The organism is Halorubrum sp. B52 (assembly GCF_059752555.1).
This window is the reverse complement of sequence record NZ_MWTG01000009.1, coordinates 166,840-276,392: the sequence shown is the minus strand read 5'-3', so window position 1 is coordinate 276,392 and position 109,553 is coordinate 166,840. Positions and strand designations below refer to the sequence as shown.

General features: G+C 69.8%; 112 protein-coding genes, 1 tRNA gene and 2 pseudogenes (2 of these 115 only partly in view). 63 read left to right on the top strand and 52 right to left on the bottom strand.

Features of this window, described 5'->3' with window-relative positions; all coding sequences use genetic code 11:
* Together B4V04_RS09980 and B4V04_RS09975 are read right to left on the bottom strand one after the other, a co-directional pair.
* Nucleotides 1-1,368, bottom strand: partial view of a heavy metal translocating P-type ATPase gene (locus tag B4V04_RS09980; protein WP_498231271.1) — the 5' portion only. It extends 1,089 nt beyond the left edge of the window; 1,368 of the gene's 2,457 nt are visible here — the first part of the coding sequence; it begins with the start codon at nt 1,366-1,368; its stop codon lies off the left edge, out of view.
* 32 nt (nt 1,369-1,400) lie between these two features.
* A complete protein-coding gene (locus B4V04_RS09975; protein ID WP_094525798.1) occupies nt 1,401-1,607 on the bottom strand; it encodes a DUF8131 family protein in 207 nt (68 codons plus the stop codon).
* Between the two features lie 97 nt (nt 1,608-1,704).
* Here B4V04_RS09975 and B4V04_RS09970 point away from each other — a divergent pair, with 97 nt between their 5' ends.
* From B4V04_RS09970 to B4V04_RS09940, 7 genes are all read left to right on the top strand, one after another.
* Nucleotides 1,705-1,878 carry a hypothetical protein gene (locus B4V04_RS09970; protein ID WP_498167020.1) on the top strand — a complete coding sequence of 58 codons (174 nt, stop codon included), beginning with the start codon at nt 1,705-1,707 and terminating at the stop codon, nt 1,876-1,878.
* 6 nt (nt 1,879-1,884) lie between these two features.
* Complete coding sequence (locus B4V04_RS09965; RefSeq protein ID WP_144798100.1) at nt 1,885-2,400, top strand: cytochrome c oxidase subunit II; 516 nt, start codon at nt 1,885-1,887, stop codon at nt 2,398-2,400.
* On the top strand, nt 2,397-4,190 hold the full coding sequence (locus B4V04_RS09960) for a b(o/a)3-type cytochrome-c oxidase subunit 1 (protein ID WP_498231269.1): 1,794 nt from the start codon (nt 2,397-2,399) through the stop codon (nt 4,188-4,190). Before B4V04_RS09965 ends, B4V04_RS09960 begins: the two co-directional genes overlap by 4 nt.
* Nucleotides 4,187-4,402 (top strand): CbaC protein, encoded by a 216-nt coding sequence (locus B4V04_RS09955; RefSeq protein WP_498231267.1) that lies wholly within the window; start codon nt 4,187-4,189, stop codon nt 4,400-4,402. The genes B4V04_RS09960 and B4V04_RS09955 overlap by 4 nt, the downstream gene beginning before the upstream one ends.
* Before the next feature lie 81 nt (nt 4,403-4,483).
* Nucleotides 4,484-4,729 (top strand): DUF7542 family protein, encoded by a 246-nt coding sequence (locus tag B4V04_RS09950; RefSeq protein WP_144798103.1) that lies wholly within the window; start codon nt 4,484-4,486, stop codon nt 4,727-4,729.
* 78 nt (nt 4,730-4,807) lie between these two features.
* Nucleotides 4,808-5,806 carry a Gfo/Idh/MocA family protein gene (locus tag B4V04_RS09945; RefSeq protein WP_498231264.1) on the top strand — a complete coding sequence of 333 codons (999 nt, stop codon included), beginning with the start codon at nt 4,808-4,810 and terminating at the stop codon, nt 5,804-5,806.
* Nucleotides 5,807-5,892: 86 nt separating this feature from the next.
* Complete coding sequence (locus B4V04_RS09940; RefSeq protein ID WP_498231262.1) at nt 5,893-6,261, top strand: thioredoxin family protein; 369 nt, start codon at nt 5,893-5,895, stop codon at nt 6,259-6,261.
* A 110-nt stretch (nt 6,262-6,371) separates the two neighbouring features.
* On the opposite strand, the gene B4V04_RS09935 is transcribed toward B4V04_RS09940, so the two are convergent.
* From B4V04_RS09935 to B4V04_RS09895, 9 genes are all read right to left on the bottom strand, one after another.
* A complete protein-coding gene (locus B4V04_RS09935) occupies nt 6,372-6,638 on the bottom strand; it encodes an elongation factor 1-beta (protein WP_092565372.1) in 267 nt (88 codons plus the stop codon).
* Between the two features lies 1 nt (nt 6,639).
* A complete protein-coding gene (locus tag B4V04_RS09930; RefSeq protein WP_092565370.1) occupies nt 6,640-6,819 on the bottom strand; it encodes an HVO_2753 family zinc finger protein in 180 nt (59 codons plus the stop codon).
* A gap of 134 nt (nt 6,820-6,953) precedes the next feature.
* Complete coding sequence (locus tag B4V04_RS09925) at nt 6,954-8,189, bottom strand: tripartite tricarboxylate transporter permease (protein ID WP_498231261.1); 1,236 nt, start codon at nt 8,187-8,189, stop codon at nt 6,954-6,956.
* A 105-nt stretch (nt 8,190-8,294) separates the two neighbouring features.
* Entirely contained in the window at nt 8,295-8,489 is a 195-nt protein-coding gene (locus B4V04_RS09920) for a 30S ribosomal protein S17e (RefSeq protein ID WP_008007028.1), read from the bottom strand.
* 94 nt (nt 8,490-8,583) lie between these two features.
* Complete coding sequence (locus B4V04_RS09915) at nt 8,584-9,276, bottom strand: DUF447 domain-containing protein (protein ID WP_498231260.1); 693 nt, start codon at nt 9,274-9,276, stop codon at nt 8,584-8,586.
* A complete protein-coding gene (locus B4V04_RS09910; protein ID WP_498231258.1) occupies nt 9,273-10,244 on the bottom strand; it encodes a triphosphoribosyl-dephospho-CoA synthase in 972 nt (323 codons plus the stop codon). Before B4V04_RS09910 ends, B4V04_RS09915 begins: the two co-directional genes overlap by 4 nt.
* Complete coding sequence (locus tag B4V04_RS09905) at nt 10,241-11,059, bottom strand: beta/alpha barrel domain-containing protein (protein WP_498231256.1); 819 nt, start codon at nt 11,057-11,059, stop codon at nt 10,241-10,243. Before B4V04_RS09905 ends, B4V04_RS09910 begins: the two co-directional genes overlap by 4 nt.
* Nucleotides 11,056-12,087 (bottom strand): 2-phospho-L-lactate transferase, encoded by a 1,032-nt coding sequence (cofD, locus tag B4V04_RS09900; protein WP_498231255.1) that lies wholly within the window; start codon nt 12,085-12,087, stop codon nt 11,056-11,058. The genes B4V04_RS09905 and cofD overlap by 4 nt, the downstream gene beginning before the upstream one ends.
* Nucleotides 12,088-12,669: 582 nt before the next feature.
* A complete protein-coding gene (locus B4V04_RS09895; RefSeq protein ID WP_498232453.1) occupies nt 12,670-13,587 on the bottom strand; it encodes an isoaspartyl peptidase/L-asparaginase in 918 nt (305 codons plus the stop codon).
* Nucleotides 13,588-13,737: 150 nt separating this feature from the next.
* Here B4V04_RS09895 and B4V04_RS09890 point away from each other — a divergent pair, with 150 nt between their 5' ends.
* From B4V04_RS09890 to B4V04_RS09870, 5 genes are all read left to right on the top strand, one after another.
* Entirely contained in the window at nt 13,738-15,318 is a 1,581-nt protein-coding gene (locus tag B4V04_RS09890) for an HTTM domain-containing protein (RefSeq protein WP_498231253.1), read from the top strand.
* Nucleotides 15,319-15,372: 54 nt separating this feature from the next.
* The gene (locus B4V04_RS09885; protein WP_498232452.1) at nt 15,373-16,380 is read left to right on the top strand and encodes a glycosyltransferase family 2 protein; all 1,008 of its coding nucleotides are present in this window, start codon (nt 15,373-15,375) and stop codon (nt 16,378-16,380) included.
* Nucleotides 16,381-16,466: 86 nt separating this feature from the next.
* On the top strand, nt 16,467-17,729 hold the full coding sequence (icd, locus tag B4V04_RS09880) for an isocitrate dehydrogenase (NADP(+)) (protein ID WP_498231251.1): 1,263 nt from the start codon (nt 16,467-16,469) through the stop codon (nt 17,727-17,729).
* 220 nt (nt 17,730-17,949) lie between these two features.
* A complete protein-coding gene (locus tag B4V04_RS09875) occupies nt 17,950-18,339 on the top strand; it encodes a cupin domain-containing protein (protein WP_498231249.1) in 390 nt (129 codons plus the stop codon).
* A 42-nt stretch (nt 18,340-18,381) separates the two neighbouring features.
* Nucleotides 18,382-19,152, top strand: coding sequence for an SDR family NAD(P)-dependent oxidoreductase (locus B4V04_RS09870; RefSeq protein ID WP_498231247.1), 771 nt, complete (start codon nt 18,382-18,384; stop codon nt 19,150-19,152).
* A gap of 71 nt (nt 19,153-19,223) precedes the next feature.
* Here B4V04_RS09870 and B4V04_RS09865 read toward each other — a convergent pair whose 3' ends face one another.
* The 3 genes and pseudogenes from B4V04_RS09865 to B4V04_RS09855 form a co-directional block, all read right to left on the bottom strand.
* The gene (locus tag B4V04_RS09865) at nt 19,224-20,021 is read right to left on the bottom strand and encodes an SDR family oxidoreductase (protein ID WP_498231245.1); all 798 of its coding nucleotides are present in this window, start codon (nt 20,019-20,021) and stop codon (nt 19,224-19,226) included.
* 135 nt (nt 20,022-20,156) lie between these two features.
* The gene (locus B4V04_RS09860) at nt 20,157-20,651 is read right to left on the bottom strand and encodes a redoxin domain-containing protein (RefSeq protein ID WP_498232451.1); all 495 of its coding nucleotides are present in this window, start codon (nt 20,649-20,651) and stop codon (nt 20,157-20,159) included.
* Between the two features lie 302 nt (nt 20,652-20,953).
* Nucleotides 20,954-21,590: pseudogene (locus tag B4V04_RS09855) on the bottom strand (IS6 family transposase).
* 250 nt (nt 21,591-21,840) lie between these two features.
* Here B4V04_RS09855 and B4V04_RS09850 point away from each other — a divergent pair.
* The 3 genes from B4V04_RS09850 to B4V04_RS09840 all read left to right on the top strand — a co-directional run bounded on the left by B4V04_RS09850 (nt 21,841) and on the right by B4V04_RS09840 (nt 23,805).
* Nucleotides 21,841-22,065 (top strand): hypothetical protein, encoded by a 225-nt coding sequence (locus B4V04_RS09850; RefSeq protein WP_498231244.1) that lies wholly within the window; start codon nt 21,841-21,843, stop codon nt 22,063-22,065.
* Between the two features lie 240 nt (nt 22,066-22,305).
* The gene (locus B4V04_RS09845) at nt 22,306-22,989 is read left to right on the top strand and encodes a haloacid dehalogenase type II (protein WP_498231242.1); all 684 of its coding nucleotides are present in this window, start codon (nt 22,306-22,308) and stop codon (nt 22,987-22,989) included.
* Between the two features lie 6 nt (nt 22,990-22,995).
* Nucleotides 22,996-23,805, top strand: coding sequence for an SDR family NAD(P)-dependent oxidoreductase (locus B4V04_RS09840; RefSeq protein ID WP_498231240.1), 810 nt, complete (start codon nt 22,996-22,998; stop codon nt 23,803-23,805).
* Between the two features lie 64 nt (nt 23,806-23,869).
* Here the strand turns inward: B4V04_RS09840 and B4V04_RS09835 are convergent, their stop codons facing one another.
* Nucleotides 23,870-24,952, bottom strand: coding sequence for a CNNM domain-containing protein (locus B4V04_RS09835; protein ID WP_498231238.1), 1,083 nt, complete (start codon nt 24,950-24,952; stop codon nt 23,870-23,872).
* A gap of 233 nt (nt 24,953-25,185) precedes the next feature.
* A tRNA-Val gene (locus B4V04_RS09830) sits at nt 25,186-25,259 on the bottom strand.
* 61 nt (nt 25,260-25,320) lie between these two features.
* Between B4V04_RS09830 and B4V04_RS09825 the strand changes: the two genes are divergently transcribed.
* From B4V04_RS09825 to B4V04_RS09815, 3 genes are all read left to right on the top strand, one after another.
* Nucleotides 25,321-25,800 carry a DUF192 domain-containing protein gene (locus tag B4V04_RS09825; RefSeq protein WP_498231236.1) on the top strand — a complete coding sequence of 160 codons (480 nt, stop codon included), beginning with the start codon at nt 25,321-25,323 and terminating at the stop codon, nt 25,798-25,800.
* Nucleotides 25,801-25,870: 70 nt separating this feature from the next.
* Nucleotides 25,871-26,281 (top strand): SHOCT domain-containing protein, encoded by a 411-nt coding sequence (locus tag B4V04_RS09820; RefSeq protein ID WP_498231235.1) that lies wholly within the window; start codon nt 25,871-25,873, stop codon nt 26,279-26,281.
* Between the two features lie 64 nt (nt 26,282-26,345).
* Complete coding sequence (locus B4V04_RS09815) at nt 26,346-27,026, top strand: hypothetical protein (RefSeq protein ID WP_498231234.1); 681 nt, start codon at nt 26,346-26,348, stop codon at nt 27,024-27,026.
* A gap of 53 nt (nt 27,027-27,079) precedes the next feature.
* Here the strand turns inward: B4V04_RS09815 and B4V04_RS09810 are convergent, their stop codons facing one another.
* The 4 genes from B4V04_RS09810 to B4V04_RS09795 all read right to left on the bottom strand — a co-directional run bounded on the left by B4V04_RS09810 (nt 27,080) and on the right by B4V04_RS09795 (nt 31,471).
* Nucleotides 27,080-28,225 (bottom strand): ABC transporter ATP-binding protein, encoded by a 1,146-nt coding sequence (locus B4V04_RS09810; protein WP_498231232.1) that lies wholly within the window; start codon nt 28,223-28,225, stop codon nt 27,080-27,082.
* A 96-nt stretch (nt 28,226-28,321) separates the two neighbouring features.
* Entirely contained in the window at nt 28,322-29,263 is a 942-nt protein-coding gene (locus tag B4V04_RS09805) for a carbohydrate ABC transporter permease (protein WP_498231230.1), read from the bottom strand.
* The gene (locus B4V04_RS09800; RefSeq protein WP_498231228.1) at nt 29,260-30,303 is read right to left on the bottom strand and encodes a carbohydrate ABC transporter permease; all 1,044 of its coding nucleotides are present in this window, start codon (nt 30,301-30,303) and stop codon (nt 29,260-29,262) included. The genes B4V04_RS09805 and B4V04_RS09800 overlap by 4 nt, the downstream gene beginning before the upstream one ends.
* A gap of 10 nt (nt 30,304-30,313) precedes the next feature.
* A complete protein-coding gene (locus B4V04_RS09795; RefSeq protein ID WP_498232450.1) occupies nt 30,314-31,471 on the bottom strand; it encodes an ABC transporter substrate-binding protein in 1,158 nt (385 codons plus the stop codon).
* 505 nt (nt 31,472-31,976) lie between these two features.
* Between B4V04_RS09795 and B4V04_RS09790 the strand changes: the two genes are divergently transcribed.
* Both B4V04_RS09790 and B4V04_RS09785 read left to right on the top strand, forming a co-directional pair.
* On the top strand, nt 31,977-33,026 hold the full coding sequence (locus B4V04_RS09790) for an AAA family ATPase (protein ID WP_498231226.1): 1,050 nt from the start codon (nt 31,977-31,979) through the stop codon (nt 33,024-33,026).
* A 2-nt stretch (nt 33,027-33,028) separates the two neighbouring features.
* Complete coding sequence (locus B4V04_RS09785) at nt 33,029-33,661, top strand: protein sorting system archaetidylserine decarboxylase (RefSeq protein ID WP_498231224.1); 633 nt, start codon at nt 33,029-33,031, stop codon at nt 33,659-33,661.
* A 46-nt stretch (nt 33,662-33,707) separates the two neighbouring features.
* Here B4V04_RS09785 and B4V04_RS09780 read toward each other — a convergent pair whose 3' ends face one another.
* Nucleotides 33,708-34,457: a pirin family protein gene (locus B4V04_RS09780; RefSeq protein ID WP_498231222.1), complete on the bottom strand. Its 750-nt coding sequence runs from the start codon at nt 34,455-34,457 to the stop codon at nt 33,708-33,710.
* Nucleotides 34,458-34,659: 202 nt separating this feature from the next.
* Between B4V04_RS09780 and sod the strand changes: the two genes are divergently transcribed.
* On the top strand, nt 34,660-35,259 hold the full coding sequence (sod, locus tag B4V04_RS09775; RefSeq protein ID WP_498231220.1) for a superoxide dismutase [Mn]: 600 nt from the start codon (nt 34,660-34,662) through the stop codon (nt 35,257-35,259).
* A gap of 99 nt (nt 35,260-35,358) precedes the next feature.
* On the opposite strand, the gene B4V04_RS09770 is transcribed toward sod, so the two are convergent.
* Nucleotides 35,359-36,336 (bottom strand): winged helix-turn-helix domain-containing protein, encoded by a 978-nt coding sequence (locus B4V04_RS09770; RefSeq protein WP_498231218.1) that lies wholly within the window; start codon nt 36,334-36,336, stop codon nt 35,359-35,361.
* A gap of 112 nt (nt 36,337-36,448) precedes the next feature.
* Between B4V04_RS09770 and B4V04_RS09765 the strand changes: the two genes are divergently transcribed.
* Genes B4V04_RS09765 through B4V04_RS09755 form a run of 3 tightly spaced genes read left to right on the top strand, consistent with a single transcriptional unit; the run spans nt 36,449 to nt 38,981 of the window.
* Complete coding sequence (locus B4V04_RS09765) at nt 36,449-37,126, top strand: HVO_2922 family protein (RefSeq protein WP_498231217.1); 678 nt, start codon at nt 36,449-36,451, stop codon at nt 37,124-37,126.
* Between the two features lie 7 nt (nt 37,127-37,133).
* Nucleotides 37,134-37,685: a DUF5518 domain-containing protein gene (locus B4V04_RS09760; protein ID WP_498231215.1), complete on the top strand. Its 552-nt coding sequence runs from the start codon at nt 37,134-37,136 to the stop codon at nt 37,683-37,685.
* A 54-nt stretch (nt 37,686-37,739) separates the two neighbouring features.
* Entirely contained in the window at nt 37,740-38,981 is a 1,242-nt protein-coding gene (locus B4V04_RS09755) for a DNA primase (protein WP_498231213.1), read from the top strand.
* Nucleotides 38,982-38,994: 13 nt separating this feature from the next.
* Here the strand turns inward: B4V04_RS09755 and B4V04_RS09750 are convergent, their stop codons facing one another.
* Nucleotides 38,995-39,210: a DUF7472 family protein gene (locus B4V04_RS09750; protein ID WP_498231212.1), complete on the bottom strand. Its 216-nt coding sequence runs from the start codon at nt 39,208-39,210 to the stop codon at nt 38,995-38,997.
* Between the two features lie 196 nt (nt 39,211-39,406).
* On the opposite strand from B4V04_RS09750, the gene B4V04_RS09745 reads away from it, so the two are divergent.
* The gene (locus B4V04_RS09745) at nt 39,407-40,114 is read left to right on the top strand and encodes an SWIM zinc finger family protein (RefSeq protein ID WP_498231210.1); all 708 of its coding nucleotides are present in this window, start codon (nt 39,407-39,409) and stop codon (nt 40,112-40,114) included.
* A gap of 55 nt (nt 40,115-40,169) precedes the next feature.
* Here the strand turns inward: B4V04_RS09745 and B4V04_RS09740 are convergent, their stop codons facing one another.
* The 4 genes from B4V04_RS09740 to B4V04_RS09725 all read right to left on the bottom strand — a co-directional run bounded on the left by B4V04_RS09740 (nt 40,170) and on the right by B4V04_RS09725 (nt 42,520).
* Nucleotides 40,170-40,361 carry a hypothetical protein gene (locus tag B4V04_RS09740; protein WP_498231208.1) on the bottom strand — a complete coding sequence of 64 codons (192 nt, stop codon included), beginning with the start codon at nt 40,359-40,361 and terminating at the stop codon, nt 40,170-40,172.
* Between the two features lie 123 nt (nt 40,362-40,484).
* Complete coding sequence (gene rpl12p / locus B4V04_RS09735; RefSeq protein WP_498231206.1) at nt 40,485-40,826, bottom strand: 50S ribosomal protein P1; 342 nt, start codon at nt 40,824-40,826, stop codon at nt 40,485-40,487.
* An 18-nt stretch (nt 40,827-40,844) separates the two neighbouring features.
* A complete protein-coding gene (locus tag B4V04_RS09730) occupies nt 40,845-41,885 on the bottom strand; it encodes a 50S ribosomal protein L10 (protein WP_498231204.1) in 1,041 nt (346 codons plus the stop codon).
* Nucleotides 41,882-42,520 (bottom strand): 50S ribosomal protein L1, encoded by a 639-nt coding sequence (locus B4V04_RS09725; protein ID WP_498231202.1) that lies wholly within the window; start codon nt 42,518-42,520, stop codon nt 41,882-41,884. Before B4V04_RS09725 ends, B4V04_RS09730 begins: the two co-directional genes overlap by 4 nt.
* Nucleotides 42,521-42,820: 300 nt before the next feature.
* On the opposite strand from B4V04_RS09725, the gene B4V04_RS09720 reads away from it, so the two are divergent.
* Complete coding sequence (locus tag B4V04_RS09720; protein ID WP_498231200.1) at nt 42,821-44,365, top strand: acyl-CoA carboxylase subunit beta; 1,545 nt, start codon at nt 42,821-42,823, stop codon at nt 44,363-44,365.
* A complete protein-coding gene (locus B4V04_RS09715) occupies nt 44,365-44,700 on the top strand; it encodes a DUF8022 family protein (protein WP_498231198.1) in 336 nt (111 codons plus the stop codon). Before B4V04_RS09720 ends, B4V04_RS09715 begins: the two co-directional genes overlap by 1 nt.
* 174 nt (nt 44,701-44,874) lie before the next feature.
* On the opposite strand, the gene B4V04_RS09710 is transcribed toward B4V04_RS09715, so the two are convergent.
* Complete coding sequence (locus B4V04_RS09710) at nt 44,875-45,093, bottom strand: DUF7987 family protein (protein ID WP_498231196.1); 219 nt, start codon at nt 45,091-45,093, stop codon at nt 44,875-44,877.
* Between the two features lie 141 nt (nt 45,094-45,234).
* On the opposite strand from B4V04_RS09710, the gene B4V04_RS09705 reads away from it, so the two are divergent.
* The gene (locus tag B4V04_RS09705; protein ID WP_498231195.1) at nt 45,235-47,106 is read left to right on the top strand and encodes an acetyl-CoA carboxylase biotin carboxylase subunit; all 1,872 of its coding nucleotides are present in this window, start codon (nt 45,235-45,237) and stop codon (nt 47,104-47,106) included.
* 45 nt (nt 47,107-47,151) lie between these two features.
* Here B4V04_RS09705 and B4V04_RS09700 read toward each other — a convergent pair whose 3' ends face one another.
* Both B4V04_RS09700 and B4V04_RS09695 read right to left on the bottom strand, forming a co-directional pair.
* Nucleotides 47,152-47,994 (bottom strand): beta-keto acid cleavage family enzyme, encoded by an 843-nt coding sequence (locus B4V04_RS09700; RefSeq protein WP_498231193.1) that lies wholly within the window; start codon nt 47,992-47,994, stop codon nt 47,152-47,154.
* Nucleotides 47,991-48,212 carry a hypothetical protein gene (locus B4V04_RS09695; RefSeq protein ID WP_498231191.1) on the bottom strand — a complete coding sequence of 74 codons (222 nt, stop codon included), beginning with the start codon at nt 48,210-48,212 and terminating at the stop codon, nt 47,991-47,993. The genes B4V04_RS09700 and B4V04_RS09695 overlap by 4 nt, the downstream gene beginning before the upstream one ends.
* 131 nt (nt 48,213-48,343) lie before the next feature.
* On the opposite strand from B4V04_RS09695, the gene B4V04_RS09690 reads away from it, so the two are divergent.
* From B4V04_RS09690 to B4V04_RS09680, 3 genes are all read left to right on the top strand, one after another.
* Complete coding sequence (locus B4V04_RS09690) at nt 48,344-48,691, top strand: hypothetical protein (RefSeq protein ID WP_498231189.1); 348 nt, start codon at nt 48,344-48,346, stop codon at nt 48,689-48,691.
* Nucleotides 48,692-48,823: 132 nt separating this feature from the next.
* On the top strand, nt 48,824-49,303 hold the full coding sequence (locus B4V04_RS09685; RefSeq protein WP_498231187.1) for a TRAM domain-containing protein: 480 nt from the start codon (nt 48,824-48,826) through the stop codon (nt 49,301-49,303).
* A 127-nt stretch (nt 49,304-49,430) separates the two neighbouring features.
* A complete protein-coding gene (locus tag B4V04_RS09680) occupies nt 49,431-49,928 on the top strand; it encodes a Tfx family DNA-binding protein (RefSeq protein ID WP_498231185.1) in 498 nt (165 codons plus the stop codon).
* Between the two features lie 73 nt (nt 49,929-50,001).
* On the opposite strand, the gene B4V04_RS09675 is transcribed toward B4V04_RS09680, so the two are convergent.
* Complete coding sequence (locus tag B4V04_RS09675; protein ID WP_498231184.1) at nt 50,002-51,030, bottom strand: succinylglutamate desuccinylase/aspartoacylase family protein; 1,029 nt, start codon at nt 51,028-51,030, stop codon at nt 50,002-50,004.
* Nucleotides 51,031-51,150: 120 nt separating this feature from the next.
* On the opposite strand from B4V04_RS09675, the gene B4V04_RS09670 reads away from it, so the two are divergent.
* Nucleotides 51,151-51,978: an MBL fold metallo-hydrolase gene (locus B4V04_RS09670; RefSeq protein WP_498231182.1), complete on the top strand. Its 828-nt coding sequence runs from the start codon at nt 51,151-51,153 to the stop codon at nt 51,976-51,978.
* On the opposite strand, the gene B4V04_RS09665 is transcribed toward B4V04_RS09670, so the two are convergent.
* Nucleotides 51,973-53,169: an MFS transporter gene (locus B4V04_RS09665; RefSeq protein WP_498231180.1), complete on the bottom strand. Its 1,197-nt coding sequence runs from the start codon at nt 53,167-53,169 to the stop codon at nt 51,973-51,975. The two genes, B4V04_RS09670 and B4V04_RS09665, sit on opposite strands and share 6 nt — an antisense overlap.
* Nucleotides 53,170-53,302: 133 nt before the next feature.
* Here B4V04_RS09665 and B4V04_RS09660 point away from each other — a divergent pair, with 133 nt between their 5' ends.
* Nucleotides 53,303-54,439 carry a molybdopterin-dependent oxidoreductase gene (locus tag B4V04_RS09660; RefSeq protein WP_498231178.1) on the top strand — a complete coding sequence of 379 codons (1,137 nt, stop codon included), beginning with the start codon at nt 53,303-53,305 and terminating at the stop codon, nt 54,437-54,439.
* Nucleotides 54,440-54,465: 26 nt separating this feature from the next.
* Here the strand turns inward: B4V04_RS09660 and B4V04_RS09655 are convergent, their stop codons facing one another.
* Entirely contained in the window at nt 54,466-56,925 is a 2,460-nt protein-coding gene (locus tag B4V04_RS09655) for a DEAD/DEAH box helicase (RefSeq protein ID WP_498231176.1), read from the bottom strand.
* Between the two features lie 314 nt (nt 56,926-57,239).
* Between B4V04_RS09655 and B4V04_RS09650 the strand changes: the two genes are divergently transcribed.
* Complete coding sequence (locus tag B4V04_RS09650) at nt 57,240-57,689, top strand: DUF5807 family protein (RefSeq protein ID WP_498231174.1); 450 nt, start codon at nt 57,240-57,242, stop codon at nt 57,687-57,689.
* Between the two features lie 27 nt (nt 57,690-57,716).
* On the opposite strand, the gene B4V04_RS09645 is transcribed toward B4V04_RS09650, so the two are convergent.
* The 3 genes from B4V04_RS09645 to B4V04_RS09635 all read right to left on the bottom strand — a co-directional run bounded on the left by B4V04_RS09645 (nt 57,717) and on the right by B4V04_RS09635 (nt 62,453).
* Nucleotides 57,717-59,369 carry a long-chain fatty acid--CoA ligase gene (locus B4V04_RS09645; RefSeq protein ID WP_498231172.1) on the bottom strand — a complete coding sequence of 551 codons (1,653 nt, stop codon included), beginning with the start codon at nt 59,367-59,369 and terminating at the stop codon, nt 57,717-57,719.
* Between the two features lie 506 nt (nt 59,370-59,875).
* The gene (gene metX, locus B4V04_RS09640; RefSeq protein ID WP_498231171.1) at nt 59,876-61,159 is read right to left on the bottom strand and encodes a homoserine O-acetyltransferase MetX; all 1,284 of its coding nucleotides are present in this window, start codon (nt 61,157-61,159) and stop codon (nt 59,876-59,878) included.
* Nucleotide 61,160: 1 nt separating this feature from the next.
* The gene (locus B4V04_RS09635; protein ID WP_498231169.1) at nt 61,161-62,453 is read right to left on the bottom strand and encodes an O-acetylhomoserine aminocarboxypropyltransferase/cysteine synthase family protein; all 1,293 of its coding nucleotides are present in this window, start codon (nt 62,451-62,453) and stop codon (nt 61,161-61,163) included.
* Between the two features lie 176 nt (nt 62,454-62,629).
* Between B4V04_RS09635 and recJ the strand changes: the two genes are divergently transcribed.
* Nucleotides 62,630-64,051 carry a RecJ family nuclease gene (gene recJ, locus B4V04_RS09630; protein WP_498231168.1) on the top strand — a complete coding sequence of 474 codons (1,422 nt, stop codon included), beginning with the start codon at nt 62,630-62,632 and terminating at the stop codon, nt 64,049-64,051.
* Between the two features lie 24 nt (nt 64,052-64,075).
* Here recJ and B4V04_RS09625 read toward each other — a convergent pair whose 3' ends face one another.
* Nucleotides 64,076-65,623: a molybdopterin-dependent oxidoreductase gene (locus tag B4V04_RS09625; RefSeq protein WP_498231166.1), complete on the bottom strand. Its 1,548-nt coding sequence runs from the start codon at nt 65,621-65,623 to the stop codon at nt 64,076-64,078.
* Between the two features lie 75 nt (nt 65,624-65,698).
* Nucleotides 65,699-66,262 carry a HalX domain-containing protein gene (locus tag B4V04_RS09620; protein ID WP_498231164.1) on the bottom strand — a complete coding sequence of 188 codons (564 nt, stop codon included), beginning with the start codon at nt 66,260-66,262 and terminating at the stop codon, nt 65,699-65,701.
* A gap of 149 nt (nt 66,263-66,411) precedes the next feature.
* On the opposite strand from B4V04_RS09620, the gene B4V04_RS09615 reads away from it, so the two are divergent.
* Nucleotides 66,412-67,140 (top strand): RAD55 family ATPase, encoded by a 729-nt coding sequence (locus tag B4V04_RS09615; RefSeq protein WP_498231162.1) that lies wholly within the window; start codon nt 66,412-66,414, stop codon nt 67,138-67,140.
* Between the two features lie 66 nt (nt 67,141-67,206).
* On the opposite strand, the gene B4V04_RS09610 is transcribed toward B4V04_RS09615, so the two are convergent.
* The gene (locus tag B4V04_RS09610; RefSeq protein WP_498231161.1) at nt 67,207-67,545 is read right to left on the bottom strand and encodes a helix-turn-helix domain-containing protein; all 339 of its coding nucleotides are present in this window, start codon (nt 67,543-67,545) and stop codon (nt 67,207-67,209) included.
* Nucleotides 67,546-67,731: 186 nt separating this feature from the next.
* Here B4V04_RS09610 and B4V04_RS09605 point away from each other — a divergent pair, with 186 nt between their 5' ends.
* The 4 genes from B4V04_RS09605 to B4V04_RS09590 all read left to right on the top strand — a co-directional run bounded on the left by B4V04_RS09605 (nt 67,732) and on the right by B4V04_RS09590 (nt 70,480).
* Nucleotides 67,732-68,070, top strand: a complete 339-nt coding sequence (locus B4V04_RS09605; RefSeq protein ID WP_144798306.1) for a hypothetical protein — start codon at nt 67,732-67,734, stop codon at nt 68,068-68,070.
* A gap of 343 nt (nt 68,071-68,413) precedes the next feature.
* A complete protein-coding gene (locus B4V04_RS09600; protein WP_144798307.1) occupies nt 68,414-69,004 on the top strand; it encodes a flagellin in 591 nt (196 codons plus the stop codon).
* Between the two features lie 2 nt (nt 69,005-69,006).
* Nucleotides 69,007-69,696, top strand: a complete 690-nt coding sequence (locus B4V04_RS09595; RefSeq protein WP_144798308.1) for a flagellin — start codon at nt 69,007-69,009, stop codon at nt 69,694-69,696.
* Nucleotides 69,697-69,781: 85 nt separating this feature from the next.
* Complete coding sequence (locus tag B4V04_RS09590) at nt 69,782-70,480, top strand: DUF7500 family protein (RefSeq protein ID WP_498231158.1); 699 nt, start codon at nt 69,782-69,784, stop codon at nt 70,478-70,480.
* A gap of 15 nt (nt 70,481-70,495) precedes the next feature.
* Here B4V04_RS09590 and B4V04_RS09585 read toward each other — a convergent pair whose 3' ends face one another.
* Entirely contained in the window at nt 70,496-70,969 is a 474-nt protein-coding gene (locus B4V04_RS09585) for a zinc ribbon domain-containing protein (RefSeq protein WP_498231157.1), read from the bottom strand.
* Between the two features lie 250 nt (nt 70,970-71,219).
* Between B4V04_RS09585 and B4V04_RS09580 the strand changes: the two genes are divergently transcribed.
* The 10 genes from B4V04_RS09580 (at nt 71,220) to arlJ (ending at nt 83,073) form a co-directional block, all read left to right on the top strand.
* A complete protein-coding gene (locus tag B4V04_RS09580; protein WP_498231155.1) occupies nt 71,220-73,607 on the top strand; it encodes a BGTF surface domain-containing protein in 2,388 nt (795 codons plus the stop codon).
* Between the two features lie 118 nt (nt 73,608-73,725).
* On the top strand, nt 73,726-74,082 hold the full coding sequence (cheY, locus tag B4V04_RS09575; protein ID WP_144798311.1) for a chemotaxis protein CheY: 357 nt from the start codon (nt 73,726-73,728) through the stop codon (nt 74,080-74,082).
* Nucleotides 74,082-75,290 carry a chemotaxis protein CheC gene (locus B4V04_RS09570; protein WP_498231152.1) on the top strand — a complete coding sequence of 403 codons (1,209 nt, stop codon included), beginning with the start codon at nt 74,082-74,084 and terminating at the stop codon, nt 75,288-75,290. Before cheY ends, B4V04_RS09570 begins: the two co-directional genes overlap by 1 nt.
* The gene (locus B4V04_RS09565; protein WP_498231151.1) at nt 75,287-75,838 is read left to right on the top strand and encodes a chemotaxis protein CheD; all 552 of its coding nucleotides are present in this window, start codon (nt 75,287-75,289) and stop codon (nt 75,836-75,838) included. Before B4V04_RS09570 ends, B4V04_RS09565 begins: the two co-directional genes overlap by 4 nt.
* A 146-nt stretch (nt 75,839-75,984) precedes the next feature.
* Nucleotides 75,985-77,829 (top strand): FlaD/FlaE family flagellar protein, encoded by a 1,845-nt coding sequence (locus B4V04_RS09560; protein ID WP_498231149.1) that lies wholly within the window; start codon nt 75,985-75,987, stop codon nt 77,827-77,829.
* Nucleotides 77,819-78,280, top strand: coding sequence for an archaellum stator protein ArlF (gene arlF, locus B4V04_RS09555; RefSeq protein ID WP_498231147.1), 462 nt, complete (start codon nt 77,819-77,821; stop codon nt 78,278-78,280). Before B4V04_RS09560 ends, arlF begins: the two co-directional genes overlap by 11 nt.
* Nucleotides 78,281-78,778 carry an archaellum stator protein ArlG gene (gene arlG / locus B4V04_RS09550; RefSeq protein WP_498231145.1) on the top strand — a complete coding sequence of 166 codons (498 nt, stop codon included), beginning with the start codon at nt 78,281-78,283 and terminating at the stop codon, nt 78,776-78,778.
* 1 nt (nt 78,779) lies between these two features.
* Nucleotides 78,780-79,532, top strand: coding sequence for an archaellum protein ArlH (gene arlH / locus B4V04_RS09545; RefSeq protein ID WP_144798317.1), 753 nt, complete (start codon nt 78,780-78,782; stop codon nt 79,530-79,532).
* A 73-nt stretch (nt 79,533-79,605) separates the two neighbouring features.
* Nucleotides 79,606-81,279, top strand: a complete 1,674-nt coding sequence (gene flaI, locus B4V04_RS09540; RefSeq protein WP_144798318.1) for an archaellum flagellar ATPase motor FlaI — start codon at nt 79,606-79,608, stop codon at nt 81,277-81,279.
* 57 nt (nt 81,280-81,336) lie between these two features.
* Nucleotides 81,337-83,073, top strand: coding sequence for an archaellar assembly protein ArlJ/FlaJ (gene arlJ, locus B4V04_RS09535; RefSeq protein WP_498231142.1), 1,737 nt, complete (start codon nt 81,337-81,339; stop codon nt 83,071-83,073).
* A 13-nt stretch (nt 83,074-83,086) separates the two neighbouring features.
* Here arlJ and B4V04_RS09530 read toward each other — a convergent pair whose 3' ends face one another.
* Both B4V04_RS09530 and B4V04_RS09525 read right to left on the bottom strand, forming a co-directional pair.
* Nucleotides 83,087-83,512 (bottom strand): hypothetical protein, encoded by a 426-nt coding sequence (locus B4V04_RS09530; RefSeq protein ID WP_498231141.1) that lies wholly within the window; start codon nt 83,510-83,512, stop codon nt 83,087-83,089.
* Nucleotides 83,513-83,554: 42 nt separating this feature from the next.
* Nucleotides 83,555-84,493, bottom strand: a complete 939-nt coding sequence (locus B4V04_RS09525) for an NAD-dependent epimerase/dehydratase family protein (RefSeq protein WP_498231140.1) — start codon at nt 84,491-84,493, stop codon at nt 83,555-83,557.
* 113 nt (nt 84,494-84,606) lie between these two features.
* Between B4V04_RS09525 and htpX the strand changes: the two genes are divergently transcribed.
* Entirely contained in the window at nt 84,607-85,479 is an 873-nt protein-coding gene (gene htpX, locus B4V04_RS09520) for a zinc metalloprotease HtpX (RefSeq protein WP_498231139.1), read from the top strand.
* 112 nt (nt 85,480-85,591) lie between these two features.
* The gene (locus B4V04_RS09515; protein WP_498231137.1) at nt 85,592-86,887 is read left to right on the top strand and encodes an MFS transporter; all 1,296 of its coding nucleotides are present in this window, start codon (nt 85,592-85,594) and stop codon (nt 86,885-86,887) included.
* Between the two features lie 635 nt (nt 86,888-87,522).
* Here B4V04_RS09515 and B4V04_RS09510 read toward each other — a convergent pair.
* On the bottom strand, nt 87,523-88,308 hold the full coding sequence (locus B4V04_RS09510) for an IclR family transcriptional regulator (RefSeq protein WP_144798324.1): 786 nt from the start codon (nt 88,306-88,308) through the stop codon (nt 87,523-87,525).
* Between the two features lie 147 nt (nt 88,309-88,455).
* Between B4V04_RS09510 and B4V04_RS09505 the strand changes: the two genes are divergently transcribed.
* The gene (locus B4V04_RS09505) at nt 88,456-89,706 is read left to right on the top strand and encodes an MFS transporter (protein ID WP_498231135.1); all 1,251 of its coding nucleotides are present in this window, start codon (nt 88,456-88,458) and stop codon (nt 89,704-89,706) included.
* Between the two features lie 88 nt (nt 89,707-89,794).
* Complete coding sequence (locus B4V04_RS09500; RefSeq protein WP_498231133.1) at nt 89,795-90,754, top strand: D-2-hydroxyacid dehydrogenase; 960 nt, start codon at nt 89,795-89,797, stop codon at nt 90,752-90,754.
* Nucleotides 90,755-90,794: 40 nt separating this feature from the next.
* Here B4V04_RS09500 and B4V04_RS09495 read toward each other — a convergent pair whose 3' ends face one another.
* The 3 genes from B4V04_RS09495 to B4V04_RS09485 all read right to left on the bottom strand — a co-directional run bounded on the left by B4V04_RS09495 (nt 90,795) and on the right by B4V04_RS09485 (nt 94,469).
* Nucleotides 90,795-91,955 (bottom strand): acyl-CoA dehydrogenase family protein, encoded by a 1,161-nt coding sequence (locus B4V04_RS09495; RefSeq protein WP_144798327.1) that lies wholly within the window; start codon nt 91,953-91,955, stop codon nt 90,795-90,797.
* Nucleotides 91,956-92,078: 123 nt separating this feature from the next.
* On the bottom strand, nt 92,079-93,296 hold the full coding sequence (locus B4V04_RS09490) for a mandelate racemase/muconate lactonizing enzyme family protein (RefSeq protein ID WP_498231131.1): 1,218 nt from the start codon (nt 93,294-93,296) through the stop codon (nt 92,079-92,081).
* Between the two features lie 63 nt (nt 93,297-93,359).
* Nucleotides 93,360-94,469, bottom strand: coding sequence for a mandelate racemase/muconate lactonizing enzyme family protein (locus tag B4V04_RS09485; protein WP_498231129.1), 1,110 nt, complete (start codon nt 94,467-94,469; stop codon nt 93,360-93,362).
* Between the two features lie 114 nt (nt 94,470-94,583).
* Between B4V04_RS09485 and B4V04_RS09480 the strand changes: the two are divergent.
* The 8 genes and pseudogenes from B4V04_RS09480 to B4V04_RS09445 form a co-directional block, all read left to right on the top strand.
* Nucleotides 94,584-95,882 (top strand): annotated as a pseudogene (locus tag B4V04_RS09480) (nickel pincer cofactor-dependent isomerase, group 22); the annotation flags it as partial.
* A gap of 146 nt (nt 95,883-96,028) precedes the next feature.
* Nucleotides 96,029-96,817 (top strand): SDR family oxidoreductase, encoded by a 789-nt coding sequence (locus B4V04_RS09475; RefSeq protein ID WP_144798331.1) that lies wholly within the window; start codon nt 96,029-96,031, stop codon nt 96,815-96,817.
* Nucleotides 96,814-97,161: a cupin domain-containing protein gene (locus B4V04_RS09470; RefSeq protein WP_144798332.1), complete on the top strand. Its 348-nt coding sequence runs from the start codon at nt 96,814-96,816 to the stop codon at nt 97,159-97,161. The genes B4V04_RS09475 and B4V04_RS09470 overlap by 4 nt, the downstream gene beginning before the upstream one ends.
* A 39-nt stretch (nt 97,162-97,200) precedes the next feature.
* Nucleotides 97,201-98,022, top strand: coding sequence for a fumarylacetoacetate hydrolase family protein (locus tag B4V04_RS09465; RefSeq protein WP_498231126.1), 822 nt, complete (start codon nt 97,201-97,203; stop codon nt 98,020-98,022).
* Nucleotides 98,023-98,128: 106 nt separating this feature from the next.
* The gene (locus tag B4V04_RS09460; RefSeq protein WP_144798334.1) at nt 98,129-98,557 is read left to right on the top strand and encodes a universal stress protein; all 429 of its coding nucleotides are present in this window, start codon (nt 98,129-98,131) and stop codon (nt 98,555-98,557) included.
* 111 nt (nt 98,558-98,668) lie between these two features.
* Nucleotides 98,669-99,802, top strand: coding sequence for a TAXI family TRAP transporter solute-binding subunit (locus tag B4V04_RS09455; RefSeq protein ID WP_498231124.1), 1,134 nt, complete (start codon nt 98,669-98,671; stop codon nt 99,800-99,802).
* Nucleotides 99,803-99,957: 155 nt separating this feature from the next.
* Nucleotides 99,958-101,949, top strand: coding sequence for a TRAP transporter permease (locus tag B4V04_RS09450; RefSeq protein ID WP_498231123.1), 1,992 nt, complete (start codon nt 99,958-99,960; stop codon nt 101,947-101,949).
* Complete coding sequence (locus B4V04_RS09445; protein WP_498231121.1) at nt 101,946-102,179, top strand: hypothetical protein; 234 nt, start codon at nt 101,946-101,948, stop codon at nt 102,177-102,179. Before B4V04_RS09450 ends, B4V04_RS09445 begins: the two co-directional genes overlap by 4 nt.
* A 38-nt stretch (nt 102,180-102,217) precedes the next feature.
* On the opposite strand, the gene B4V04_RS09440 is transcribed toward B4V04_RS09445, so the two are convergent.
* The gene (locus tag B4V04_RS09440) at nt 102,218-103,690 is read right to left on the bottom strand and encodes an acetyl-CoA hydrolase/transferase C-terminal domain-containing protein (RefSeq protein WP_498231120.1); all 1,473 of its coding nucleotides are present in this window, start codon (nt 103,688-103,690) and stop codon (nt 102,218-102,220) included.
* A gap of 208 nt (nt 103,691-103,898) precedes the next feature.
* Nucleotides 103,899-105,107 (bottom strand): L-2-hydroxyglutarate dehydrogenase, encoded by a 1,209-nt coding sequence (gene lhgD, locus B4V04_RS09435; protein WP_498231118.1) that lies wholly within the window; start codon nt 105,105-105,107, stop codon nt 103,899-103,901.
* Nucleotides 105,108-105,258: 151 nt separating this feature from the next.
* On the opposite strand from lhgD, the gene rdfA reads away from it, so the two are divergent.
* Nucleotides 105,259-105,882 (top strand): rod-determining factor RdfA, encoded by a 624-nt coding sequence (gene rdfA / locus B4V04_RS09430; protein WP_498231116.1) that lies wholly within the window; start codon nt 105,259-105,261, stop codon nt 105,880-105,882.
* Nucleotides 105,883-105,895: 13 nt separating this feature from the next.
* On the opposite strand, the gene B4V04_RS09425 is transcribed toward rdfA, so the two are convergent.
* The 4 genes from B4V04_RS09425 to pyrG all read right to left on the bottom strand — a co-directional run.
* Entirely contained in the window at nt 105,896-107,203 is a 1,308-nt protein-coding gene (locus B4V04_RS09425) for an acetamidase/formamidase family protein (RefSeq protein ID WP_498231115.1), read from the bottom strand.
* A 395-nt stretch (nt 107,204-107,598) separates the two neighbouring features.
* Nucleotides 107,599-107,985: a DUF7126 family protein gene (locus B4V04_RS09420; RefSeq protein ID WP_498231113.1), complete on the bottom strand. Its 387-nt coding sequence runs from the start codon at nt 107,983-107,985 to the stop codon at nt 107,599-107,601.
* Complete coding sequence (gene guaA, locus B4V04_RS09415; protein ID WP_498231112.1) at nt 107,985-108,902, bottom strand: glutamine-hydrolyzing GMP synthase; 918 nt, start codon at nt 108,900-108,902, stop codon at nt 107,985-107,987. Before guaA ends, B4V04_RS09420 begins: the two co-directional genes overlap by 1 nt.
* Nucleotides 108,903-109,553 carry the 3' end of a CTP synthase gene (gene pyrG, locus B4V04_RS09410; protein WP_498231111.1) on the bottom strand. The gene runs 1,005 nt beyond the window's last position, so the window shows 651 of its 1,656 coding nt (coding positions 1,006-1,656); its start codon lies beyond the right edge, outside the window; it ends in the stop codon at nt 108,903-108,905.

Sequence of the window (109,553 nt, the reverse complement as noted above, 5' to 3'; positions counted from 1 at the left end):
GCCGCGGCGGGCCGCGTCGCGGATCCCGGCGGCGATCGCGAGCGGTGTCGCGAGCCCGAGCGCGCAGGGACACGAGACGATAAGCACCGTGAGCCCGACGAGCGCGGCGTCCACGGGCGCCGATCCGAGCGCGAAGGTCGCCGCCGCGCCGAGGACGGCGACGGCGAGGACGAGCGGGACGAACACGGTCGCGAGCTTGTCGACCAGCCGCTGGATACCCGACCGCGAGCTCTGGAGCTCCCACAGCAGCCGGACGAGGGTGTCGAGCGTGCTCGTCGCGTCCTCGCCGACCGCGACGACGACCGGCGCGTCGGTGACGACCGTCCCGCCGCGGACCTCGTCGCCCTCCCGCTTCGTCGCCGGGAGCGACTCGCCCGTGACGAGCGCCTCGTCGACGGCGGCGGTCCCCTCGGCCACGGTCCCGTCGAAGGGGACCCGCTCGCCGGGGCGCACGAGGAGCCGATCGCCGGGGTCGACCGCCTCCGCCGCGACGGTCTCGCCGGACTCGGTGCGGACCGTCCGGTCGCCGGCCGTCGTGAGGTCGGAGAGCATGCCGGTCGCGCGCCGTTTGATGAGCGACTCGTAGTGGTTGCCGGCGGTGACGACGAGGATCACGGCGATCGTCACGTCGAAGTAGAGGTCGGTGCGGCCGAGGAGCATCGCGAGCGTGCTGTACGCGTACGAGCTGGCCGCCGCGAGCGACACCAACAGATCCATGTTCGGCCGGCGCGCCCGGAGGCTCACGTACGCGCCCCGCAGGATCGGGTAGCCGGTGTAAAAGAGGACGATCGAGGCGAACACCCACACCTGCGCGAACAGGTAGGTGCCCGAGACGCCGCCGAGGTCGAGGATCGGCTCGTACCCGAAGTAGGTCGGGTAGAGGAAGAGGACGTACCACAGCATCGCCATCATCCCGAAGAGGCCGCCGCCGATCAGGAAGCGGACGACGTCGTCGTCGCGGTCCGGCTCCGGGTCCGCTCGGTCGCTCGCGGTGTACCCCGCGACGGAGAGCCGCTCGGGGAGCTCGTCGGCGCTCACCGCGTCGGGGTCGTAGTCGACGCGGATCGTGTCGGTGGCGTAGCTCGCCTCGGCGGCGGCGACGCCGTCCTGCTCGCCGGCCGTCAGCTCCAGGAAGGACTCGCAGGTCGCGCAGTGCATCCCGTCGACGCGGAGGAACGTCGTCTCGCCGTCGAACGCCTCGTCGGCCTGCGCCTCGGAGCGACGTTCGTCGAGGTCGTCGACGTCGTCGACGTCGTCCAGAGAGCGGGCGACCGCGAGGCAGCCGCGACAGCAGAACTCGCCGTCGACGTCGGGGGCGGTGTGGGGGTCGTCTCCCGTCGGAAGGTCACAGAGGGTACAGTTCGACATGGGGGTTCGGGTCCGGCGGTCGACCGACGGCGCTACGCCTCGTCGGGATCCGCCGCGTCGGACGAGGCCGACCCGGGGCGGAGGCTCCCGCCGGTCGCGACGTGGAGGCTCCCCCAGATGATCAACACGTTCACGAGCGTCACGGCGACGAAGATCTCCGCCCGGTCGGCGATGAACACCGCTGCCGGGACGAGGCCGCCCAACACGAGGAGCACGGCCCGCTGGAGCGAGAATTCCATATCGAAACGTACGGGCCAGCCAACATATATAACGTCCGTGTTTTCAGCCCCCGAGAACGGGTCGATATTATATGTCTTCCAATCTATAAGCCGACCTATGGGGCAAAACCAAGCCGCACACGCATCGAGTGACGATGTGAGCGGTGAAGAGGAGTTCGACCCGATCGGAACCCTCACGCTCATCGGAATCTACTTCGTCATCCTGTTGCTCGCGTGGGTGTACATCTACTACATCGAGTTCCTCGGCCGCGACCTGGTCGTCGTGGGGTGATCACGCATGCACATTCACGCCTACGAGAAGCTGTGGCTCGCCGCGTCGATACTCCTGATACTGCTGCTCATCGGCTCGGTCACCTACGGCGCCGTCGGACCCGGCGTCGCCATGGTGTCCGACAGCGAGCCGCCGATCGACGCGCAGGCGCTCGACGAGGACGACCGCTTCTCCGAACCCCGCGTCGAGCAGGTCGGCGAGAACGAGTACGCGGCGTACGTCGTCGCCTACCAGTTCGGCTTCGAACCCAGTCCGATCGTCGTCCCCGAGAACAGTACGGTGACGTTCTACGTCACCTCTCGGGACGTGATCCACGGGTTCGAGGTCGTGGGCACGAACGCGAACACGATGGTCGTCCCCGGCGAGGTGTCGGAGCTCACCGTCGAGGTCGAGGGGCCACAGGAGTACGGCCTCCTCTGTAACGAGTACTGCGGCGCGGGCCATCACGTGATGGAGGGGAAGGTCAACGTCGTCAGTCAAGCGGAGTTCGACGAGCGGAACGAGGGGGGTGACGACGCGTGAGCGAGGCCATCGAGGCCGAGCGCTCCTTCGTCGACGAGTTCCCCCAAGAGGCGCGGGTCGTCCGCGCCGCGCTGCTCAGCTCCTTCCTCGCGCTGGCGCTCGGGGCGATCTTCGGGATCATTCAGACGCTCCATCGGACCGGGGTCTTCCGGGGACTCATCTCCTCGACCGACTACTACACGTCGCTCACCGCACACGGCGTGTTCCTGGCGATCAGCTTCACCACGTTCTTCCTCGTTGGACTCTTCACGTGGGCGGTGACTCGAAGCCTCGACCGGCCGCTGATCGACATCAGGATCACGTGGACGTGGTACGCGATCATGGCGGTCGGCATGACCATGACCGGCGTCTCCATCCTCGCCGGCTTCGTCCCCGCGCTCGACATGAGCGCGGACGTCCTGTTCACCTTCTACGCGCCGCTGCAGGCGCATCCCATGTTCTACGCGGGGCTCGCCGTCTTCATCGTCGGCTCCTGGATCGCCGGCGCCGACTGGTTCCGGACGTTCCTCGCGTGGAAGCGCGAGCACCCCGACGAGCGGATCCCGCTGCAGACGTTCATGGTGCTGACGACGATGGCCATGTGGTACATCGCCTCCTCCGCCGTGGCCGCGTCCGTGCTCATCTTCCTGCTCCCGTGGTCGCTCGGCTTCATCGACTCGGTGAACCCCACGCTGACCCGGACGCTGTTCTGGTTCTTCGGGCACCCGGTCGTGTACTTCTGGCTGATGCCCGCGTACCTGCTGTGGTACACCGTCCTCCCGAAGATCGCCGGGGGACGGCTGTTCAGCGACCCGCTCGCGCGCGTCGTGTTCGTGCTGTTCCTCCTCCTCTCCACCCCGGTCGGGATCCACCACCAGTACCTGGACCCCGGGATCGCCGAAGGGTTCAAATTCATCTCGATGACGAACACGATGTTCCTGCTGCTGCCGAGCCTGCTCACCGCGTTCACGGTCGTCGCGAGCGTCGAGTACGGCGCCCGCCAGCGCGGCGGGACCGGGCTCCTCGGCTGGCTCACCGACCTCCCGTGGCGCGACCCCGCGTTCACCGGGATGATGCTCGCGGGGCTGATGTTCGCCGCCGGCGGCTTCTCCGGCATGGTGAACGCCGGGATGAACATCAACTACATGATCCACAACACCATCTGGGTGCCGGGTCACTTCCACCTCACCGTCGGCACCGCCGTCGCGCTCACGTTCATGGCCGCGACGTACTGGATCTGGCCGCAGATCTCCAACAAGCCGGTGTACAGCCGGTCGATCGGGCTGTTCCAGGTGGTCGTCTGGTTCATCGGGATGGCGCTGATGTCCAACGCGATGCACGCGCAGGGGATCATGGGCGTGCCGCGCCGGACCGCGGAGCCCGAGTACAGCGGCTTCGACTACCCGACGATGTTCGGCGGGTTCGAGGAGCTCAACGTCCAGATCGCCATCGGCGGGACGCTGCTGTTCGTCTCGACGGTGCTGTTCATCGGGAACCTCGTGCTCACGATGGGGAACCCGAAGGTGTCCGGACTCGCCGAGTCGCTGCCGCCGGCGCTGTCCGGACCGGACGACGCCCCGCGGGTGCTCGATAACCTCCGGCTCTGGGTGGGGATCGCGTTGACGCTCGTCGTCCTCGCGTACGCGCTCCCGCTGGCGGCGATCGTCAGTCGCGGCGGACTGCTCGGCCCGGGCGTGGGCACGTATCCGGCGCTGGTCGCTCCGATGCTCGACGCACTCGCGGGAGCGGTGACGCCGATACTCGGTGCCGTCGGCGGCGCCGCGGGCTCGCTCGTCGAGGTGGTCGGATGAGCGTCGACGTGACCCGCGGCGGGCTCCTCGTGGCGTTCGCGGTGTTCGGCGTGATCGTCTACGAGTTCCGAACGGTGCTCGACTTCGTCGGGATCGAACTGCCGCTCCTCCCGTACATGGCGGCCGTCTTCGTGCTCGCCGGCGTGCTCCTGTGGGCCGTCACGCTGACGGGCGGGTGGCGGACCGAACCCGAGGAAGACGGACCGGCGTAGCGGCGCGGAGCACTCCGGTCGGACCGCCTTCGTACGACCCTCACACCGCGGGGGTTTTGTATCGCCTGAACAATACCAACCATGGAACGGACGCGCGTGGCGGTCCGATGTGTCGACTGCTCGTTCGAGACGGAGTACGACGGGCTCCCGGCGGCGCGGACCGCGCTCGACGACCACGAGTCGGCGACCGGCCACGAGGTGACGTGGGAGATCGAGTCGCTCGCCGAGGGAGTCTCTCGCGCGGGCGACGACGCCGGCGTCTGCGGCCGCCCCGAGTGCGCCAACGAGGACTCGCCGCTCGTGAATCCCGAGCCGGCTGATCGATAGCGCGACGCGGACGAACGTCGGGCGAGACGGGACGGAGTCACCGACCCTTTTTGTAATTCGCGCCGTCGGTGGTCGCGTATGTCACCACGAAACGGTCCGCTCACCTTCGGCGTGCTCGGGACGGCGGGGATCGCACGGAAAGCGGTGATCCCGGCGATCGCGGCGAGCGACCACGCGGTCGGCGCGGTCGCCTCGCGCGACGGCGACCGGGCGGCGGCGTTCGCCGAGACGCAGTCGATCCCGCGGAGCTACGGCTCCTACGAGGCGCTTCTGACCGACGACGGGATCGACGCCGTCTACGTCCCGCTCCCGAACGGCCTCCACGCCGAGTGGACGACGCGCGCGGCCGACGCCGGGCTCCACGTGCTCTGCGAGAAGCCGCTCGCGGTCGACGCGGCGGAGGCGCGCGAAGCGGTCGAGCACTGCGAGGACCGCGGCGTCACGCTGATGGAGGGGTTCATGTACCGCTACCACCCCCGCACCGAGCGGGTCCTCGAACTGGTCGACCGGGAGCTCGACGACGTGCGCACGGTGAGCTCGACGTTCCGGTTCCCGCTGTACGACCGACCGGGCGACGTGCGCCTCGACCCGGCGCTCGCCGGCGGGTCGCTGATGGACGTCGGCTGTTACCCCGTGTCGCTCGCAAGGACGGTCCTCGGCGAGCCCGACCGGGCGTACGCGCACGCGAACGACACCCGAGACGCCGGCGTCGACACGGAGCTCGCGGGCGTGTTGGAGTACGCGGACGGTCGGTCGGCACAGGTCGCCTCCGGCTTCGACACCCGGCTCGTCCAGCGGTACCGGATCGACGCGACGAACGGCTGGATCGAGGTCGAGCGAGCGTTCGACGCGCCCGACGACGAGCCGGTGGAGCTGACCTACGAGGTCGACGGCCGGCGCGGCGTCGAGACGTTCGACCCGGTGGACCAGTACCGGCTGCAGGTGGAGCACTTCGCCGACCGCGTCGCCGACGGCGCGAACCCGCTGACCGACGGCGCGGAGGCGGTCGCGAACATGCGAGTCATCGACGCGCTCGCCGAGAGCGCCGCCGAGGGCGGCGCGGTCGACGTCTCCTGAACTGAGCTGGCGCGCGCCGACCCGTCTGACGGGCCGCGTCGCTCCGGGCGAGGGTTTATACTCGCCCGGCACCAATAATGTGTATAATGACCAATACCGCTGCCGATACCGAGCCGGACGCCGACGAGGGCGCCCGCCGCCCGACGTCGCTCGACGACGCGGACGCGCTCGACGCCTTCGTCGACGACGCGGACGCCGCGCTGGTCGAGTTCTACACGGACGGGTGCGGCATCTGTGCGAGCATGGAGCCCGTCCTCGGGAACGTCGCCCGCGCGCTCGACGTCGACGTCGCCCTGATAAATCCCCGCGACGATCCCCCGCTCGTCGAGCGGTTCGACGTGCGGAGCGTCCCGCTGTTCGTGCTGTTCGTCGACGGCGAGCCCGTCGCCCGCCGCGCGGAGGGATTCATTCCCGGCGAGGAGCTCGCCGCCTGGGTCCGCGAACGCGTCGAGTGATCGGACGCGGCCCGAGAGGGGCTCGTCGCTAGCGAAGCGTGAGGAACGGAGCGGAACGAAAAATACGTCCGGGTCCCGCGAGTTCCGGGTCGAACCCCGGTGGGTCGGCTCTACAGCCGGCCGACGTTTTCGACGGCGACGGACTCGACGCCGTCAACGTCCGCGAACGCCTCCTCGACCGCCTCGGTGCCGCCCGCGCCGTCGGGGACGATGACGGTCGGTAGGAGGGCGACGAGGCCGAACGCGACGTCGTCGCGCTGGAAGCCGCGGATCTTCGCGCCCTGCGGGAGCGACTCCTCGAGTCGGTCCTGCAGGTCGTCGAGGTCGACTTCGGGGCTGTTCGGCATGACCTTGATCTTGGCGGCGACGTCTCCCATACTAGGGCCCTCGGAAACCGCAGTCGTGGCACTCGTAGAGATTGCTCTGCTTCCGGCACTTCGCGCACCGGTGGATCGTCGCCCCGCAGTCGGGGCAGGAGAACCGCGCGGCGTTCATGCCGGCCACCTGGATACCACAGGAGACACACTGTCGGGTGCCCTGCGTTTCACTCTCGCTCATACACTGAACCACCACCGCGCGACTTTTAACCGTTGTTCTTTGCGGTCGGCGGCGGACCGCGGCTCGAGACGCGATACCGCGGCGCGCGGGTCCGAGCGCTGTCGACGACGGTGCGGGCGATCGACGGGCCACCGTCAACCGACGATCAGCGGGCCGATCAGCACGCCCATCAGGTGGACCCGCCGGGCGCCGACCCGCGGCGGGACGAGTCCGAGCGCGGCGGCGACGGCGAAGACGCCGACGCCGAACGCTCCGGCGAACAGGAACGAGACCACGGCGAGAAGCGCCAGCACGGCGGTCGACAGGCGGGTGTAGTCGGCGTTCCCGACGACGCGGAGATAGGCGTCGCCGAGGAGCAGCGCGAGCGCGAATCCGCAGGCCGCCGCGACGCCCGCGGCGACGAGGAGGACCGGGAGCGCGAACGGGACCGCGGCCCGGTCGATCGCGACCATGACGCCCGTGCGCGGCGTGCCGAGCGCGACGAGTGCGAACAGCGCGAAGATCGTGTTCGCCGTGTTCGCGCCGCTCGTGGCGACGACGAACCCGCGATCGGCCTCCGAGCGGGGCACCGCCGGCAGCGCGGCGACAGCGGCGATGGCGGCCGAGACGCCGGGGACGTAGCCGACCACCGCGCCCGCGAGCGACCCGGCGCCGGCGCTCACGCCGAGGTCGCGGGGAGCCATCGTGATCCGCGCGTCGGCCTGCGGCGGGACGCCCTCGCCGCCGAGCGCGTCGACGAGCACGGGCGCGCCGAACAGCCCGGCGAACAGCGGCGCGAGGACGCCGCCGGCGTCGAGCGGCGCGGCGGGGTCGACGTCGAGGGTCGCGAACCCGAGCGCGGCGCTCGCGAGGAACGCGAGGAGCCCGCCGACCGCGGCCCGCTTCGACGACTCGGTGAACACGAGGAACGCGACGACGCCGGCCAGGAGCAGCGGGAGGTGCGCCCGCACCGTCGGGTAGCCGCGCACCATGGCCCACGTGATCGGCACGGCGAGGGGGACCGCGAGCGCGACCGCGAGCCCGGAGCCGACCGCCGAGAGCCGGATCGCCTCGCGGCCCCGCCCGGCGATCACGAGCCTGTGGCCCGGCAGCGCCGCGACCGCCGTCGCCGCGTCGGGCACGCCGAGCGCGAGCGCGGGGACGATGTCGAGGAAGGAGTGGACCACGCCCGCGCCGAGCATCGCGACGCCGACGAGCAGCGGGTCGGCGGAGACGGCGGGCGCGAACCCCGCGAGCAGCAGCGCGAAGTTGTTCGCGTGGAGGCCCGGGACGAGCCCGCTCAGGGTGCCGAGCGCCACGCCCCCGCAGAGGAACGCGAGCGCGGCGGCCGCGAACGTCGGATCGACGACCGGGCGGACGAGGGCGTCCATCGCGGCGAGGTGGCCGCGGCTTCGGTGATAAACGGTGGGACCGTCGACGGAGCGATCAACGCGGCTCGGGAGAGTCGAAGCGAACGGTCGAGAACTCGAACCCGCTTACGCCTTCTGGGCCGCCTGCGCCTTCTTCTGGGTGACGTAGCCGGCGATCCGGTTGCGGACGCCCTTCGACTCGACGGTGGTGAGGGCGGTGACGCTCTCCTTGTTCGTCTCGAAGTCCGTGTTGAACGAGTCGGGGTACCGCTCAAGCAGGACGTTCCCGAGCTGCTTGATGTACTTGGGTTTGATGGCCATACCGAGCGATACCGCCGGGCCGAACTAAAAGGGTTCGTTCCGCCGCGAGCGGTCGCGAGGCGGTATCACGGCGGTCCGTGGCGCGATCGAACACTCACGCGTCGCCGTCGCGGTCGGCGTCGGCACGCCGCTCGTCCTCGGCGAGCTCCCGCCACCCGGTCGCCTCGTCGATCCGGGCGAACGCCTCGCGCTCGGCCGGTCCGCCGCAGCGGTCGACCACGTCCGCGAAGTACGCCAGCCGGTCGAGCAGTTCGTCCGTGTCGAATCCGGGTACGTCGAGCCGCGAGGCCGCGACCGTCGCGTCGACGACCGCGCCGAACCCGCGGTTGACCGTCGGCACGCGCTCCCGGATCACCGCGCTCTCGACCGGATCGAGCGCCCACGTCCGGATCGTCGTGTCGCCCTCGGTCTCGCGCCCGACCTCTTCGGCGGTCACCTCGACCCAGGCGTCGGCCGTTTCGAGGACGGGCTCGTCGACCTCGCGGACGGTGAGCGCGGCGTCGACGAACGTCCGCGGGTCGGACGTGAACTGGACGACGCCGCCGCCGCGCTCGGCGAAGTTCCGCCACGTCCGGGTTCGGCCGTAGGTCCGCGCGGTCACGGGGTCGGCGGGGTCGTCCGGCGCGTGGAGCCCGAGCGCCGCGACGTTCCACCGGTCGTTCGGGCCGAGCGTCGTCACGACCGACTCGGTGACGCCGCGGAGCGCGATCGGCCAGCCGTCGGCGGTGACGGCGTCGTCGCCCTCCGCCGACGCTCCGCGGTCCCCGTCGGGTCCGTCGTCGGTCACGGCGCCACCTCCGCGCCGCGTCGGAGCGCGACGTACAGCGCCGCGCAGGTGAGGTCCGCCGTCGTCCCGGGGTTGATCCCCTCGTCGACGAACGCCGTCGCCAACCCCTCGGCGGCGTCGAGGTCGGCCCCGTGGACCGCGTCGGCGTCGATACCGCCGACGCCGGCGGCGCCCGAGCCGACACCGTCCGCCCCGTCGAGCAGCGCGGCCGCCCGGGCGCTCGCCTCCCGCGCCGTCTCGGGCCCGTGAACCGCGGCGACCAGCGTGTCGGGCTCGGCCGCGAGGAGCCCGAGGAAGGCGCGCGCGGCTCGATCGGTCAGCGGCCCCTCGTCCGTCCGGATCCACTCGGCGGCGCGGAACGTCCGCGGGAACCCCTCGACCCACTCCCGCGCGTTGCGGTCGGGAACGCGGTCCGGGTCGTCGGGATCGGCCGAGATGGCCAGCACGTCGCGTAGGGTCAACCCCCGCTCGCGGAGCGTCGGCGCCGCGTCGCTCCCGCGGCGCACGTCCAAGTCGGTCGCGTCCGCGGGCGGGTCAGCGACCGCGACGTCGACGCGCTCGAACGCGCGGTAGAACGCGACCGCGTCGGCGACGGTCGTGTCGCGGGTCACGCGGTCGACGGCGTCGGGGGAGGGAGCCGGCGCGGAGCGGCCCGCGGACGCGTCCCCGCCCGCGACGGTCGCGCGAAGCAGCGGGACGAGCAGCAGCAGACAGCCGAACTGGGTGTTCGTCCCCGCCCGGTCGGCCATCCCCGCCACCGCGCGCTCGAAGGCGTCGCCGACGGGAGCCGCCTCGTCGGCCGCCAGTTCCAGCCCCGCGCGGGCGCCGACCGCCCCGCCGAGGAACGACTCGAATCGGAGGTCGCCCAGGTCCCGCCGGCGGTCGACGTTGCCGGGCTTGGGCGTGCCGGCGACCTCGAGCAGGAGCGCGAGGGTCGCGTCGTCGACCGGGTCGGTGTCGGCGGTCACGGCGACGCCTCCCGGCGGGGGGTCGCCTCCTCCCCCGGTAGCTCCCCGTCTCGCCACGCGCGCACCGCCTCGGCGACGCGCGCGAGTTCCGCCGGGCGTTCCGTCGGCCGCCCGACGCTGACGGCGTCGGCCCCGTGCGCGGCGTACTCGGCGACCGTCCGCCGGCCCCGGACGCCGTTGTTGGCGATCACGGTGAGGTCGGCGCGGGGCGGTCCTCCGTCGTCCGCGGTGAGGTCACCGACGACGCCCTCCGAGTCCATCGCGTCGACGTGGAGCCACTCCGCTCCCGCCTCGGCGACCGCGTCTGCGACGGCGACGAGGTCGACGCCGGGGACCTCCGCGCGGGCCTTCACGCTCGTCGCCGCGCCGGTCTCGGCCGCGGCGGCGACGTACTCGGCGAGCCGGTCGGGCTCGCGCAGGAGGGACTCGCCGCAGCCGACCGCGCGCAGCTCCGGCTGCCGGCAGTGGGCGTTGACCTCGCAGACCGCGTCGCGCGCGGCGCAGACCGCCGCCGCCTCGCGCACCGGGTCGACGGTCGCGCTCCGGAGGTTGACGCCCGGACGGACCGGCGCGTCGGCGAGCGCGGCGAACTGCCGGTCGACCCAGGCGAGCGGGTCGTCGGGGAGGAACTCGGAGCGCCCGCGGGCGACGAGGTCGCGCGCGGCCGCCCGGCTCGCCGGGTCGAGGGCGATCCCGCCGAGCATCGCCGCGTCGACGTGCGGGGCCGCGGCGCGCGCCCAGTCGGCGTCGGCCGCGCCGCTGAGGCTCGCGGCGACGAGGAACGGGAGGCGGTCCTCGTCTCCGTCCGCCGTCACTCCGCCACCTCCGCGTCGGTCGCCGACGCGTCCGTCGCCGCCGCCAGCGCGCGCTCGCAGGCCCGGGCGACCCGCTCGGCGTCGTCGGCGTCGTCGATCCGGGTGTCGGTGCGCTCGACGTGGCGCTCGGGGAGCTCGGTCGGGTCCGCGGCGTCGAGGACGAACGCGTCCGCGAACGGGTACGCCGCGGCGACGCCCGCGGTCGACGGGTCGCGGCCGACGCCGGCCATCAGGTCGGCCGCCGGGCCGGAGAACACCTCGTCGCCGACGAACGGCGAGACCGCGACGACCGGGACCTCCGACAGCGCCGCCTCGAAGCCGGGGAGCGCGAGCATCGGGCCGACGCTCGTCACGGGGTTCGACGGGCCGATCACGACGGGATCGGCGAGCGCGTCCAGCACGGCGTCGGTCGGTTCGGCGTCGTCCGCCCCCCTGAACTCCACGTCGGCGACCGCGGGCTCGCCGCGGCGCGCGACCCAGTACTCCTGGAAGTGGATCGTCTCGCCGGCCGTGGTGTGTATCAGCGTCGAGACCGGGTCGTCGGACATCGGGAGGAGGTCGACGTCGAGGCCGAAGGCGTCGGCGAGCGTCCGGATCGCCTCGGTGAGCGTGCGCCCCTCGTCGAGCAGGCTCGTGCGCGTGACGTGGACCGCGCGGTCGCGGTCGCCGATCTCCATGAACTCGCCGACGCCGGAGAAGCGCCGCCAGCGGGCGATCTCGCGGCCCGCCGTCTGCGCCTCGGCGTCGAGGTAGCGCGGGGCCGCGCCGAGGCCGAGCTCGTCGGCGAGCCGTCGGAGCTCCGCGTGCGTCTCGGTGGTGTCGTCCGCGATCCCCCACCACGTCTCGCGGTCGAGGACGCCGCCGCCGGCGAACAGCACCGTGTCGACGTCGGGGCACACGAGGTGGCCGCCGAGCTCGACGTCGTCGCCCGTGTTGGCGACGACCGCAACCTCCGCGGGGTCCCACACGCGGGTCGCCCCGTCGAGGAGCTTCGGCGTCCCCGTGCCGCCGGCGAGGAACGTGACCATACCGGCGCAAGGCGGCGGGCGGATTTGTATCCTCGCCTCCGCGGGCGACGACGCGGATCGGCGTCGGGGGCACCCCTCGGGAGGTGATGGACCACAGAGGCCTCGCTGAACTCGCCGTCCCCGTCGGTTAGATAATCGATAACCCAGCGATGAGGACGACGGAGGCTCGATACGACTCACCGGACGCGCGTCGGCGATCTCCGCGCGATCGGCGTTCAAACTTAACCGGTTGTTTGTGCTTTAGTAGCCTATTTAATATGTATCTGCGTACACCTATCCGAGAACGATGCACCTGCTACGGACCGTCTACCCGTTCTCTCTGGCGGGTGCAAACGTCGCTATGGGTTGGCTTCTCTACCGGCTGTCCGAACCGATTCTCGGAGTCTTACTCGTCGTAATCGGGGTCTTCGTCATACTCACCTCGATAGGGAGCGCCGTCAGCCAGCATCGACCCGTACAGGGAGAATCCACGTGACGTTCTTCCCGAAGCCGTCGCGCTATCCTCCCTGAGCCGTCGCGCTGTCCTCCCTGAGCCGTCGCGTTGACCCATACTCCCGTATTCATCGCGATCCCGATCAGCGACTACTCGCGAGCGACGCTCGTCTGCATCCCGTCCGTGTTGAACGCGCTCCCGGCTCCGTCGTCGTCGAGGACGATGACGCCGGCGCCCGACCCGGTAATCTCATCGAACTCCTCGATCGCCCGGTCGGCCGCCGCCTGCGCGCCCACGCCCTCGTCGAGGAAGTCGACGGCGCGCCGCGAGAGCGTGACGCGCGCGATGTCCTCGCCGGCCCCCGTCGCGCTCGCGCCGCCGGCCTCGGTGCAGAAGAAGCCGGAGCCGACCTGCGGCACGTCGCCGACCCGCCCCGCGAGCGCGAACGACCGGCCGCCGGTGGAGGTCGCCGCCGCGAACGTCTCGCCGTCCGAGGCCACGGCGCCGACCGTGTCGTGGTCGGGGGCGCGACCCGATTCGTCGTCTGCCCTCTCGCCCCCCGACTCCCCGCCGGCCTGATCGCTCCCGGACCCGAACCGCGTCGCGAGCCAGTCGAGGTGCTCGCGGGGGCCGCCCCGGGGCGGGTCCTCCGCCTCGTAGCGCTCGCGCGTCTCGTCGGTGAGCAGGTCGACGCCCGTCTCGACGCCGAATTCCTCTGCGAGCTCGACGGCGTGCTCGCCCGAGACGAAGACGTGCGGCGTCTCGGTGTGAACGACGCGGGCGACGCTCGCGGCGTGCTCGACGCCCGGCATCGAGCAGGCCGCACCGATCTCCCGGTCCGAGGTCATCACGCCGGCGTCGGTGCGGACGACGCCGTCGGACTGGACCGCGCCGCCGACGCCGGCGTTGAACCGGGGGCTCGACTCGAGGGGCGCGAGCGCCGCCTCGACCGCGTCGATCGGCGTGCGGGCGTCGGCGCCGCGCTCGGCCGCCTCGTTGAGGACCGCTTGTCTGGGCGCCGGAGAGTCGGGGACGCCGCCCGCGCCGCCGTGGACGACGACGCGCATCGAGGGTCGCTGTGGCATATCCGGGGGTTTCCCGGCGGCCGGATAAGCGTCCGGGAACCGGCGGGCGGCGACGCCGAGCGAGGGGCGGGGCCCTCCGACCCGCCCGCCGCCGCAAGACCTATTCCCGCTCCTCGGAGAGTCGCCACCACCGTGGACGACCGCCGAGGACGCGCCGCCGACGATCCCTCCGAGGATCCCGAGTCCGGCCCCGTCGGAGAGTCGACCGGCCGGGTTCCGCTCCGGCGCCGCCTCCGAACCGCGGTCCGGGCCCGCGTCGGGATCGATCCGCGCGCTCTGGCGGCGTTCCGGGTCGCGCTCGGCGTCGTCCTCCTCGTCGACCTCGCGCTGCGCGCCCGGAACCTGACGACTTTTTATACCGACGCGGGGGTGCTCCCGCGCTCGGCGCTCGCGGAGGCGTCCCCCCTCGCCGCCCGGCTCTCGCTGCACGCGCTCTCCGGCGCGACGTGGTCCGTCGCGGGCCTGTTCCTCGTCGCCGGGGTCGCCGCCGCCGCGCTCGCGGTCGGCCACCGGACCCGGCTCGCGGCCGGGGTCTCGCTGCTCCTGCTCGCGTCGCTGCAGGCGCGGAACCCGTTCGTGCTCAACGCGGGCGACAAGCTGCTCGTCCACCTGCTCGCGGCCGGGCTGTTCTGCCCGCTCGGCGCGCGCTGGTCGGTCGACGCCGCCCGCGGGCGAGCGTCGCTCGGAGAGCGCGTCCGAGCGGCCCGCGGAGACCGCTTCGCCGGCCCGGCGTCGGCGCTCCTGTTGGCCGTCGTCGTGGTGGTCTACGTCGCCAACGCGGTCGAGAAGCTCCGGGGGACGGCGTGGACCGGCGGCGAGGCGGTCGGACAGGTGTTCCGGCTCACGTATCTCCACGGTCCGCTCGGAGGGGTGCTGCCCGAGGCGCCGGCGCTGCTCGCGGCCGCCACCTACGGTTGGCTCGCGCTGCTCGTCGCGTCGCCGCTGCTCGTCGCGTCCGCCGGGCGGGTCCGGGCCGCGCTCGCGGGGACCCTGCTCGCCGCGCACCTCTCGATGGCGCTCACGCTCCAGCTCGGCGTCTTCCCGCTGATATCCGCGGCCGCCCTGCTCCCCTTCTTCCCGCCGTTCGTCTGGGACCGCGTCGAGGGAGGCATCGGCCCGCCGAGCGAACGACTCCGTGGGTCCGTGGAGTCGACGCTCGGTGGCTCGAACGGCGTCAGGTACGGAAACGGCGGGCGTGACGTCGGCGGCTTACCGGACCGAAGGACCCGCGAACGCGCCCTCGTCGCCGTCGCCGCCGTCCTCCTCGCCTCGCTGCTCGCGTGGAACGGCATGGCGGCCGGGCTCGTCGACGCGCCCGAACCCGTGGCGGCGACCGCGGACCCGGCGGAACACGGCTGGGACATGTTCGCGCCGGACCCGAGCTCGATCGACGCGCGCTTCCTCGCGACGGCGACGACCGCCGACGGCGACCGGATCGACGCGCTGTACGGCGACCCCGTCGTGACCGACCGGCCCCCGTCCGACGCGCGGGCGTATCCCACCGCCCGCTGGCGGAAGTACCTCACCCTGCTGGCGGACGACGAGGCGCCCGCTCGCGTCGACGCGCTGCTCGCGCACCTCTGCGACCGCTCGGCGGGGTTCGCGGGCGAGGAGATCGAGTCGGTGAGCGCCTCGGCGGTCGAGGTCGACGTGACGGAGAGCGGCGAGACGCGGGTCCGGGAGCTCGGAACGCGGGAGTGTCGGGCGGGGTGAATGTCGGAGCGCGAGGGCGACGACCGGACCGAACGGACGATCGACTGGCCACTTATGCGTCCGCCGCCCGAATCGGTCGGCGTGACAGAGAGCGACCGGACCCGCCCGCCGACGTCGGTGCTTCTCCCGACGGTGCGCTGGACCGAGGCGTGTTCGGAGGTGGCCGCCCAGCTCGGCGAGGGAGACGAGCTGCTGGTGATCTGCGACGCCGCCGACGACCCGGTGGCGGAGCGTCGGGACGGGAGCGGCGGAGGAGAGAGTGAGGGTCTGGTCGGCGGGGAGGCCGACGATCTCCCCGAGGGAGTCAGCGTCGTCGTCGCGGGGGAACCGGAGGGCTGTTCCGGAAAGGCGAACGCGATCGCTGCCGGGATGGAGACCGCCGAACACGATCGGATCGTCTGGACCGACGACGACTTCCGACACCCGCCGGGATGGCTCGCGGAACTCACCGCCGACTACGACCGACGGGGACCGACGACGGAGGTCCCCGTGTTCGTCGGGGCCGACCCGCTCGGGCGGTTCTTCGAGCCGGCGTACGTCATCGGCGGGACGCTACCGGTCTCCCGCGGCGGGATCGCGTGGGGCGGCGCGGTCGTGTTCGAACGGGACGACCTCGACGAGGACGCCCTCCTCGCCGACCTCCGCCGGACCGTCAGCGACGACGGGACGCTCGCGCAGCACCTCGACGTGAGCGCCGCCGACCGCATCCGAACCGTCGCGGCGGGCGGGTCGCCGCGGGAGTCGCTGGAGCGGTTCGTCCGCTTCTTCCAGATCACGCGACACCACGCGCCGGCGGCGACCGCGTTCAACGTCGCCCTCTCGGTCGGCCTCTCCGCGCTGTGCCTGCTCGCGCCGGTCGCGGGCGTGACCCTCGTCACGGCGCTGGCGGGCGCGGCGTACGCGCGGTTCGGGATCCGGCGGGCGACGTTCCTGCTCGCCGCCCCGTCCGTGATCGCCTCGCCGTTCTTCCTCGCGTACGCGCTCGCGCGGCGGACGTTCGTCTGGGGCGGTCGGCGCTACCGGTGGCGGTCGCTGTACGAGGTCGAGGTCGAGCCGGCCTGAGACCGGAACCGGCAAAGCCTGCGAGCGCGGCGCTCACGCCGAAAGCGGCAGGCACTTTAAGCCGCCTGCAGAATCCACGAACGTTCATGAGCTACGATAAGGTCGACGTCCCCGACGACGGCGAGGCGATCACGCTCGCCGACGAGGACACCGGCGAGCTGAGCGTCCCGTCCAACCCCATCATCCCGATCATCCACGGCGACGGGATCGGCACCGACGTCGGGCCGGCCGCACAGCAGGTCCTCGACGCGGCCGCGGAGGCCACCGGACGCTCCATCGCCTGGATGCGCGTCTACGCCGGCGCCAGCGCCCGTGAGATGTACGACGAAAACCTCCCCGACGACACCGTCTCGGCCATCCGCACCCACCGCGTCGCGATCAAAGGCCCGCTGACCACCCCCGTCGGCGCCGGCTTCCGCTCGCTCAACGTCGCGCTCCGCAAGACCCTCGATCTGTACGCCAACGTCCGCCCCACCTACTACATCGACGGCGTCCCCTCGCCCGTCAAGAGCCCCGAGAAGATGGACATGGTCACCTTCCGGGAGAACACCGAGGACGTCTACGCCGGCATCGAGTGGGAGGCCGGCACCGACGAGTCCGAACAGGTACGCGAGTTCGTCGAAGACGACATGGGCGTCACCGACATCATCCACGACGGCCCCGTCGGCATCGGCGTCAAGCCCGTCTCCGAATTCGGCTCGAAACGCCTCATCCGCGAGGCGGTCGACTACGCGCTCGCGAACGACCGCGACTCCGTCACCCTCGTCCACAAAGGGAACATCATGAAGTTCACCGAGGGCGCCTTCCGCGACTGGGGCTACGAGGTCGCCGAAGAGGAGTACGGCGACGACGTCATCACCGAGGACCACCTCTGGGAAGAACACGACGGCGAACAGCCCGACGGCACCCTCGTCGTCAAGGACCGCATCGCCGACAACATGCTCCAGCAGCTGCTGACCCGCACGGACGACTACTCCGTCATCGCGACGATGAACCTCAACGGCGACTACATGTCCGACGCCGCCGGCGCCCAAATCGGCGGCCTCGGCATCGCCCCCGGCATCAACCGCGGCCACGGCCGCTGTCTCGCCGAACCCGTCCATGGCTCCGCACCCAAATACGCCGGCGAAGACAAGGTGAACCCCACCGCGATGATCCTCTCCGGCCGCGAGATGCTCGACTACCTCGGCTGGTCCGACGCCGCCGACCTCGTCCGCGACGCCGTCGAAGAGACCATCTCCTCCGGGAAAGTCACCTACGACCTCCACCGCCAGATCGAAGGCGGCGAGAAACTCGCCACCAGCGAGTTCGCCGACGCCGTCGTCGAAAACATCGAAAAACTGTCGTAGACAGTTTTTCGAGCGCTCGGAAATCTTCGATTTCCGAGAACATCGAACGGCTCGCCTAGGCGAGCCGTCCGAATTCTCAACGAAATATCGAAGCGGGATCCCGACGTCATCAGGGACTGTTTCCCACCCAGACAACGCAGGAATCGGAGATCTCTCGGATTCGATGTCAGGCCTCTTTCTTGAAGTAGCTTTTTAACTTCGTCTCGTCACTCAATAACGTATGGTACGTAAATACGACCCATCTGAGATACCGTCGGTGTACAATCTCGCCGATGCTCCTGTCGCGAAGGAAGGACCCGGATTCGAGCAGGTCGTCTTCCGAGGCGTCGACCAGATGGTCGGCATGACGACGATCGGGCCCGAACGGGAAGACAAGCCGCAACACAGTCACCCGTGGGAGCAGACAACGATCGTTATCGAGGGAGAAGTCGACTTCCTCGTTGACGGGGAACGAATCTCGCTCAGCACCCACGAGGCGGTGGAGATCCCACCGGACGTCCCGCACGCATCTCGCGCTGTCTCCGAGGAACCAGCGCGCCTACTGGCGTTCTGGCCCCTTCGGGAGGACCGCCTCGACGCGACCGACTATCAGACAGAGTTCAATGTCTAGCCGAATTACGATCGAACGAGTGCGACGAAACGGTGGGAACATATGGATCTAATGGGGAGGACCGCGCTCGTCACCGGATCGAGTCGAAATATCGGTCGGGCGACGGCGGTTCGGCTCGCAGAGGCCGGAGCCGATGTGGGAGTCACGGCCCGGACCGACGAGGAGGGATGCGAGGAAACGGCCCGTCGCGTTCGAGAGGCCGGTAGCGAGACCGCGGTCGCACTCGGCGACATCGGTGATCCGGACGACGTCGAGTCGGTGGTCGAGAAAATCCGCGATCGGCTCGGCCCGATCGACGTGCTCGTGAACAACGCGACTTACCGTCCGTCAAAGCCGTTCCTCGACGTGGAGACCGAAGACATCGATCGCGTGCTCGACGTGAACTTTAGGGGCGTATTCCAGACGACACAGGCGGTCGTCCCGGACATGAAGGCTCGGGGCGGCGGCTCGGTCGTGAACCTGATCGGTGCGATGGTGTATCTCGGCAGCCACGGACACGCTCACTCGTACGGGTCGAAGCTGGGGATCGAGGGGCAGATACGGCAGCTGGCAACCGAGCTGGGTTCAGATGGGATCCGCGTCAACGGCGTCTCGCCCGGTCTCATCGACGTGAACCGGGCCCGGACCGACGAGTGGGAGCAGATCGAGCGAGAGGTACTCCGTTCGACCCCGCTCGGACGGCTCGGCGAGGCCGAAGAGGTCGCTGACGCGTGCTGCTTCCTCGCGTCGGATGCCGCATCGTTCGTGACCGGACAAGTGCTGCACGTCAACGGCGGAACGTATCCGACGCCGACGCTGGTTCCCAAGGAGTAACCACTTGCAGGTAGATCGCGTCTTGCGATCGCTGCGGGGCCGACGATGAGCTGCGAATACTCACCGCCCGACTACAAGAGACGAGAACTCCACCCGCCGTCAACGGGGAGCACTGATCCAGTAATGTACGACGCGGCCGGTGAGGAGACGAAGGCGACCGCCTTGCCGAACTCTTCGGTTGTACCCATCTCCGGAAGAGGGAGCTCCTCGACGCGGAGTTCTCGCACCGACGCCTCCGTTAGCCCCTCGCGCTCGGCCCGCGCAGCGATTTTCGACTCGATCCGGTCGGAGAGCACACCACGGGGGGCGACGCAGTTCGATCGGACCCCGTTTTCTCCCTCCTCATTAGCGAGGGCCTTCGAGATCCCGTAAATACCCGGCCGGAACACGTTTCCGAGAGTACCGTGTGGCGTCGGCTCTGCCGCAGAGGCGGCGACGAGGTGTGTGATCGCACCGCCGCCGTCGCGGAGCGCGGGTAGAGCAGCCTTACATTGAATCACTGTGCTCCGGAGCACGTCGTTGTACCCCTCGTCAAACGCCTCCAAAGAGGTCTCCGCGAAAGAGGCGTTATTCGGACCACCGTGGTTTGTGACCAGTACATCGAGCCCGCCGTACTCTTTCGCTGCTGCCGCGATGCCGGATTCGATCTCGTTGCGGTCGGCAAGGTCCATCTCGACGGTGAACACCGCGTGCTCCTCCCGGTCAGTTTCGTCGAGTATCGTCTCGCGAGCACGAGCGAGGTTGTCCGCGCTGCGGGACGTAATCGTGACGTTCGCTCCCTCCGTAGCGAACTGGACGGCCGCCCCCAGTCCGAGCCCTTTGCTTGCCGCGGCTACGAACACCGACGCTCCGTCAAGTTCCAAGTCCATGCATTGATGTTTCATGGAAAGAAGGTAACAATGCCGCTCACGGCGAGATCCGTGACACGCTCAGAGAACATGCGATACGCGTGTCGGTTAGCGGGCCTCGTCGGACCACCGATTGTCGCCGTCACAAATAAACCACTATTGACGCGCTTCTTTCACCCGTTCTCGGATGTCAGCGACAAACGGATCGAACTGAGGGTTCCCGTCCTCACGGATCCACCGATACGTGACGATCCCGTCCGAGTCAATTACGAAGACGCTTCGCTGGGCAGATTCGATCGACCCGTACATGTCCTCGTAGACGACATCGTACAGGCGGATGACCTCGTGGTCCCAGTCCGAGAGCATCGGAATATCAAACCCCTCCTGTGCTATCCAGACGTTTTGAGCAAACGGAAGGTCAACGCTAACGCCGTATACCGAGGCGTCGAGCGCCTCGAAAGTACCTAATTCACTCCCGAATGTACACATCTCCTCAGTACAGCCACTAGTGAACGCACCTGGAACGAATGCGAGCACAATCGGTCCGTCTCCGATCGCCTCTGATAAAGTGAATTCAGAGACGTGATCGTAGCTGTCTCCACCGGCCAGCGGGAGAGTGAAGTCGGGCGCGGGGTCACCTTCGGAAACCATGATACACTGTAGTATGGAGAATGACGTAACGTTGGCGGGTTTCTGTCGGGACACGGAAACATGCGGCGTGTGAGTAGGAAAACAATTAGGAGCAGCATCGGATCCGGATTTTATCTACGATCTTTTCGTTTGGAAATTACTGCGTTGTTGAGTCCGGTGACGGCGTCAGAGTCACTGTTTGAGAGCCCACAAGTGAAGTGTTACATCCTTTCACCGGGGAAATCAGTTGCCAGTCGGATCACTCACCGCCGTTGGACTGGGTCGTGTTAACTTAAGTATCGGTTCCAGCGGACGGGGTCCTGTTAAGTTAAGCATCGGTTCCAGCGGAGGACGAAGGCTCGAAGCGATGATTCTGCCGCGGCCGGCTCCGCATTTCTAAACGTGTTTGAAAACAAATATTTTCGTCGTTTTGCTTCTTTAAATATATGTTCGACGGCATTCCGAGTCCATAACGAGTGATTTAAAATCGAAGCGAAGTCCGTGAGAGTGATGCTGTGAGATGTCCGCCGGCATCAACGAGAAACGACGCATCGTCGACGTGATATTTCTCTCTGAGATCGGGGAGAAACACCGGCGTAAATTGTTGATTTTGAACTGGAGATAGTCAACGTGAAAGAATTCGTTTGGGTGGGGATCGACGGCGGCATACAGCCGGAATCTGTCTGAGTCGATCTGAATCGCAGTCTCATCGACCGCAACGCGATTCGGGCTCGCACCGTCAGCTGGCTGTAGGTCGGCCTCTTGAATCCAGTTGTGAATTGCTGTTCGACTCCGATCGACATCGGACTTCTCAAGATACTATTTTGTATTTGAGAATGATAATTTAGCGAGATAGAACTGAATACCCGTTTCAATGATCTCGTTGGGTGTCCGCTCTCGCTCCACAAACTCCGAGGCTATCCATTCAGTACAGCAAGTGATGCGGTTGGGTTCAGACATAGAGCATTCGAAACACCGACCGCCTCGTTCTCAACGTAACATCCCTCTTCCGGCTACCGTGGAGGTTTTTTAGTGCAACGGCCGGAGCGCTGACGATTCGGGACGGCGACGCGAATCGGGATCGGGACCCGAGATCCGTGATCGAGGGCGAAAAGCCCGCGGTGCGCCGCCGAGCCGAATATAAACGGTACCACGAGAGTGGGAGTAACGCTCCCTGTGCGGGCGTGCGTGGATACGGACGGGTTCCGACATGAGCGTGTCAGACCGCTCCCGGAAGACTCGTGAACCGGCCGGTCAACCTCGACCGGAAACGCGCTGGCGGACCGTCCGCGACGGGCTCGTCGGCGGCACCGTCTCCGCCGCCCTGTCGTTTCTGCCGCTGTCTGAGGTTCTCGCGGCGCTGCTCGCCGACCTCGCGGGAGCGGTCGCGGGGCTCGTCGCCTTCCTCCCGTACCTCCTCGGCCGGCTCCTCTGATCGGCGGTGGGAGTCCCGTTCATCCCTCGGATCACGGATGCGAGCGTCACGACCAGTCTCGTCGTCGGCGACGACTCTGCGATCGATCGGTGAATATTTCGCGGGACCGCGTTTCGCTGGACGCGAGCGTTCAGATCACCGAGAAGACGGGGGACCGGTCTCACCGACCCGCTCGCGACGGCGACGCCGACCGCGCCGACCACCGGGAGTAATGACGCGGGCGGCCGAAGGGCGACGCGAATGTCGTTCGACCCCGACCGCGTCCGGACGGTGACGTTCGACTCGTACAGCACCCTCGTCGACGTGGAGGCGGCGGAGACCGCGCTTGCCGACCGCGTGGCCGACCCCGAGCCGGTGTCCCGGCTCTGGCGGTCGCGGTCGCTGGCGTACACGTTCGTCGCGAACGCGATCGACGCCTACCAGCCGTTCTACGAGGTGAACCGAGACGCGCTGACGTACGCTTTGGAGGCGCACGGCGTTGACCTCCCGGCGGCCGAGCGCGACGAGATCCTCGCGGTGTACCACGAGCTCGAGGTGTTCGACGACGTCCGCTCGGGCATCGAGCGCCTCCGCGAGGGGGGATACGAGCCGTACGTGCTCTCGAACGGGAACCCGGCGATGCTCGAGTCGATGGTCGAACACGCCGGGATCGAGGACCTCGTCGCAGACACGATAAGCGCCGACGAGGTGGAGACGTTCAAGCCGGCCGCGGCGCTGTACCGCCACGGCGCCGCCCGGACCGGGACGCCGATCGACGAGATCGTCCACGTCACCGCCGGCTGGTTCGACGTGATGGGCGCCGCCCACGCGGGGATGCAGGCGGTCCGCCTCGACCGGAAGGGGACCCCGTGGGAGCCGTTCGACGGCGACCCGGACCGCACGGTCGAGTCGATCCACGAGGTGGCGGACGCGCTGGGGGTCTGAGCCCCGATGCCCGAGCGCGACGCGGACCCGGGAGAACGGCCCCACCCACCGACAGACGCGCTCCCGGACCTCTCGGGGAAGGTTGCCGTCGTCACGGGCGGCGGCCGCGGGATCGGGGAGGCCATCGCGCTCGGGCTGGCGGCCGCCGGCGCGACGGTCGTCCCCGCGGCGCGGACGGAGGAGGAGGTCGAGGCGGTCGCCGCGGCGGCGCGTGATCTGGGCGTCGAGGCGCGCGGGGTCACCGCCGACGTGACGGACGACGCCGACGTCGAGGCGCTCGTCGACGAGACGGTCGCGGCGTTCGGCTCGCTGGACGTGCTCGTCAACAACGCGGGGTTCAACCCCGACGACGCGCTCGGCGATCCCGCCGACATCGACGCCGCCGCGGTCGACGACGTGCTCGACGTGAACCTGCGGGGGGCGTTCCGGACGCTCCGGGCCGCGGGCCCGCACCTGCAGGAGTCGGACGGAAGCGTCGTCAACGTCGCCAGCGTCGCGGGGGAGGTCGGCCTGCCGAAACAACACCCGTACGTCGCCTCGAAGCACGGGCTCGTCGGGCTCACGAAGAGCGCGGCGATCGACTGGGCGCCCGAGGTCCGGGTGAACGCGGTCGCGCCGGGCTACGTCGCGACCGATCTCACCGAAACGCTCCAGGAGAACGAACGGCTCCGGGAGTCGATCCTCGACCGGACCCCGCTGGACCGGTTCGCCGACCCGATGGAGGTCGCCGGACCGGTCGTCTTCCTCGCCAGCGACGCCGCGAGCTTCGTCACCGGCGAGACGCTGGCGGCCGACGGCGGCTGGACGGCGCGGTGAGGGGACCGGTCGAGCGCGGCGTCGCGACGGCGCATCGTCACGTGGTCGCCGGCCGAGCGGAGCCTCACGCCGACGTCGGCCGGCCGTCGAGCGCGACGTCGAGCGGGTCCTCGATCTCGCCGACGACCGCCTCCAGCGCGTCCGTCGCCGTGATCAGTCCGACGATCGTCCCGTCGTCGACGACGAGCGCGAGCTCCTGGTTGGCGTCCTGAAACCGGTCGACGGCGTCGCTGATGTGCACCTCGGACCCGAGAGTCATCGGCGGGGCGGCCACGTCTTCGAAGTCGACCGTCCCGCCGCGGAGCGCGTCGATTCCGTCGACGACGGACGGGACGTAGACGATTCCGCGGAACTCGTCCGGGTCGGCCGGGTCGTCGCCGACCAGCGGGAACCGGGTGTGCGGGCTGCCGCCGATCCGGTCGAGGTTCTCCGCCACGCTCGCCGTCGTCGAGAGGAAGACGACCGCCTCGCGGGGCGTCATCACCTCGCCGACCGCGGTGTCGCCGATCGTGAGGGCGTTGAGGACCTCCTCGCGACGCTCGGCGGTGAGGTCGCTGCGGGAGAGCAGCGAGCCGAGCCGGTTCCGCAGCTCTGCGCGCGACTCGACCCGGTCGGTCTCGGTCTCGAGCCACGCCCCCGTCATCTCGACGCCGAAGCGGCGGAGCGTCCACTTGGCGACCGCGTCGCCGATGACGATGACCGGGTACAGCAGTTTCGCGAACCAGTAGAGCGGCGTCGCGCCGTACCGGGCGACGAACTTCGTGCGCTCGACGCCGAGGTACGTGGGGGTCTGCTCGCCGTGCGTGAGGTGGAGCAGGTTGATGATCACGAACCCGACCACCGCGCCGGCGCCGACCGACGCGAGCGCCGTGTTCGCGAACAGCGGCTCGATGAGCGACGCGAGCGCCGGCTCCGCGACGATCCCGACCGCGATGCTCGTCGCCGAGATCCCCACCTGACAGCTCGTGAGGTAGATCTCGAGGTCGTGCGTCATCTCCCACGCCCGCCGGAGTCCCGGCGCGTCGAACTCCGACTCCGGGAACTGGCGCACTCGGGTCAGGGCGAACTCGATCGCGACGAAGAACCCGTTCGCGAGAATAAGCAGCATCCCGGCGGTCAGACGGAGGGCGACCTCGAACCCGTACATACGAAAGGGTGGCCGCGTCGGCGTGATATAGGTGGCTACGATCCCCGCGCGGTCGGAGCGAGAGCCACGTCTCTTAATCAGAGTTTCGGCGCCGGTAGTGGGCTCGGGCGGGTTCGAACCGAAATCGGACGTGCTCGCTCACTCCGTTCGCTGCGCGCGACCGATAGGATTCGAACCGCGCCCTCGAACACGCATACCGCCGTCGCTCGCGATCTGCTCGCGACGGCGAGAAATGGGCTCGGGCGGGTTCGAACCGCCGATCTCAGCCTTGTAAAGGCCGCGTCATAACCAGCTAGACCACGAGCCCTCACGGGTTTCAACCCGCCCGGAGCGGAAAACGGTTTCTTTCTCCGACGCGAGGATCGACCGTGAATCGCCGCCTCGTCGGGGTCGCCGCCGGCCTCGCGCTGATCACCCTCGTCGCGATCGCCGTCGCGGCGACGAACCCCGCCCTCCTGATCACCGGCTACGAGACGACGACCGTGGAAGCCGTCGACGGCGAGACCGGCGAGTCGCTCGCGACCGTCGAGGCCCGCGTCGCCGACGGTCTCGTGAAACAGTACGTGGGGCTCTCGGCGACCGAGAAACTCGACGAGGGCGAGGGGATGCTGTTCGTCCACGAGGACGCCGCCGAGCGCGCCTACGTGATGCGGGAGATGGCGTTCGCGCTCGACATCGTCTTCGTCGCTCCGAACGGGACGATCACGGCGATCCGCGAGGCGGAGCCGGAGTCGCGCCCCTACACCCGACACCGCGGCACGGGGCGGTACGTCCTCGAAGTGCCGCGCGGGTGGAGCGACCGCCACGGCGTCGAGCCGGGCGACCGGATCGTCGTCGACGTGGAGTGAGAGACGTCGCCCGAACGCGTCGGCCGAGCGCGACGAAACCGATTTCCCCCTCGCAGTCGTCGACCCGATCATGACCGGGCTCCCCGCACGGATCGCGTGGAACCTCCGCCACCGCTGGCGGCGGGTGTTCGCGCTCCTCGTGGTGGGCGGCGGCGTCGCCGCCCCGTTCGTCACCGGGCTCTGGTGGACCCTCCCGCTGGTCTGGTTCTTCGGGCTGTTCGTCGCGCTCCCCGTGCTCCACACCCTGACGCGGCCCGTCCCCGACCGCGACGCCGGCGACGAGCGGAGCGACGCCGACCCCGCGCTGGAGGCCCTCCGGGAGCGCTACGCGCGCGGCGAGATCGACGAGCTGGAGTTCGAGCGGAAGCTCGACCGCCTGCTGGAGACCGAGAACGCCGAGACCGCCGACCGGACGGGCGACGACGTCGCCGACCGGGTCCGCGAGGGGATCCGGCGCGAGGTCGAACGGGTCCGAGAGTGACCGACGTGCGACTCCCGCCGCGAGCGCGACCGACACCGGTTTGCGGGCGGCCGGAGGGCGAGTGATGTTCCTCGAGGCCCTCCGGTACCCGTTCGCCGAGCGAGCGCAGCGGAACGGCACCGCGAAGTGCCTCGCGGCGCTGCTGCTCGGCGGCGCGCTCCTCCGGACGGCGGCGGGGCTCTGGCCCGACTGGGCGCTGCTGGCGCCCCTCCTGCTCGCCGTCGCCCCGGTCGTCGCGTTCCTCGGCCTCGTCGGCGGCGTGCTCGCGGGCGACGGGTTTCCCCCGGTCGCGACCGCCGCCACGGCGCGGCTCGCCGGGCGCCTGCTCGGTGCGGGCGCCGTCTACCTCTCGCCCGCGGTCCTCACCGTCACCGGCGTCAGCTACGTCGTCGCGGTCGGCACGGTGCCGGGCGCGCTGAGCGGCGTGACGGTCGCGACGCTCGCGACCATTGCGCTGCTCGTCACGGTCGTCTGCGCGTACCTCTTCCCGTCGGCGGCCGCCGCGAGCGTGCGGGAGGGGCTCCGCGCCGGACTCCGGCGGGACGCCCTCCGCGGGACGGCCTCGAGCTCGTACTTCCTCGCGTGGGTCGGCGCGACCGTCCTCGTCGTCGTCGCGTGGACCGCGCTCGCGGCGACGGCCGCGCGGAGCGTCGCCGCGCTCCTCGCGCTCGGGTGGGGCGCGTACGCCCACGTCGCCGCCGCGGCGCTGCTCGCGGACGGCGTCGACCGGACCAAGTACTGGTGAGCGGTGGGACGAGCGAGATACCGCGAGAGGGAACGGCGACGGAGAGCGGCCGGCTAGAGGTCGATCTGGTCGGCCGCGTCCGCCATCGACCGGTTGTGGAGCGCCTCGCCCGTGGTCCGGTCGAAGAGGTGGATCGCGTCCTCCGGTATCCTCGCGGTCACCGCGTCGCCCTCGCTGACGCGGTTGAACCCGTCGATCGTCGCGACGAGGGTCGCCGCGTTCTCGGGGTCCGCGTCGGGGTCGAAGCGGAGGTACACCGTGTTCTCGTCGCCCATCGGCTCGACGACGTCGACGGTCGTCTCGAACTCGTGGGCGCCGCCGCGGTCGACGAGCTCGACCGCCTCGGGGCGGATCCCGAGGACGAGGTCGGTCGCGCTCCCGAGGCTCGACCGGATCTCCTCGTCGATCGGGTACTCGAACGCCTCGCCGACGAGGCGGTCGCCGTCGAGCGTCACGTCGAAGAAGTTCATCGACGGCTCGCCGAGGAAGCTCGCGACGAACTGGTTGGACGGCTCGTGGTAACACTCCAGCGGCGTCGCGATCTGCTGGAGCTCGCCGCCGTCGAGGATGGCGATCCGGTCGCCCATCGTCATCGCCTCGGTCTGGTCGTGGGTGACGTACACCGTCGTCACGCCGAGGTCGTTCTGGAGCCGCTGGAGTTCGGTGCGCATCTCCGCGCGGAGCTTCGCGTCGAGGTTGCTGAGCGGCTCGTCCATCAGGAACACCTCGGGGTCGCGGACGATGGCGCGGCCGAGCGCGACGCGCTGCTGCTGGCCGCCCGAGAGGTCGCTCGGCTTCCGGTCGAGCAGGTTCGAGATGCCGAGCATCTCGCCGGTCTCGGACACCATCCGGTTGATCTCGTCGTCGGGGAGATCCGTCGACTCCTCGAGGCCGAACGACATGTTCTGCCGGACGCTCATGTGCGGGTAGAGCGCGTACGACTGGAACACCATCGCGATGTCCCGGTCCTGAGATTTCACGTCGTTGACGACGCGGTCGTCGATGCTGATCGTCCCGGCGGTGATCGTCTCGAGACCGGCGATCATCCGGAGCGTCGTGGACTTCCCGCAGCCGGACGGACCGACGACGACGAGGAATTCGCCGTCGTCGATCGACATCGAGACCTCGTCGACCGCCACGATCTCCTCGTCGCCGTCCCGGAACGTCTTCGTTATCGAGTCGAGTTCAAGCGTTGCCATATCTGTGAGTTGTGGTCGGTGTCGAGTGGTCGTTCGTGGGCCGCGCCGCGGCTTCTCTCGGGCGGTCCCGGTCGCCGGACGGGGTCGGCGTGCGGGTCACGCCGCCACCCCCTCGGCGAACTCCTCGCCGAAGAAGATGTACACCGCCAGCGTCGGCAGCGCCGCGAAGAACGCCCCGGCCATCCGGAGCGCGAAGTCCTGCCCCTCCATCGAGGTCCCGAGACCGGCCAGGATCAACACGACGGGCGCCGCGGGGCTCGATTCCGTCGAGACGAGCACCAGCGTGAAGAGGAGGTCGTTCCAGATCTGGGTGAACTGATAGATGAGCACGACGGCGAACATCGGCCCCGAAAGCGGGAGGACGATCCGCCGGTACACCCGGCGGAGCGTCGCCCCGTCGAGGCGGGCCGACTCGATCATCTCGTCGCTCATCGTCTTGTAGTACGTCCGGAACAGGAGCGTACAGATGGGGATCCCGTAGGCGACGTGGGTGATCACCAGTTCGATGATGCCGGCGTAGTCGTTCGGGACGCCGAGCGCCCAGACGAACGACAGCGTCTGGCCGAGCTGGACCCACTGCGACCAGAACTGGGTCAGCGGCACCAGCACGGCCTGGTACGGGATGAAGATCCCGGCGATGATGAGCATGAGCACCAGCGCCTTGTACGACCGGTTCCAGGTCGGGATCGTCAGGCCGTACGCCGTGACGCTCCCGACGAGCGCCGAGACCACCGTCGCGGGCACGGCGTACAGCAGGCTGTTCCCCATTCCGCGCAGCAGGGCGTCGATCGCCATCCGCCACTTCTCGAAGGTGAGCCCGGACGGTCCCGGGGGAGCGAACGGCGCCGTCTCGATGATCGCGGTGCCGGTCTTGAACGAGGTGACCAGCCCGGACTCGATCGGGACGAGGTAGAACGCCGCCGCGAGGATCAGGACGACGTACAGTCCGGCGTCCTCGACCGTCATCCGCTCGAGGTTCCGGCGCAGCCGCGCCGTCGTCGTCGCGCCGCCGTCGGTTCGAAGTTCGTCGTCGCTCATAGGTTATCCCTCCGGTATTCGTACACGAGGTACGGACCGATGACGCTGAGCGCCATCGCGAACAGCACGATGGCGATCGCCGACCCGTACGCCCAGTTGAGGTTCGCGTACGCCTCGCGCACCATCTTCGTCGCTAAGATGTCGGCCCCGTTCGGCGGTCGGTACCCCCCCACCAGCGAGTAGAGGAAGTCGAAGGCCTTCATCCCGAACACCATCAGCACCACGGCGGCGCTGATGGTCGCGCCCTTCAGCTGGGGAATGATCACGCGCCAGTACATCTTCAGCGTCGACGCGCCGTCGACCTTGGCCGCCTCGTAGTGTTCGGTCGGGATCGCGCGGAGGCCCGCGAGGTACACGACCATCGCGTACCCCGAGAACTGCCACATCAGCGCGAAGATGATCGCGTAGAGGACGATGTCCTGGTTCCCGAGCCAGCTTATCGGGCCGAGCCCGAACGTCCCGATCACGCTGTTGGCGATCCCGTTGTTGTAGTTGTATATCCACAGCCAGAACTGGGCCGTCACCACGAACGAGAGGCTCATCGGCAGGAGGTAGATCGTCCGGAACGTGTTCTCGAATCGGATCCCCCTGTCGATCAGGATCGCTAGCACGAGGCCGACCGCGAGCGTCCCCGCCGTGAACGCGACGAGCAGGATGAGCGTGTTGATCGCGGCGTCGATGAACCCGGAGTCCGCGAGCGCCCGGGTGTACATCTCGAAGTCGAGGTTCGAGTAGTCCGGGGCGTTCGCGAAGCGCTCGTAGTCGGTCAACGAGATGAGGAGGTTCCAGATGACCGCACCGTAGACGAACAGCCCCATCAGCAGGAACGGCGGGAGCCAGAAGACGGACGACTCGATGAAGTCGCTCCCGAAGCGGCGGTCGAGCGCCGACTTAATACGGCTCACGAGGTCCCGCTCCGGTTCGGCCGCGGACCCGGCGGCGCCGTCGCTCACGACGCCGCCGTCCGCGCGGACCTCTCCGTCGTCGTCCCCCGAGGAGGGCCTGATCGTCCGGTACAATCGACGGTAAAAATCGAGCATCGCGTGAGGCTCAGTTCGACACCGCGTCCAGGAAGCCCTGCGTCGCCGCGTCGACGTTGTACGGGCCGGTGAACTCCGAGCTGATGACCTCGTTGAGCGCGGTCATCTTCTCGGAGGTGACGCCGAGCCCGTGCTGGAGGTTCGGCGGCCGGTACTCCGCGTTGGCGAAGTCCTCGGCCGTTTCCTGGAGGTACGGACCGAACTCGTCCATGCTCACGTCGGTCCGGGTCGGGATCGACCCCTTGAACTGGTTGAACGCGATCTGGGCCTCCGGACTGCCGACGAACGCCTCCCAGGTCTTCGACGCCTCGGGCGTCGGGTTGTCAGCCGGGTAGAGGAACGAGTCGAAGTGGAGGGTGTACATGCCCTCGGTTCCGGGGAACGTCTTGAAGCCCCAGTCGTCTTCGTACTCGAAGTCCTCGGCGTTCCGGAACGCGCCGGCCGCCCAGTTGCCCTGGTGGATGAAGGCGGCGTTGCCGTTGATGATGTTCTGGTTCGACTGGGTCAGACCGATCGAAGACGCGTCGTCGCTGATGTAGTTCTCCAGCATCTCCGCGGTCCGCTCGAACGCCGCACGGACGGCGCTTTCGTCGCCCTCACCGCTGAGGAAGTCCATGTACGGCTGGTAGCCGTTCTCGCCGAGCATCACGGCGCCCCACAGCTGCGTCGTCGTCCACGTGCCGGACATCCCGTGAGTCATCGGGATCGCGTCGGTCTCGCTGGAGACCGTCTCGAAGGCGTCGATGAGCGCCGAGGGGCTGTTGAGGGAGTCGACGTCGATCCCCGCGTCCTCGACGACCGAGACGTTGTAGAAGAGGCAGTTCAGTCGGTGGGAGCCGAGCGGCACGGCGCGGTAGCTGCCGCCCTGCTGGTGGAGGTCGATCGCCTCCTCGACCATCACCTCCTCGAAGTCGTTCTCCTCCCAGACGTCGTCGACGCTGCCGAGGACGCCCTCGTAGCGGAGGAGGTTCGGGCCGGGCCAGTTGGCGAACGACCCGGGCGGGTCGTTGCTCTGGAGCCGGTTCGCGACGACCGCGTCGAGATTCTGGTTGCCGCCGCCGCCGATGGGGTTCATCTCGAGGTCGGTGTCGGAGTGGGCCTCGTTGAACGCCTCCTCTAACGCCTCGGCCGCCGCGGCGCCGTCGCCGCCGGTCCAGCCGTGGAGCACCTCGACCGGGTCGCCGGAGCCGCCGTCGCTCCCGTCGGAACCGTCGCTTCCGTCGGAGCCGTCGCTCCCGTCACTGCCATCACTGCCGTCGCTCCCGTCGCCGCCGTCGCCGCCGCCGGAACAGCCGGCGATCCCCACGGTTGCGAGGGTCCCGGCGCCGGCCACGTAGTGGCGACGGGTGAGTCGGTCCTCCGAACTTGCGCTGTTGTCACGTGACATGTGTTCGCGGGTTCGGATGCCCCATACTTAACGATTGATGTTTATTTACTCAAAATATTATTAAAAAACGGATCGCATAGTAAACCGCCGTAAACGGACTCTCCGTGGGAAAGAAGAAATAAACGTCTTCTTCGGAACGTCGTCGACGATCCGTTTTTGAACGATTTAGTCGGGGGTGATCGTAACGAATTAGCGCCGATCGGGCGTTCGCTCCCCGCCTCGACGGCGAGCCGGCTCGGCGCACCGACCGACCGATTCTTGAGCGCCCGGCCCGGACCCACACGGCATGGACGGACCGCTGTGGATCGACGCGCACGCTCCCGCGCTCGACGAGATCCGACAGGACGAGGCCCGCGAGCGGCTGGAGCGCGCGGTCGACGAGCCGATGAACCTCGTCGTGCAGGGACCGCCGGGGGTCGGGAAAACGGCGGCGACGCGGGCGCTGACCCGGGCCGCCCACGAGAACCCCGAGGGCGACCTGATCGAGATCAACGTCGCCGACTTCTTCGGCCGGACCAAAAAGGAGATCCGGAGCGACCCCCGCTTCGAGGGGTTCCTGCAGGGGCGGAGCCGGATGGCGAAACGCGACATGATAAACCGAGTTCTGAAGGAGTCGGCGTCGTACGCGCCGATGTCCGGCGAGTACAAGACGATCTTGCTCGACAACGCCGAGTCGATCCGCGAGGACTTCCAGCAGGCGCTCCGGCGCGTGATGGAGAAGCACCACCGGACCACGCAGTTCGTGATCGCCACCCGCCAGCCGTCGAAGCTCATCGCGCCGATCCGGTCGCGCTGCTTCCCGGTGCGGATGCGCGCGCCGACCACCGACGAGACGATCGACGTCCTCGAGACGATCTGCGACCGCGAGGGGGTCGAGTACGACGGCGACGGGCTGGAGTTCGTCGCCAGCGCGGCCGGCGGCGACCTCCGCGAGGCGATCCTCTCCGCGCAGGCGACCGCGGTCGAGGGCGGCGAGGTCACGATGTCGACCGCCTACGAGACGCTCGGCGAGGTCGGCGACGACGACGCGATCCGCGGGGCGCTCGGCGACGCCCGCGCCGGCGACCTGAAGGACGCGCGGTCGACCCTCGACGACCTCCTCGACGACGGCGGCTACGACGGGGAGGAGCTCCTCCGGGAGGTGCTGCGGGTCGCCCGCGCCGGCTCCGAGTACGGCGGCGACGACCTCGCGCGGCTCCACGTGCTCGCCGGCGAGGCCGACCTCGACCTGACCGACGGCCTCGACGACCGGACCCACCTCACGCACCTGCTCGCGGCGTGGGCGGCCGGCCGCACCGAGCTCCGACCCGACCTCCGGGACCCGGTGGAGGCGTAACGATGGGACGGAACCCGCCGCTCGCGCGCGTCCTCCCGTTCCCCGTCGTCGACGAGGCGTGGCGGCTCGCGCTCGTCCCCGCCCTCGTCGGGGCCGCGACGCTCCCCCTCCTCCCCCCGGTCGGCGCCGCCCTCGTCGCGCTCGCGCTCGGGGTCCTCTGGTTCCACCGCGACCCCGACCGCGCCCCGCCGGACGCGGAGGGCGTCGTCGTCGCCCCCGCCGACGGCACCGTCTCGGTCGTGCGCGAGGAGGGGAGCCGCCTGCGGGTGGGCGTGTTCATGAACGTCACCGACGTGCACGTGAACCGCGCGCCGCTCGCCGGCGAGGTCCGCGAGGTGCGGCACCGCCCCGGCGCGAACCGGCCCGCGTTCAGCAAGGAATCCGACCGCAACGAGCAGGTCGCGATCGACTTCGGCGAGTACGAGCTGCTGGTCATCGCCGGCTGGTTCGCCCGTCGGATCCACCCGTCCGTGGAGCCCGGCGACGCCGTCGACCGCGGCGAGCGCGTCGGTCACGTCTCGTTCGGCTCCCGCGCCGACGTAATCCTCCCCGCCGACGTCGACGAGGACGACCTCCTCGTGCGCGAGGGCGACGCGGTCCGTGCGGGCGAGACGATCATCGCGGAGCGGGAGTAGATCCTCACGGAGCGCGAGTAGGGCGTCGCTCCCGAACTCCGCCGGTTTACAGGACGAACGGCCCCTGCTGCCGGATCGGCTCGCCGTGCGGCCGGCCCGCGACCGCGACGAGTCGGAGGTCGCCGTCGGTCGCGACCGCGAACTCGCCGCCTTCCCGCGTGGTGAAGACGTCGCCCTCCCCGAACGCGTCGCCCTCGACGGAGCCGCTCCCCGCGACGCCGTAGAGGAAGCCGGACCACCCGTCCGGCACCGCCCACGTCCACGCGTCGTCGACGCGGACGTCGAGGTACTCCATCGGGGTGTGGAGGTCGATCGGCGACCCCTCGCCGACGACGGTCGTGACGGTCGCGCTGTCCGGTTCCCGCGTCGGGAGCTCCGCCGCGCTCGCGTCGACGTAGTCGGGGGCGACCTCCTTCTCGTCCCGCGGGAGGTTCACCCACAGCTGGAGTCCGTTGCAGGCCTCGCCGTCGGTGGGGAATTCGGAGTGACGGATACCTTTCCCGGTCGTGATCCGCATCGCCTCGTCCTCGCGGGCGGTGTGTTCGACGCCGAGCGAGTCCGCGTGGTCCATGCCCCCATCGATCATGTACGAGACGATCTCGAACCCCTTGTGCGGGTGCATCGGGAACCCCGTGTCCGGCTCGATGTAGAACCGCTCGAAGAGGACGAACGGGTCGAGGTTCGTCGGGTGACTCTCGGTCGGGAACGCGCGGTTCGAGTTCACGCCCGTCCCGTGGCGAACCGGCTCGCCCGAGACGACCCCGTCGCCGCCGTCGGTCGTCGCGTCAGTCTTCATAGGCGATCTGATTGGTCCGGCACTGATAAGCGTCTCGTCGGCGGTAGGTGAGAACCAACATAATTCTTATAATAATATCCTCAAAATCGTTTGAACGGGTTGAAAGAGCCCAAATAAACGGTATCACAGTAGTCTGCCCTCTTACTGGAACGCGTTACAGAGAACGTTCATGTGCCCGGCGAGCATACGACTGGTCGTAGACATGAGCTACGAACTCGATCCGCTTCCGTACGATTACGACGCGCTGGAACCGCACATCTCCGAGCAGGTGCTCGAATGGCATCACGACACCCACCACCAGGGGTACGTGAACGGCTGGAATTCGGCCGAGGAGACGCTCGAGGCCAATCGCGAGGAGCACGACTTCTCCTCGTCGGCCGGAGCGATCCGGAACGTGACCCACAACTCGTCGGGTCACATCCTCCACGACCTGTTCTGGCAGAACATGTCGCCCGAGGGCGGCGACGAGCCCTCGGGTGCCCTCGCCGACCGCATCGCGGAGGGCTTCGGCTCCTACGAGGCCTGGAAGGGCGAGTTCGAGGCCGCCGCCTCCGGCGCCTCCGGCTGGGCCCTCCTGGTGTACGACACGTTCTCGAACCGGCTCCGCAACGTCGTGGTCGACAAGCACGACCAGGGCGCCATCTGGGGCGGTCACCCGATCCTCGCGCTCGACGTCTGGGAACACTCCTACTACCACGACTACGGCCCCGCCCGCGGCGAGTTCGTCGACAACTTCTTCGAGGTCGTCGACTGGGACGAGCCCGCCAGCCGCTACGAACAGGCCGTCGAGCTCTTCGAGTAACGTTTCACGCCGGACGTGTCCGAGACGCGCCCGATCCCGCGTCGGAGTCGCGCCCGAAGGCGTCGCGGCCCGCCCCCGGTATTCTACTGCGGTCCCGCCTTACTCGACGAGCGTCGTCTCGATCACGGAGCAGGTCTCGTCGAGCAGGACGCGGAGCTCGTCGCCCGCGCAGGGGAGCGTCAGCCGGACGCGGAGCGGGTCCTCGGAGACGACCGTCGTCAGCCGGTCGCTCACGCACCAGTCGAACTGCCAGAACGGGGCGGTGTTCAGGTCGACGCCGCGATCCGAGTGGAAGACGAGCGTCTCGGCGTGGTCGAGGAGCGTGACGCCGATCGTCGACCGCAGTCGGTAGCTGCACCGCCGGCAGACGTGTTCGACGGCGACGTCGAGGTCCTCGTCGTCGGGGTCGAACACGAGCGTCGTGTCGATCGAGCCGGTGCACTCGGGGCAGACGCCGTCGGCGGCCAGGCAGTAGTGGTGGCGGACGTAGTGGTGGAACGCCTGTAACAGCTCGTCGGTAGTCCGGTCGTCGAGCCCGCCCGAGGGGAACGGGTAGCTCACCTGGACGGTCCCGCAGTCGGCGCAGCCCACGGTGAGCTCGTCGTCGACGTACCAGCCGTGGAGGTCGCCGCCGCAGTCGTAGCAGGCGCCGTCCGCGGGGAAGAAGCCGAGCTGCGCGCGCTCGGTGAGGCTCCCGGTGAAGATGGCGCTGACAACCTTCCGGCCGGGCGAGCGGAACTCGTACCCCTCGTCGCTCCGCCGGATGAAGTGGCCGGTGAGCTGCCGGAGGTGGTAGCTGAAGTTCGCGCTGTCGTCGACGTCGACGCGGTCGAACAGGTCGGTGAAGCTCACCGGCGCCTCGTCGGCGCCGAGCTCCAGGAGGGCCCGGAGGACGGCGACGCGGGTGTCGTTGCCGAGCGTCGCGAACACCTCCGCGGGGAGGACGCGCGACTCGGTGCGTGGGGTCGCCGGCCCGTCGCGGTCGGCCTCCGGCTCCCCGGCCGCGGCCGACCCGTCGCCGTCGACCTCCCGGTCGCCGCTCGCGTCCGGTCCGGCGCTCCGATCGAACTGACTCACGCCTCGGACGTGCGCCGGGGGCGGCTAAAGCGTATCGGGGTCGACGACGACGACGCATCGACGGGGGGTCCGGGCATAGCGTTTTGTGTACCGCCCCCGAGGTGAAACGCGTATGCCCGAAGAGACGATCCACGAGTCGAAGGGGTCGCGGAGTCGACAGGCGCTGGCCACCTACTTCCGCCGCATCGCGAAGGCGCTCGGCCGCGGCGAGCCGATCCCGGTCGACGACGCCGGGACGGTGACGGTCGACCCCGCCGCCGAGTCCGAGGTCGTGATCGAGCTCGAACGCGATGACGGCACCGTCCACTTCGAGGTGGAGGTGGAGTTCGACGAGGCGGAGGGCGCGGTCGACGTCGACGCCGCCGCGAGCAGGGCGGCCTTCGAGCTGTACGCCGACAGCGCCGACCAGTGGCGCTGGCGGCTCGTCCACGACAACGGGAACATCATCGCCGACGGCGGCGAGGGGTACTCGGACAAGCGCGACGCGAGGTCGGGGATCGAGAGCGTGCAGCGGAACGCGCCGGGCGCCCACGTGATCGACGAGAGCCGCGGCGAGGAGCCGCCCGAGGAGGGCGGAAGCGACGCCGTCTTCGAGCTGTTCCGAGACAAGGCCGACGAGCACCGCTGGCGGCTCCGCCACGAGAACGGCAACGTCATCGCCGACGGCGGCCAAGGGTACGCCTCGAAGCAGAAGGCGAAACAGGGGCTCAACAGCGTGAAGTCGAACGCGCCGGGCGCGCCCGTCGAGGAGCTCGACGGCGACGAGCCGGCCGAGGACGACGAGGAGTAGGTCGGCGATGGTCCCCGACGACTCCTCCACCGGCGACGCGGGAGTAGAGCCCTCCACCGGCGACGCGGGAGTAGAGCCCTCCACCGGCGACGCGGGAGTGGCGACCACCGCCGGCGGCGCGCAGAGCCGGGACGCCGAGGACCGCGGCGTCGCCGCCGATCGATACGATCCGGACGACGACTCGGGCGGGTACCTCTCGCCCGGGGACGACGCGCCCGCGGATCTGGGCGATATCCTCCTCTACGGCGTGCTGGGCGGGATCGCCGGGTCGGTGCTGTCGTTCGTTCCCTTCGCGACCGTCCTCGGCGGCGCGCTCGCCGGCTACCTCTGCGGCGGCACGTCGGCCGACGCGCTCAAGACGGGCGCGGTCGCCGGCGCCGTCATGACGCTCCCGTTCGTCGCGGTCGTGTTCGTCTTCCTGTTCCTCCTCGGGTTCGCGGGCGCGCCGGCCGAGTTCGGGCTCGTCGTGCTCCTCGCGGTCGGGCTCGGCGCGGCCTACACCCTCGGCTCGGGCGTGATCGGCGGCTACCTCGGGCACTACCTCCGCGGGGAGCTGTAGCGCGGCCGCGGACCGCACCGCTTATTCGACGCCCGTCGCTACCTCGGGTCGGACATGGACGCGCTCGACGCCAAGTACCCGTTCTTCGCGGCCGCCCGCGAGGCCGTCGCCGACGCCGCGGTGTCGCTGCCGGAGCTCGTCGCGGCCGACGCCCCCGCCGTCGATCGGGGCCGCGAGCGCGTCGAGCGCGCCCTCATGGACGGGACGGTCGAGTCCGAGAGCGGCGAGTTCCCCGGGGAGTCCGACTACGACGTGCAGGCGGAGCTGCTCTCGTACCCCGTCGCGCGGATCCTCGTCTCGCTGCTCGACTCCGAGCCCGCCATCGAGAAGTACGCCGCCGCGGAGGCCGCGACCGCCGTCGCCCGGATCCGCGGGGACCTCGCGACCGACGACGAGCTGCGGTCGGTGTCGACGCCGACCGTCGAACTCGACGACGTGCTCGCCGAGTTCGACCTCGCCGACGCGGTCCGCCCGGAGTCGGTCGGGGGGAAAGCGGGGGCCGGCGCCGACTCCCCCGGCCGCGACCCCGCCCACTACTGGATCGACGTCGGCCCGTACCTCCGGCTCACGTCGCCGTCGTGGGGCGAGTCGTGGCGGCTCGTCAACCGCGCGCTCGCCGACGGGGCGGTGCGCGTCTCCCGCGAGGAGCTGCTCGACGCGCTGGAGGCCGCGGTCGAGGAGCGGGTGCGCGAGGGGCTCCCGTTCGAGCTGGCGGCCGGCGAGGGGATCGCCGCGGAGTTAGAGGAGGGCGTCGCCGACCTCAAGCGCCTGCTCTCCGAGCGGAGCTACGCGGGGCCGGTCGACGTCGTCGCCCCCGAGCTGTTCCCGCCCTGTATGACGAACCTGATCGAGAAGGCCGAGCGCGACGCCGACCTCTCGCCGCCGGAGTCGTTCGCGCTGATGGCGTTCCTCGTCGGGATCGGGATGACGCCGGACGAGGTGGTGGCGTTCTGCGCCGACACGAGCCTCGACGCGGAGGGGATCCGCTACCAGACGGAGTACCTGAAAGACGACCGCGGGACGCAGTACCCCCCGCCGACCTGCGAGACGCTGGCGAACTACGGGATCTGCCACAACGAGGAGGACCACATGCAGGTGGCCGCCGACCCCCTCGCGTACTACGAGAAGCGGGTCGCGGCCGCCGACGAGATCACGGACTGGCGAGACCGCGAGGGCGACGTGGACGAGCGGGAGAGCAGGGGCGAGAACGGGCGGGAGAGCGAAGGGGAGACCGGGGAGGAGAACGGAGAAGCGCGGGCGGCGAGCGAGACCGCGGAGTCGGACGGAGCGGAGTAGGCGAGCCGCCGACCTACTCCTCGCCGTTCGCGCGGATGAGGTACGCGCCGACGAGCGCCATCAACAGGACGAACCCGACCAGCAGCCCGATGAGCGCGATCGCGCCGGACTCCGGCAACTCGGACGACCCGCCGAAGGTGACCCCGATGCCGACCAGCCCGGTGACGAAGACGGCGGCCGCCAGCAGCGAGACCGCGATCTGCCGACGGAGCTCCGCGTCGATTTCCATGCCCGCGGGTTTCCGTCGCCGCTAAAAAAGCACTTCGATGAGGACGGCCGGGTTCCGGCGGCTCCCGGCGACTGACTCCTCGATGGCGCCGGCAGCCGAACCCCAGATTTCGGACGCTCGACGCCCTCCGGCGGCGAATTTAACCGTTTTCGGCGCCTATCTCGACCCGAAGCGAGGGCCACCCTCGCGGTCACTCATGACGCATCCCCGAACCCCGCCCGCGTCAGCGGCCACCAATCCGGACGCACCGCGAGCCGCGCCGCCGGGGGAGCGGTCCCCGGAGCGAGGCGTCTCCGCCGCGGTCGACGACGACGATCCCGACCGCGCTCCGAGCGCCGACGTCGACGACCGGTCGGCGCGCGCCGCCGCGGAGGAGATGACGGTGCGTCCCCTCCGCGACCGGCGGTACGTCGTCGAGACCGACGGCGGCACCTACGTCGTCGCGCTCGACGCCGGCACCTGCACCTGCCCCGACCACGCGATCCGCGGCTCCCGGTGTAAACACCTCCGGCGCGTCGCCATGGAGGTGACCGCGGGGTCGGTCCCGGCCCCGGACGAGCGCGTGGGCGCCTGCGCGGTCTGCGGGACGGAGACGTTCGTCCCGCTCGACGACCCGGGGGCGCACCTCTGCGCGCGCCACGCGTTCGAACCGGGCGACGTCGTCCGCGACCGGGAGACCAACGAGCGGCTCGTCGTCGTCGCGGTCACGACCGAGCGCGCCGACGCCTACCGGACCGAGGAGGACCGGACGGTCGACGAGTACGCCACGAACGCCGCGTACGGCGCCCACGAGCCCGTGATCGAGGCCGTGTACGTCGACGCGGTCCGCCCGGGACGCGGCCTGTCGGACTGCGAGCGGTACGCCTTCCCGGCCTCGCGGCTCGCCCGCCCGCGCCGGGAGTGACACGACGCGGTCGCGGCCCCGGCTCGCGAGCACGACCTCCGCGAACGCGGTCGGATCAGCCCGCGAGGTGACTGATGTCGCGCCGCAGCGTGTATCCCTTCGGGACGCCGACGGCGCCGAGACACCCCTCGCACAGCGCTCTCTCGTAGTCGCGGTTCGTCTCCTTCTCGAGCAGCGAGACGTCTCCGATGGGAAGCACCGACTCGCAGCGGTCGCACTCGACCTTGTCGCCGTCGACGATCTTCATTGAACGGGGACCACTTCCGCCGATCGGTATAAAAAGGCGCGCCCGGCGTTATCACTCCGGATAGCGGCGTCGGTATAAAAATGGGTGCGGTCGGCGCGACGGTCGGTCGCGGTGCGTCCGAGGTTAGCCGAAGAGTTCGCCGAGGCCCTCGCCGCCGTCCTCGTCGTCGTCCTCGTCGGCCTCGTCGGCCGCTTCCTCGGCCTCGTCGGCCTCGTCGTCGCTCTCGTCGGCCTCGTCGGCCTCCGCGGCGTCCGCGGAGCCGCCGGACGCGGCGCCGGCGGCGGGGGCCGCGGCGGCCGTCTCGATGGCCTCCTCGATGTCGACGTCCTCCAGCGCGGCGACGAGCGCCTTGACGCGGGACTCCTCGACGTCGACGCCGGCGGCTTCCAGCACGCCGGTGATGTTCTCCTCGTTGATCTCTTCGCCAGTCTCGTTCAGGATGAGCGCAGCGTAAACGTATTCCATTGGTGTGTCCTCGTAGTGTTAGCCGAACATCGCGCCGAGACCGTCGCCGCCGTCGTCGCCGTCGTCCTCGTCGGCGTCGTCGTCGGTCGTCTCAGCGTCGTCCGTGTCGTCGTCTTCCTCCGCCTGTTCCTCCTCGTCGGCGTCGTCCGTCTCCGGAGCCGGGGCCGCCTCGACCCCCTGCAGCTCCTCGGGGAGCGCCTCCTCGTCGTCGATCTGGGCCGCGAGCGCACGCAGCTGGGCGTCGGCCTTCCCGATGAGGTCGGGCACGACGTCCGGGCTCTCGATCTCCGCGAACAGCCCGACGGACTTCGCCTCGCCGGAGGCCTTCGCGAGAAGGCTGCCGACCGTGGCGGCCGTCGGGTACTCGGCGTTGATCGAGAGGTTGCGCGCGGCGGCGGCGGCGGACCGGATGTCCGCCGCGTACTCGTCGACGTCGATCGCGAGCTCGTCCGGCTCGAACAGGACGCCCTCGGAGTAGACGCCCTTGAGGTCGAGCCCGACCTCCTTCGGCTCGATGCCGAGCTCGACTAAGACGTTCGCGAGGTCGTCGTCGACGACCTCGCCCTCCTCGAGGACCGTGGAGTCCTCGGTGACCATGATCGAGCCGTCCTGGATGCGCGCGGCCGCGCCGATGGTCTGGAGCTCGCCGACGAACGGTCCCGGGTCGACGCCGGTGTCACCCTCGGGGATGACGACGTCGTTGGGGGCGACCTCGCCCGCGTTGATCGGGGCGGGGGTCTTCGAGGCTTCCAGCTGCTGGAAGAGGCCGAACGGGTTGTCGTTCGTGCCGATGAGCGCGACCTGACCCGAGACGTACTGGGTCAGCTCCTCGACGCCGTCGTCGACCTCTTCGAGGGCGCGGACGGTGAGCGTGTTCCGGCTCACGCGGACGTCGGCCGAGCCGTGCAGCTCGCGGCGCATGGCCTGGAGCTGCCGGCTCGGAATGCCGCCGACGCCGACGATCCCGACGGAGTTGAACGAGTCGATGAACTCGACGAGCTCGTCGACCTCCTCCTGTTTCCACTGCGGGATCGTCTCGGTCTTGCGGACCGAGCTCATACGGGCACCTCCTTGGCGGGACCCATCGTGGTCTTCACGTAGATCCCGTCGATGTTGAGCGGGCCCTTCTCGAGGCTCGCTTCGAGCCGCCGGACGATGACGTCGATGTTGTCCGAGATCGCCTCGGCGCCCATGTCCTCGGCGCCGACGCGAGTGTGGAACGTGCGCCGGTCGCGGGACCGGAGCTGCACCGTGTTCTTCATCCGGTTGACGGTCTCGACGACGTCGTCGTCCGGCTGTAGTGGGGTAGGCATCTTCCCGCGCGGACCGAGGACGGTACCGAGGTACCGACCGATGTCCTGCATCAGGTTGGCCTCCGCGACGAAGAAGTCGGTTTCGCCGGCCAGGTCCTTTGCGCGGTCGTCGTCGTCTCCGAGGTCCTCGAGGTCGTCGCTGTCAAGCACTTGATCAGCAACTTCCTGAGCGCGGACGGCGGTTTCGCCCTCCGCGAAGACGACGATCTGTGTCTCCTGCCCCGTTCCAGCCGGCAGCACGACGGACTCGTCGATGCGGTTCGACGGATCGTTGAGGTCGAGGTCTCGCAGGTTGATCGCGATGTCCACGGTCTCGCGGAAGTTCCGCTCGGGCGCATCGTCGAGTGCGAGAGTTACGGCCTCTTGTATTGTGTCTGCCATTTTCACCTCCGTAGTACGCAGGTCGCTCCTACGGGTCAGTGAAACAGGCGAAGCCTGTCTCACCGGAGAGTGGTCCATCGGAGGTTTAAAAGCGTCGAACCGCCCGTGCCCGTGCGAAGCGGCGACAGGGCTCGTTCGGGCGGTCGAGCGCGGCGTCGCGGGGCGTTCCGGAACAGTAAGGCGACCCGTTGCGGCCCTCCAGTTCGACGCGCGTCGAACTCCGAAACGTCGCGTAGGGGAACCCTTTTGACGCCGCTTACCGACCCACGAGGTAATGACTCAGGGTGGTCCGGCGTGACGATGGACGACCGCATCGAGGACCTCCGCGAGCGCCGCGAGCGGGCGGCGAAGGGCGGCGGCGAAGACCGGATCGAGTCCCAACACGAGAAGGGGAAGATGACCGCGCGCGAGCGCATCGATTACTTCCTCGACGACGGGACGTTCCACGAGTTCGACCGGTTCCGCACGCACCGGACCCACAAGTTCGGGATGGAGGAACAGCAGATCCCGGGCGACGGGGTCGTCACCGGCTACGGCGAGGTGAACGGCCGGAAGACGTTCGTCTTCGCGCACGACTTCACCGTCTTCGGCGGCTCGCTCGGCGAGGTGTTCGCCGAGAAGGTGTGTAAGGTGATGGACAAGGCGATGGACGTGGGCGCGCCCGTCGTCGGTCTCAACGACTCCGCCGGCGCTCGCATTCAGGAGGGCGTCGCCTCGCTCGGCGGCTTCGCCGAGATCTTCCGGCGCAACACGGAGGCGTCCGGCGTCATCCCGCAGATCTCGGCGATCATGGGGCCGTGCGCCGGCGGCGCGGTGTACTCGCCCGCCATCACGGACTTCACGTTCATGGTGAAAGACACCTCGCACATGTTCATCACCGGCCCGGACGTCATCGAGACGGTGACGGGCGAGGAGGTGAGCTTCGAGGAGCTCGGCGGCGCCGTCACCCACTCGTCGACCTCGGGCGTCGCCCACTTCGCCGAGGAGAGCGAGGAGGACGCGTTAGACGACATCGCGCGGCTGCTCTCGTATCTCCCCGCCAACAACGTCGAGGACCCGCCCCGCGTCGAGCCGTGGGACGACCCCGAGCGCGCCGACGAGGAGCTGGCCGAGATCGTGCCGAACGCCCCCCGGAAGCCGTACGACATGAAGGAGGTGATCGGCAGCGTCGTCGACGAGGGCTCCTTCTTCGAGGTGCAGGAGAACTTCGCGAAGAACGTCGTCGTCGGCTTCGCCCGGCTGGACGGGCACTCGATCGGGATCGTCGCCAACAACCCCCGCGTGAACGCGGGCACCCTCGACATCGAGTCGAGCCAGAAGGGCGCCCGGTTCGTCCGGTTCTGCGACGCCTTCAACATCCCCATCCTCACCTTCGAGGACGTGCCCGGCTTCATGCCCGGCACCGACCAGGAGCACAACGGGATCATCCGCCACGGCGCGAAGCTGCTGTACGCCTTCTCGGAGGCGACCGTTCCCCTCCTCACCGTGATCACCCGGAAGGCGTACGGCGGCGCCTACTGCGTGATGTCCTCGAAGCACATCGGCGGCGACGTCAACTACGCGTGGCCGACCGCCGAGATCGCGGTGATGGGGCCGAAGGGCGCCGTCAACGTCCTCTACCGCGAGGAGCTGGCCGCGGCCGACGACCCCGACGCGCGCAGACAGGAGCTCATCGACGAGTACCGCGAGGAGTTCGCGAACCCGTACAGCGCCGCCGACCGCGGGTTCATCGACGACGTCATCGAGCCCGCGGAGACGCGCGCGCGGCTGATCGACGACCTCCAGATGCTGCGGGGGAAGCGCTCGGACCGGCCCGAGAAGAAACACGGCAACATCCCGATCTGATGGCGACCGACTCGCCCGGACCGGAGGCGGGCTCGCCCGAGCCGGAACGCGATACGTCCGGCCCGACGGTCGCCGCCGTCCTCGACGGCCTGACGATCCCCGACGACGCCGACGACGCGGAGGCCGCCGCCATCGCCGCCGCGGTCGCCGCCCACCTCCGCGACGGGGAGCTGGCCGCGGCCGCCGCGGCCGAGACGGACGCGGAGACCGGTTGGGAGGGCGAGCGGTGGGCGTTCGCCGGACGGGTCGACCGACTCAGCGGTCGCTCGGTTCGCGTCCCGGAGAACGCGCCGACCGACCCGTGGACGGCGGCCGGCCGCGCCGACCGCTTCTGAGGGGCGGGAGAGCCGCGACGGCGCCGCCGCTCGCTCGGTTTCCGAATCACCCGCTCCCGGACGGAGACCGCCCGAGCGCGTGCATTCCCCCGGCGAGGCGCCGCGGCGGCCCCGCCACGCCAACCCTTCGCAGGGTGCGTTCGAATATTCGTTGGATAGGTTATATATCTGTGGTCACGCCTCGGGCGGCTCCTCGACGCCCTCCTCCGCCGCGGCCTCCGCGGTCGACCCGCCGAGGATCCGGTTGAGGACGATCGGGACGACGCCGGCGAGGAGGACGAGGAGCCCGATCCGGACGAGGATCGAGGCGTCCGTCAGGAGCGTCGCGGCGAGGTACGCGCCCGCCGCGACCAGCGTCGACGGCAACACGTAGGGGTTTCCGGGCGAGAGCATGTCGGGATCTGGGTGCGGGCAGCCCCTTAACCGTCCCGGGGAGATCGCGGCGAGCGCCGACGGAGTACGACGATCGTCGTCACCGGTCGTCGTCGCGGACCGATAGAATGAGGTGGGTTATGGTGGAATGACGGTGTAAGAATGTTCGACAAGGTTCTCGTCGCGAACCGCGGGGAGATCGCGGTTCGGGTGATGCGCGCCTGCGCCGAACTGGGTGTCGACACCGTCGCCGTGTACAGCGACGCGGACAAACACGGCGGCCACGTCCGGTACGCGGACGAGGCGTACAACGTCGGCCCGGCCCGCGCCGCCGACTCGTACCTCGACGGCGAGGCGGTCGTCGAGGCCGCGCGCGCGGCCGGCGCCGACGCGATCCACCCCGGGTACGGCTTCCTTGCGGAGAACGCCGACTTCGCGGCGCGCGTCGAAGCCGCCGACGGGATCACGTGGGTCGGCCCCGCCAGCGACGCGATGGAGCGGCTCGGCGAGAAGACCCACGCCCGCCGGGTGATGGACGACGCCGACGTCCCCATCGTCCCCGGGACGACGGAGCCCGTCACCGAGGTCGAGGCGGTCACCGACTTCGGCGACGAGCACGGCTACCCGGTCGCGATCAAGGCCGAGGGCGGCGGCGGCGGCCGCGGGATGAAGGTCGTCGAGAGCGCCGACGGGGCCGCGGAGGCGCTCGAATCCGCCAAGCGCGAGGGGGAGGCGTACTTCTCGAACGACTCCGTCTACCTCGAGCGCTACCTCGAGACCCCCCGCCACGTCGAGGTGCAGATCGTCGCGGACGCGGGCGACGAGAGCGAGGGCCCCGCGGACACGTCGGACGTGGTCCACCTCGGCGAGCGCGACTGCTCGCTCCAGCGCCGCCACCAGAAGGTGATCGAGGAGGGGCCCTCCCCCGCGCTCTCGGACGAGCTCCGCGAGCGGATCGGCGAGGCCGCTCGCCGGGGCGTCGCCGCCGCCGACTACACCAACGCCGGCACCGTCGAGTTCCTCGTCGAGGAGGACCTCGACCGCGACCCGGCGGAGCCGCTCGGTCCGGACACGCCGTTCTACTTCCTCGAGGTCAACACGCGCATTCAGGTCGAACACACCGTCACGGAGGCGCTGACGGGGATCGACATCGTGAAAGAGCAGCTCCGGGTCGCCAGCGGCGAGGGGCTCTCCGTCTCGCAGGGCGACGTGGAGCTGGAGGGCCACGCCATCGAGTTCCGGATCAACGCCGAGAACGCCGCGAACGACTTCCAGCCCGCCAACGAGGGGCGCCTCGACACGTACGACCCGCCGGGCGGGATCGGCGTCCGCGTCGACGACGCGCTCCGGCAGGGCGACGAGCTTGTCACCGACTACGACTCGATGATCGCGAAGCTGATCGTGTGGGCCGGCGACCGCGAGGAGTGTCTCGCCCGGTCGAAGCGCGCGCTCGCGGAGTACGACCTGGAGGGCGTCGTCACGATCGTCCCGTTCCACCGCCTCATGCTCGACGACGAGCGGTTCGTCGCGGGCACCCACACCACGAAGTACCTCGACGAGGAGCTCGACCGCGAGCTGGTCGCCGAGGCGCAGGAGAAGTGGGGCACCGAGTCGTCGGCGGGCGACGACGGCGACGAGGAGGTGACCGAGCGCGAGTTCACCGTCGAGGTGAACGGGAAGCGCTTCGACGTGGAGCTGGAGGAGCGCGGCGCGCCCGCGATCCCGACGCCCCAGAGCGGCGGCGGGAGCGGCAGCCAACAGCGACCGCCGCAGGCGAAAGACGACGACGGGGGCGACGACGGCGTCGACGTCGCCGAGGGCGGCGAGGCGATCGAGGCGGAGATGCAGGGGACGATCCTCTCGGTCGACGTCGCCGAGGGCGACGAGGTGGCCTCGGGCGACGTCGTCTGCGTCCTCGAGGCGATGAAGATGGAGAACGACGTGGTCGCCGAGCGCGGCGGCACCGTCGCGAGCGTCCACGTCGGCGAGGGCGACAGCGTCGACATGGGCGACGTGTTGGTCGTGCTGGAGTAGCGCCCGGACGAGTCGGGCCGGTCGCGTCGTCCGCGCCACCCCCCGCTACCGTCCCCGGAGCCCCAACAGCTCTCGCGTCTCCGCGGGCGTCGCCACCGGCCGCCCGAGCTCCTCCGAGATCCGCGCCGCGCGCGCCACGAGCTGCTCGTTCGTCGCCAGCTCCCCGCGCTCGTAGTACCGGTTGTCCTCCAGTCCGACCCGGACGTGGCCCCCGAGCAGCAGCGACTGGGTCGTCATCGGGAGCTGGTGGGGGCCGAATCCGATCACGTTGAACTCGACTCCCTCCGGGAGCGCCTCGACCCGGTTCACCAGGTTGCGCGGGTGCGGCGGCGACGTGGTCCCGCCGCCGAACAGGAAGTTGAGGTACGGCGGGTCCTCGAGCTCGTCGAGGATCGCCAGCGACTCGTTCAGGTGCCCGTCGTTGAACACCTCCAGCTCGGGCTTGATACCCCGCTCTCGCATCTCCGCGTGCAGCGACGCCACCAGCTCGCGGGTGTTCTCCGAGGTGAGCCGGTCGTAGCGGTTGAGCGGCCCCATGTCGAGCGACGCCATCTCGGGGGCCGGATCGGTCCGGAGCGGCTCGTGCCGGATCGCGTCCGGCGCGGCGGTCCCGCCGGTCGAGTGCTGGAGGACGGCGTCGTCGGTGGCCTCACGGACCGCGTCGGCGACCTCCTGAAACCGCTCGGCCGAGAAGGCGCGCTCGCCGTTGTCGCGGCGCGCGTGCAGGTGGAGCACGCTCGCGCCCGCGTCCTCGCAGGCGGCCGCGGCCGACGCGATCTCCTCTGGGGTCTCGGGGAGGTCCGGGTGCGCCTCCTTCCCGTGGACGCCGCCGGTGAGCGCCGCGGTGATGATCGCGGGCTTCCCGTCGAGGTAGTCGGCGTAGGTCATCGGTCGGCGTCGGGGGCGTCGCTCTCGTCTTCAGTCGACTCCGGCTCGACGTAGAACTCGCAGTCCGTCGCGGGGTCGAGCCCGTACCGGGCGTTACAGACGTCGGCGCGCATCGGCTGCACGAACGACCCCGTCACGGTGCAGAACGCGCGGGCGGTCTCGAACGACTTCCCGTCGCCCTCCTCGCGGTACGCCAAGTGCGGACACGTCTCGGCCATGGGGGACGGAGGCGAGCGAGCGGCTTGAAACCACGCGTCGACGGGGATCGGAGCCGGTCGGCGGCGCCGTCCCCGGGACCGACCCCGGTCTGACCGACGCTGTTTAACCGAACGCCCGAGAACGGGTGGCCATGGAACCGGTCGACGACTGGCGGGCGGCGATCGCGGAGGCCGGGGAGCTCACCGGCCCGATCGCCGCCGGGATCGTCGGCGACCACGGCGACCGCGGGCAGCGCGCGATCGAGGCGGTCGGCGAGGGGCGCGTGAAGCGCTACCGCGATTTCACCGTCGTCGTCGGCCACGACGACGAGTACGTCGTCGAGGACGGGGAGTGCACCTGCGCGGACGCGACGTACAACCTCGACGCCGAGGACCCGAGCGAGCGGTGCTGGCACGCGATCGCGGTCGACGTCGCCGACGCGGTGGGCGCGGTCGACCACCACGACATGTGGTACTCGGAGGTCCGCGAGTTCCTGTGAGCGAGTCTCGGTCGCGAGCGGAGTCGGAGTGCCAGATCGGTCGCCGTTCAGCCGGATGAGGCGCCGAGACTCCGGATTTTCCACCCCCGCCAGTCGAAAACGTTTACAACGGCGGCCGGTCTCTCCTACGGTATGGCGGACTGTCCACTCGCCGACGAATGCCCCAGTTTCGACGAGCGAATCGAGGGGATGGGGTGTCAACACTACGGCAACAAGGGCGGCGCGGAGTGGTGTAACCACTACGACATGCCCATCTACGAGCTGAAACAGCAGCCGGTCCAGCCCGGCGAACAGGTGATCGTCGAGGTCGACGACATCCACGAGAGCGGCGCGGGCGTGGGCCGCACCGACGACGGCTTCATCATCCTCGTCGACGGGCTACTCCCGCCGGCGCGCGCGGAGGTGCGGATTCACCGGGTGAAATCGAGCCACGCGACCGCCGAGGAGGTCGTCGAGCGCCTTCCAGAGGATCCGGACGCTGAAGACGAGGACGGCGACGACGCGGCCGACGCCGACGCGGACGGCGAGAGCGAGGACGACGAGGGCGACCGCCGCCGCGACCGCCCGGACCGCGAACGGCTCGGCAGCCGCGAGAACTTCTGGGGCAAGTGAGCGCGTCCCGGGGTGGCCCCACCCCACGGACAGTCCGGACGCCGCCGATCGGTCTCTCCCGACCGTACCCCTCGACGCGGAGCGCCGAAACCGCCGTTTTTTGAGCGAGCGTCCCCTCGAGCCGAGTATGGTCGCAGACGACGGTCCGGCCGACGCCGCCGAGGAGGCCGACGACGTCGACGCCGCCGAGCTGCTGGAACGGGCCGGGTTCGACGCCGACGAGAGCGTCCTCACCGACCGGCAGGCGGAGGTGCTCGCCCTCCGCGAGCGGGGGCTCCGCCAGTCCGACATCGCCGACCGGCTCGGCACGTCGCGCGCGAACGTCTCGAGCGTCGAGGCCAGCGCCCGCGACAACGTCGATCGGGCCCGCGAGACGGTCGCGTTCGCGGAGGCGCTCGCCGCACCGGTCCGCGTGGAGATCGAGGCCGGCACGGACCTGTACGACGCCCCGAAGCGCGTCTACGACGCCTGCGACGAGGCGGGCGTGAAGGTGAACCAGACCGCGCCGGACCTGATGAAGACGATCGGCGACCGCGCCGGCGACGCGGTCCACGGCCGCGAGGTTCGCAGCCGGCTGTTCGTCACCGTCGACGCGAACGGGCAGATCCGCGTGCGACACCCGTGAGCCCCGGCGGCGCCGCGGTCTCCGAATTCCGACTCTCGCTCCGCCGGCCGCTCCGCGGCCTCCGGATCCCCCCTCACTCCTCCAGCCGCTCCGCCACGCCGACGATCGTCGCGCCCGCGGTGACCGTCGCCTCGCGGGCTATCGAGTAGACGATCCCGTCGCGGTCGGCGGTCGCGGTCTGCAGCGGTTCGAACGTCGTCGGGTCGTGGACGACCCCGAGCCGCTCGCCCTCCGCGACTTCGTCGCCGACGGCGAGGTCGCGCTCCGGGGTGAACAGCCCCGACTCGGCGGCGTTCACGCGCCCGAGATGGTTCCGCGCGACGGTGCCGTCCCACGGCTCGGGCTCGCCGGGGAGCAGTCCCTCGCGACGGAGAACGCCGAGAGTCCCTTTTAACCCGTCCTCGACCGCCTCGGCGACGACCTCGCGGCTGTGCGCGAGCTCCGGCGTGATCGCGGGAATACTCTCCCGAGTGGCGGCGACGCGGAGCTTGCCGGCGAAGCCGCGCTCGCTCCACTCCGCGTCCGCCTCGTCGCCCGCCGCCTCCGCGAGCAGGAGGTCCGTCCCGAACGCCTCCGCGAGCGACCGACAGGCCTCGTCGCCGCGCATGTAGACCGCGTGCGTGAGCATCGCCGGCGACCCGGTGTGGAGGTCGACGATCGAGTCGGCCGCGCTCGCGAACGACCAGAGGCGGGCCGCCATGCGCTCGTGGAGCGTCCCCTCGTCGTCGCCGGGCCAGCAGCGGTTCATGTTCGAGTGGGTCGCGTCGAGCGACTCCGGCGTCGTGTACGAGACCCGGTCGAACGTGAGCGGGTCGGCGACGGGGACCGTCACGAGGGTCCCCTCGAGGTCGCCCGCGTCCGCGGTCGTCGGATCCCCGCCCGTCAGCCGCTCGTGGAGCCGACGGAGGACCGCGGTCCCGTTCACCTCCCGGCCGTGTTGGGCCGCCTGCGCGTAGACGACGGGACCGCCGTCCGCCGGGAGGTCGAGCGCGGGCCCCTCCGGCCCCTCCGCGAGGCCTCCCTCGCCGTAGACGTGGACGGTCGTGCGGACCGGGACGCCCGAGGGGAGCCGCGCGAGGACGAGTTCGCTGGCGTCGTGCATACCGGAGGGTCGGGCCTGAAGCGCTTATAAATCGGGGGCGGCGGGCGTCGTCGACTGTCCCGCCGGGCGGCCCGCTCGACCGCGGACGCTAAGTCGGTGGGTCGACGAGACGGAGCCGAGATGCGGGTCACGCTCCTCGGCACCGGCGACACAACCGGGACGCCGACCGTCGGCTGCGACTGCGACACCTGCGCCGCGGCCCGCGAGCGAGGGGTGTCGCGCTCGCGGTTCTCGGTCCACGTCGCCAACGAGCGCACCGGCGAGTCGCTGCTCGTCGACTTCAGCCCGGACTTCAGACAGCAGTTCCTCGACGCCGACGTTCCCCTCCCCGACGCCGGCATCGTGACGCACATCCACTTCGACCACCTCGACGGCCTCGGCAACGTCTACCGGCTGGTCGACGGGCTCCCGGTCCACGCGCCGAACGAGACCGACCCCGCCACAGACGAGAGCGTTGCCGAGACGATCCGCGCGAAGTACGACTACCTGGAGGACCGGATCGGCGTCCACGCCCGCGAGCCGTTCGAGCCCTTCGAGACGTGCGGGCTCGAGGTCCGGTTCGTCCCCGTCGACCACCCGCCCCTCCTCTGTTACGGCGTCGTGATCGAGGACCCGGAGACGGGCACGACGCTCTCGCTGACGGGCGACACGAGCTACGACGTGCCCGAGCGCTCCCGCGAGGCGCTCGCCGGCGCCGACCTCCTCTTGGCCGACGCCATCGTCCCCGCCTCGCTCTGCGAGCACCACCCGATGGGCGGGCGCCACGAGGGGCCCGACGGCGTCCCGCGCACGTTCGGCACGAAGCACATGACCCGAGAGGGGGCGCTCGCGCTCGCCGACGAGCTGGACGCCGACCGGACGCGGCTCGTCCACGTCGCGCACTACTACCCGCCGGACGAGGCGTTCGCGGAGCCGCTCGCGGTCGACGGCGAAGTGTACGAGCTATAGCGTCCCGGTTGCACCGATCTTCCGCCTCCGAACGACCGCGAGCCCGCCGATCGACAGCAGTCCGAGCAGCGCGCCGACGGCGAGCGTCGGGAACGCGAGGGGGTACCCCGACCGGTCGAGGACGAGTCCGAAGACGACGGGCGAGATCACGGTCGTCGTGAACCCGACCAGCGACTGAACGGAGAGAGCGGTTCCGACGTGCGCGTCGTCGACGACCTCCGTCACCATCGTCGAGGTCGGCGCGCTGTCCATCGTTATGACGACGCCGTACGCGAGGACGATCGGGACGAGCGCGGCGATCGGAAGCTCCCCGAGCAGTCCGAAGACGAGGCTCAGCGACGCGCTCGCGGTCAGCCCGATCGCGATCGTCCGCGGACGTCCGATCCGATCGCTGAGCCAGCCGCCGGTCAGGTTTCCGACGCTACCGAGCGCGATCATCGAGCCGACGACGAACCCCGGGAGCAGCGCCGACTCGGTGGCCGCGAACGCGGGTGCCGCCACGAGGAACGCCAAGAGCCAGTTCCGCGCACCGAACAGCTCCCAGTTGTGCCAGGCGTAGACGCTGACCGTCAACAGGTACTCGCGGTTCCGCAGCACCGAGCGATCGAACCCCGTGCCGCCGCCCGCCCGATCGGGGTGATCGCGGGTCAAAGCGAGCATGAACGGCGGCACGAACAGCGCGCCGGCGCTCGTGGCCGCGACGGCGAGCCGCCAACTGACCGCGTCGGCGATCGCGGTCGAGAACACGAACGAGAGCCCGGACCCGAGCGAGAACGCGCCGATGTACAGCCCGAGCGCCCGGCCGCGCGCCGATTCGGGGAACCAGTCCGTGACGAACCGCATCCCCGGGACGTAGACGCCGGCCATGAACAGCCCGGAGAGGAACCGGAGTCCCGTCCCGGCGACGAACCCGTCCGCGACGCCGGCGAACAGGAGGCTCGGACCTCCGGCGCCGGCCGCTCCGACCGCGATCACCCACCGAGGCGAGTAGCGGTCCGCCAACCAGCCAGCGGGCACGATCGCCACGAGATAGCCCGCCTGGAACGCCCCGAAGATGATCCCGGCTTCGGTCCCCGAGAGCCCCCACTCGTCGACGACGGACGGCAGGACGGCGGAGTAGTTGAACCAGACGAGGACCGAAAAGAACAGCGACGCCGCGGTCACGACGAGCACCCGGCGGCGTTCACGCATCCGTGTGAGGTCCTCCTCGACGGCGGCGATGGTTCTTTGGGTTCCGGCGATCGGTCTCCGCCCCGAGTGTGCGAACCGAAGCAGCGTCGACGGGCTGTACCCTTTTGCCTCGGTAGCACGTAGCGCGGTCGAGATGGGAACGGGGTCCGGAATCGCCGGGAGGGTCCGCGAGGCCGTCGACCGCCTCGAGCCCCCGCCGCGCGCGGTCGACTGGTCGCTGTTCGCGTTCGTGACCGCGGAGGTCGTCACCGGGCTCGTCTCGTTCACCGTCGGCGTCCCCGAGGGGTGGCCCCTCTTTTGGCTCCACCGCTCGCTCGGGCTCGCCATCGTCGTCCTGCTCGCGTGGAAGCTCGCGCGCGTCCGACGGCGGCTCACGGACCCGACCCGCTGGAAGCGGTCGACCGCGCTGTCCGTCCTGACGCTCGTCGCAGCGCTCGGCGCGCTCTCGATCGGCGTCGTCTGGGCCTTCGGGCTCGACGTGCGGCTCTCTTACTGGACGCTCCTCTCGGTCCACGTCGGTTTCGGCCTGGTCCTGCTCCCGCTCGTGGCCGCGCACGCGACGACCCGGTTCCGGCTCCCCCGGCGGGTCGACTTCGAGCGCCGGCGGACCGCGGTGCGGTACACCGTCCTGCTGGCCGCGGGCGCGGCGATTTACCGACTTCAGCAGGGCGTCAACGACCTCCTCGACACGGCCGGCGCGGACCGGCGGTTCACCGGGTCGCAGCCCCGCGAGGGCGAGGGGAACGGCGCGTTCCCGGTCACCTCGTGGGTCGCCGACGACCCCGACCCGATCGACCGGGATGAGTATCGGCTGCGGATCGACGGGCTCGTGAGCGACCCGGTCGAACTGACCGCCGACGAGGTCGCCGCCGGCCACGAGACGGCGGCCCTGCTCGACTGCACGAGCGGGTGGTACACGGTGCAGGAGTGGGGCGGGATCCGCGTCGGCGACCTGCTCGACGCGGCCGGGGGGCCGGAGGCGGCCGGCGGCTCCGGGGACGCCGGCGACTCGGACCGCGAGCCGGCCTACGTCCGGTTCACCTCCGTCACCGGCTACCGCTGGAGCCTCCCGCTCGACGAGGCGGAAGACGCCCTGCTCGCCACCCACGTCGGCGGCGAGCGATTGAGCCACGGCCACGGCGCGCCGGCCCGGCTTGTCGCCCCCGACCGGCGGGGGTTCCAGTGGGTGAAGTGGGTGACGCGCGTGGAGGTGCGGACGGAGTACGACCTCGGGCAGTGGGTCGTGACGCTGGTGAGCGGGTTCGAGTAGCCGGTTCGTCCGTGAGAAGACGGTCGCTACTCGTACTCGCACCCGACGACCTCGCGGATGCGCTCGGCGGTCACTGGGCCGACGCCCTCGACCTCCAGCAGGTCGTCCTCGGGCGCGGTCATCACGGCCTCGACGGTGCCGAAGTGCTCCAGCAGGGTCCGTGCCGTGACCGGGCCGATGTCGGCGATGGCGGAGACGACGTACTCCTGCTGTTCCGCGCGCGTCTTCGTCGTCTTCTCGCCGTGGACGCTCACCTCGCGGTCGCGCGTCTCCTGCTCCCGCTTGGCGATCGTCGCGAGCAGCTCCGTCGTGTCCGACTCCCCCTCGGTGCGGAGGACGCTCACGTCGAAGTCGACCGCCAGCGACGCGAGCGCGCCGCGGATCGCGTTGGGGTCGATGTCGCGCTGGCCGTAGAGGTTCGTCCCCTCGACGACCATCACGGGACGGGCGTACGCCCGCGAGAGCTCGCCGACCTGCTCGAACATCGAGCGGTCGGCGTCGAGCATCGAGTCGACGAAGTCGGCCGCCGACTTGCGCTCGACGGCGACTCGGTCGGAGAGCACGTAGTCGCCGACCGCGAGCGTCTCCAGCCGGGTGACGAGCCCGTCGCGCGTCGAGAGGTCCTTCGCGATGGAGGAGTCGAGCTCGCGCTGGTCGACGACGACCTCGACGCCCTCGTCGACGCCGGCGGTCGCGACGACGCCGTCTGCGTCGCCCTCGGCTCCCGCGTCGCTCTCGTCGTCCGTCTCGTCTCCGCCCGCGCGGGCCTCCGCCGCGAAGTCAGTCAGTCCGGCGTCGTCGCTACCGTCGTCGGCGGCGGCCGCGTCGTCGCTACCGTCGGCGGCGTCGTCGGCGTTCCCGTCGGGCTCCGGCTCGGCGTCGCGCTCGGCGGATCCCCCGGCGAACGCGTCGAGCCCGGCCTGCCCGTCGTCGCCGACGGTCTCCTCGATGTCGTCGGTGGCCTCCTTCAGCTCGGCGAGCTGGCTGGCCATCTTCTTCTCGCGCCGCCGCGAGATCCAGAAGAACGCCTCGTCGCGGGTGTCCTCGGCCATCAGGACGACCACCTTCCCCTCGGCCTGCCGGCCGGTCCGGCCCTTGCGCTGGATCGAGCGGATCGCGGTGGGGACGGGCTCGTAGAAGCAGACGAGATCGACCTCGGGGACGTCGAGCCCCTCCTCGGCGACCGACGTGGAGACGAGCACCTCGAACGCGCCGGCCTTGAACTCGTCGAGCGTCTCCTGCTGCTGTTTCTGCGTCATCCCGTCGGAGCCCTCCTTGTCGCCCTGTCCGACGAACTTCCGCACGTCGAAGCTCGCGGAGAGGAACTCCACGAGCGCCTCGGCGGTGTCGCGGGACTCCGTGAACAGGATGGCGCGCTCGCCCTCGTTGATCCCGAGGGTTTCGGCCAAGAGGATCCGGGCCTTCGAGAACTTCGGGTGGAGCCCGTCGAACGCCTCCGCCTTCCGCATCGCCTCGCGCACCTTGGGGTCCGCGACCATGCGCTGGCTCGCCTTCGACGCCCCCGAGGAGCGGGCGGCCTCGCGCTGGCGTTCGAAGTAGCGCCGGACGGACTCGACGGACTGGGTCTCGACCAGCTCGGTCGCGCGCCGGAGCTTCATCACCTCGGCGTGGGTGCTCATCCCCTTGTACCCGTCCGACTGGTCGTTGTCCATCATCTGCTTCAGCTGCCCGCGCATCTTGTTGAGGTCCTTCTGCGAGAGGTCCGGGTTCGTCGTGTTCGTCACGCCGAGCGACTTCAGCTTCTCCAGTCGGTCGGTGATCACCTCGTTGAGCGCGTCGCGGATCTCGAGGACCTCGTCCGGGAGCGTCACCTGCTCCCACTGCACGTCGGTGTCGTGGGTGTACTCGTCGACGTCGGCGTCCGCCTCGGTCATCACCTCGACGTTCGAGAGCCCGAGGTTCTCACAGACCGTCTCGATCTCCTCGGTGTCGCCGCCGGGCGAGGCCGACATCCCGGTGACGAGCGGGTCGGCCGCGTCGGCGTGGTACCGCTCCGCGATGTAGACGTACGCGTAGTCGCCGGTCGCGCGGTGGCACTCGTCGAACGTCAGGTGGGTCACGTCGCGCAGCGAGATCCGGTTGCCGACGAGGTCGTTCTCGACGACTTGGGGGGTCGCGATCACGATCCGGGCGTCGTCCCAGAGCGCGGCGCGGTCGTCCGGCTTCACGTCGCCGGTGAAGACGACGATCTCGTCGTCCGGGATCGAGAGCGCCTCGCGGTAGAAGTCGGCGTGCTGCTGGACGAGCGGCTTGGTGGGGGCTAAGAAGAGCGCCTTCCCGCCGACCTCGTGGAGGCGCTCGGCGGTGACGAGCAGGCTGACCGTGGTCTTGCCGAGGCCGGTCGGGAGACAGACGAGGGTATGGTCGCGGGCCGCGGACTCCGCCAGCTGGAGCTGGTAGCGGCGCTCCTGGAGGAAGTCGTCGACGAGCAGGGGTCTGTCGATGCCGGCGGCCTCGGTCGCCATCGGCGACGCTTCGCCGCCGTCGGCCTAAAGCCTTCGCGAAGCGGGGTGAAAGTTATCGCTCGGCGGAGCGCTCCTCTCGGTGCTCCTCGGGTACGTCCTCGTCGACCAGCTCCGCCCACTCCGCGAGCCGGTCTCCGGATGGTGTTTGCGCGCTCATCAGGGGACGGATCTCCGTGGTCCGTATTAACAGTTATCCCGATTCCACATGATATAACACCGGTCCGACATCGGTCGGGCTCGCGGCCGACGACAACCTCACCGACCACTCGACCGCGACTCGCACGCCTTTTACCGTTCACGCGCGTCGGACCGGCATGAGCAAACTCGACGAGTTCCTCGCCGGCGAGCGGCTCGACGACGTCGTCTTCTACCTCAGCGACGCGTACCTCGACGACGACTCCCGGCTCCGGAACGTGGGGACCGAGACGGACGGCGGCGTGCGGCTGATCCTCGACGGCGAGACCGGCCGGTCGGCGTTCGAGGCCGGCACGGGGATGGGCGCGATGGAGTTCGCGAAGACGGCGATGGGCGCGGAGGGGACGATCGCCCGGTCGCTCGACGGGGGGGAGTGCCCGTTCGCGGATGACGCAGGGGAGACTCCCGACGAGGACCACGACGTCAGCTTCGTCTTCGCGTTCGCGGAGGCGCAGAACGAGGAGGTGGGCGGCCTCTACGCCGAGGGCGACGTGGTCCACGCGTACGCCCACTGCGCCTGCGGCGAGAGCTACTCGCACAAGTGGATCGTCGGCGACCGCGACGAGTAAGAGTCGGAGACCACAGCGGGCCTGGTCTTATCCCTGCTCGGGCGCGTCCTCCTCCGGCACCGACCCCTCCACGAGCGACTGGTCGGCGTACCGCTCCCGGAGGTCCTTCTTCGAGAACTTCCCGGTGGCGGTCTTCGGCACCTCGTCGATGAACTCCACCGCGTCCGGCACCCACCACTCCGGGTACTCGTCGCGGAGTCCGGACTCGATCGCCTCGACGAGCGCCTCGCGGTCGACGCCGTCGGCCGCGACGACGAACGCGACCGGGCGCTCCTGCCAGCGCTCGTGGGGGACGCCGATGACGGTCGCCTCGCTCACGCCGTCGTACGCCATGATCGCGTTCTCCAACTCGACGCTGGAGATCCACTCGCCGCCCGACTTGATCACGTCTTTCGTCCGGTCGACGAGCTTGATGTAGCCGTCCTCGTCGACGGTGACCACGTCGCCGGTCTTCAGCCAGCCGTCGACGAACTCCTCCTCGCTGGCCTCGGGGCGCGCGAAGTACTCCTTGGTGACCCACGGACCCCGGACCCGGAGCTCGCCGAAGTCCTCGCCGTTCCACGGCACCTCCTCGCCGTCCTCGTCGATCACCTCGAACTCCAGCCCGGGGGCGACGAGCCCCTGTTTCGACCGCTTGTCGACCTGCGTCTCGTAGTCGGCGTCGCGGAGGTCGTCGGTGAGGTGAGAGACGGTGCCGATCGGCGACATCTCGGTCATCCCCCACGCGTGGAGCACCTCGACGCCCCGGTCGTCGTACCACTCGATCAGCGCCCGCGGGGCGGCCGCGCCGCCGACGATCACGGTGTCAAGCGTCGAGAGGTCGACGTCGTTCCCCGCCGCGACGTACTCCTGGAGCCCGAGCCACACCGTCGGGACGCCCGCGGAGACCGTCACGCCCTCCTCCTCGATCAGCGCCGCGAGGTCGGCCGGGTCCGGCGACGGGCCGGGATAGACGTGTTTCGCACCGGCCGCGGTCGCGGTGAACGGCATCCCCCACGCGTTGACGTGGAACATGGGAACGACCGGCATGACCACGTCGGAGTCCTCCATCGGGATCCCCTGCGGCGTCTGGGAGGCCATCGTGTGGCTCCACAGCATCGACTGCGTGTACTCGACGCCCTTCGGCTTCCCCGTCGTGCCGGAGGTGTAACAGAGCCCGGCCGGCTGGTCGCTCGGGAGTTCTGGCCAGTCGTACTCGGTCGGCTGATCCGCGACGAACTCCTCGTAGGGCGTGGCGTCGAGCTCGTCGATCTCGGACGAGCCCATCACGACGAAGTCGACGTCGGCGAACTCCTCGGCGCCCTCGGCCGCCGCGGCGAGCTTCGGAGCCAGCGACGGGTCGACGAAGATTATCTCATCGGCGGCGTCGTCGACGATGTACCGGATGTGCTCGTCCGGCAGCAGGGGGTTGATCGTGTGGAGCTGCGCGCCGGTGTTGGGGACGCCGAAGTACGTCTCGAAGTGACGCGTGTGGTTCCAGCAGAACGTCGCGATCCGGTCGCCGCGCTCGATCCCGTGGTCGTCGAGAGCGTTCGCCAACTGCGCCGTCCGGTCGGCGTACTCGGCGTACGTGTGCCGCGTCCGCCCCTCGTGCGTCCGAGAGACGATCTCCGTGTCGGGGTACAGTCGTTCGGCGCGCCACAGGAACGGTCGGAGCGTCTGCGAGTGTCCACCGGGCATACCTTACACACCATGGCGTCGAGAACTATGAACATTGCCATGATTGATGGTGATGGATCGGCGGCGTGAGAGGCTCGGCCGATCGTGTATAAATAGCTGACCGCACGATCAGCGGCGAACGCCGCCAAAGACCCGGCCGTTCGCTTATAAGCAATTGCTGATGGAACGACGGCGAACACCGCCAAAGCCCCAGCCGTGAGGACTCGCGCGGCTCGCTGCGCGCTTCACTCAGTCGCTCACTACGTTCGCTCCCTCGTTCCAGTGCTTGCGTCGCCGTGCTTCATCCTCACGGCTGCCCCTTTGAGTCCCGTCCCGCTCCGCATGGCACCTCACGCCTCCCCAGCCTCGTCGCCGGCGCTGTGCGCCGGCTGCCAGAGGCGCAAAGCGCCTCGCTGCCGCGGCCGCCGCCGGCGGCCGCGGGCTCCCTCGCACGCGCTCCTCGTGGCCGCCAAGGGCGGCCACTCGGAGGCGCGCGCCGACCGCACGATAGTATTTGAAAGAGTCCGCTATCCCCGAAAGAGGCTCGCGTGCACCGGCGCGTGGTCGGACTCGGGGCGCGCGGACTCGTCGCCCTCGCCGCCGTCGTCGGAGACGGCCCGGCCCTCGACCCCCTCCGCGAGGAAGTCGCTGAGCGGCGGGCCGACGTGCTCGGGCTCGACGAGGAAGGCGTCGTGGCCGTGGTCGGAGTCGATCACGTGGTGGGCGACGGGGACGTCGCGGTCGCGGAAGGCGGTCGCGAGCGACGCGGACTGCTCGACGGTGAAGTGCCAGTCGGCGGTGAAGCTCATCAGCAGCGCCTCGCCCTCGAAGGCGGCGAGGGCGTCGGCGTCGGTGCCGTGGCCGGCGGAGAGGTCGTACTCGTCCATCGCGCGCGTGAGGTAGAGGTAGCTGTTGGCGTCGAAGCGCTCGCTGAACCCCTCGGCCTGGTAGTCGAGGTACGACTCCACCTCCCGGTACGGGAAGAACGCCGCCGTCGGCTCCGGCGGCAGCCCCAGATCGCCCTCCTCGCGGGTCAGCGAGTCGCGGCCCGCGGAGCGGCGGCCGAACTTGCGCTCCATCGACGCCTTCGAGAGGTACATGATGTGACCGATCTGGCGGGCCAGCGCGAGCCCCTCGTCGGGTGAGGGGCGGCCCTCGCCGTAGTAGTCGCCGCCGTTCCAGTTGGGGTCCGCGCGGATCGCGCGGCGGGCGACCGCGTCGAGCGCGAGGCACTGGGCGTCGAGCCGCCCGGCGGTCGCGATGGGGACGATCCGGTCGACGTCGTCCGGGTACCGCTTCGCCCACTCCAACACGTTCATCCCGCCGACGCTCCCGCCGACGACGGCGCGCAGGCGTCCCACGCCGAGCTCGTCGAGCAGGCGGCGCTGCGCGCGCGCCCAGTCCTCGACCTGCACCGGCGGGAAGGCGGTCCCCCACCGGTCGTGGTCGGGCTCGTCGGGGAGGTCGAGGTCGGCGGGGCGCTCGCTCGTCGGGCCGGTCGTGCCGTAACAGGAGCCGGGGACGTTCGCGCAGACGACGAAGTACTCCGTCGTGTCGATCGCCTTCCCCGGCCCGACGATGTCGTCCCACCACGCGCGGGCCTGTCCGGCCTGCCCGGCGTCGCGCTCCGGCGACGGCGAGCGAGCGACGTTCTGGCTCCCGGTGAGCGCGTGACAGACTAACACGACGTTGTCGCCGTCGAACTCCCCGTGCGTCTCGTAGGCGACCTCCAGGTCGGGGACCGACTGGCCGCACTCGAAGACGAACTCGCCGAGCGAGACGGTCCCCTCCTCCGAGGGCGTCGCGCTCATCTCACTGCCCCCCGGTCGCGCGCTCGCCCGCCGCCAGCCCGCGGTCGAGGTCGGCGATCACGTCGTCGGGGTCCTCGATCCCGACGGAGAGCCGGAGCATGTCGGGGAAGACGCCGGCGAGCCGCTGCTGGGTCTCGTCCATCTGCGCGTGCGTGGTCGAGGCGGGGTGGATGACGAGCGTCTTCGCGTCGCCGACGTTCGCGAGGAAGCTCGTCAGCTCGACGGACTCGCACAGCGTCTTGGCCGCCTCGTAGCCGCCGTCGACGCCGAAGGTGACCATCCCGCCGAACCCGTCCAGGTACTCGGCGGCGTTGCCGTGGCTCCGGTGGTCCTCGAAGCCGGGGTACGCCACCCAGCCGACCCGGTCGTCGTCCCGGAGGAACTCGGCGACCGTCCGCGCGTTCTCGCAGTGACGGTCCATCCGGAGCGGGAGCGTGTTGAGCCCCTGGATCGTCTGCCACGCGTCGAAGGGCGACTGTTGGCCGCCGGTCGGGCGCACGCCGCGTTGGCGGGCGACGTTGCCGAAGGCGGCATCGCCGAACCGCTCGACGAAGTCGATCGGGAAGGCGGGCGACTGGCCGTCCAGCTCGGCGTAGTCGGCGTCCGGGTGGTCCCACGGGAACTGTCCCCCGTCGACGAGGACGCCGCCGACGGTGGTCCCGTTGCCGGTGATCCACTTCGTCGTCGACTCCCAGGTGATGTCGGCGCCGTGTTCGAACGGCCGACAGAGGTACGGGGTCGCGAACGTGTTGTCGACGACGAGCGGGACCGCGTTGTCGTGGGCGATCTCGGCGAGCCGCTCGAAGTCGGGAGTGACGAGCGAGGGGTTCGCGATCGTCTCCACGTGGACGAACGCGGTGTCCTCGTCGATCACGTCCGCGTACGCCTCGTAGTCGAGCGTGTCGACGAGCCGGGCCTCGACCCCGCGGCGGTCCGCGATGCCGGTGAGGTACGCCGCCGTCCCGCCGTACATCTCGGAGCTGGCGACGACGTTGTCGCCCGCGCTCGCGAGCACGGTCGTTATCGCATCGAAGGCGGCCATCCCCGAGGCGGTCGCGACCGCGTCCGTCCCGCCGGAGAGGTCGGCGATCCGGTCCTCTAAGGCGTTCACGGTCGGGTTGGAGAGCCGGGAGTAGATGTGGCCCTCCGCCCGGAGCGCGTACAGCTCCGCCGCCGTGTCCGCGTCGTCGAAGACGAACGACGTCGTCTGGTGGATCGGGGTCGCGCGCGACCCGGTCGCCGGGTCGGCCTCGGCGCCGGCGTGGAGACTCCGGGTGTTGAACCCACGTGTCATGTGTGTAGTGCATATATCTGCAAAGGTCTATAACCGTCAGTTACGGCAAGTGATGCCTCGGTCTCCACCGCCGAGGTGCGCGGCGTCGCACCGTCTCCCCCGCCGCTTCGTCCGGCCGCGCTCCGCCGTTCCGCCGAAGCGTGAGTTTATCCCCGATCGGGAGCCAACGGGAGGCAATGGCAGTCGCCGACTCACCCGTGCCGGACCTCGCCGGACGCGCGAGCGCCTGCGCCGACCGCCTCCGCGCCGCCGACCGGGTGCTGCTCGCGTCCCACATCGACGCCGACGGGCTGACGAGCGCCGCGATCGCCTCGTCGGCGCTCGCGCGCGCCGGGATCGACCACGAGGTCGTCTTCGAGAAGCAGCTGGACGCCGAGTCGATCGCGGGGATCGCCGCCCGCGAGTTCGACGTGGTGCTGTTCACCGACTTCGGCTCCGGCCAGCTCGACGTCATCGCCGAGCACGAGGCCCGCGGCGCGTTCGTCCCCGTCATCGCCGACCACCACCAGCCGGCCGACCGCGACACGGAGTTCCACCTCAACCCCCTCCTGGAGGGGATCGACGGGGCGAGCGAGCTGTCGGGCGCGGGCGCCAGCTACGTGCTCGCTCGGGCGCTGGAGGGGCCGGACGGCGACAACCGCGACCTGGCCGCGCTCGCGGTCGTCGGCGCGGTGGGCGACATGCAGGACTCCGACGGCGGGCTCGTCGGCGCCAACGAGGCGATCGTCGCCGACGGCGTCGACGCCGGCGTCATCGAGACGCGCACCGACCTGGACCTGTACGGGAGACAGACGCGCCCGCTCCCGAAGCTGCTGGAGTACGCCTCGGACGTGAAGGTCCCGGGGATCTCGAACGACGAGGCGGGGGCGATCGCGTTCCTCACGGACCTCGACGTCGACGTGAAGCGCGACGGGGAGTGGCGCCGCTGGGTCGACCTCGACGGCGAGGAGCGGCGGGTCCTCGCGTCGGCGCTGATGCGCCGCGCCGTCGCCTCCGGCGTCCCCGCCGACCGGATCGAAGCGCTCGTCGGCACCTCCTACACGCTCGTCGACGAGGAGCCCGGAACGGAGCTGCGGGACGTCAGCGAGTTCTCCACCCTGCTCAACGCCACCGCCCGGTACGAGCGCGCCGACGTCGGCCTCGCGGTGTGCCTCGGCGACCGCGGCGACGCGCTCGCCGAGGCGCGGCGGCTCCTCCGGACCCACCGCCGGAACCTCTCCGAGGGGCTCCAGTGGGTGAAGACGGAGGGCGTCACCGAGGAGGAGCACCTCCAGTGGTTCGACGCCGGCTCGCGGATCCGCGAGACGATCGTCGGGATCGTCGCCGGGATGGCGATCGGGTCGCCGGCGGTCGACCGCTCGAAGCCCGTGATCGCGTTCGCGGAGGAGAGCGCCGAGGAGCTGAAGGTGTCCTCGCGGGGCTCGCACGCCCTCGTGCGGCGCGGGCTCGACCTCTCCGCGGTGATGCGGGAGGCGAGCCGGGCCGTCGGCGGCGACGGCGGGGGCCACGACGTCGCCGCGGGCGCGACGATCCCGATCGGCGAGCGCGACGCGTTCCTCGCCGAGGCGGACCGGATCGTCGGCGAACAGCTCTCGTGACCTGACCGCCGGGCGCCGAGGCGCTCACTCCCCGACCGTGCGGCGGACCCAGCCGGACGCGCCGGTCGGCGACGGGTCCGACGGCTCCCGGGTCTGTCTGTTCCCCTCGCCGTCGACCGCGCGGACGACGACCTCGTGGGCGCCGTCGGGGTCGAAGGCGTGGCGCCACTGCCGCCAGACGTCCGCGTCGGGGAGCGGGTCGGAGAGGGCGGCGTCGGTCCACGAATCGCCGCCGTCGGTCGAGACCTCGACCCGCTCGATCCCGCGCGTCCCGGCGTAGGCGTGACCGGCCAGCTCGATACGGCCGTCGTCGAGTTCGGTTATCCCCTCGTCCCAGAGCTTGGCGACCGTCTTCACCTCGCCCGTTCCCTCCCAGCCGCGCTCCTCCCAGTAGCCGTCGTCCTCGACGTTCAGCAGCTCGATCTCCGAGAGCCACTTCACGTTCGTCTCGCCCCAGTGGCCCGGGATCAGCACTCGGACCGGGTGGCCGTGGCCGGTCGGGAGCTCCGTCCCGTTCATCCCCCACGCGAGGAACCCCTCGGCGAGGACGTCGACCGGGAACTGGACGTAGTAGCCGTCCTCGCCGCGCAGCATCGCGCAGTCGCAGTCGCCCTCGGGGTCGACGGACTCGAGCAGCGGGCGGATCGGCGTCCCCGTCCAGACGGCGTTGTCCAGCTTGCGGCCGTTCAGGCTCTCGCCGACGCACCGCAGCGTCACCGCGCGGTGCTCGACGGGCCGGTCGATCAGTTCGTCGAAGGCGACCGTCCGGTCGGCGCCGGTCTCTCCGGTGAACGTCAGCGACCACTCGGCGGCGGTGACCTCCGGGTCGAACTCCGCGATGTCGACGTTGTAGAACTCGCCGATCGGGCTCACCATACCGTGGAGGTCGTCGCTCTCGACCGCCAGCGAGGCCGATTCGACCTCCTGCAGGCGCTCGCTCGCACCCTCGGAGCGCGGGGCGTCGGCGAGCGTCTCGTCGCCCTCCGACGCGGGCACCCGCCGGCCGATGACCGCCGCGAGGACGAACCCGAGCGTCCCCGCGGCGACGCCGAGCGTCCGGCGACGCACCGCGTCGACGGTCGTCGTCGGGTCGGCCGCGACCGAGGGTCCGTCTCCGGACGCCGGGTCGGGAGACGATGACGACCGAGTCGACGCCGGGGGGAGCCCGCCGAGCGCGACGACGGCCGCCGCGGGGAGCGCCACGCCCAGCGCACCGGTCGGGTCACCGGTCAGGCCGGCGGCGAGGGGCCACGACGCCAGACCGGTCGCCGCGGCGCCGACCGACGCCCGATCGAGGCGCGCGGAGAGTCGGAGGCCGGCGAGCGCGACCAACCCGAACAGTCCGATCACGGCCGCGAACGCCATGGCGACGTGGATCAGGTGCCCGGCGTCGCCGACGGTCTCGATCACGAAGGTCACGATCGGTCCGGGCGTCAGGTTGACGATGGCCTGATCGACGGGCCGGACGACGAACGCGGGCGACCACCCCGTGACGAGGTACGAGCCGGCGACCCCGGCGGTCCCGGCCGCCGCCGCGAGCAACGCGTCTCGTCGCTCGGTAACGTCCAACATAGTTTACCTCGGGGTTACAGTCACTTGAACCACGTCCTCGGCGGCCGGGTGCCGGCGGCCGTCGTCGACGTCGCGTCAGGCCTCGCCGAGGTCCCGGAACATCGCGCGGTAGTCGTCGGAGGACAGCGACTCGCCGAGGTCGTCGATGTCGGCGTCGAGGTCGTCCAGCCGGTCGACGAGCTCGGCGTACGCCTCGTTGCCCTCGCGCTGGGCGGCGGGTTTCTGCGAGCTGAGCACCGCGCGCTTGCTCGCGAGGGCCGCGGCCTCTTGGACGAGGGTGTCGTACTCGCTGCGGGTGAGAAGGGTGTCGATCGCCGCCAGCAGCTTCGAGCGGCTGACGGGCTTGGTGAGGTAGAGGTCGAACCCCATGTCGATGATGTCGAAGTCGGGCTCGACGGCGGTGACCATCGCGACCCGGCAGTCGTAGCCGGCCTCGCGGATGTGTTCGAGCACGTCGTCGCCGCTCCCGTCCGGGAGTCGGCGGTCGAGAAGCACCACGTCGACGCTCGCGTCGACCCGGTCGATCGCCTCCGCGGCGGTCTCGGCGAGGTCGACGTCGTACTCCCCCTCGAGGAAGCCGGCGTACAGCGCGGCGATGTCGGGCTCGTCCTCAACGACGAGGACCGAGGGGTCGCTCACCGCCGATCACCGCCGGGGTCGACGGGGGACGCTTCACCAGGCATATACGAACGGGCGGCGTGTCGAAAAATAAAGCTGTCGCCGTCGATTCGGTCGACCGGTCGCGTCGGATCGTCTTTTATATACTCCCGTCGCTAATGGTGGGACGAATGTCAGAACTCGTCTCCACCGGGGTCGAGGGGCTCGACTCGATCCTCACCGGCGGCATCACGGAGCGGTCGACGGTGCTCGTCTCCGGGAACCCCGGGACCGGAAAGAGCATCTTCGGAATTCAGTACCTCTATCACGGCGTCGCGGAACACGGCGAGCGCGGCGTCTACGTCTCCTTCGAGGAGGACGAGGCGGACATCCGCGGCGCCGCGGAGTCGATCGGCCTCGACGGGTTCGGCGACGCCGTCGACGACGGCGACATCGTGATCTTGGACAAGCGGGAGATGCTCCGCGAGACCGACTTCTCGACGGCGGTCGACCGGCTACTCGACACCATCGAGGACGGCGGGTTCGACCGGCTCGTGCTCGACTCGCTGTCGATGTTCCAGCTCTTCTTCGACGCCGAACAGGAGAAGCGGACGTACCTCCTGAAGTTCTCCGACATCCTCAAGGCGAACGGGCTGACCTCGCTGCTCATCAACGAGCAGGGCGCCGTGTTCCCGGACACGGAGGTCGGGCTGGAGAACTTCCTCACGGACGGGAACATCTACTTCATCCAGACGCCGACGGACTCGGGCGTCAACCGGTACGTCTGGGTGGCGAAGATGCGGAAACAGGACATCGACACCGACATCTTCCCGATGGAGATCGGCGAGGGCGGGATCACCGTCCACGAGCGGGCCGGCGGGTTCTCGATGATGGGGCGGTCCGACGAGCCGTCGTTCTGATTCGGACCGGGGGAGAGACCGCAGGTATCGACGGCGCGGAAGGGGAACGGGGCGGTCGCTGCGGCGCTACTGACTCGACGAGAGGTCGCGCCACACGTCGTCGAGTCGATTCTTCACCGCGGAGCGCTCTTCGACCTCGACCGTGAGCCCGTCGCGGAAGTCGACCTCGACGCCGTCGACCTTCCGGCGGTACACCTTCACGCGGCGGTGTTCGTCCGAGAGCGGACGGTCGTGGAGCTCGAGCAGGTCAGCCTCCTCGAGCTCGTTGATCCGGCGGTAACACGTCGCGATCGGGACGTCGAGCTCGTCGCTCAGGTCCTGCGCGGACATCGCGTCGCCGGTCGCCGTCAGGATGTCCGTGTTGTACTTGTTACCGAGCACCGTGATCAGGTCGTCCCCCACCATTCACGTTATCGCTGTTGATTTTTGCGGCTTAAAAGGATACCGGTGGTTACGGGCGCCACAGATCCCGGGACGAGCCCGCGACGGTGGCCGTATCGGGTTCTGCGACCCCGCGGTCGCGAAAGGCGATGTTATCGCCGGTGATAGCCGCCACCGTGGGTTTATGTGTCGACTCCGAGCAGGCCGGGTATGGAGCTCATCGAGGGGTTGTATCTCGTGACGACCACCGTGTTGGCGGGCGCGAGCGCGACGCTGGCGGCGTTCGCGGTCGCCGCGTACCGGTCGTCGGGCCGCACCGCGATGGCGTACCTGGCCGTCGGTTTCGGTCTCGTTGTCGTCGCGGCGGTCGCGACGCCCGTCGCCGGTTTCCGGACGTCGTTCGCCAACGCGGAGGCGCTGCTTTTGATCAACACCGGGCTGCTGGCGGCGTCGATGGCGCTCGTCGCGGGGAGTCTCGCCGTCTACGAGCCCGGGACGCAGGAGTTCGTGATTCCCGAGTCCGAACTCGCGCGGATTCAAGACCGGTAGCGGCCCTGGAAGGCGCGGAGCGGGAGGAGGATTCGTCTCGGCGAATTTTCACGGTTCAAACGCGACATCCGCCGGCCAGCCTCGGCTCTCGATCGACAGTCGCGTCGACAGTCGATCGCCCGGTATCTGCGCGCCCGTGCATCGACGCCCGGATTATCTGGTCCGATAACCGAGGCGACATATCGTTGATAATTGTAGAAATTACATACTCGTAAATATCTCTATAATCGCATGACTGCAGCGTTTTATCAGGTCGAATAATCGGCACGGAGTCTTTAATAGGGAAATTCCGCACTCAACTGATAACGCCCGCCGGGCAGGCCGGGGGCCAACGCAACACACAATGTTCGAAACCATACTGGACGAGGAAGAGCGCGGTCAAGTGGGGATCGGGACCCTCATCGTGTTCATCGCGATGGTGCTGGTGGCGGCGATCGCCGCCGGCGTCCTGATCAACACGGCCGGCTTCCTCCAGACGCAGGCGGAGGCGACGGGCGAAGAGAGTACATCACAGGTGAGCGACCGGCTACAGGTCGTGAGCCAGTCCGGCATCGTCAACAGCAGCGGCGATCAGATCAACGTCACAGACATTGATTTCGTCGTCGCGAAGGCTCCGGGTGCGGGCAGCATCGATCTCAACCAGACGAGCGTCGAACTCATCGGTGCGAACGGGCAGGAGACGTTCCAGCTCGACGAGATCGGCTCCGAAAACGTCGAGATCTTCACGAGCCCGGACCAGGACACCGTCGTCCTGACGGACAGCAGTGACCGGGCGGAGGTCAGCGTCGACCTCGACGACCAGGTCACGTACGGGAACCTCTCCACCGGCGACCGGCTGTCGGTGACGTTCACGACGGCGTCCGGCGCGACGACGACGACGGAGATTCGCGTGCCGACGACGCTGACGAAGGACCAGACCTCGGTGAGGCTGTAACAATGTTCGAATTTATCAACAACAACGACGAACGCGGCCAAGTTGGTATCGGCACGCTCATCGTGTTCATCGCGATGGTGCTCGTCGCTGCCATCGCCGCCGGTGTGCTGATCAACACCGCCGGCTTCCTGCAATCGCAGGCTGAGGCGACCGGGCAAGAAAGTACGGACCTCGTCTCCGAGCGCATCGACGTCACGAGCACGGTCGGCATCGTGAACGAGACTGACGGTGCCTCGACCGGCGATCTACAGGAGATCCGCGTGGGCGTCGCCGGCGCGGCCGGCTCCAACCAGATCGACTTGAGCTCCGCGACCATACAGGCGGTCGGCCCGAACGGGCAGCGGAACCTGATCTTCACCGACACGAACGTGACCGGTGACTCCGGGACCCCACTGAGCGACCTCTCCGAGGGGTCAAAGATCAGTGCGATACCCGACGGCACGTTCGCGGTCCAGAACTCCTCCGGTAACTTCGTCAACGCGAGCGAAGCGGTCCTGAATGACGAGGAGCGGTTCACCGTCGTGTTCAACCCCGAGACGGAGCCGTTCGGTACCGGTGCAGGGAACGGCGTGTACTTCGGTGAAGGCGACACCTCGTCGCTCGACATCGTCTCGCCCTCGGGCGCGACGACCTCCGTTGAACTCCGTGCCCCCGACCTCTTCAACGAGGACGGCGAAGCGGTCCGGCTCTAACGAGCCTCGAACAGCCCCCTAACTAGCGTCCCGGCGGATCCCTCCGCCCGGAACACCTATTTTCTCGCACTACGACGACTACGCCATGAGTGACTACGACGCACCGGCGGCCGACCCGGACGCGCCGCCCGCGGACCCCGACGAGCTCGACTTCACCGACGACGAGAGCGTCGTCGAGATCGGGGAGGGGCGGTACGTCGTCGGGACGAACGGCCGGCCCAACGTCGGTCGATCGCGGCCGCAGCGGCGACCCGCCGACGAGTCCGGGTTCACCGCCGCGGACCCCGCAAGCCCCGCGGAGCGCCGCCCGCCGGGCGCGGACCCGGGGGCGAACGCCGCCGGTCCGAGCGTCGCGGATCCCGGTGCGACCGAGGGGGATCGCGGCGACCGCGGCGGCCGAACCGCCAGCCCGCCCGGCGGCGACGCCGGCGTCGACCGACAGGCGGTGAGCCGGTGGCTGGCGAGCTCCTTCGACGGCGACGGCTTCACCTACGGGATCGACGCGACGCTCCACGCCGACGGCGACACCAGCCGCCAGCGAATGGTGTCGAACGACGTGACGGCGACGTTCGACTCGCTCGTGACGTGGTTCGCGTCGAACGCGGGCCCGAGCTCGCCGACGCCGGAGGCGCTCGGGCTCCTGCTCGTCGCCTCGGAGACGACCGTCGACGTGCCGCCGGTGGCGATAAAGCGGTTCGCCGCGAGCCAGGGGCTCACGGCGAGCGACAGCATCGGCGACCTCGTCCGCGCCGCGGAGGAGGCGGACGGGTTCCGGATCGAGTAAGACCGACGGCGGGAGTTACAGGAAAGCCAGCAGTACCGCGCCGAGCAGCGCGAAGATCGCGTACAGCCCGGCCATCACCTCGCGCTTCAGCGGGCTCCCGAGCGGCTCCGCCGTCAGCCGGCGGACCGGCGGGAGGATCGCGATCCCGCCGAGGATCAGCAGGAAGGCGCCGATCTGCGGGACCAGCGTGAGCGCGACGACGATCGTCCCGTACCCGGCGACGTAGCAGCCGCGCCGCCAGAGCTGTTCGCGGTCGGTGAGCTCTTCGGTCGGGACGAAGCCGGCGACGCCGTCACCGCCCGAGTCGCTTCCGTCACTACCTCCACCTCCGCCGCCCGCCGCCCCCGAGTCGGCGGCGACCTGCCGGGCCTGTTGCTGCACGTACTCGTCGAGCTCCTCGGCGGCCGCCTCGGTCTGGGGGGCGCCGCAGTCGACGCAGTAGCGGGCCTCGTCGTCGATCGACGACTCGCACCGGGGACAGGTCTTCATCCTCATCGGAACGGCACCGCGGTCGGGCTTAACTCTTCGGGGCTCGTCCCGGCGATCGATCCGGCCGCGGTCGGTCGATTCACCGCGACTCACGCCGCGGCGGTCGTCGCCGGTTCTCCGAGGCGATAATCGGGAAGGTACGCTTTAGTCGATGAGATCCCGACGATGTAGCAACACGACGGCGCACCGTTCGCGCGGTTCGGCCCCGTTGCGACGAGAGCGACACCACGATGACCGCCTCGACACCACGATGACCTCCAGAGCTCCACCGGACGGCGCGGATCGGTCCGAGAGGACGACGAGCGCCGGTTCCGGAAGCTGCCGGCGCGAGGAGGTGACGGAAGACGAGAGCGGGGGAGCCGCGCTGCGCGCCCGGCTTTCGACTCTCAGCGTCGTCCTGGTCGCTCTCGCGGTGTGCCTCTCGCTTTTCGGCGCCGCGGCCACGGCCCCCGCCGCGGCGACCGTCTCGGGGGAGAACGCGGTGGCGGTCGGGGGAGGCGACGCCGCCTCGGCGATCGAGACCGACGGAGCGGCGGAACGGGGCGACGCCGTCAGTCGCGAGATCGACGGGTCGTTCAGCCGATCGACGTACACCGGGACGGCCGGGGACGTCGTGGAGATCAGACACGCGGTCGACGCCTCGGGGGACGACACGGCCTACCTGCTCGTCGGCGGGAACCGCCTCACCGACTCCGGCGGGACGATCGGCTTCGTCGACGTGCTCCGGGTGAGCGGCGGATCGACGACGATCAACACGCGGCTCATCGGGACGAACGAGAGCGACGTCGACAGCTGCAGCGACGACGACGTGTCCTGCGACCTCGAGTTCAGGAACGAGGACGGCGACGTGATCGCCGAGAGCCTCGGGAACCTCTCCGGGGTCGGCTCGACCGGCGCGGGCGGCCTCGCGCGGCCCCTGGTCCCGGAGCGGTACCGGCTCGCGATCACCAACGGCACCTTCGTCGTCCGTGACTCGGGAGCGGTCGATCCGGTCGAGGTGGCCGCGGAGTCCGACCTCGTGTTGCGGGAGCCGTCGTTCGGCGACGAGGCGGAAGTGTTCACCACCGCTGACGCCGACGTGATCGCTGACGGCGAGGGCGACGGGACCGAGTCGATGGCGGCCCTCAGGGAGAACGGGCTCGACCGCACGGCGGTGACGAAGGGCGACCGCGTCGTGCTCGGCTTCGAGGCGACCGGGATCTGGGGCGCCCTCTCGCACTTCGCGGATCGGCGGTCCGGCGAGTCGGGCGAGGACGGGACCGCGATCGAGGCCGGGACCGCGATCGACCATCGCGTCCTCGTCGACCTCCTCGAGGCCGAAGAGGGCGTCTCGCTGACGGTCCGGCAGACGAACCCCGGTCGGAACGAACGGCGCGCGGAGCTGGACCTCGCGGACGCCGACCCCGACGACGTCACCCTCTTCCTCGCGGAGGCGGAGCAACTCCGACGCGGAGACGCCGACAGGAGCGGACTGCCCGGTCGGTTCTACCTCGCGATAGACACGAGCGACGGCGGACCGTTCACCGAGGACGTCGAGCCGGGCGACGAGTTCGCGGTCGAGTTCGCCCTGGAGGGGACCGAGGGCGAGCGCTACGCGTTCCGGGACGGGGGGGAACCGCCCGCGGCGTTCGACCCGGCGTCCGCGACGGACGACCGGATCTCGGAGCAGTACCCGTATCACGGGACCGACGACGGTCGGGTCAGCGCCGAGGCGTCGTTCGGCGTCCGGGACCGGTACCTCCGGTACGACGACGTCACCGACGACGGCGATCTCCTGGTCGAGACCGACGACGGGACGATCACCGGGACGACCTCGATCCTCCCGGTTACGGAGTTGTCGGCGACGATCGTTCGGGACACGAACGAGACCCCGAACCGGACCGAGTCCGAGCTGGCGATCGAGGACGGGAACTTCACCGTGGACAGCGGACTCGCCGGCGTGCCGCCCGGTGCGAGAGCGAGCTACCGACTCTACAGGGGCCAGTCCCTGCAGGACAGCCGGACGGTCATCGTCGTCGAGAACGCCTCGGACCCCGACCGGTTGCGGCTGGCGAACGCGACGACGACGACCCTCACGGTGACCCGCGGCGAGTCGCTGGGGAACCTCTCCGCGGCGGTGCGGAACGTCGGCCAACTGCGGAACAGGGAGCGCCTGACGCTCGACGTCGACGAGGGGGCGATCGTCGAGGAGCGACGCGTCACGGTCGCGCCGGGAGACGAACGGAACGAGACGTTCGAGGGGCTCGACGCCGACCTCGAACCGGGCGAGTACCCGTATTCGCTCGCGATAGACGGGGACAGAGTCAACGGAACGCTGATCGTGGAGGCCGACCCCGCGGTGACGCGGGTGGACGACGACGCGGACGGTGAGGGATCGACCGACGAAGCTGGGGACGGTACCGACGGCGAGGAGGAACCGAATGACGCCGACGGTGACGGGAGTTCGGACGAAACCGACGGCGACGGAAGCTCGGACGACGGATCTGGAGAGGAATCCGACGCCGACGGAGAGGCGCCGGACGAAGGGCCTCCCGACGAGGCGCCGGCGACGCTCCTGCCGTTCGGGATCGGAACGCGCGAGACGTTCGGTGGGACGGTCCTCGTCGGCGCGACGTACATTCTCGGTCACTGGGTCTGAGCGCGTTAACCTCGGGCGTCGACAGCGGTGGTCGAAACCCCGCCGGCGTCGGCGGTTCTCATCGCTGAGAACCGCAGGGGAGCCGTTAAGTGATCGCTGCGCCCCGCTTCAGACAACAATGGCAACGCGCGTGCTCATCGCGGACGACTCGGAGTTCATGCGGAACCTCCTTCGGGAGATCCTCGAGGGGGAGTTCGAGATCGTCGGCGAGGCCGAGAACGGCGTGGAGGCGGTCAACATGTACGAGGAGCACGGCCCGGACCTCGTGATGATGGACATCGTGATGCCGATCCGCGACGGGATCGAGGCGACGACGGAGATCCTCGAGGGGAACCCGGAGGCGACGGTGATCATGTGCACCAGCGTGGGCCAGGAGGAGAAGATGAAGGCCGCCATCAAGGCCGGGGCGGAGGGGTACATCACGAAGCCGTTCCAGAAGCCGAACGTGCTCGACGCCATCGGATCGGCGGTATAATGCGGGTCGACGTCCGGGCGCTCGGCGCGTGCAACCGCCTGGCGGAGCGCGGGGCCGAACAGGCCGCCGGCGCGCTCGCCGACCTCACGGGGACCGACCTCGCGGTGGAGGTCACGGGCGCGAGCGTCGCCAGCGGCGAGGACCTCGCGGAGGCGTTCGCGGGCCGCGAGTCGATCGGCGTGAGCGTCGGGCTCCGCGGCGGCCTGGAGGGGGAGGCGGTGCTCGCGTTCGACGCCGCCAACGTCGACGCCCTGCTCTCGCTTTTACCCGGCGGCGCGTCGATGGAGCGCAGCGCGGTGACCGAGGTCGGCAACATCGCGCTCGGCGGCTTCCTCGACGGCTGGGCGAACTACCTCGGGAAGGCGATCGACATGACGCCCCCGCGCTACTTCGAGGCCGACGGCGCCGCCGTTCTCCCGGACGGGGCGCTCGCCGGCGACGGCGTGTTCCTCTTCGAGAGCCGGCTGGACGCGACGTCGACGGACCTGGACTTCTCCATCTACATGCTGCCCGACTCCGGGCCCTTCCGCGACCTCGTCGTCGGGAAGACCGCGCCGGCCGCGACCGCGGGCGCCGAGGCGGCGAGGGAGGGCGCGGCGGGAGGCGACACCGGAAGCACCGCGGTCCCGTACGAGTCGCTGTCGACGTTCGCGTCGCTGGCGAAGCGGGGGTCGGCGAACGCCGCCGACAACATCGCGATGATGACCGGCCTCGACACGACCGTCGACGTGAGCCGCCTGCGGTTCGTCCCGCTCGCGGACGTCCCCGCGGAGGTGGGCGTCGAGCCCCACGCGGGCACCGTCTTCGAGCTGCAGGGGGAGCCGAGCGGCTACCTCGCGATCCTCTTCGAGGAGGAGTCGGCGGCGAAGATCGCGGCGTCGATGCTACCGAGCGAGCCGGACGAGCCGCTCGGGGGAATGGCGGAGAACGCGCTCTGCGAGCTCGGAAACGTGATGACGAGCGGGTTCATCGACGGCTGGGCGAACGTGCTCGGCACCTCGATCAGCCACTCGCCGCCGGAGTTCGTCCACGACATCGGCTCGGCGGCGATCAGCCCGCTGGTCGCCAAGCTGAGCCGCCGGCAGGACTACGGATTCGTGATCGACGCCGCGATACAGACGGAGGGCGTCCAAGCGCGCTGCGACGTGTACGCGCTCCCGGACGAGCGCGAACTGGCCCGGGCCCTCGACCGCCTCTCCGAGACGTGAGCCGCCCCTCGTCGTCCCGCGATCGCGGGTCGCGAGACCGGGACGGCAGCGACGACGAGGGGCGGCGCGGCGACGGCGGCGGGGGGCGCATCAGGGTCGGCGTCGGTGAGCTGGCCGTGGCGACCGACGGGGAGACCCTGACGACGAGCGGTCTCGGCTCCTGCGTCGCCGTCGCGCTCGCCGACGAGCGGGCGGGCGTCCGCGGGCTCCTCCACGCGATGTTACCCGCGAGCGACGAGACGCGGACGGCCGCCGCCCGCCGGGGGAAGTACGTCGACGCCGGCATCGACGCGCTCGTCGACGAGCTCGTCGCGGCCGGCGCGGCGCCCGGGCGGCTGGAGGCCCGCGTCGCCGGCGGCGCCGAGATGCTCGACCTCACCGACGCCGTCGGCCCGCGGAACGTCGAGCGGGCCGAGCGACGCCTCGCGTCGGCCGGCGTCCCGATCGTTGCCAGCGACGTCGGCGACGGCGTCGGGCGGACGGTCCGGTTCAGGGCCGACGGCGGGCTGGTCGTCCGGGCGGCGGACGGGTTCGAGCGCACCCTGTGAACGCGCCGGTCGGCGCACCCGCCGAGCGGGACGGTCCTCGCCCCGTCACCGGCGGGACACGCGCTCGCGGTCCCCGAGTTCTGTTCTTCTCACTGTTGATATTTTGAGGGGTGAATTGAAGTGTGTTCTGCGGGTCGTACTCGGTAATGGGCCTCGAACTACCGGTGTGGGGAGCTCCAACGGCCGCTTGGGCAGTCGCCACGCTGGGGCTCGTCGGTGCGAGCGTCCTCGATCGCTTCCTCGACGACGGCGGCTCCGACGACGACTCGGGAGGCATGGGCGGCGACGACGATCCCTTCGGCGGCGGAGGGATGGGCGGCGGTGGCGGCATGGGCGGCGGCGGCATGGGCGACGACTTCGACGACTTCGACGGGATGGACGAGTGGGACGACGGCTTCGACGACGGCGGCGGTGCCGGCGGCGCCGGGGCCGACACCGACGAGCTGGAGAAGCGGCTCGACGACCTGGAGAACGAGGTCGCCTCGCTCTCCTCGACGGTGTCCACGGTCCGGTCGGAGAACGAGGAGATCTCGGCCGCGGTCGACGACATCGAGGAGGACGTCAGGAACCTGCTCGACATCTACGAGATGGTCACCCGCGGGATCAACCCCTTCGTCGACGACTCCAGCGGCTTCGACAGCGTCAGCGGCGGCGGCGAGGGGTCGTTCGGCCTCTTCGACGACGACGAGGCGGACGACGGGGGAGACGAGCTCGACGAGGACGTCGCGAACGCCGACGCCGACGGGTTCTTCGACGACGAGATGCTCGACGACGGATTCGACGACGGCGGCGACGGGTTCGACGAGCTGGACGGGGAACCGGGCGACGACCACACGGACGACGGCGATTCCGCCGACGCCTCGTCCGAGGCCGCGGCGGCGGACGAGGGAGACGACATGAACGACGACGGAAAGAGCTTCAGCGAACTGAAAGAGGAGTACGACGCCGGGGAGGCCGACTGGGCCGACGAGGAGGGGGACGACGGCGACGCGGACGCCTCCGCGGACGAGGACCCGTTCGAGGACGAGGCCGGCTCGTTCGACGACGGGGACGACTCGTTCGACGACCTCGGCGACGATACGGATCCGTTCGACGGCGAGGACGACTCGTTCGACGACCTCGACGACGACGTCGACTCGTTCGACGAGGGAGCGGCGACCGACGCCGAGCCCGCGACGAACGGCCACGAACGAGATTCCGAACCGGAACACGAGCCGGCGGCCGAGCGGGCGCGCGGTCCGCAGCCCGGCGGCGATCCGGCCGAGGCGAACGGCGGCGGCTTCGAGTACGTCGGCGAGGACGACCTCTCCGGGAGCCGCGGGAAGCCGTACCTCACGTCGCTTCCCGGCGACTACGTCGGCGACCTCCTCGTGATGGAGTGGCTGGAGTTCCTCGTCTCCGAGAGCGACGTCACCGACGCGGTGCGCGCGATCAACTACTACGAGCGCATCGAGTGGGTCGGCCCGGAGGCCGCGGCGCGGCTCCGGGACTTCCTCTCCGGCTTCGGCACCATCGACCGCAACCTCGTCGATCGGCCGGGGACCGACCGGCTGGTTCGGGAGCATCACACTCGTAGCCTCCGATACGTGACCCAGCTCAACGGGACGAGCGGCCACCTGCTGCTGCTCGACCGGTGGGACGACCTCGCCGGCGGCTCGCTGGTCGGCGGCGGCCCGCCGTCGGTCGGCGGGCGCGACCGCGGGCGCGGCCGACGCGAAGAACGCGGCGGGCGGCGCCGGGAAGGCTCCGAGGGGCGCCGGCGTGACGACTCCGCGGAGCCCCGAGCGAACGGCCGCGGCGACGCGGGACGACGGGACGAGCGGGCGGGGCGCGGCGACGACCGGGCGGATAGCCGCGAAGAACGGTCCCGCGGCGACGACCGACCCGACGGACGCGATCGGAACGGCGGCTCCCCGCGACCGATGAACGACCCGAACCCGCGTTCCGACCGCGCCGATCCGGCCGACGGAGGGTGGGGCGATGGGCGTTAGCGTCTCCGCGTCGACGGCGATCATCGTCGCGGGGCTGTTCTTCGCGTTCACCGCGTTCTACCCCGTGGCGGCCAACGGTTTCGACCGCGTCACCGACGCGCAACAGGGGATCCAGGAGCGCTCGCTGGAGCGGCAGAACACCGACTTCGCCGTGACGAACGCGACGTACGACGGCACGACGCTGACCGTCAACGCCACCAACGACGGCTCCGTCGGGCTGATCGCGACCGACGCGACGCTCGTCGTCGGCAACGAGTACGTCGACGTGGGCGGGCCGAACGCGACCACGACCGTCGACGGCGACGGCGACACCGAGCTCTGGCTCGGCGGCGAGACGCTGACGGTGACCGTGAACGAGGCGGACCTCTCGACCGACGTGGTCGCGAACGAGACCCGTGTCGTCCTCGTGGTCGAGTCCGGGGTCCGCGACGCGGCGGAGGTGAGCGCGTAGATGGCCAGCGTTCCGGTGTCGCACCTCATCCTGTTCATCGCGAGCCTCGTGATCGCCGCGGGCGTCGTGGGCACGATCACGACCGGCGTCGACCGCGTGAGCGCGGCCGTCGAGGACGCCGGGATCGACGCGACCGAGCAGCTCCGGACCGACGTGACGGTCATCTCCGACGCGAGCGCCGGGGTGTACAACGCGAGCGGGAACGAGAACGTGACGCTGCTGATAAAGAACACCGGGACACAGCGGCTCAACCCGGACGGCTCCGGGATCGACGTCGTCTTCGACGGGAGCTACGTCCCGCCGAGCGCGACGGAGGGGGAGCTCGTCTCGGCCGGCGCGGGCGCGGCGTGGGACCGCGGGGACGTCCTGCGGCTCACGATCGACACCAACCGGCTGGGCGAGACGAACGAGGGTCTCGACCCGGGGACGGACCACCGGGTGTACCTCACGGTGAACGGCGACGAGGAGCTGTTCCAGTTCCGCACGGAGGCGAACTGAGATGCCCCGCACCGACAACCTGCTCTCGATCGGACTCGGCGAGCGCGACCGGCTGAACAAGGAGCTCGGCGGGGGGATCCCCCGCGGCAGCATCGTCCTCATGGAGGGCGACTACGGCGCCGGCAAGAGCGCCATCTCCCAGCGGTTCGCCTACGGGCTCGTCGAGGAGGGGGCGTCCGTCACGATGATGTCGACGGAGCTCACCGTCCGCGGGTTCATCGACCAGATGCACTCGCTTGAGTACGACATGGTGAAGCCGCTCCTGAACGAGGAGCTGCTCTTCCTCCACGCCGACTTCGACTCCGGGGGCGCGTTCTCCGACGGCGACGGCGAGCGAAAGGAGCTGCTCAAGCGACTGATGAACGCCGAGGCGATGTGGAACTCCGACGTCGTCTTCCTCGACACGTTCGACGCCATCTTCCGGAACGACCCGACGTTCGAGGCGCTCGTCCGGAAGAACGAGGAGCGGCAGGCCGCGCTGGAGATCATCTCCTTCTTCCGCGACATCATCTCGCAGGGGAAGGTCGTCGTGCTCACCGTCGACCCCTCGGCGGTCGACGACGACGCCATCGGCCCGTTCCGGTCGATCGCGGACGTCTTCCTCCAGCTGGAGATGATCGAGGTCGGCAACGACATCCGCCGGCAGATCAACGTGAAGCGCTTCGCGGGGATGGGCGAACAGGTCGGGGACACGATCGGGTTCTCGGTCCGATCGGGCACCGGAATCGTCATCGAGAGCCGCAGCGTCGCGTGATGGCGCCGACCGCCCGCGACGGGACCGCCGTCTCGGGCGGGCGAGAGGCGAACGACGGAGAAGAGAGGAGACCATGACCGAACACGGAACCGCGAAACCGTCGGAAGAGCTCCGGAAGGCCGCCATGCGGCGGCCGCACCTCCGGGAACACCTCCGGGAGTTCAAGCAGATCACGGGGGAGTTCCCGCAGTTCATCGAGGAGCCGAAAGACGAGTACGAGTCGAACCGCCCGAACGTCATCTACCCCGTCGGCGGGCCGATATACAGCCACATCTACGGCGACCTCGGGCAGGACACGAAGTACTACGCCATCGAACCGGAGGTGTCCGGCCCGCAGGCCGAGATCCTCAATCAGGTGAAGAGCCGGCTGCTCTCCGCGAGCGGCCAGCACAGCGCTCCCGACTCGGAGGCGGAGTACGACGACCTCATCGAGGAGCTGTTAGAGGAGGTGACCCACGTCGACGACGGGACCACCGGGTGGCGCCGCGGGCTCTCGAAGATCCGGAACTTCGGGAGGCTCTCCGTCACGGAGGAGACGTACGAGAACATCCGCTACCGGCTTAACCGCGACATCGTCGGGCTCGGCCCCCTCGAACCGGTGATGCGCGACCCGGCCAACGAGGACATCCACGTCATCGGCCCGAAGGAGTGCCACGTCGACCACGGCACCTTCGGCATGCTGGAGACGACCGTCGACTTCGGCACCAAAGGGGAGTTCGACAACTGGCTGCGCAACATGGGCGAGCGGATCGGCGACCCGCTCTCCGACTCCGACCCCATCGTCGACTCCACGCTGCCCGACGGGTCGCGTATCAACATCATCTACTCCGACGACGTCTCGCTGAAGGGGTCCTCGCTCACGATCCGGCAGGGCGACGAGGTGCCGCTGTCGATCAACCAGATCACCAACTGGGGGACGCTGTCGCCGCAGCTGGCGGCGTACCTCTGGCTCTGTCTGGAGAACGAGCAGACGGTGTTCGTCGTCGGGGAGACGGCGTCCGGGAAGACGACGACGCTGAACGCCATCCTCTCGTACATCCCCGACGACTCGAAGATCTACACGGCGGAGGACACGGCCGAGGTCATCCCGCCGCACAGCACCTGGCAGCAGCTGCTGACCCGCGAGGGGGGAGGCGAGGGGAGCTCCGACGTCGACATGTTCGACCTCGTCGCCGCCGCGCTGCGGTCGCGCCCCGACTACATCATCGTGGGCGAGGTCCGGGGCGCCGAGGGGCGCATGGCGTTCCAGGCGGCCCAGACCGGCCACCCGGTCATGCTGACGTTCCACGCGTCCGACATCGTCTCGATGATCCAGCGGTTCACCTCCGAGCCGATCAACGTGCCGGAGACGTTCATGGACAACGCGGACGTGGCGCTGTTCCAGAACCGGGTGAAGCAGGGCGACAAGGTGTTGCGCCGGGTGACGAGCGTCCAGGAGATCGAGGGGTACTCCAAGGAGATGGAGGGGGTCGTCACCCGCGAGGTGTTCAGCTGGGACCCCGTCGAAGACGAGATCGTCTTCCAGGGGATGAACAACTCCTACGTGCTCGAAGAGCAGATCGCAACGCTGCTCGGCTACGCCGACACCCGCGACATCTACGACGACCTGGAGTTCCGCGCGGAGCTCATCGAGCGGATGATCCAGGAGGGCATCTTGGGCTACCACGAGGTGAACGACGCGATCAACTCCTTCCAGCGCGACGGCGTCGAGGGGCTCCCCTTCGACATGCACCGGAACGTCAGGTGATCGCGGCGATGGTCGAGTCGACCGGGACGGCGGAGATGAAGGGGGTTGCACGGTAGCATGTCGGTGAAAGGAGTCGGCAACGGGCTCGCGACCGCGGCCGAGTTGACCTCGGCGGTCATGGAGTCGTACGACAGGCTCGACATCTCGAAGCGGAAGTACGTCGGGCTCGTGTTGCTCCCCGCGGTCCTCGTGTTCGCCGCGAGCGTCGTCGGCCTGTTCGTCCTCCCCCTGCCGTTCGCGGCGCGGGTCCCCGTCCCGATGTTCGGCGGGCTCGTGCTCGTCGCGGCGGTGATCTACCCGAAGATCTACCTCTCCAGCTTAGAGAACCAGATCGACAACCAGCTCCACCTCGTGATGACGCACATGACCGTGCTGTCGACGACGAACATCGACCGCATGGAGGTGTTCCGGACGCTGGCGAACGAGGAGGAGTACGGGGTCGCCGCCGAGGAGATCGCCCGCGTCGTCCACCTCGTCGACACGTGGAACCAGAGCCTCGACGACGCGTGTCGCCGGCGGGCCGAGGAGGTCCCCTCCGACGCGATGGCCGACTTCTTCGACCGGCTCGGCTACACGATGGGGGCGGGCCAGTCGCTAGAGGAGTTCCTCGTCTCCGAGCAGGACGTCATGCTCGCGAAGTACGAGACGGTGTACGAGTCCTCGCTGGCGAACCTGGAGGTGATGAAAGACCTGTACATGTCGATGATCCTCTCGATGACGTTCGCCCTCGTCTTCGCCATCGTCCTCCCGATCCTCACGGGGAACGACCCGACGGCGACGGTGGCGGCCGTCATCGTCCTGTTCGTCTTCGTCCAGCTCGGCTTCTACGCGATGATCCGGGCGACCTCGCCGTACGACCCGATCTGGTTCCACCCGGAGGAGCGCGCGCCGGGCGACCTGAGGCTGTGGGCGTCGCTCGGGGTCGGCGGCGGGCTCTCCTTCCTGATCATCGGGATCACCGCGGCCGGGATGTTCGGCTACGGTCCCGGGCTCCCCGGGCTGCTCTGGTTCGTCGACGACGTCCGGCTCCCGCTGTACCTCGCGGTCCCCATCTCGCCGCTGATCATCACGGGCGTCGTCCTCAGGCGGGAGGAACAACAGATCACGGCCCGCGACGGCGAGTTCCCCTCCTTCGTCCGGGCGCTCGGCGCCACCGAGAGCGCCAAACAGTCGACGACGACGGACGTGTTGACCACGCTGCGCGAGAAGAACTTCGGCGACCTCTCGCCGGCGATAGATCGGCTCTACCGCCGGCTCAACATGCGGATCAGCACCGAGGGGGCGTGGGAGCAGTTCACCTACGACACGCGGTCGTACCTCATCCAGAAGTTCTCCGAGATGTACCTCGTCGGCCGGCGGATGGGCGGGGACCCGAAGCAGCTCGGCGAGCTGATCTCGAAGAACATGAACGCCGTGAACCAGCTGCGCGAGCAGCGGCGGCAGGCGGCGATGACGTTCATCGGGCTGCTGTACGGGATCACGGCGGCGGCGACGTTCGCCTTCTTCATCGGGCTGGAGATCGTCGCGATCTTAGCCGACCTTACCGCGGACTTCGGGCTCGAACAGATGGACATCGGCCAGATCGTCTACCCCGGCGCGTACGACATCCCGCTGATCGAGTACCTGCTGCTCACGGTGGTCCTGTTCAACGCCGCGCTCTCCTCGCAGATGATCCGCCGGATCGACGGCGGTAACCCCGCGAACGGGTACATCCACTTCGTCCTGCTGACGTGGCTCGGCGCGGCGACGGCGATCGCGACCCGGACGCTGGTCAACGCGATCCTCTCGATTTAGGGATGAAGTGAAATCACTGTTCGTCCGGGTCAAGCGTCAATCCCAGCTGATCGCACACGTCTCCGAGCACGGAAACGAGGGTGTCGGCCTGCGCCGATTCCGAACCCAAGTCCCAGCTCAGGGGCCCCAGTCCGGTCGCGCCGCCACCGGCCATCACCGTCACGGACGCCCGGTCCGCGGCTTCCCGTTCGATAACGATGGTCGCTTGGAGGTCCGAGTTCGTCCGCAGGTAGTACTGTTCGGCCGCGATGACGTCGAATCCGTCGCCCGAGTGCCTCACGACGGATCCTCCGTCGCTCTGATCCGGACTACCGTACAGCGACCCTCCCAGCTGTACCGTTCTCTCCGCTTCCCCGTCGGTCTGACTGAGGGTATCGTACAGCGACTCCGGCAGCTCCTCCACCGCCGTCCCGCGTACTTCGACCGCCCTTCGATCCATTGCCCTTTCCGTGTCGTCTACGCCGAATAAAAACCACCGTCTCTATCGCTCGAACAGCGTCGGTTCGCTGACGTCGTCGTCCGCCGCCTCCCGCCACGACCGACTCGGCTCCCACCCGAACAGCCGGTCGGCCTTCGCGACCGCGTAGGCGCCCCGGTCGTCGCCCTCGGCGAGGGCGTTGCCGTCGATCGCGCAGTCGTCCGGGACCTCGCCGTACGACTCGCGCAGGAGGTCGAGCAGGGGACGGTCGAGCGCGTTGTCCGCCGCGACGCAGTTGACGGCCTCGTGGGTGCCGGGCGCCACGGACGGGTCCGGCCTCGCGGTCTCCTCGAGCGCGGCGGCGACGAGGTCGGCGACGTCGCGAGCGTCGACGTACGACCAGAAGTTGCCGGCGCCGGCGTCGAGGTCGTCGACGTATCCGTCGCTCCGGCAGGCGTACGCGCCGGGGTACTGGATCCAGGACGGGCGGACCGAGACGGCCGGGACGTCCTCGCGGCGCGCGACCGCGCCGGCGGCCGCCTCCGCGGTCACCTTCGAGAGCCCGTACGGATCCTCCGGTCGGAGGAGGTGGTCCTCGGTGACCGGCAGTTCGTCGGGGAACGGGGTCGGCTCCGCGAAGAAGAAGCCGTACGCGCCGTCGCTCGACGCCTGCACGATCCGGGCGTCGGCGCGGCCGGCGGCGTCGAGGACGTTCTTCGCGGCGTGAACGTTCGTCTCGAACACGCGTCCGTCGGGGTGGGTTCCCGCGACCGGGATCGCCGCCCAGTGGACGACCGCGTCGGGGTCGACCGCGTGGACGACGTCGAGCGCCTCGCCGCGGTCGGCGAGGTCGGCGGCGCGGAACGAGACGTGCGGGGCCGGGTCGGCGGCGAGTCCCGGATGCTCGTAGTCGGCGACGACGACCTCGTAGTCGCCGGCGAGTCGGTCGACGACCCAGCGCCCGGAGGCGCCGCGGCCGCCGGTGACGAGGACGGTCTCCATGCGTGCGGGTCGCCGCGGCGAGGCAAAAGCGCACCGTCGTCGCGGTCGGGCGAGATCGGTCGCCGTGTCGGAACCCCGGCAGGCTTTAATCCGGCGAACGGTAAAACTCGGGTATGGAATGGAAGACCGACTGGGGACTGCGTGGACGGATGGGGTTCACGATGTTCCTGCTCTTCGCCCTCTACGTCGTGTTCATCGGTGTCCTGATCGAGGTGTTCAACGTCGGGATTCTCTTCACGCTCGCGATGTTCGGGGCGTTCTCGTTCGCCCAGTACTTCTTCAGCGACAAGCTCGCCCTGCGGAGCATGGGCGCCCGCGAGGTGAGCGCCGACGAGTACCCGGACCTCCACCGCCGGATCGAACGCCTGAGCCAGCAGGCCGACCTCCCGAAGCCCGCGGTCGCCGTCGCCGACACGCAGGTGCCGAACGCGTTCGCGACCGGTCGGAACAAGAAGAACGCGACCGTCGCGGTGACGACCGGGCTGCTCCGGTCGTTAGACGAGGACGAGCTCGACGGCGTGCTCGCCCACGAGCTCGCGCACGTGAAGAACCGCGACGTGATGGTGATGACCATCGCCTCGTTCCTGTCGACGATCGCCTTCTTCATCGTCCGGTGGGGGTGGCTGTTCAGCGGCGACAACCGACAGGGCGCGCCCGTCATCGTCGCGATCCTCGCGTCGATCGTCGTCTGGATCGTCTCGTTCCTGCTGATCCGGGCGCTCTCGCGGTACCGCGAGTACACCGCCGACCGCGGCGCCGCGCTGATCACGGGGAAGCCCGGCGCGCTCGCGTCGGCCCTGATGACGATCGACGGACGGATGGACCGCGTCCCGGAGGAGGACCTCCGTCAGGAGGCGGAGATGAACGCGTTCTTCATCATCCCGATCCGCTCCGGCTTCATCGGCAAGATCGCCTCGACGCACCCGTCGACCGAGAACCGCGTCGAGCGGCTCCGCGAGCTCGAACGCGAGATGGAGACCGCCTGAGTCGGCGGGATCGATCGGTCGCGGTCCGGCGGCCGGTCGGGTGAGCCGTCCGGACCCGGCAAACGCGAACGCGAAGTGCGCCGTTTTTGTCGTCGGGCCGAGCACGGCAGCCATGGGTCTGCTCGCCGATCCGACGAAGCGACGCTGGCTCGGGTGGGGGTCGCTCGCGGTCGTCTTCCTGCTCGTCAACGTGCACCGGCTCTCGACGGCGGTGCTGTCCGAGCGGCTGATCGACGCGTTCGGCATCACGGCGGCGCAGCTCGGGACGCTGCACGCCTCCTTCTTCATCATCTACGCCGCCGTCCAAATCCCGACCGGCGTGCTGGCGGACCGGTACGGCGCGCGGTACGTCGGGGCCGCGGGCGCGGTCGTGCTCAGCGTCGGCGCGATCGGCTTCACGCTCAGCGGGAGCTACCTCTCGGCGTTCCTCTTCCGCGGGGCGATCGGGCTCGGGAGCGGCGTGATCTTCGTCTCCACGCTCCGCTTCTGCGCGAACTGGTTCCGCGTCGACGAGTTCGCGACGATGACGGGCGTGACGACCGGTATCGCCGGGCTCGGCGCGATCTTCGCCACGGTTCCCCTGGCGGTCGCCATCGACCGCGTCGGCTGGCGTCCGACGGTGCTCGCGCTCGCGGCCGTCGGCTTCCTCGCGGCCGTGGCCGTCTTCGCGCTCGTGCGTCGATCGCCGCGCGACGCCGGGCTCGCCCCGATCGAGAACGTCCCGGAGCAGCCGTCGATAACGCTCGACGAGACCGTCGGGCACCTGCGCGCGCTGCGGTCCGACCCCGACCAGTGGCTGCTCTCGGTCGTGTTCTTCTCGGCGATGGGCTCGATCCTCACCGTGATCGGGCTGTGGGGCGTCCCGTACCTCGTCGTCGTCTACGGGCTCGACGTGACGACCGCCTCGTCGTTCACGCTCGTCGGGGCGATCGGCATGCTGCTCGGCGCGCCGGCGACGGGGCGCGTCTCGGATCGGCTCGGGACGCGTCTGGGCCCGATGATCGCCGGGCTCGGCCTGTTCACGCTCGTGCTCGGAGTCGTCCCCGTCTTCGGCGACCCGCCGCTTCCCGTCGTCGGCGCGACGTTCTTCCTGATCGGGTTCAGCCTCGGGTTCGTCATGCTCGCGCTCCCGATCATCAAGGAGAAGTACCCGGCCGGCGCGAGCGGGGTCGCCACGGCGACCGTGAACGGGGCCGGATTCGTCGGCGGCGCGGTCCTCCCGACGGCCATGGGGTTCGTCCTCGACGGCTACCGGACGGGCGACGTCGTCTCCGGGGCCGTCGCCTACACCGAGCTCGGCTACCGGATCGCCTTCTCGCTCACGACGGTCGCCGTCGGCCTCGCCTTCTGCAGCGCCGTCTGGCTCGCCGTCCGAGAGCGACGGCGGCCGAGCGCGGGCGGTCGGTGAAGCCCCGGACGCGCTTCCGCCGTCCCGGTCGGTGATCCCGCGATAGTTCGAGATAGTACCAAAAATACATACACTCACTGATTTTGATGTATAAGTCGATCGAGTACGACCGGAGACAGGAGATCCGAGATGAGTCCGCGAGCAGACGGTGAGAGTCCGACTCGCTCTTCGAACGAACGGGGCGAGCGGGCTCGGCAGAATGAATCAAACGCCCGGATGAAATCGGGATGAGGCGGACATATTTAAATAAAACATGGATAATAGATCGATCTGTCACTTCAAAGCGCCGCCGTGAGGCGTCCGCGATCGATGCCGACGCACTCCGGGAACGCGTGCGACGGCCTCTCCACCGGCGAGCGCTCGCGGAACGAGCTAGTACGAAGTTTACGAGATGTGAGCGTATTTTCGATACATCATATTGTAGTTAGATCCTCGTGGCAGAGCTTCGGTCGAGATACGCGGGCGCGGATCGACCCTCGCTGGAAACGGTCGGCGTCCGAGTGAGGTCAGAATAACAACAGTACTCGTGTTAGTCGAAGCCGCGACGGAGCGCAAGCGGGCCGCCGTCGGACGGCGGACCATCGCATTCGAGCACATCGAACGGAGAGGCGGCCGCGGACGGCCGCAGTCCGGCGCTACGAGTGCGCGATGTTGAGTTCGAGCTCGTTCGCCGCGCCGAGGAGGAGATCCGGTATCTCGGACTCGAGTCGGTCCCCGTTCAGGCGATGAGAGGGGCCGGTGACGCTGAGCCCGCCGATCACCTCGCCGTCGGGGCCGCAGATGGCGACGCCGACGGCGTGGGTCCCGCGGAGCGACTCCTCCCTGTTGAAGAAGTAGCCGCGCTCGCGCCCCGCCTCGATCTCCGCGCGGAGCTCGTCCGGGTCGGTGATGGTGTGTTCCGTCACCGGATCGAACGACATGCGTTCGAACATGTCGGACAGCTCTGACTCGGGCAGCTCGGCGAGGATCGCCTTCCCGGCCGACGCCGCGTACAGAGGGATGCGACTGCCGATACCGGGGTCGGTGCGGACCGCTTGGTCCCCGACGGCCCGCGCGAGGTACACCGCCTTCCCGTGTTCCTCGACGAAGAACTGAGCCCGCTCCCCGGTGACCGCCGCGATCTCCTCGACTTTCTGGCGGACGAGGTCGTACCCGCGGTAGCTGCTCCGGGCCGTGACGCCGACCTCGAGGAACCGGAGCCCGACGTGGTAGCCGCCGTCGCGCCGGACGACGTAGCCGAGGTCCTCCAGCGTGTGGAGGTGGCGGTGCACCGTGCTCTTCGCGTAGTCGAGCTCGGCCGCCAGCTCGGCCAGCGACGCGCCGTCGTTGTCGACGAGCCGTTGCACGACGTCGAACATCGTTTCGGCGGTCCGTACCGCGTCTCGTTCCGGCTCGTCGGCGCCTGTCGGCCGTTCGTCCATACACACGCGTCGGACTCCGGCCACATAAGCGTTCGATTCTGTCGAACGAATACTGGCGGTCGCGGCCGTCGCCGGCGGCGACGCGCCGACACGCGGCCGACTGCCCCAACGCGTAGGTTTAATTCGGGCGACCGTCTGCGGCCAAGCGTGGTATCGTTCTCGTCGATCGCGGGAGCCGACTCGGGGATCGTCCGGGAGCGGCCCTTCCAGCTCCTGCTGCTCATCAACGTGCTCCCGCCGCTCGGCACCGCGCTCCTCTCGCCGGTGCTCGGCTCGCTCGTCGAGCCGCTGGGCGCGTCGACGGCGAACATCGGGCTCATGATGTCGGCGTTCACCGCGCCGTCGATCGTCGTCATCCCGATCGCGGGCGTGGTCTCCGACCGGTACGGGCGGCGCCCGGTGCTGATCTTCGGGCTCGTCTGGTTCGGGCTCACCGGCACCGCCATCGCCTTCGTCTCCACCTTCGGCGCGGCGCTCGCCCTCCGCGCGCTCCAGGGGATCGGCTTCGCCGCGCTCACGCCGATCATCATCACAAGTCTCGGCGACCTGTACGCGGGGACGAAGGAGGCGACCGCACAGGGGCTCCGGTTCACCGGCTCGGGGCTCTCGCAGACGGCGTTCCCGCTGGCCGCGGGCGTCCTCGTCGGGATGGCGTGGCAGTACCCGTTCCTGCTGTACGCCGTTGCCTTCCCGATCGCGGCGGTCGTCTACCTGTACTTCGAGGAGCCGCTCGACGAGGCGGCCGACGAGGGGTCGGAGGCGGGGCTCCGGGCGCAGCTCGGCGACATGCGCGCGCTGGTCGCGCACCGCCGGGCGTGGACGATGGTCGTCGCGCGGGGGAGCGCGAACGTCGCGTGGTTCGGCTTCCTCACGTACAACTCGATCCTCGTCGTCAACGTCCTCGGCTACACGCCGGCGGAGGCGGGGGCGCTCGCTGCGCTCGCGAGCCTCACGTACGCGCTCGCGGCGACGCAGGCCGGCCGGATCGCCGACGTGTTCGACGACCGGCTCTACCCGCTCGTCGCCACGAACCTGTCGATGGGGACCGGTCTCGCGCTGGCCTTCCTCGCCCCGTCGCTCCCGGTCGCCGCCGTCGGCGTCGCGTTCATGGGGATCGGGTTCGGGCTCGTGCTCTCCATCTACCGGAGCGTCATCACGACGCTCCCGCCCGCGGACCTGCGGGGCGGACTCGTCAGCCTCGGCGAGGGGAGCGGGCGCGCGGCGGCGACGGCGACTCCGGTGTTCATGGGCGTCGCCGTCGCGGTCGCGACCGGACCGCTCGGGTTCGAGACGGCGGTCCGCGCGGTCGGGGTCGGCACGGGCCTGCTCGGCGGGGGCGTCGGAATCGTCTGCCTCCTCCTGATGAGCGCGTCGCCGCCGATCCGGATGGGGGAGTAGCGCTCGGAGGCGACCCCGCGGCGTCGACCCGCGACCCCGACCACCGGCACCCACGGGTACTTTATCGGCCGACCGCGACGCGTGGACCATGTCCGCCATCGACGTCGCGGTGCTCGACGACGACGCGCACGGGATCCCGGCCGCCGACTACGCGGAGATACTCGACCGCCGCCTCCCGGACCGCGAGGTGCGGCTCGCGGCCACGCCCGACGAGCACGACCGCTACCTGCGGGAGGCGACGGTGATCGCCGGGAAGTACATCGACGCCGAGGAGGTGGCGGCCGCCGAGAACCTGCGGCTGTTCGCGTGTAACGCCGCCGGCGTCGACCACCTCCCGCTGGACGCGCTCGCCGAGCGCGGCGTCGCGGTGACGAACGCCTCCGGGGTCCACGGGCCGTGCATCGCCGAACACGTGCTCGGTTCGGTGCTGACGTTCGCGCGGCGGCTCGACGAGGGGCGCCGCCGCCAGCGACGCCGGGAGTGGCGCCGCTTCCAGTCGTTCACCGAGCTCGCCGGCAGCACCGTGACCGTCGTCGGCCTCGGCTCTATCGGCGAGGCCGTGGTCGAGCGGTTCCGCGGGTTCGACGTCGACACGATCGGGGTCCGCCACACCGTCGCGAAGGGCGGCCCGACCGACGAGGTGGTCGGGTACGACGACCTCGCCGACGTGCTGCCGGGGACGGACGTGCTCGTCCTCGCGTGTCCGCTGACGGAGACGACCGAGGGGCTGGTCGGCGAGGCCGAGCTCGCCGCGCTGCCGACGGACGCGATCGTCGTCAACGTCGCGCGCGGCGGCGTGATCGACACGCCGGCGCTCGTGGACGCGCTCCGGGCGAACGCGCTCCACGGCGCCGCGCTCGACGTCACCGACCCGGAGCCGCTCCCGAGCGACCACGACCTGTGGGGGTTCGAGAACGTCTTCCTGACGCCCCACGTCGCGGGCCACACGCCGAAGTACTGGGAGCGGTGCGCCGACATCGTCGTCGAGAACCTCGAACGGGTCGGCGAGACCGGCGAGTACGAGGGGCTGAGGAATCAGGTCGCGTAGGCGAGAGAGCGGCCGAATCGGGGGAGAGCGGGAGAGAGCGTTACTGGTACGCCTGCATCCCGGTGAGGTCCTCGCCGAGGATCAGCGTGTGGATGTCGTGGGTTCCCTCGTAGGTGTACACCGTCTCCATGTTCGTCATGTGGCGCATCGGCGAGTAGTCGGCCGTGATCCCGTTGCCGCCGAGCATCTCGCGGGCGATCCGCGACTGGTCGCGGGCGGTCCGGACGTTGTTGCGCTTCGCCATCGAGACGTGCTGCGGCCGCATCTCGCCCGCCTCCTTGAGGTCCGCGAGCCGGTGGGCGAGCAGCTGCGCGAGCGTGATCTGCGTCGCCATCTCCGCGAGCTTCTGCTGTTGCATCTGGAAGCCGCCGATCGGCTTCCCGAACTGCTCGCGGTCGGTGGCGTACTGCCGAGCGACCTCGAAGCAGTCCTGCGCGGCGCCGACCGCGCCCCACGCGATGCCGTAGCGGGCCTGGGTCAGACACGACAGCGGGCCCTTCATTCCCGTCACCTCGGGGAGGACGTTCTCGGCGGGCACGTGCACGTCCTGGAGGCTGATCTCGCCCGTGATCGACGCGCGCAGGCTGAGCTTCTCGTCGATCTTGTTGGTGGTGACGCCGTCGCGGTCGGTCTCGACGAGGAAGCCGCGGACGGGGGTGCCGTCCTCGGTGTGGTCCTTCGCCCAGACGACGGCGACGTCCGAGATGGGGGAGTTCGTGATCCACGTCTTCGAGCCGTTGAGCACGTAATCGTCACCGTCGGCCTCGGCGCGCGTCTCCATCGCGGAGGGGTTCGAGCCGTGCTCCGGCTCCGTGAGCCCGAAGCAGCCGACCGCCTCGCCGGTGCCGAGCTTCGGCAGCCACTCCTCCTTCTGCTCGTCGCTGCCGAACGCGTGGATCGGGTACATCACCAACGCGCCCTGCACGCTCGCCATCGAGCGGAGCCCGGAGTCGCACGCCTCGAGCTCGCGCATCAGCAGGCCGTAGGCCGTCTCGCTGACGCCCGGCAGGCCGTACCCTTCGAGGTTCGGCGCGTAAAAGCCCATCTCGCCCATCTTCGGGATGAGTTCTTCGGGGAACGTGCCGTCGATCCAGTGCTGGCCGATGTCGTCGACCTCGCCGTCGATGAACGACCGGGCGGAGTCGACGAGCATCCGCTCCTCCTCGGACAGGGTCGACTCCATGTCGAAGTAATCGAGCATACGAACGCTTGCGATCCCAAGGATAAATAAGTATAGTCTCGCCCGTCGAGCGGCCGGGAGCGGGGGTCGCCGCGGGCGCCGAGGAGCGGCCGAGATCGGAGCCCGAGGGCGCCCGAAACCGCCTCAGAACCCGTCTGTTCCCTCGAGGAGGTGCTCCTCGACGACATCCATGTCGAGTTCGATCCCGAGGCCGGGCGCCTCGGGGACTTCGATGCGGCCGTCCTCGATCAGCGGCTCGTCGCGCGCCAGCAGGTCGTCCCACCAGTCGACCTCCAGCGCGTGGTACTCCAGGAGGTCGAAGTTCGGCGTGGCCGCGCCGAGGTGGACGCAGGCCATCGTCCCCACCGGGCTACAGACGTTGTGCGGGGACATCGGCATGTAGTTCTCCTCGGCGCGGTCGGCGATCCGCATCGTCTCCGTGAGCCCGCCGACCGTGGCCGGGTCCGGGGTGACGACGTCGACGCCGTGCTCGTAGATCAGGTCCGACAGCTCGAAGACGCGGAACCGGTTCTCGCCGGTCGCGACCGGCGTCCGGGTGGCCTTCGTCACCTCCTTCTGGGCCTCCATGTTCTCCGGCGGGATCAGGTCCTCTAACCACATCAGGTCGAACTCCTCTAACTCGTGGGCGAGCCGCTTCGCGCTCTCGACGGAGTAGTCCCAGTGGCAGTCGAAGGCGAGGTCGACGTCGTAGCCGATCTCCTCGCGCACGGCGGCGACGATCTCCCGCTTCTCCCGAATCGCCGCGTTCGTCAGGCGCCCGTTGTACGGGTCGTTCTCGTTGTCGGCCGGGAGGTCGAGGTCGAACTTCAGCGCCTCGAACCCCATGTCGGTGACGCGGGCGGCCTCGGCGGCGTACGCCGCGGGGGAGTACGCCTCGGCGTCGGCGTAGGCGGTCGCACCGTCCTCGACCGCGTACGCCTCGCCGGCGTGGCAGTCGCAGTAGAGCCGGACCTCGTCGCGGTACTTCGAGCCGAGCAGCTGGTAGACGGGGAGCCCGAGGATCTTCCCGGCGGCGTCCAAAAGCGCGATCTCGATGCCGGACGCCGCGGTGACGACCTTCCCGGTCGTGCCGCCGTGGCCCGACATCTCCTGGAAGATGTACCGGACCAGGCGCTCGACGTCGAGGGGGTTCTCGCCGACGAGGAACCGGTTCGTGTACTCGACGAGTTCCGGGACGCCGCCGCCGCGGTACGACTCGCCGATCCCGGTGACGCCGGCGTCGGTCTCCACTTTGATCAGGTTCCACTCGAAGTTCCCCTCGACGACGCAGGCGTCGATGTTCGTGATCTGTACGTCTCGGTCCGGGTCGCGGGTGTCGATCTGGTCTGAGTAGTCTCGCATGTGTGGTGGTCGTGGTCTCGTGGTCGGTCGTCCCGATGTCGGTGGTCTCAGGTCGTCTCGGAGTCAGTCGTCCCTGAACCGCTCCAGCGCGTCCTCGTCCAAGGGGACGCCGTGACCGGGGCGGTCCGGGAGGTCGATGGTGCCGTCGTCGCCGGGCTTCACGGGATCGGCGACGACGTCGTCGAACGCCTTCACGTCCATGTCGCGGTAGAAGTACTCCACCCAGAGGCCGTTCTCGATGGCGCCGAGCAGGGAGGCGTGGATGTTCCAGTTGTAATGGGGGGCGATCTGAATGTCGTACGCGGAGGCGTGGTTCGCGATCTTCAGCCACTCCGTGATCCCGCCGCAGACGGTGACGTCTGGCTGGAGGATCGTCGCCGCGCCCGTGTCGGCGAGCCGGGCGAAGTTGTGCCGGGTCCCCTCCAACTCGCCGGTGGCGACGGGGTAGTCGATCCCGTCGTTCACCTCGGCCATCGTGTCGACGCGGTCGATCATCACGGGCTCCTCGATGAAGTAGGGGTCGTACGGCTCGAACGCCCGGCAGTTGCGGAGCGCCTCCGTGCTGGACTCCCAGACGCCGTTGGCGTCGAGCAGGAGGGTGCGGTCGTCGCCGATCTCGTCGCGCACCGCGGCGACGCGCTCGGCCTCTTCGTCGGCCGACAGGCGCCCGACCTTCATCTTCACGACGTCGTGGCCCTCGTCGAGGTAGCGCCGCATCTCGCCGCGGAGCGCCTCGTGGCCCTTGTCGTCGCGGTAGTAGCCGCCGCTGGCGTACGACGGCACCGACTCGGAGTGGCCGCCGAGCAGCTTGTGGAGGGGCATGTCGGCCGCCTTCGCCTTCACGTCCCAGAGCGCGATGTCGACGGTGGAGATGGCGCGCAGGAAGAGGCCGGTCCGGCCGATCTGGACGTTGCCCTCGTACATCTCGTGCCACAGGCGCTCGGTGTCGCGGGGGTCCTCGCCGACGAGGATCGGTTCGAGCAGCGACTCGACCGCGTCGGCGATGAGGCCGGCGCCCTCGTACCCCAGCGAGTAGCCGACACCCTCGTGGCCGGTGTCCGTCCGCACGTACGTGATCGCGTGGTCCCGGTAGGTGAGCGTCCGGTTGGAGAAGGAGACGGGCGACTCCAGCGGCAGCTTGATCGGGAACGACTCGACTTCGGTGATCTGCATGCGTGGAGCGGCGTCACACGGGTACAAGTAGACCGCTGTATCGGCAACACTCTCAGCCGCGGCGGCCGTGACCGCTCACCCGCAGCTTTTGTATCGGGGCCGCGAGGGCCCCACATGGAGTTCCCCGACCGATCCGACGTGGACGGGCTCATCGACCCGCAGCCGCTCCCGGGGTTCGCGCGGGTGCGGTACGAGCCGGACACCGACCGCCTCGACGACCCCGTCGGGGCGGCGCGCGAGGCGCTCGACGACCTCGACCTCGACGGCCTGCCCGCGGGCGCGACCGTGGCCGTCGGGGTCGGCAGCCGCGGGATCGACCGCATCGACGAGGTCGCCGCGGCGGTCGTCGACCGGCTCGCCGAGCGCGGCCTCGATCCCGTGGTGGTGCCGGCGATGGGCAGCCACGGCGGCGCGACCGTCGAGGGACAGCGCGAGGTGCTGGAGGCGCTCGGGATCACCGAGGAGACGGTCGGCGCGCCGATCGACGCCCGAATGGCGGCCGCGGAGCTGGCGACGGTGCCCGTCGGCGACGCCGACCTGCCGGTGTACTTCTCGGAGGCGGCGCTCGCGGCCGACGCCGTCCTCGTCGTGAACCGCGTGAAGGCGCACACCAACTTCACCGGGCCCGTCGAGAGCGGGCTCGCGAAGATGACCGTCGTCGGGCTGGGCAAGCAGCGCGGCGCGAAGTCGTTCCACTCGACGGCGATCGCCGAGGGGTACGTCGAGGCGCTGACGGCCGCGCTCGACGTCATCGAGCGCGAGACGCCGCTCCTCGGCGGGATAGCGCTCGTCGAGAACTTCGAGGAGGAGGTCGGGCACCTGGAGGCCGTCCCCGCGGGCTCGTTCCTCGACCGCGAGCCGGAGCTTTTGGAGCGCGCGTACGAGGAGATGCCGACGCTCCCGATCGACGACGTCGACCTTCTCGTTGTCGACGAGATCGGCAAGGAGATCTCCGGGGCCGGGATGGACACGAACGTCATCGGTCGCTACCGCGTCCTCAACGCGCCCGACCCCGAGACGCCAGACGTCGACCTCATCTACGTGCGGGGACTAACCGAAGCGACGAAGGGGAACGGCAACGGGATCGGGCTCGCGGACCTCACTCGGCGGAGCGCGGTCGACCAGCTCGACCTGAAGAAGACGTACGCGAACGCGCTCACCAGCGGGTCGCTCGCGAAGTCGAAGCTCCCCGTGGTGGCGCCGGACGACGAGTTCGCGCTCCGGACCGCGCTGGCGGCGCTCGGGGGGTACGACCCCGAGACCGTCCGGATCGTCTGGATCCGGAACACGCAGGACCTCGGGGAGCTCCGCGTCTCCGACGCCGCCGTCGACGACCTCCCCGCGGCGGCGACGGTGGTCGGCCGGGAGACGGTCGGGTTCGACGACGGGACGGCGGGATTCGACGACGGGACGGCGGGGTTCGAAGACGAGACGACGGGGTTCGCTGACGGAACGACGGAGGTCGAGGGCTCGACCGACGATGGCTCGGGCGCGTAGGACGGTCCCGGCCCCTTGCCTCTAGGGAAACGTTTTCACGCCGCACTCGGGATGGGTGAGACATGGACCTACAGATCGACGGGAACGCGGCTCTCGTCACGGCGTCGTCCAGCGGACTCGGCAAGGCATCGGCGAAGGCGTTGGCCCGCGAGGGCGTCGACGTCGTCATCAACGGCCGCGACGAGGAGCGACTGGCGGCCGCGAAGGAAGAGGTCGAGGCGGTCGCGACCGGCGAGGTCGTCGCGCAGCCGGCCGACCTGACCGACGCCGACGAGGTCGCGGCCCTGGTGGAGACCACGGTCGACGAGTTCGGCACGATCGACCACCTCGTGACGAGCGCGGGCGGTCCCCCGTCCGGCGCCTTCCTCGACACCGACGACGAGGACTGGCAGCACGCCTACGACCTGCTCGTGATGAGCGTCGTCCGGCTGGCGCGGGAGTCGTACCCGCACCTCAAGGAGGGCGACGGCGGCACCATCGTCAACATCACCTCCCGGAGCGTGAAGGAGGCCATCGACAGCCTCGTGCTGTCGAACTCCGTCCGGATGAGCGTCATCGGGTTAGAGAAGACGCTCTCGAAGGAGTTCGCGCCGGAGGTACGCGCCAACGCCGTCCTGCCGGGCCCCCACGAGACCAGCCGGATCCGCGACCTCGTCGAGGCCGCCGTCGAGCGCGGCGACTACGACTCCTACGAGGAGGGGCTCGACGACTGGGCGGGGAACCCGCTCGAACGCATCGGCGACCCGATGGAGCTCGGCAACACCGTCGCGTTCCTCTCGTCGCCGAAGTCCGGCTACGTCAACGGCACCGCGCTCCCGATCGACGGCGGCTCCACGGGGGCGAACCTATGAGGCCGGTCGCGTTCGACGAGGCGGAGACGTACGAGCCTGAGAAGGGGTGGCGGCGCGTGTCGATGGCCGGCAGCGACCAGTTCTCCTTCGAGTGGTTCGAGAAGCCGCCGGGACACAGCTCGCCGATGCACGACCACGAGAACGAGCAGGTGTGCCTCTGCCTGGAGGGCGAGCTCACGGTCGCGACCGAGGACGACGAAGTGACGCTCCAGAAGAACGACTCCGTCCTGCTGGAGTCCAACGAGGCCCACCGAGTGGAGAACACCGGCGACGAGCGCGCGGTCGGTCTCGACGTGTTCGCGCCCGGGCGCTCGTTCGACTTCTGGACGGACCGCGAGGAGTGAGATGAGCGGAGCGAACGCGCGAAACGGGGCGGTTCCCGGATGAAGTACCTCGCACGCACGGTGACCGGCGACCCCCTGATCGGCGGCGACGAGGGGTACGTCCCCCTGGACGCGGTCGAACCCGACCTGGAGAGCGTCCGCGACGCGCTCCCACGGGCGGCCGCGGGGACGCTCGGCGACGTCGCCGACGCGACCGCCGACCCCGTCCCGGCCGAGGACGTCTCGTTCGGCGCGCCGCTGGAGTCGTTCGGGAAGCTGTGGGGGATCGGGCTGAACTACGAGGAGCACGCCGGCGACCTCGACGAGGAGCGCCCGACGGAGCCGGCGAGCTTCATGAAGCCGTCGTCGGTTCTGACGGGGCCGGGCGGCCCGATCCGGCTGCCGCCGACCGAGCAGAGCGAGCGGGTGACCGCCGAGGCGGAGCTGGCGGTCGTGATGGGTCGGACCTGCCGGAGCGTCGACGAGGGCGACGTGGACGACGTGATCGCGGGGTTCCTCCCCGTGATCGACATGACGGCCGAGGACGTCCTCCAGCGGAACCCGCGCTTCCTCACGCGGGCGAAGAGCTACGACACGTTCCTCGTGCCCGGCGCCGCGCTCGCGGTGCCGGAGGAGCCGCTCGACCTGGAGTCGCTCTCGGTTCGGACCGAGGTCAACGGCGAGGTCCGGGCGGAAAACGAGATTCGGAACATGCTGTTCCCGCCGGCGGAGATCGTCTCGTTCCACTCCGACGTGATGACGCTGGAGCCGGGCGACCTGTTCAGCACCGGGACGCCCGGCGCGGCGCCCATCGACCCCGGCGACGAGGTGCGGGCGGTCGTCGAGTCGATCGGGACCGTCGACGCGCCGGTGACGCGGTAGGGGGATCGGACGCGACCCGCGGCGGCGACGGACGGAGCCCCTGCCCGTTGTCGTCGGCCGGCACTGGCAGCCATCTTTATTACCCGCTGTTCGGTTAGGTTCCGGTATGTACCGCGTACTGCTCCCCGTCGGCGGGGAGGCCGAGCACGTACTGGCCGCGGCGGACGCCGTCGCGTCGCTGCCGAACGCCGCCGACGAGGTCGAGGCGGTGATACTCAACGTCTACGAGGGGTTCGAGGTCAGCGGCGAGGGCGGCCGCGTCGACTCCGAGGACGTGTGGAACGAGGAGAACTACCCGGAGAGCGTCGACGCCGTCGAGGACCGGCTCACGGAGGCCGGCGTCGAGACGACGAGGCGGCGCGAGCACGGCGACCCCGCCGAGACGATCATCGAGGTCGCCGAGGAACTCGACGTCGACAACGTCACCATGAGCGGGCGCCGCCGGAGCCCGACCGGCAAGATGCTGTTCGGGAGCACGACCCAGTCGGTGTTGCTCGCGGCCGACCGCCCGGTGACGGTCATCCTCGACGAATAACCCGACGGCCGCGACGTGTTCGGCGGTCGTCACGACGGGGAATATTCTCCCCGTTTAAACTGAAACAAACAGATACATTGTTAATGATCGACTGATTTTACACGGTTGAGCATGGCAGAAAACTCAGTCAATCGACGCAAGTTCCTGTACGGCACGGGCGCGGTAGGCATCACCGGACTCGCCGGATGTAGCGGCGGCGACGGTGGGGACGGTTCCGACGGCTCCGACGGTTCCGACGGCTCCGACGGCTCTGACGGTTCCGACGGTTCCGACGGCTCCGACGGTTCCGACGGCGGCAGCGAGGACCTCTCACTGCGCGTCGGGACGTCGGCCGGTGGGACGCAGGACGTCGGCCTCGCCGTCGAGCGCGCGGTGAGCCAGGAGAGCGACACCCTGAGCTACTCGACGATCGAGAGCCCGGGCTACATCGGGACGATCCGCCGGATGGCGAACAACCAGTTCAACGCCGGCATCACCGACAACAACTCGCTGGCGAAGGCGCTCGACGACAGGGGCGCGTTCGAGGAGCAGGGCGTCGAGCGCATCCCGCAGTACGGCTTCTACGCGTTCCCGTACAGCATCTACGTCATCGCCCGCGACGGCACGGGGATCGAGACGTTCGACGACCTCGCCGGCGCGAACGTCTACCCCGCCGAGCCGGGCTACTCGACGCGCGCGACTACGCTCGACGTCTGGTCGCAGGAGCCGACGGCTGACGTCTACGAGGAGATGAACATCCAGAACATGGGCGTCGACTCCGCGCCCGGCGCGATGGAGGAGGGCAACATCGACGCCTGTATCGCGTACGGGACGCCCGGCGTGCGGTACACCGGGTTCGTTCAGGAGATCGCCTCCCGGATCGACATCCACTACGTCGAGCCGACGGACGCGCTCCGCGAGTCCGCCGAGTCGTACCCGGGCGCCGGGTTCGGCACCACGAGCTACGACGAGTGGCCCATCGCGGACACCGACATCGGCACCGACGAGGTGTTCCACTGGAACCTCGAAGTGAACTACACGTTCAACCCCGAGGCGAACCCGGACGCCGTCTACGAGCTGTGCCGCGTCGTCGACGAGCACAACGACACGGTCAACGAGGGCGAAGCGCAGTTCAACGACTTCGAGTCCACCGCGGACATGCTCGGATCGGCCCGCGAGAACATCCCGGTCCACCGCGGCGCCGTGCAGTACTACAAGGACAACGACGCGTGGGACGACAGCCTGACCGAAGGCGACAGCGCCTGATCGGCCGGTAAAACGGCTTTCCTCCCCGCTCTCCGGGGCGTACCGATCAGTAATTTAAAATCCTCGAACACGTAATCGACAATCCAGACACCAACCATGACACGACCCACCACGCCCGGGCGGACGAATATCATCTCTAACGTACGCTGGCACCAATGAGCACGGAAACGGCCTCGACGGAACCCGACTCCGGACTGCTGCGGGGACTCGACGTCACGGTCACGGCGGCGGCGCTGCTGTTCTGGGCGGGGGTGCTCTACTGGGCCCAGACGCAGGCCATCTCGCAGGTGCGGTTCGCCACCGCGTTCGTCGGCGGCATCCTGACCGTCTACGCGCTCAACGAGACGCGGCTCGCCATCGCCGACGGCGACTGGATCGACGGCGCCGTGTTGATCCCCGCGTCGCTGGCGCTGATGACCGCGTCGGCGTTCTTCGCGATCAACTTCCAGGACGTCTACCTCCAGCGCCAGGGGTACGCGCTCGAGCACGAGTACATGCTCGCGCGGCTGGTCATCCTCTCGCTGATGTACCTCACGTGGCGCGAGTTCGGCAACGTGTTCCTCGGACTCATCTTCGCCGTGTTCGCGTACGCGATGTACGGGAACTACGTCCCGGGCGTGTTGGGGCACGCGGGGATGCAACAGGCGACGCTGCTGCAGGCGACGGTCACGGACCTGTACGGGTTCTACGGGAGCCTCACGCAGATCACGGCCTCGTGGATCGCGCCGTTCCTGCTGTACGCCGGCCTGCTGTTCGCGTACGGTGCGTTCGACCTGATCCTGCGGGTCGCCATCGTGGCCGCGAAGTACATCGAGTCCGGCATCGCTCAGACCGCCGTGCTCTCCTCGGCTGTCATCGGCTCGATCAACGGCTCGTACACCGCTAACGCGGCGATGACGGGCTCGTTCACCATCCCGACGATGCAGGAGGCCGGGATGGCGGGCCACCGCGCGGCCGGCATCGAGGCGGTCGCCTCCACGTCCGGGCAGGTGCTCCCGCCGGTGATGGGCGCGTCCGCGTTCGTGATGGCGTCGTACCTCGGCGTCCCGTACCTCGACATCGTCGTCGCCGGCCTCGTGCCGGCCGCGATCCTGGTCGTCTCCATCTCCATCGCGGTCCACTACCTCGCCATCTCCGACTCCAGCAGCCAGGACATGGAGTTCTCCGAGTTCTTCGACGACGAGCTCTCGACGGAGAAGAAGATATTCGAGGCGCTCCGCTTCGGCGTCCCGTTCGCGCTGCTCATCTACCTGCTCGGGATCGTCCAGTACACCGTGATGACGTCCGCGCTGTACACGGTGGTCGCGATGATGGTCACCGGGGTGCTCATGCCGCCGCTCCAGCGGGTCGTGGACAGTTCGGGCACCAGCCCGGTCGGAGAGTTCGTCACGCAGGTGAAAAACACCGTTCACGGGATCCGGCGCGGCGCCATCATCCTGGCGCCGATCGCGATCATCCTGGTCGTCATCAGCGGCGTCGTGAACCTGTTCAGCACGACCGGCATCCCGGCGAAGATCGCGCTGCTGCTCATCAACATCTCGGGCGGCGTGCTGCTGTTCGCGGTGCTGCTCGGGATGGGCGTCGCCATCCTGATGGGCGTCGGCATGCCGACGGTCGCCGCGTACGTCATCGTGGCCATCCTCATCGTGCCGACCTTCGTCTCGGACTTCAACGTCGCGCCGATCACGGCCCACTACACGATGTTCTACGCGGCCATTCTCGCGGGGATCACGCCGCCGGTGGCGACCGCGGCGGTGATCGCGGCGGGGATCGCGGAGGCGAACTTCTGGCGGACCTGCGGCGCCGCGGTCCGGATCGCCGCGCCGCTGTTCGTTCTCCCGGTCGCGTTCGTATACAACCCCGCCATGATCTCGATGGAACCCGGACTCGGCACGCTGTACGTCGGACTGCTCGTGCTGCTCGGCGCAGTGACGATCATCTACGGGCTGAACTACCCGTTCAAGATGCGCCCCGGACGGAAGCTCGGCGCGCGGGCCCTGCTCGCGACGCTCGGCGTCCTCATCATGACGTACCCGAGCGACGTCGCGAAGATCGCCGGGATCGCCGTCTTCGCCGCCGTCTTCGTGGCCGAGAAGGTGATGATCCGCGGTCTCAAGCTGCCGTTCGGCAGGGGGGCGAGCCAATGAGCGACGACGACTCTCCCGAGGCGGTCGCCGAGCAGTCCGCACAGCAGGCCGGCGGTCTCGGCGAGATCATCCCGGAGCCGCTGATGCCGGTGTGGAACCGGGTCGAGAAGGTGCAGGCGTTCCGCCGGACCCACGGCGAGAAGTACGTCGGCGCCCTCGAGCTGCTCACCGCGCTCGCGCTCACGGTCGGCTACGTCTGGTGGCTGCTCATCTTCCTCGAACTGCTGTGAGGGCGCGGGCGACGTAGCGCCCTCCGAAGTTTTCCGACCTACTCGAACCACTCAGCGGCGCGTTCGACGTCCTGCGGGATGTGGTACTCCCGCTCGCAGACGTCGTCGAGGTACGAGCGCAGCTCCGGCGCGAATGCAGGGTGCGCGCAGCGCTCGATTATCAGCTCCGCGCGCTCGACCGGCGAGAGCCCGCGAACGTCGGCGACGCCCTGCTCGGTGACGAAGACGTCGACGTCGTGTTCGGTGTGGTCGACGTGGAACGTCTGCGGGACGACCCGCGAGACCGCGCCGTCGTCGAGCGCGGAGGGGAGCGCACACACCGTGATCAGCGAGTTCCGGTTGAAGTCGGCCGAGCCGCCGACCCCGTTTATCATGCGCTCGCCGCGGACGTGCGTGGAGTTGACGTTGCCGTAGAGGTCGAACTCGATGGCGCTGTTGACGCCGATCACGCCGAACTGGTCGATGAGCCCCGGGTGGTTGGAGACGTCGGCCGGCCGGAGCACCACGTCCTCGGCGTAGCGCTCGACGTCCTCGAAGAGGCGCTGTTGGCCCTCGTCGGTGAGCGCGAGCGACGTCGCGCTCGCGGCTTCCAGCCCGCCGGCGTCGAGCATGTCGAAGAGGCCGTCCTGAATGAGCTCGCCGAAGTACACCACCTCGCGGTCGCCGAAGTCGAGCGCCTGCAGCTCGCCCATCAGGGCGTTGCCGAGCGAGCCGACGCCGAACTGGAGGTGGACCGCGTCGTCGAAGACGGGGGAGCGCGCCAGCTCCTCGCGGAGGAACGAGCCGAGGTTGGCGGCGATCGCGAGGTCGTCATCGGTCGGGTCCCGGAAGGTGTACGTCGAGTCCGGGATCTCCGTCTCGACGACGCCGGCGAGCTTTTCGGGGTCGAACGCGACGTGTGCGTCCCCGATGCGCTCGCCGGGGGAGGTGAGCGGGATCGGTCCGCGGTTCGGCGGCGCGTCGGGTCGGTACACGTCGTGGAGCGCCTGCAGTTCGAGCGGCTGGTGACGATTCAGCTCGACGTACAGCTCGTCGGCGGCCTCGACGAAGGCGGGCACCTGTCCGAGCGACGTGGAGGGAACGAACCAGTCCTCGCCGACCGCGACCGCCTCGACGACGGCGACGTCGGGGTCGACGAGCCCGCCGTACTGGACCTCGTCGCCGATCGAGGAGGCGTTGCGGTCGCTGAAGGCAATCTCGCGGGCGTCGGTCTTCTCGCGGGCGACCCGCGACGACTGGTAGGAGAACCGGCGCTCGACCTGCCCCGAGCCGACGAGCTCGACGTCGATCTCGTCGCCGACCTTCCCGCTGGCGACCAGCGTGAGCGACAGGTCGCGGGACGACTCCGCCAGCGCGAGCGGGATCGCCTTCGGGTAGCCGACGCTGCCGAAGCCGCTCGTGAGCACCGTCGCGTCGGCGTCGATCGCGGCGGCCGCCGCCTCCGCGTCGACGAGCGGCACGTCGCCGTTGAGCCGGCGCCGGACCGGTCGCCGGTCGGGCCCGCGGCTCATCGGTACCCTCGATTCGGGCGGATGGAGCGCTCGCGAGGGACGTGGCGCTCGCGAGGGGCGATGCGACCGTCGGTGGCGGCCCGAGCGGGGCCGCCGCGGGTCGGGATGGGCGTGCGTGGTGTCATGGGTCCGACGCGGGGCGTGCGGCGGGTCGTCAGTCTCCGGCGCCGCCCCGTGAGTGGTGCTCGCAACGTCGGACGGCCGGGACTTAAACGGTCACCTTCGCCGCGAGCCGCTCCGCGATGTGCTCGCCGAACGGCAGCGAGGAGGTGAGCCCGGGGGAGACGGCGTTGAGGACGTGGACGGCGTCCTCGCGTTCGACGAACAGCGGGTCTTTCACCAGCTCGCCGTCGTCGCTCACGAGCTGCGCGCGGATCCCGGCGTAGCTCTTCTGTAAGTCCTCGGCGCGCACGTCGGGCACGAGCTTCTGGGAGGCCGCCGCGAACTTCTCCTTGCGATACGACTTGTTCAGCTCCGCCCACGCGACCGAGAGCATCAGCGGCGAGGAGAGCAGCCGCCGGAAGCCGCCGTAGGTGAGCGTCTCGAGCAGCTCGCGGGGGTCGACGTCGGTGTTGTCGTACGCCTCGCGACCGAACGCGAGCACCGCGTTCGGGCCGACGATCACCTTGCCGTCGGTGCGGCGGGTGTAGTGGACGCCGAGGAAGGGGAGCTCCGGGTTCGGCGTCGGGTAGATCATCGTCTCGCAGAGCTCGGCGCGCTCGGGGCGCACCTCGTAGTACTCGCCGCGGAACGGGACCACCTGGTACTCCTCGCCGACGCCAACCTGATGGGCCAGCGTGTCGGCGTGGAGCCCCGCGGCGTTGACCAGGTACGGGACCTCGAACCGGCCGTTACTCGTATCGAGTCGGTACCCCTCGGCCGCCTCCTCGATCCGCGAGACCTCGTAGCCCGTGTAAATAGTGACCCCGAGCTCCCGGGCCTCGCGGGCGAGCGCGTAGACGTACTGCTCGGAGTCGACGGAGGCGGCCTCCGGAGCGTGGAGCGCGGCCTGTCCCTCGGCGTGCGGTTCGTGCGCGCGGATCGCCTCGCGGGAGTCGAGCAGCTCGTAGGCGACCCCGTTGGCCTCGGCCTGCTCTGCGAGGTCGTCGAGCCGCGCCTCCTCCTCGTCGTCCGTCGCGACGACGAGGACGCCCAGCTCCTCGCAGGGGACGTCGTGTTCCTCGCAGTACGCCTTCATCCGGGCGGTCCCCTCGGTGGCGAACCGCGCCTTCTTCGAGCCCGGCGGGTAGTTGAACCCGGGGTGGAGCACCCCGGAGTTCCGGCCGCTCTGGTGCGAGGCGAGGTGGTGCTCCTTCTCTAAGACGGCGACGTCGAGGTCGGTGCGCTCGGCGAGGTGTTTGGCGACCGACAGCCCGACGCAGCCGCCGCCGACGATGGCGACGTCGTGGCGCATCATTTGGTGTCCGACGGATCCGGAGGCGGTGGGATATAGGTGCCGTTCGGGGCATACCGGAACGGGTTCGAGGCCCCGTTCGCGAACCGGTCCCGCCGCGACCCGTCGAGGCCACGGTAACGCCTATGTCGCTTCCCGCCCGTGATACCGACGAATGACCGACACGGACGGCGGCCGTCGGAACAAGGTGACGCGCCTCCTCGACGAGTACGGCCTGGACGGCGTCGGCGACGAGCTGGAGGCGCGGTGGACGGCGACCGGCGACGACCACACGAGCCTGCGCGACCTCGCCGCCGAGTTCAACCGCCGGCTCGTCGAGGCCCGACTCGACGAGACCGGAGTGCGGCTGTCGGCGCGGGAGGTGGACGCGGTGGTGCGGTCGCTGACGGGCGACGAGGTCACCGCCGCCGACCGGACGCAGCTCCGCCGCCGGCTCGAACGCGAGGGCGTCGACGTCGACGCGCTCGACTGCGACGTGGTAACGTATCAGGCCGTCCGGAGCTACCTCCGGGACCACCGCGGCGCGGAGTACGAGCGCGACGACGGCGACCGTGCGACGACCGCGGCCCGGGCGATCGGGAAGCTCCGCGGCCGGCTGGTCTCGGTCGCGGAGTCGAAGCTCCGGGGGCTCCGGAAGACCCCGGCGCTCACCCTCGGCGAGTTCCGCGTGCTGGTCGACGTGAGCGTGCTGTGTACGGACTGCGGATCGCGGTACGGCGTCGCCGACCTGCTCTCGTCGGGCGGCTGCGACTGCGAGGCGACGGAGTCGAAAGCGTAGCCCGACGACGGCGCTACAGGTCGTACTGCTCGCGGACCAGCCCGTCGAGGCCGCGCTCCGCGAGGACGTCGAGCGGCGCCAGCATGTCGAGCTGGACGACGCCCGGGAGCCGCCCGACCTGAACGCCGCCGGTGAACGTGCAGCGCCCGCGCACCTCGCCCTCGCTCATGTCCAAGAGCTTCGTCGCGCGGTCGAAGGCGTTCTGCGTGGCGTCGTTGACGGTGGCGCCGGAGCCGACCACCTGGATCGGCGCCATCTCCGTCTCCGTCTCGACGCCGTGTTCCGCGCCGAGCTCGCGGCCGGCCTCGCGCTCCGCGTCGGTGTACGGCGCGCTGATGAAGGGGAGGTCCTCCTCGTTCGGGAGCAGCACGGGGCCGTCGAGCTCGAGCCCCTCGATCACCTCGACGTCCATGGTGACGGTGCCGCTCACGTCGGTGGTGTGGAGGGAGAGCTCGCCGTCCCCCTGGTTCGCGTGGAGGTCGCCGACGTAGATCCCCGCGCCGTCGACGGCGACGGGACAGATCAGCGTGGCGCCCGGACGGACCTCCGGGATGTCCATGTGACCGTCGGTGCGCTTTTCGAGGTCTTCCTCGGTCTCGACCCCGTAGTCGTGGTCGGCCCCGATCAGGCTCTGCCCGAAGTCGCCCGCGTTGTGGGAGTCGGGCATCGTCACGGAGGGCGTCGTCCCGATGTTGCCGATGAACGGGCGGAGGCGACCGAGCGTGCCGGGCATTCCGTCGGGCTCGTACAGGAGGATCGGGTGTTGCCGGGAGTTCTCGGGGATGTCCATCACCTCGTCGGCGTCGAGCGCGAGCCGGTGGGCGCCCTCCTTATCGAGCGTGACGCCGACCGCGTTCTCGTGGTCGAACGCGACGGTGTAGCCGTACTCGAAGCCGAACGAGGAGGCGTTGGCGCCGCACTCGGCACAGCGGATCGCGTCCTCGCCGGTCCCCTCGACGACCGAGTCGGGCCAGGTCGTCCCGCACTCCGGACAGCGGTGGTCGACGAACGGGTCGTCGCGGAACGCCTCCTCGCGCTCGGCCATCGACCCCGTGCTCGTCGCCATGCTCGTCACCTCCACGTCGCGGATGCGGATCGCGACGGCGTCGCCGACTTCGGCGCCCTCGACGCGGATCGGCCGCGTCACCTCGTGGCCGCCCCGGAACGAGGGGGTGACCATCGGCCCCCAACACCCGGGGGGCGTGTACGTCTTCACCGTGCCGCCGTCGGCGACGGTTCCGGCCCACTCCTGGTCGGGGCCGACCAGCCCGAGCGTGTACTGGTCGACGTACAGCTCCTCTTCGATCTCTTGCTGTGACATAACACACCAGGGTACGTGACACACCGAAATAACGCTACTGCTCGCGGAACCGCGGCGGCGGTCGCGCGGGGAGAGAACGTTTCAAAACGGATAGCGAACGAGAGAACCGTCATTCCGATACACAAAACGTCGACGGCCCGGGGTCCGAACGCGAGTCTGAGCCGTACCGCCCGCGTGACGCGTTTTAAATGGATTTCGGAGCGCTATTTCCGGCGAGTTCGGCGGTAACCGGTGTGAGTCGGAGACGCAAGCGTACGCGGGCCACAGTCTGGCAGAAGCGGCGTTTTCGCCGAAACGGCGATGGCGGCTGAGCGTTCGATTTCGAACAACGGTACAATTCGCAGAATACTCGAGTTTCTTATGAATATCGGTGTCGGGATCGGCGTGGTACCCGACTACGCCGCGCGGTCGGCGGCGCCGTCGACCAGCTCCTCGGCGACGGTCGCGGCGTCCATCAGTGCCGGGTCGACCGCGAGGTCGGCGACGGTCGCGACGAACGCCGGCAGCGACCGCTCGGCGTAGGTCACGGCGAGGACGGACGGCTGCAGCTCCTTAGCGATCGGGATGCCGGTCGCCTCCTCGACGTCGGTGAGGACGAAGTAGGCGGCCTCGGCGATGCCGGCGTCGGAGAGCGCGTCGGCGGTGACGAGCCCGTCGATCCGGCGGACCTCGACGCCGAGCGCGGCGAGCTCCTCGCCGATGCCGTGCTCGTCGGGTCCGGCGACGACGGCGATTTCGCCCTCTGCGCGGCCGCCGTCGGGTCGGGCGGGAGTCCCCGCCATCACTCGTACTCGATCGTCGCGGGCGGCTTGTGGGTCACGTCGTAGACGACGCGGGCGACGCTCTCGTTCTCGCCGGTGATCCGGCTCTGGATCCGCTGGAGCGTGCTCCAGTCGAGCTCCTGCGCCCGGGCGGTCATCCCGTCGCGGCTCTCGACCGAGCGCACGGCGACGACCCAGCCGTGCACGCGGTTGTCGCCCTTCACCCCGGTCGCCTTCCCGAGGACGGCGGCGAACGCCTGCCACGGGTCGTACTCCTCCAGCTCCTCCTCGACGACGTGGGTCGCCTCGCGGGCGACGTCGGCCTTCTCCGGGGTCACCTCGCCGACGATGCGGACGGCGAGCCCGGGGCCGGGGAACGGCATGCGCTCGGAGATGATCTCTTCGAGGCCGAGCTCGCGGGCGACCTCGCGGACCTCGTCCTTGTAGAGGTCGCGCACGGGCTCGACGATCCCCTCGAAGTCGACGACCTCGGGGAGCCCGCCGACGTTGTGGTGCGACTTGATGTTCCCCTCGGACTCGATGCGGTCGGGGTAGATCGTCCCCTGGACGAGGTAGTCGGCGTCGACGTCGCGGGCGACCGTCTCGAACTCGTCGATGAACCCCTCGCCGATGACGTGGCGCTTCTCCTCGGGGTCGGTGACGCCCGCTAGCCGGTCGAAGAAGCGGTCCTGCGCCTCGATCACGCGCAGCGACTCCATGAAGGAGAACGTGTCGCGGATCTCCTCGGTCTCCCCTTTGCGCATCAGCCCCGTGTCGACGTAGACGGGCGTGAGCTGGTCGCCGACCGCCTCGTACGCGAGCGTCGCCGCGACCGAGGAGTCGACCCCGCCGGAGAGGGCGATCACGGCGTTCGCGTCGCCGATCGCCTCCCGGATCTCCGCTATCGCCTCGTCGATGAACTCGTCCGTATCGACCATCTATAGCCTCACGTCCGCGTTCCGTTCGGTTGTGTCCGTCGATCCCAGCGCCGCCTCGACGAGGGCGACGAACGGCGGGCTCGCGCGGTCCGGCCGCGACCGGAACTCGGGGTGCGCCTGCGTCCCGAAGAAGAACGGGTGGTCGGGGCGCTCTAAGATCTCCATCCGGTTGTCGGCGCGCCCGGAGAACGTCAGCCCGTCGGCCTCCAACCGGTCGATGTACTCGGGGTTCACCTCGTAGCGGTGGCGGTGGCGCTCCGTGCAGGAGTCGGCGTCGTACACCCGCGCCGCGAGCGTGCCGGGCTCGATGTCGGTCTCGTGGGCGCCGAGCCGCATCGTGCCGCCCATGTCCTCCGTCTCGTACTGCTCGGGGAGCAGATCGATGACCGGGTGGGGGGTGTCGGGGTCGATCTCGGCGGAGTGGGCGCCCTCCAGCCCGAGGACGTTACGGGCGTGTTCGACGACCGCCATCTGGAAGCCGAGACAGAGCCCGAGGAAGGGGACGTCGTTCTCGCGGGCGTACCGGACCGCCTCGATCTTCCCGTCGGTCCCGCGGGAGCCGAACCCGCCGGGGACGACGACCGCGTCGGCCGACGCCAGCCGCTCCTCGTGGCGCTCGGTGGTCTCGTCGGCGTCGACCCACAGCACGTT

What these genes read in the sequence shown, in the direction of transcription:
- B4V04_RS09460 (WP_144798334.1), top strand. Translation starts at nt 98,129, where the DNA reads ATGTACCGCGTACTGCTCCCCGTCGGCGGGGAGGCCGAGCACGTACTG.
- B4V04_RS09745 (WP_498231210.1), top strand. Translation starts at nt 39,407, where the DNA reads ATGACGCATCCCCGAACCCCGCCCGCGTCAGCGGCCACCAATCCGGAC.
- B4V04_RS09870 (WP_498231247.1), top strand. Translation starts at nt 18,382, where the DNA reads ATGGATCTAATGGGGAGGACCGCGCTCGTCACCGGATCGAGTCGAAAT.
- arlH (WP_144798317.1), top strand. Translation starts at nt 78,780, where the DNA reads ATGCCCCGCACCGACAACCTGCTCTCGATCGGACTCGGCGAGCGCGAC.
- lhgD (WP_498231118.1), bottom strand. Translation starts at nt 105,107, where the DNA reads ATGATGCGCCACGACGTCGCCATCGTCGGCGGCGGCTGCGTCGGGCTG.
- B4V04_RS09930 (WP_092565370.1), bottom strand. Translation starts at nt 6,819, where the DNA reads ATGAGCGAGAGTGAAACGCAGGGCACCCGACAGTGTGTCTCCTGTGGT.
- B4V04_RS09760 (WP_498231215.1), top strand. Translation starts at nt 37,134, where the DNA reads ATGGTCCCCGACGACTCCTCCACCGGCGACGCGGGAGTAGAGCCCTCC.
- B4V04_RS09650 (WP_498231174.1), top strand. Translation starts at nt 57,240, where the DNA reads ATGAGCAAACTCGACGAGTTCCTCGCCGGCGAGCGGCTCGACGACGTC.
- B4V04_RS09845 (WP_498231242.1), top strand. Translation starts at nt 22,306, where the DNA reads ATGTCGTTCGACCCCGACCGCGTCCGGACGGTGACGTTCGACTCGTAC.
- B4V04_RS09670 (WP_498231182.1), top strand. Translation starts at nt 51,151, where the DNA reads ATGCGGGTCACGCTCCTCGGCACCGGCGACACAACCGGGACGCCGACC.
- rpl12p (WP_498231206.1), bottom strand. Translation starts at nt 40,826, where the DNA reads ATGGAATACGTTTACGCTGCGCTCATCCTGAACGAGACTGGCGAAGAG.
- B4V04_RS09720 (WP_498231200.1), top strand. Translation starts at nt 42,821, where the DNA reads ATGGACGACCGCATCGAGGACCTCCGCGAGCGCCGCGAGCGGGCGGCG.
- B4V04_RS09500 (WP_498231133.1), top strand. Translation starts at nt 89,795, where the DNA reads ATGTCCGCCATCGACGTCGCGGTGCTCGACGACGACGCGCACGGGATC.
- arlJ (WP_498231142.1), top strand. Translation starts at nt 81,337, where the DNA reads ATGTCGGTGAAAGGAGTCGGCAACGGGCTCGCGACCGCGGCCGAGTTG.
- B4V04_RS09655 (WP_498231176.1), bottom strand. Translation starts at nt 56,925, where the DNA reads ATGGCGACCGAGGCCGCCGGCATCGACAGACCCCTGCTCGTCGACGAC.
- B4V04_RS09530 (WP_498231141.1), bottom strand. Translation starts at nt 83,512, where the DNA reads ATGGATCGAAGGGCGGTCGAAGTACGCGGGACGGCGGTGGAGGAGCTG.
- B4V04_RS09875 (WP_498231249.1), top strand. Translation starts at nt 17,950, where the DNA reads ATGGTACGTAAATACGACCCATCTGAGATACCGTCGGTGTACAATCTC.
- B4V04_RS09835 (WP_498231238.1), bottom strand. Translation starts at nt 24,952, where the DNA reads ATGTACGGGTTCGAGGTCGCCCTCCGTCTGACCGCCGGGATGCTGCTT.
- icd (WP_498231251.1), top strand. Translation starts at nt 16,467, where the DNA reads ATGAGCTACGATAAGGTCGACGTCCCCGACGACGGCGAGGCGATCACG.
- arlF (WP_498231147.1), top strand. Translation starts at nt 77,819, where the DNA reads ATGGGCGTTAGCGTCTCCGCGTCGACGGCGATCATCGTCGCGGGGCTG.
- sod (WP_498231220.1), top strand. Translation starts at nt 34,660, where the DNA reads ATGAGCTACGAACTCGATCCGCTTCCGTACGATTACGACGCGCTGGAA.
- B4V04_RS09970 (WP_498167020.1), top strand. Translation starts at nt 1,705, where the DNA reads ATGGGGCAAAACCAAGCCGCACACGCATCGAGTGACGATGTGAGCGGT.
- B4V04_RS09515 (WP_498231137.1), top strand. Translation starts at nt 85,592, where the DNA reads ATGGGTCTGCTCGCCGATCCGACGAAGCGACGCTGGCTCGGGTGGGGG.
- B4V04_RS09740 (WP_498231208.1), bottom strand. Translation starts at nt 40,361, where the DNA reads ATGAAGATCGTCGACGGCGACAAGGTCGAGTGCGACCGCTGCGAGTCG.
- B4V04_RS09800 (WP_498231228.1), bottom strand. Translation starts at nt 30,303, where the DNA reads ATGCTCGATTTTTACCGTCGATTGTACCGGACGATCAGGCCCTCCTCG.
- B4V04_RS09570 (WP_498231152.1), top strand. Translation starts at nt 74,082, where the DNA reads ATGCGGGTCGACGTCCGGGCGCTCGGCGCGTGCAACCGCCTGGCGGAG.
- B4V04_RS09955 (WP_498231267.1), top strand. Translation starts at nt 4,187, where the DNA reads ATGAGCGTCGACGTGACCCGCGGCGGGCTCCTCGTGGCGTTCGCGGTG.
- B4V04_RS09950 (WP_144798103.1), top strand. Translation starts at nt 4,484, where the DNA reads ATGGAACGGACGCGCGTGGCGGTCCGATGTGTCGACTGCTCGTTCGAG.
- B4V04_RS09475 (WP_144798331.1), top strand. Translation starts at nt 96,029, where the DNA reads ATGGACCTACAGATCGACGGGAACGCGGCTCTCGTCACGGCGTCGTCC.
- B4V04_RS09455 (WP_498231124.1), top strand. Translation starts at nt 98,669, where the DNA reads ATGGCAGAAAACTCAGTCAATCGACGCAAGTTCCTGTACGGCACGGGC.
- B4V04_RS09695 (WP_498231191.1), bottom strand. Translation starts at nt 48,212, where the DNA reads ATGGCCGAGACGTGTCCGCACTTGGCGTACCGCGAGGAGGGCGACGGG.
- B4V04_RS09495 (WP_144798327.1), bottom strand. Translation starts at nt 91,955, where the DNA reads ATGCTCGATTACTTCGACATGGAGTCGACCCTGTCCGAGGAGGAGCGG.
- B4V04_RS09465 (WP_498231126.1), top strand. Translation starts at nt 97,201, where the DNA reads ATGAAGTACCTCGCACGCACGGTGACCGGCGACCCCCTGATCGGCGGC.
- B4V04_RS09680 (WP_498231185.1), top strand. Translation starts at nt 49,431, where the DNA reads ATGGTCGCAGACGACGGTCCGGCCGACGCCGCCGAGGAGGCCGACGAC.
- B4V04_RS09715 (WP_498231198.1), top strand. Translation starts at nt 44,365, where the DNA reads ATGGCGACCGACTCGCCCGGACCGGAGGCGGGCTCGCCCGAGCCGGAA.
- rdfA (WP_498231116.1), top strand. Translation starts at nt 105,259, where the DNA reads ATGACCGACACGGACGGCGGCCGTCGGAACAAGGTGACGCGCCTCCTC.
- B4V04_RS09885 (WP_498232452.1), top strand. Translation starts at nt 15,373, where the DNA reads ATGCGTCCGCCGCCCGAATCGGTCGGCGTGACAGAGAGCGACCGGACC.
- B4V04_RS09450 (WP_498231123.1), top strand. Translation starts at nt 99,958, where the DNA reads ATGAGCACGGAAACGGCCTCGACGGAACCCGACTCCGGACTGCTGCGG.
- B4V04_RS09945 (WP_498231264.1), top strand. Translation starts at nt 4,808, where the DNA reads ATGTCACCACGAAACGGTCCGCTCACCTTCGGCGTGCTCGGGACGGCG.
- B4V04_RS09700 (WP_498231193.1), bottom strand. Translation starts at nt 47,994, where the DNA reads ATGACCTACGCCGACTACCTCGACGGGAAGCCCGCGATCATCACCGCG.
- B4V04_RS09730 (WP_498231204.1), bottom strand. Translation starts at nt 41,885, where the DNA reads ATGAGCTCGGTCCGCAAGACCGAGACGATCCCGCAGTGGAAACAGGAG.
- B4V04_RS09690 (WP_498231189.1), top strand. Translation starts at nt 48,344, where the DNA reads ATGGAACCGGTCGACGACTGGCGGGCGGCGATCGCGGAGGCCGGGGAG.
- htpX (WP_498231139.1), top strand. Translation starts at nt 84,607, where the DNA reads ATGGAATGGAAGACCGACTGGGGACTGCGTGGACGGATGGGGTTCACG.
- B4V04_RS09785 (WP_498231224.1), top strand. Translation starts at nt 33,029, where the DNA reads ATGGGACGGAACCCGCCGCTCGCGCGCGTCCTCCCGTTCCCCGTCGTC.
- B4V04_RS09660 (WP_498231178.1), top strand. Translation starts at nt 53,303, where the DNA reads ATGGGAACGGGGTCCGGAATCGCCGGGAGGGTCCGCGAGGCCGTCGAC.
- B4V04_RS09940 (WP_498231262.1), top strand. Translation starts at nt 5,893, where the DNA reads ATGACCAATACCGCTGCCGATACCGAGCCGGACGCCGACGAGGGCGCC.
- B4V04_RS09510 (WP_144798324.1), bottom strand. Translation starts at nt 88,308, where the DNA reads ATGGACGAACGGCCGACAGGCGCCGACGAGCCGGAACGAGACGCGGTA.
- B4V04_RS09635 (WP_498231169.1), bottom strand. Translation starts at nt 62,453, where the DNA reads ATGACACGTGGGTTCAACACCCGGAGTCTCCACGCCGGCGCCGAGGCC.
- B4V04_RS09935 (WP_092565372.1), bottom strand. Translation starts at nt 6,638, where the DNA reads ATGGGAGACGTCGCCGCCAAGATCAAGGTCATGCCGAACAGCCCCGAA.
- B4V04_RS09750 (WP_498231212.1), bottom strand. Translation starts at nt 39,210, where the DNA reads ATGGAAATCGACGCGGAGCTCCGTCGGCAGATCGCGGTCTCGCTGCTG.
- B4V04_RS09605 (WP_144798306.1), top strand. Translation starts at nt 67,732, where the DNA reads ATGGAGCTCATCGAGGGGTTGTATCTCGTGACGACCACCGTGTTGGCG.
- B4V04_RS09765 (WP_498231217.1), top strand. Translation starts at nt 36,449, where the DNA reads ATGCCCGAAGAGACGATCCACGAGTCGAAGGGGTCGCGGAGTCGACAG.
- guaA (WP_498231112.1), bottom strand. Translation starts at nt 108,902, where the DNA reads ATGGTCGATACGGACGAGTTCATCGACGAGGCGATAGCGGAGATCCGG.
- B4V04_RS09470 (WP_144798332.1), top strand. Translation starts at nt 96,814, where the DNA reads ATGAGGCCGGTCGCGTTCGACGAGGCGGAGACGTACGAGCCTGAGAAG.
- flaI (WP_144798318.1), top strand. Translation starts at nt 79,606, where the DNA reads ATGACCGAACACGGAACCGCGAAACCGTCGGAAGAGCTCCGGAAGGCC.
- B4V04_RS09580 (WP_498231155.1), top strand. Translation starts at nt 71,220, where the DNA reads ATGACCTCCAGAGCTCCACCGGACGGCGCGGATCGGTCCGAGAGGACG.
- B4V04_RS09975 (WP_094525798.1), bottom strand. Translation starts at nt 1,607, where the DNA reads ATGGAATTCTCGCTCCAGCGGGCCGTGCTCCTCGTGTTGGGCGGCCTC.
- B4V04_RS09675 (WP_498231184.1), bottom strand. Translation starts at nt 51,030, where the DNA reads ATGCACGACGCCAGCGAACTCGTCCTCGCGCGGCTCCCCTCGGGCGTC.
- B4V04_RS09810 (WP_498231232.1), bottom strand. Translation starts at nt 28,225, where the DNA reads ATGGCAACGCTTGAACTCGACTCGATAACGAAGACGTTCCGGGACGGC.
- B4V04_RS09815 (WP_498231234.1), top strand. Translation starts at nt 26,346, where the DNA reads ATGTTCCTCGAGGCCCTCCGGTACCCGTTCGCCGAGCGAGCGCAGCGG.
- B4V04_RS09850 (WP_498231244.1), top strand. Translation starts at nt 21,841, where the DNA reads ATGAGCGTGTCAGACCGCTCCCGGAAGACTCGTGAACCGGCCGGTCAA.
- B4V04_RS09625 (WP_498231166.1), bottom strand. Translation starts at nt 65,623, where the DNA reads ATGTTGGACGTTACCGAGCGACGAGACGCGTTGCTCGCGGCGGCGGCC.
- B4V04_RS09840 (WP_498231240.1), top strand. Translation starts at nt 22,996, where the DNA reads ATGCCCGAGCGCGACGCGGACCCGGGAGAACGGCCCCACCCACCGACA.
- metX (WP_498231171.1), bottom strand. Translation starts at nt 61,159, where the DNA reads ATGAGCGCGACGCCCTCGGAGGAGGGGACCGTCTCGCTCGGCGAGTTC.
- recJ (WP_498231168.1), top strand. Translation starts at nt 62,630, where the DNA reads ATGGCAGTCGCCGACTCACCCGTGCCGGACCTCGCCGGACGCGCGAGC.
- B4V04_RS09710 (WP_498231196.1), bottom strand. Translation starts at nt 45,093, where the DNA reads ATGCTCTCGCCCGGAAACCCCTACGTGTTGCCGTCGACGCTGGTCGCG.
- B4V04_RS09920 (WP_008007028.1), bottom strand. Translation starts at nt 8,489, where the DNA reads ATGGCCATCAAACCCAAGTACATCAAGCAGCTCGGGAACGTCCTGCTT.
- B4V04_RS09610 (WP_498231161.1), bottom strand. Translation starts at nt 67,545, where the DNA reads ATGGTGGGGGACGACCTGATCACGGTGCTCGGTAACAAGTACAACACG.
- B4V04_RS09490 (WP_498231131.1), bottom strand. Translation starts at nt 93,296, where the DNA reads ATGCGAGACTACTCAGACCAGATCGACACCCGCGACCCGGACCGAGAC.
- B4V04_RS09595 (WP_144798308.1), top strand. Translation starts at nt 69,007, where the DNA reads ATGTTCGAATTTATCAACAACAACGACGAACGCGGCCAAGTTGGTATC.
- B4V04_RS09485 (WP_498231129.1), bottom strand. Translation starts at nt 94,469, where the DNA reads ATGCAGATCACCGAAGTCGAGTCGTTCCCGATCAAGCTGCCGCTGGAG.
- B4V04_RS09590 (WP_498231158.1), top strand. Translation starts at nt 69,782, where the DNA reads ATGAGTGACTACGACGCACCGGCGGCCGACCCGGACGCGCCGCCCGCG.
- cheY (WP_144798311.1), top strand. Translation starts at nt 73,726, where the DNA reads ATGGCAACGCGCGTGCTCATCGCGGACGACTCGGAGTTCATGCGGAAC.
- B4V04_RS09895 (WP_498232453.1), bottom strand. Translation starts at nt 13,587, where the DNA reads ATGCGCGTCGTCGTCCACGGCGGCGCGGGCGGCGTCCCCGACTCTCCG.
- B4V04_RS09755 (WP_498231213.1), top strand. Translation starts at nt 37,740, where the DNA reads ATGGACGCGCTCGACGCCAAGTACCCGTTCTTCGCGGCCGCCCGCGAG.
- B4V04_RS09645 (WP_498231172.1), bottom strand. Translation starts at nt 59,369, where the DNA reads ATGCCCGGTGGACACTCGCAGACGCTCCGACCGTTCCTGTGGCGCGCC.
- arlG (WP_498231145.1), top strand. Translation starts at nt 78,281, where the DNA reads ATGGCCAGCGTTCCGGTGTCGCACCTCATCCTGTTCATCGCGAGCCTC.
- B4V04_RS09445 (WP_498231121.1), top strand. Translation starts at nt 101,946, where the DNA reads ATGAGCGACGACGACTCTCCCGAGGCGGTCGCCGAGCAGTCCGCACAG.
- B4V04_RS09440 (WP_498231120.1), bottom strand. Translation starts at nt 103,690, where the DNA reads ATGAGCCGCGGGCCCGACCGGCGACCGGTCCGGCGCCGGCTCAACGGC.
- B4V04_RS09615 (WP_498231162.1), top strand. Translation starts at nt 66,412, where the DNA reads ATGTCAGAACTCGTCTCCACCGGGGTCGAGGGGCTCGACTCGATCCTC.
- B4V04_RS09725 (WP_498231202.1), bottom strand. Translation starts at nt 42,520, where the DNA reads ATGGCAGACACAATACAAGAGGCCGTAACTCTCGCACTCGACGATGCG.
- B4V04_RS09820 (WP_498231235.1), top strand. Translation starts at nt 25,871, where the DNA reads ATGACCGGGCTCCCCGCACGGATCGCGTGGAACCTCCGCCACCGCTGG.
- B4V04_RS09805 (WP_498231230.1), bottom strand. Translation starts at nt 29,263, where the DNA reads ATGAGCGACGACGAACTTCGAACCGACGGCGGCGCGACGACGACGGCG.
- B4V04_RS09585 (WP_498231157.1), bottom strand. Translation starts at nt 70,969, where the DNA reads ATGAAGACCTGTCCCCGGTGCGAGTCGTCGATCGACGACGAGGCCCGC.
- B4V04_RS09560 (WP_498231149.1), top strand. Translation starts at nt 75,985, where the DNA reads ATGGGCCTCGAACTACCGGTGTGGGGAGCTCCAACGGCCGCTTGGGCA.
- B4V04_RS09525 (WP_498231140.1), bottom strand. Translation starts at nt 84,493, where the DNA reads ATGGAGACCGTCCTCGTCACCGGCGGCCGCGGCGCCTCCGGGCGCTGG.
- B4V04_RS09425 (WP_498231115.1), bottom strand. Translation starts at nt 107,203, where the DNA reads ATGTCACAGCAAGAGATCGAAGAGGAGCTGTACGTCGACCAGTACACG.
- B4V04_RS09665 (WP_498231180.1), bottom strand. Translation starts at nt 53,169, where the DNA reads ATGCGTGAACGCCGCCGGGTGCTCGTCGTGACCGCGGCGTCGCTGTTC.
- B4V04_RS09865 (WP_498231245.1), bottom strand. Translation starts at nt 20,021, where the DNA reads ATGGACTTGGAACTTGACGGAGCGTCGGTGTTCGTAGCCGCGGCAAGC.
- B4V04_RS09780 (WP_498231222.1), bottom strand. Translation starts at nt 34,457, where the DNA reads ATGAAGACTGACGCGACGACCGACGGCGGCGACGGGGTCGTCTCGGGC.
- B4V04_RS09420 (WP_498231113.1), bottom strand. Translation starts at nt 107,985, where the DNA reads ATGGCGGGGACTCCCGCCCGACCCGACGGCGGCCGCGCAGAGGGCGAA.
- B4V04_RS09965 (WP_144798100.1), top strand. Translation starts at nt 1,885, where the DNA reads ATGCACATTCACGCCTACGAGAAGCTGTGGCTCGCCGCGTCGATACTC.
- cofD (WP_498231255.1), bottom strand. Translation starts at nt 12,087, where the DNA reads ATGGTCACGTTCCTCGCCGGCGGCACGGGGACGCCGAAGCTCCTCGAC.
- B4V04_RS09600 (WP_144798307.1), top strand. Translation starts at nt 68,414, where the DNA reads ATGTTCGAAACCATACTGGACGAGGAAGAGCGCGGTCAAGTGGGGATC.
- B4V04_RS09790 (WP_498231226.1), top strand. Translation starts at nt 31,977, where the DNA reads ATGGACGGACCGCTGTGGATCGACGCGCACGCTCCCGCGCTCGACGAG.
- B4V04_RS09705 (WP_498231195.1), top strand. Translation starts at nt 45,235, where the DNA reads ATGTTCGACAAGGTTCTCGTCGCGAACCGCGGGGAGATCGCGGTTCGG.
- B4V04_RS09685 (WP_498231187.1), top strand. Translation starts at nt 48,824, where the DNA reads ATGGCGGACTGTCCACTCGCCGACGAATGCCCCAGTTTCGACGAGCGA.
- B4V04_RS09925 (WP_498231261.1), bottom strand. Translation starts at nt 8,189, where the DNA reads ATGGACGCCCTCGTCCGCCCGGTCGTCGATCCGACGTTCGCGGCCGCC.
- B4V04_RS09860 (WP_498232451.1), bottom strand. Translation starts at nt 20,651, where the DNA reads ATGGTTTCCGAAGGTGACCCCGCGCCCGACTTCACTCTCCCGCTGGCC.